This is a genomic window from Peptoniphilus sp. SGI.035 (assembly GCF_050315115.1).
Classification (GTDB): domain Bacteria; phylum Bacillota; class Clostridia; order Tissierellales; family Peptoniphilaceae; genus Peptoniphilus_A.
In genome coordinates this window covers 57,672-154,453 of the sequence record NZ_JBNPOJ010000004.1, presented here as the reverse complement: position 1 = coordinate 154,453, position 96,782 = coordinate 57,672, and the positions used below count along the sequence as shown (strand labels likewise).

The window sequence follows — 96,782 nt, the reverse complement described above, 5'->3', positions numbered from 1 at the left end:
GTAGAGTTTTCTATAAGAAGAATATCTAGGTCAAATAAGCGACGAAGCTTAGCTCGTTTGTATAAAAGTTTTTATAAAATAGAAAATGTAAAAAAATCAGCCAAAGGCTGAAAATTATTTACCAAAATATAATTAAAAAAATTCTATGGTAGATAAATTTCCAATATACTCAAATTGGCTGATATATTTATTATCTTTATTATTTAATTTTTTGAAAACAAAATAATGATCTTTATCGTCCACAGAATTTTTAGCATTGAGTCTAAAATAGTCGTGCTCAGCTAAAAACATATGAAGGAGCAAATCATCTGTTAAAAAAGTAAGGGGAACATTAATAGCAGAAAATTTATAAAAATCTTCCTCAAACCTTTTATAATTGCAAGAAAAATAATCAAATTGAATACAACTATTTTCTAAGTTATTCATAATTCCTCCAAAAGAACTATTTTAACAATATCGCAGAAATAAATATTAAGAGAATCATATCCACATAAATAAACAAAATTGTCAAAAATTTCTTTTATTTTTCCAATATATGGCTTTTGTCTAAGTTTTGTATAAATCATAATATCAAGAGCATTTACATAACTTTGATTAATGGCAATAGCTATTTCGCAATTACTCATTTGATCAGACACATCAACTACATCGTCCATGTGAAAAAGAGCAGAAGTGTGCTCAGAAATAAAAAATCCCATCCACTTTGCCATGCCTCTATCCACATAATTTCTTGCAGATTTAAAGGGCAAATAATTTCTATTAGCCATAAAATCACCTCACAAAAGACTAATTAGCACCGTCCATGCCACCACAATGACCACCAATTAAATTACTCCTTTCAATAACGCGAGAGCCTTCCATAAGGCAAGTCGCTCTTTGAACAGAAGTAAAACCAAATTTGTCGCGAATAGAATCAATGGTTTTGTCCAGATTTTCTTCGCGTTCAATTTTTCTAAAATCGTCAAAAAAATTTAAAATTGTAGAAGATTCATCAACTAAATTGTCGTAACTAACACCAAGTTGTCTAACAGCACCGCCCTTATATTTTTCACGAAAAAGTTTAATAACTTCACCACATAAAAACCTAGTTGATTGACTAGGATTTATAGTCCTCCTTGCATTAATAGAATTTCTATTTTCATTATATGAAAAGCCAATGTGAATAGAAATGACAGTCGCCTTTTTCTTAATTCGTCTAATTCTAATGGCAACTTGTTCGGCAATTTCACGCAAGACAATCTCAATTTCATATTGACATACATAATCGCGAGGAAGAACTTGAGAATTGCCAAGACCTTTAGACTTAGGCTTGTAGAGTTTAGTAATTTTAGATTCGTCAACACCATTAGCGTGAAACCAAAGTTGAAGACCAATTACACCAAGTTCTTTTTTTAGAATATCGGGATTATAATTGGCAAGGTCGCGGACAGAAAAAATATATAAATCATTTAGCCTTTTCTTCATCCTATTGCCAATGCCCCAAAAATTTGTGAGCTCATTTATGCCCCAAACTTTAGATTCCACATCTTCATAAGACCAATTTGCACGCATAGTATTAGTTTTTTTCGCCTCATTGTCAAGAGCAAGCTTAGCGAGAAGAGGATTAGCATTGCTCATACCAACAGTAGAATAAACACCAATAGATTCCCAAATATCCTTTTGAATCATAGAAGAAACAAGATCTAACTTGTCTTTGCGAGAAATATTTTTATTTGGAACAAAATAATTTAGACTATTAGTTAAATCAATAAATCCCTCATCAATAGAGTAGGGAAGGATGTCATCTTTAGTAGCATAATTTTGAAAAATCTTTTGAATTTTTAGATTTTCCTCGATATAAAGAGCCATTCTTGGAGGAACTATGAGTGTATTTTTCGCCCACTTCTCGATATAATCAATGTAAGTCTTAGTAATTTCATTGTTTTGATGTCTAGCATTTTTAAAACAAAACTTACGCGTTTCAATATCAAAGGGAAGGTCTCTAGCTCTGCCAACATTATTTTTGCCAAAAACTTTTTTAAAAAGAGGAGAGCTAGCTAAAATTAGACCACTAGAATTTTCAGCTCTACTCATTACGCAAAGGGAAGTAGTTAGAGGATCTAAATTTCTCATAACACATTCCACGCTTGCGTAAAAGGATTTAATATCCACAAAAGCAATATCAGATTTTGGTTCCAAAGAATAGTTAATAAAACCCATAGCGACCTCCTAAATAAAAAATAGAAAATACATTCAATCAAAAGTGTATTAACAAAACAAAAGTTTAACTAACTATATTGTAGAACATTTGACCAAAAAATTCAATTAATTATGGAGAAAATATAAAAATTTTGTTCTTAATATTTTTATTTGTTTTAAATTTTTTAAAAAGTTATAGTTAATATAAATAAAAAAGAAATATAATATAATAAATTTGAATTTTACTAGGGTGTCAGAGTTAATTTGATGAGTTTGTAGAAGATAGTATTTGGAAAATATTTTATCTTTATTAGAAAAAAGTGCCATATTTTATAAATCATATTTAATTATTCTAAGCTAAATATGATAATATATTTTTAATCTAAGTTTTGTATAAATAAAGAATATTACTGAAAGAGGGTAATATCAAATGAAGAATATGATAATTAGAATTTTATTTATTATAATAATAGTAGCTTGTATTCCTATATTATTTGTGGACACAAATCATTTATATGGACTTATAGCGACATTAAATTATTATCTACTCAGTCCATTCTCTCTTCCTGTACTAATTTTAATGCCATTAATTTTTAAAAATAAAAAATTATTTTGGGGATATATTTTATTATTTCCATTGGGGTGGAATATATTCTTTATCCTTTATTTTTTAGATGGCACACCTTATAGTTATGTCAGCATAAGCTCCTTTATAGTGGGAATTTTAATATCTATATATTTAAAAAATTTTTTTTCAAAAAATATTTAATTCAATCTCAGCAAACAATAAAATAATTATACTTATTGCTCTTAGACTAATAGGATAAGAAAAAGTAAAAAGCTTTTAAGGTTTTAAAAAAAATCTTAGAAGCTTTTTTTATTTAACTTTGCAGTATTTACTCATGAATTGTATTTTAAAATAATTTATTATCTAAGCAAGAGGTGAGAGTATGAATATAATTGAAGTGAAAAACTTGAGTAAAAATTTTAAAGAAAAAAATCTTTTTAATGATTTTGACCTTGAAGTAGAAGAAAATACTGTACATGCCATAATTGGACCTAACGGATCTGGCAAAACTTCTCTTTTAAGAATTTTAACTGGACTTTATAAAAAAGATTCAGGGGAAGTAATAGTTAAGGGAAAATATGCCATGCTTCTTGAGAATGACTATTTGTATGAGGATAAGACTGGCTTTGAAAATATTAAATTATATGGCTTGTATTTTGGATATGAGCTTAAAAATTATGAAAAATATTCTGACTTATTAGAAATCACAAAGGATTTAACTCGAAAGGTTTCAACTTATTCCAAGGGGATGAAAAGAAAACTTTCTTTATTAGTTATAGTAATGATGAATAGGCAGATTATATTTTTAGATGAAGCAACCAGTGGAGTAGACCCAATATCAAGAGTTGAAATTAGAAAACTTATCAAATTATTAAAAACAGAAGGCAAAACCATTGTTATTACGAGTCATGACCTTGATGAAATTGAAAAGGTGGCGGATAGGGTTTCAATGCTTAAAAATGGAAAACTACTCTTCACTAAAAAAATTTCTGAAATAGGAGGGGAAAGTTTAGAAGAATTATTTATAGAAGAGGGAATAAAATGAGAAATAATATGAATATTAATAAAGCTTGTAGATATTATTTGTTTAGAGATAAGGAAACAATATTAAATATAATAGTGTGTATGATTATTGTTTTGGGATTTTCTTTTTTGCTATGTAAAAATGTTTTTGAATCTAAGTCAACTTCCTATGTACTTTTAATGCTCTATGTTTTAATAGTGGGTCTTACACAGATAACAGCGAACTCCATGATAATTAACCTAACTGTAAAAGATAAATTAAACAAAAGAATTGAATTTATAATAGCATCAGGAATAAATATAAAAAATATTATTAGGGCATATACAATAGAGATGTGGAGAATTTCATCCATCCTTCCATTTTTCTTATTTTTCTTTACATACTATCTTTATGATTTTAAAAAAGATTTTAAATGGATTGTAGGAATATATATATCGACTGTAATTATGCTTTATTTTGAAATTTTATTTTTAAATATTTTTTCTTTATCCAGAAAAAATTTTAAATTTTTCAAAAATTTAGTATTTTTTGGAACTACACTTTTTATATACATTGTAGGCTCCTTTTCTAATAAGATTTTAAGTCTATTAGATAAATACGATATAAATTTAATTTATTTGATAGTTGGAATAAATATAATTTTACTTTTAACTTTTGGGATTTTTTCAATAATTAATCTAGCGAGAATTAATAATGAATCAATTATAAATAAGGAGGGGACATGGTCATAAACTTAATTAGAGAAGATATAAAAAATCTATTAGATAAAAACGCAATCTTAATGTGCATAATGGCAATATTTTTCACCTTTATTTCTTATTTTTTGGGAGATATTAATGAGGGTACAAGTATTGTTAACTTTATGAAAAATGAAGGCTTTTTAATTTTGTATATTGTGTTTTTTATAGAACTTGCAAAATCCACCCTAATAAGTGATAAGATTAGTAAAAAGATTGAGTTTATCCTTGCAAATGGTTTAACAAGAAAAGAACTCATTGTAAAATATATGATTTCCATAATGATAGCTACTTTTGTTATACTTGCTCCAAGTATAATGCTAATCCTACTGAAAATAAAAATCTCAGCACCAATAATAGTGAATCTTTTTTTTTCTATTATTTTTGAAAGTGTAATAGTAGTGATGATGATTTTATATACAATAAATATAAATAAATTAAATGGACTTCAAATAAGGTTGATTTTATCAATGATGGTAATTATGGGAATCTGTTTTTTACTTTATTATTTTACAAATATGATAGAATTATATTTAGCTTTAAAGATAACTATATTCACGATTATTCTCATATTTTTGAGTATAAAAACAAATAAAGAAAGGATTGTAATTAGCTACTATTAGATATGTATAAGAAATTAGAAAAAATTGCTTTAGCTCACTCATTTATAATTTTATTTTGTGGAATTCTTTTTAAAACCAATTTGATAATAAAAGATGCCTCAATTTTGAATGCAGTTTCTAGTGTTTTATTTTTCACATTATATTCATTTATATATACGGAATTATCAAATAAAAATATTCCAATAAAATATTCAAAAATTTTTTTAATAACTTCTTTATTGCCCATAGCTCTAATCTTGATTGATAAGATAAATTTTAAATTAATCCTTGGAATTGTAAGTTTTATATCAACATTGACCTATCTTAAAAAATTTATAATAGATAGATCTATCAAAGATATTAATATATTGCCAATTAATAAAGCATCAGCACAAAAATTTACCATAGGAATGGTAATTTTCTCTTTTATAATTATATATTTGTTTAACATAGATACTATGATAGCTTGTTTATTTTTCCAAATTATTTTTTTAATAATGGAGATTTTCTTTATAATATATATAAAGGATAGGGAAAATATATATGAGAATACATATAATTTATTTTATCTTTCTGATTATATGGCAGATGAGAGAGATGAATTTGCAAGGATTATTCATGATGAGATAATTCAAGATATATTTGCTGCGAGAAATTACCTTTCACTAAAAAACTCAGACATAAATCATGCAAGGGAAATTCTCATTAATTTGGAAAAACGGTTAAGAGAAATGATGAAATTTTACCAGGCAAATTTATTTGAAGATGTAAATACTGATACATCTATTGAAGGAATATTTTACAATATTTCATCATTATATCCAGAAAAAGAAATAAAAGTACAAAAGACGATTGATGAAAAACTATTAAAAAAAAATAATAAAAAATTAACTAGATTTATCTCAATAATATCAAAAGAATTGATAAATAATATTTACAAGCATTCAAAAGCTACATTTTTGAACTATAAGTTAAGTATCAAAGATGATTTTATCGTCTTGGAATTAGAAAGTGACGGAACAAATGAAGAAGATTATGAAAAAATAAAAAAATCACAAAGAGGCATCTTATTACTTAAAATTTTAATAAATTCAAATGCTGGAAACATAAAATATGATTTAAACAAGGATTTGCTTTCTACAAAAGTAAAGTTGGAGGTGGGAAATGAAACTTCTTTTATTAGATGACCATAAATTATTCGGCGAATCTATTAAGCTTCTTTTAGAAGAACAAGAAGAAGTTGAACTTTGCTCTTATGCTACAAATATAGATGAATTTTTTAAAAAATTGAAAAATGATGTTTATGACATATTGTTAATAGATATTAATCTCAAGAATGAAAAAACTGGATTTGATATAGTAAAGCAAATAACGGAAGAAAATCCAAATCAAAAAATAGTAATTTTATCATCATACGACATGGACAACTATAAAGATAGGGCATTCAAATTAGGAGTAAAGGATTTTATAAATAAATCCGTAGAAATTGAAGAATTAGTTTTTAGACTAAAAGAAGTCAACTTTGGAAAAATAAATAATAAATTAGTTTTTATAGCCAATCCACTTACAGAACGAGAAGTTGAGGTTCTAAGAGAATTAATAAAGGGAGAAAATAAAAAAGTGATTGCAAAAAAACTTTTTATAAGTGAGAGAACCCTATACAATCACATAGCAAATATATATGAAAAGCTAGGCACAAAAAATGCACTTGAAGCCTATAACAAGGCAATGGAGATAGGCTATATAAATCCGGTTATGTAAAGATTTTAAAGGCATTTAATTATTGGCAATTTAATTATAAACTTAGCATATTTAGTCAGCTAAATACAATATCTATTGTATTAAGAGAAAGCATATTGAGAATTTCGGGTAAAAAATTAGAAAATTTAGATAAAAAATAAATTGTCTATTAAAAATTAAAAAAAGAAAAAGAGATAGAATTTATGAGAATAAGTTAAAATTGTCTTTAAATCAAAGATAAAAACAATACTCTAAAATGCGAACAGCTTAGAAAAATTAATCTAAGCTGTTTTATTTGTATTTTTACATTTTAATTTATAAAAAATTTTTATAGCATAGAATGTATTGAAAATAAATATCAATAGTGATAAAATAATCATATCGACAATAGTGTCGGTATAAGGAGGTTGTTTATGGCTAAAAAAATGATTGCTGACGAAAGAAAAAAACAAATTCGACAAGCAGCTATGAAAGTATTTTTAGATAAGGGATTTAGAAATACTGTTATGAATGACATTATGGAGGAAACTGGACTTTCTAGGGGAGGTCTTTATCATCATTATGGCTCAACTTATGAGATTTTATATGAGATCATGGTTGAAGGGAATCTAAATAGAAGGAATGTTATTCGAAACTCCGTCAACGACGAAAGTTTAATAAGAAGTCCAAATTTTTTTTCTAGAATTATCGTGGATAAGATGCTTGCAGGCAGCGATTATGTAAAAATTTATGTTATGTTTTTATGCGAGTTGAAAGAAAACAATGACCTAAAAAACTTGTATATTAAGCTAAAAAAAGAGTCTATCCAAGTATTTAAAGAATTGTTTTCTAGCATGTCTATTGATATACCATCTGATGAAGAATTTGAATTTATGATTAATATTATAAATTCCGGGTTGATGGCTTGCGAAATTTTGGGAGCTCGTTCAAATTTTATAGAAAATAAGAAATATATCATGGAAATGATAGAGACTTATTTTAAATCTGTAATGAAAAAAAGTAAAGGAGTTAAATAAATGGATTTATTAAAAAAGTATGTAAAGGAGAAAAAAATACAATATTTTATTTCTGTATTGTTTGCAATACTTGGTGTAATTTCCAATCTCTTTGTATACATTATTCTAGGTGATTTAATTATATATTTGATTGGTGGGAACCAAGATTTTAATTATTATTTACAAAAAATATGCCTAATATTTTTCTGCCTTCTAATAAAAGAAATATTCATGTCCTTATCAACAATGATTTCTCACAAAGTAGCTTATCAAATAATAAGAGATATAAGGAAAAATCTTATGGAAAAATTATTTGAAATGCCTCTAGGAGACATATTAAATGAGTCTACTGGCAAATTAAAAGACATAATTGTAAATCAAGTTGACAATACTGAAACAACTTTGGCTCATATCATACCTGAGATGACAGCAAATTTAGTTGGACCTGTAATATTATTTATTTATATGTTGACTTTGGATTATAGGCTAAGTCTTATATCTTTAGTTCCATTATTTATTGGTGGTTTTTTTATGAGTGGACCTATGAAGAGAATGAAAGTAAAATTTCCACAAGCAGTTAAAATTGGTCAAGACATGAACAATTCTATAGTTGAATATATCAACGGGATTGAGGTCATCAAAACATTTAATCAAGGAGAAAAATCCTATAAAAAATATAGCGAAAATGTATATAAAAAGGCAAATTATTATTACAATTGGATGGGAGAAAATACAAGAGATTATGCTATAAGTATGTCTATTGCACCTGTTGGTATTTTAACTATCATACCATTTGGTTTATATCTTTTTATGAAAGGCTCTTTAGATGGTGGTGTGTTTTTAACATTGATAATCCTTTCTTTTGGAACTATACAAAATATAATGAGAGTAATGACATTTGAAGATGATATAGGAAGAATATCAACAATTTTTGGAGAAATTGAAAATATATTTAATGGGAGAGAATTGTCTCATAAAAACAAAAACACAGAAATTAAAGATTATAATATAGAGCTGAAAAACGTAGATTTTTCTTATGAGAAAGATAGACAGGTGCTAAATAACTTGAATATAAATATAAAGGAAGGCAGTGCAAATGCCTTAGTAGGAGAATCTGGTTCAGGAAAGTCGACTATTGCAAAACTCATTGCAGGATTTTGGGATACAGATAATGGCTCTATAAACATAGGAAATGTAAATATTAAAGACATATCCCTTGAAGAACTCTCAAATACAATTTCCTATGTATCACAAGATAATTATCTTTTTGATATATCCATTAAGGAAAATATTAGGATAGGAAAGAAGAATGCCAGCGATGAGGAAATAATTGAAGTATGCAAAAAATCAGCCTGTCATGATTTTATAATGAATTTGTCAAAGGGATATGATACAAAAGTTGGTGAAGCCGGGAAACATTTATCAGGTGGAGAAAGGCAAAGGATATCTATCGCAAGAGCGATGATAAAAAATGCACCCATAGTAATTTTAGATGAAGCAACATCTTATATTGACCCTGAAAATGAAGCTTTAATTCAAGATGCCATATCAGAATTAGTCAAAGGAAAGACTTTAATTGTTATAGCTCATCGTTTAAACACGATAATAAATGTAGATAAGATATTTGTCATTAAAAATGGAGAACTTACAGCTCAAGGTAGCCATGATGAGCTTTTGCAATCATCAGAAGACTATCGCAATCTATGGGAAACTGCTTTGAAAGGAGAAAAAAATGATTAGTGTTTTTAAAAAGATATGGGATTTTTCTTCCAAAGAACAAGTATATATAAAAAAATCAATTTTTGCCAATTTTATAGGAGCTATATTTAACGCTTTTCAATTTGCTGCAATTTACTATGCAATTTTAGGTATAATAAATAAAAATGTAAGTTTCAAAACCATAGGGATTTCAAGCTTATTCTTGTTAGTTAGCATTGTAGGAGTAATTATTTCAAAAAATTCATCCATGCTTAAACAAACACATGTTGGATATTTCATGGCTGGCGATAAGAGAATTGAACTTGGTGAGAAAATAAAAAAAGTTCCCATGGGATTTTTCTCAAGTTTAAGTTTGGGGAACTTAACGACAATCGCTACTACCAATTTAGATAATGTAGAAACTTGGGTTCCCAATTTATTTATCATGGTTTTTGGCGGTATGTTAAACGCTATTGTTTTTATATTGTCTCTGTTTTTCTTTTCTTATAAAGTAGGTTTTGTGGCGATAATAGGTTCTATTGTATTTTTATTTATTATTTCTCTTATGCAAAAAAGGTCGAGAGAAAATGCAGATAAAATTCATGAAATTCAAGTATCATTGACAAAAGAAGTTTTATCAACATTACAAGGAATGCAGATTATTAAATCTTATAATCTTGGAGGAAGCAATAATAAGAAACTTGATAAAAGCTTTGATGATGCAAGCAAGTCATCTTTTAATTTGGAGAAAACTGTATTACCATATACTTTATTAGCTAAAATTATAATAGCGATTACCATTTGTAGTATGCTTTTTATATCTGTAAAATCATACTTTGGTTTACAAAGTCAATTGGTTAATACTATCATGATATTTATAGCAAGTTTTGTTATATTTGATGGTCTAATTGCATCTGGATCAGCGCTTGCAATGTTAAGATTGGTGGAAAATGCTGTTGATTCTTATGATTATACAAAGTCTATTGAAAATATGTCAGAAGGAGCAATAGAAAAGCCTATCGAAAATCACGATATAGAATTTAAAAATGTAAGATTTTCTTATGATGATAGGGAAATTTTAAAAAATATATCAGCTACTATAAAAGAAAAATCAATGACAGCCATAGTTGGACCAAGTGGATCAGGCAAGACTACATTTTGTAATTTAATTGCTAGATTTTGGGATGTAAACTCTGGCGAGATTTTAATCGGTGGCGAAAATATAAAAAATTATAAAATAGAAAATCTAATGAAGTCTATTTCTATGGTTTTCCAAGATGTCTATCTATTTGAAGATACCATAGAAAATAATATAAAATTTGGCAAACAAAGTGCAAGTCATGAGGAAGTTGTAGAAGCTGCGAAAAAGGCAAGATGTCATGAGTTTATAGTTGGTCTTCAAGAGGGATACAATACTATCATTGGAGAAGGAGGAGCAAGCCTTTCAGGAGGAGAAAAACAAAGGATATCCATAGCAAGAGCAATGCTAAAAGATGCACCTATAATAATTTTTGATGAAGCTACTGCAAATATAGATCCGGAAAATGAAGATAAATTAAAAGAAGCCATAGAGTCCTTGACAAAAGATAAGACAGTTATAATGATTGCCCACAGACTAAAGACAATAAGAAACGCAGATCAAATTTTAGTTTTAAAAGATGGAGAGATAGTAGAGCGTGGAAATCATGATGAACTTATAAAAAATAATGGACTTTATTCAGATTTAATTAATGCAAAGAGCAAGGCTGAATCATGGAAATTAAATAATTAGTTAATTTAGTTAAATTATACTTACCAAATAGTAGGAAATTCTCATTAAGTAAGATTCCTTACACTTGGATAAGTTACATTTTAAATATTGGAGAGGCTCGAGTTTTCGAGTCTTTTTTTGTTTAATGTATGAGAAAAATAATATGCATATCCAAGAATTTTTTCAAAAAATAACGATAATATTCTATATGATAATTAAAATCATTTATGCTAAACTTTGGAAATGGAATTTTCTTAGGAAATCCAATTTATTACATCCTATTGCGTGATAGGGGATATAGATTTTGGTTAAGAGTTCTATTTTCAACGAGGGAGGTAATTAAAAAAAATAAATATCTTTCACAATAATACTGGTAGTAGTAATAAAATTTTTGCAAAAACAATAAAATTGTTATTTTAAGGAAAATTCAATAGGATTTAAAATAGCTAATAATCTATAATTCATTGTTTATAATTTTATAATATCAATCAAAAAATTTAATAGGAGGAATTATGATTTTAGTAGAATCAATAATCATAGTGCTATTATTTGTAGCATTATTTAAAAATTTAATTAAAAGGAACCCAGTTCCATTTTATATTTTGGCAGTGCTAATAAATTTTATGTATATAAAAATTGCATCAATGCCAATGGTTAAAGAACTAAACCCGGCAATATCTAAGTATATATTAGGACCTCTAAATAGAGGAGCGATAGGAACAGCATTCATTATATTGGTAATGTATATTGGCGTCCTCAAAAAAGATCAATTTGTAAGAGAGTTGATGCAAATTAGGGGAGAGCTTGCAATAATTGGTTCAATAATAATTTTTGGACACAATATATTATTTGGAAAAATATTCTTTGTACAATTTTTCACAGATATGTCAAGCCTTGAGCCATTAAAGCTAGCTGCAACAATAATTTCTTTAGTGATGATAGCAATTTTAATTCCATTATGTTTAACATCCTTTAAAACTATTAGAAAGAAAATGAATCCGAGCAGTTGGAAAAAACTCCAAAAGTTAGCCTATGTATTCTTTTATTTAATATTTATTCATGTAATAATACTATATTTTGGACATATTAAAGATAAAGTGCTAGATGTTGTAATTTATATTTTAATTTGGGGTTACTACACAATTAAATTAGTTCAAAAAAAATCAAATTAAAATTGAATTAATAAGTATGCAAAAAATATATAGAGCATAAATAAGGCTATAATAAGTAAAATTATTATATAAAATGATACTTAGTATCATAATTCTATTTAGGAGGTAGTTATGAAAAGAAAATTACTTGTGCTAATGGTGGCAATACTAATGGTAATTAGCACTGTAAACCTTGAAGTCTTTGCTAAAGAAGAATTAACTAATAAATCAAAAGTTGATAAATTAATTAATACAAAAGTAGTTGAAGGCGATGAAAAAGGAAATTTAAACCTTGGTAATCCAATCAAAAGAAGTGAGGTTACAAAAATCCTAATATATTCTTTAGGATATAAAAATGAGGCTGCAAAATTTCAATCAGAAAAATCAAAATATTCAGATGTTAATACAAATTATTGGGCAAATGGTGTTATCCAAGCGGCAAGCAAAATAAAAATGCCTAATGGTCAATATTTGATAGAAGGTTATCCAGATGGAACTTTCAAACCAGAAAAAAACATAACAGAAGCAGAATTGATAAAGTTAATGGTTGTAGCCACTAAGAAAGATTTGACAAGTGAGAAAATGGCAAATGCAAAGTGGCCTAATACTTACATTAATTGGGCAAAAGAGCTAAAGATTATAGGTAAAGGAACAGGCATTGAAACTATCAATCCAAATAAAGAAGCAAGCAGGGAGTTATCCTTTGTTGCTCTATTTAATGCTTCAGAAAATAATAATACTAAAAATGTTGAAGAAAACAAAAAGACAGTATCAAGCATAAGCACTAATACAGTCAAGAAATCATCTTCACGTCATAGCAATTGGTCTATCATTGATAGCAGTAGCGATAACTCATCATCAAGCACTACTGAAAAGCCAACTACTCATGAAACACCAACTACACCTGAAAAACCTGGTACTAATGAAACAACAGGTTCAACAGAAGTAACTAAACCAAAAACAAAAAAACCTTTAGATGGAGAATGGTATGCAGCTTCCTTTGAAGGACTTGAAAGTGATATATATGGACCAAGTATTGTAAAGGTAAAATTGAAAAATGAAAAAATAGATTCAGTTGAAGCTATAGCTGATGGCGGATTTAAAGAAGAGTATTTAAATATTGCAAGACATATTCTTCCAAAATTAAAAGGTTTAAAACTTGATGAATTAGACAATGTTTTAAGTCAATTAAATAATAAAAAGGGAGAATATTATGATTCAGTAACTAATGCCACTATAACAGCTAAGGATTATGTAAAAGCAACTAAAAAAGCTATAAAAAGATCCATTGATGCAAATGACAATAAAAACATTCAAGACATAACTTATATAAAACTAAGACTTGCACCAGGAGAAACAAGAAAACAGTTTATGCTAAAGACTGATTTAAAAGCTGGGGAAAAAGCTGATTTCAATTTCCTAAAATTCGACATAGGCTATGCTAATGGTAAAGTCGAGTATGGAGCAGATTTTACTGAACTTAAATTTAACAATATAGATGCAAACTACACTCAAAATCAAAAGTTGGAAAAACCAGGAACTATTATGTTGCATATACAAGACAAGACAGGATATCTTGAAGAAAAAGTAACTCTTCATGTAGACGATAAGGAAGATCCAACAAAGATAAAAGTCGAAACCAAAGGCATGAAAATGGTAAAAGCCAATGGTAAAGAGCAAGATACAGGAATAGTTGTAAAAAACAAGGGAAAAGATACAAAAATTACAGCTAATAATAAAGAAGACAAACAAGTTCCATTTAGAATAGATGACTCTGGCAAGATATTTGTTACTCCAAGTACTGATGTTGGAACAATAATCACTATAAGGGTTACTGACAAGGATCTACCTAGAGGTTTTACAAGCATTAATGTTTCTGTAGATACTACTTCAGCTGATATAAAAAAGATAAGCGTAGATAAAGAAAATATTAAAACTTTAAAAGCTACTAATGAGGAACAAGATACAGGAATAGTTGTAAAAAATAGTGGTAAAGATACAACTGTGACAGCAATTAATCTTGATGGCGAAGATGTAGTAGACGTAAGAATAGATGACTCTGGAAAGGTATTAGTTACTCCAGGCACTAAAGCAAAAGATTCAGTTCATATTGAAATTTCTGATGACAATTTACCTGATGGCTCTGTAGAAATTGAGGTTCCAGTAGACAATAATTCAATTGATCCATCAAAGATAAGTATAGATAAAGATAATGTAAAAACTGTAAATGCTACTAATGAAGAGCAAGATACAGGAATAGTTGTAAAAAACAAAGGTAAAGAAACAACTATTGCAGCAACTAATAATAATTACGAAGATATTCCAGTATCAATAGATGAATCTGGAAGAGTGCTAGTTACTCCAGGTACTGATGTAGGAGATATAATCTATATTGAAATTTCTGACGAGGATTTACCTTATGGCATTGTAAATATTGATGTTCCTGTAAAAACAAATAGTGGAAAAACTTCTCCAATTGAAAAAGTTTGGTTTGGAACATCTAATGTAGGATTTAATCCTAAGGGAGCAGGTCCAAATATTCTTAAGGTAAAGATAGATAATGGCTTAGTAAAAGATATAGAAGTTATTAAAAATGGTGGATTAGAAGAAGGATATATAAGAATAGCTCAAAAAATCTTGCCAATATTAAAAGACAAGGACAAAGATGAAATTTTAAAGATTGAATCTGAAATAGATAAAAAATTAGACACTAAAAATTATACAGGTGAATATGTAGATGTAGTAAGCACTGCTACTAAGACAGCCAAGGGATATGTAAGAGCTGTTGCAAATGCAATAGAAAGATCAGAAAAATATAGCGAAAATAAAAATATTCAAGATATAGCCTATATAAAACTTTCTGGAAATAATGAATTTAATCCAGAAAGATACAGAAATGCTGTTGCAGATAAAGTAAAATTAGTACGTGGAGAAAGTGCAGATTTTGATTCAATCAAATTTGATATAGCTTATGGTGATGGATTAATAAGACCTGGTGTCAAATTCTCAGATCTTAGTCAATATGGAATAGAAACAAATTACAAGCAAGGACAAATTTTAAACCCTGAAGGAAATCAAATAACATTAAAAGTAAAGGATAAATCAGGCTATGCAGAAGATTGGCTAACACTTTTTGTCGCAGAAAGTCCAAAACATGATGTAACTCCAACACATTTTGTATTGACAATGCCAGATGGAAGTGAAGATAGATTCAATATCAAAAAAGGTTCCGGAGTTAATCTTGGTGGGAAAACAGTCAATGTCAAGCCTACAAAAGCTGAACTTTTCTATAATGATAAAAAGATAGCAGATGGAGTATGGGTAGATAAACCTTTTGAATATTGGAAGTTTGAAAACTTTGATACAAGTGTATTAAATGAAGGTGAAAAATTTGAAACTTCATTTTATAGATATAATACTTGGGTTAATGATAAATCAGAATTAAAATCCATTAAGCTTAATCTAAAGAAAGATAAATATTTTGAAGGAGAAACTTTATCCAAAGGAGATTTTACAATCACAACAACTACTATTAATGGTACTGTAAAAGAAATAAATTGGGATGAAGCAAGTGATTTAGGAATTAAAATAAATCCAAATATTGACTATGAATTTACTAAAGAAGATGCAAATAAACATCAAAAAGATATAACTATTAGCTACAAAGAAATAAGTGATAAAGCCACAGTAAAAGTATTAGAAGCAGATTTTGAAACTCCTGCAAAAGTTGAGGTCAAATTAGGAGATACTTTAGTTTATACTCAAAAAATAACTAAGGATGAATGGAATGAAGCAAATAAAAAACTTCAAATTATAAATAAAGAAATTTCAGATGAATTTAAAGGAAAAGAAAAAGATTTCAATGTAATTCTTTATAATGAAAGTAATAAAGTTATAAAAACAAGTAATAAATATATGAGTGGTTTAAACTATGCAGACATTGGAGAATACAAATATGTAGTGCTTGGTAAATGGGTGTTTAAAGCTGACCCTAAAGTCCCTACAAAAGTTGAAGTAAAATTAGGCGAAGAATTAGTTTACACTCAAAATATAACTAAGGATGAATGGAATAGGGCAAATAAAAAACTTAAAATACTTGGAAAAGAAATCCCAAAAAAATTTGAAGGAAAACAAAAAGAGTTCAAAGTTATCATATATAATGGCAACAATGAAATTATTCCAACAGAGTATAGATATGAAAGTAGCTTGAATATCTCTACGATTCAAGAATATGAAGATATTATGCTTGGACAATGGGTATTTAAATAATGGTTTGTAAAAATCATAAATAAAGTATTTCTCTCTAGATTATTAACTTAATCTAGAGAGATTTTTTATACCTTAATGCTTTATTTTGTTTTAAATTTTTGATATAAGATTTAAAAATATTTATAATAGGGCAAGAAGTGAAACTAAAGATTAGCTTTAAGTTAAAAAACTCTCATTAAAGCAAGAAACTGAAATGAGAGTTTTATTTTTTGTAGACTTCTGTGGTAAAGTCCCTATTTATTTTTCCGTTTTTAATATTGTATATATTGCTTGCGAGAATTTCTTTTTCTAGCATTTTTTTTATTGTCCCATTAGATTTATCGTAGAAACTTTTAAAGGAATAAATTTTATTTTTGTTTTTTGATTTTTTAAATATTTCTATGCCTCTTTCGTCACAAGCAAGGACTCTTGTGTAAGGCTCTTCAAAGGATTTTTTTATTTCATCTTTTTTTATGTCTAAGAGAATTTCAAGCATAAGTCTTTTTATCCTTGATTTGCTATGTCTTTTTGAGTGGACTTTTTCTATAAGTTCTTCAAAATTTTTGGAATCTAGATTTTCTAAAATTCTATTTTCTAAGCCCACTTCATAGTCAAAATAATTTTTGAAATTTATTTCTTCTGAAATTATTTTGTATTTAAAGATTTCAAAATAATTTTCTAAATTATTTTCTGGTTTTAGCTCATAATGTGGTATAAAGTTACTTACATCTTCCTTATTATAGCAAAGGCTTCTTATATAAGATGCTGATGCAAATTTGCCAATTGAAAAGTCATCATTGTGGTTTACGTTTTTTCTTTCGATTGAACAGGGCTTTATTCTTGAATTTAATTTTTCTAAACTTTTAATGTACTCAAGTGCCAAGATGTTATTTGGTTTTTTTAAAATTTCCTTTTCTTCTTGAGATAAAAAGTCCATGGCAAGCTCGCGAGATTTTATAAAAGAGTTTCCCTCATCTAAAAATTTTTTTATTTTAAAATCATTTAGGTTTTCCTTAATTTTTTTTAATAAATTTTTTAAAATTATAGAATTATCTTCGCAGCCAAAGTAAAGTCTATGGACAATGCCCATGGAATTTAAAATATTTATGCCACCATGAGCGAATATTTCTGCGTTTGATGTTGAATAGATTAGTGGTAGCTCTAAAACAAGGCTTGCGCCATTATTTACGGCAATTTTTGCCCTTTCAAACTTATTCATTATGGCAGGCTCGCCTCTTTGGACAAAATTCCCAGACATTATGACTACTATATAATCTGAATATTCATTTTTTATTTTTTGAATTTGATATGCGTGACCATTGTGAAAGGGATTGTACTCCGCAATTATAGAAGCAATTTTCATATTTTAAAACTCCAATTATTGACTAATGTCTACATCTGTTATAAACTAATTATTAGTTATTATACTATATTTAATGAATTTTAAAAACATGAGGAGGAAATATGAAGATATTAGTAATTAATTGCGGATCTTCTTCTCTTAAGTATCAATTAATTGATATGGAAACTGAAGAATTGATGGCAAAGGGTTTAGTTGAGAGAATTGGTATTGAAGGCTCAAGAATTAAACATGAAACAATAGATAAAGAAAAGAAAACTATTGAAACTCCAATGCAAGACCACAAAAGAGCTTTGGAACTTGTAATGGAATCTCTAACTAACGAAGAATATGGTGCAATCAAATCACTTGAGGAAATTGACGCAGTAGGTCACAGAGTAGTACACGGTGGCGAAGACTTCGCAAAATCTGTTGTAATTGATGAAAAAGTTTTAAAGGGAATTGAAGACAATGTTGAAATAGCTCCTCTTCACAATCCACCAAACATTATGGGAATTAAGGCTTGTCAAAGACTTCTTCCAAATGTTAAACAAGTTGCAGTATTTGATACAGCTTTCCATCAAACTATGCCTGAAGAAAGCTACATCTATGCACTTCCATACGAATATTATGAAAAATATAAAATTAGAAGATTTGGTTTCCATGGAACTTCCCACAAATACATCACTAATAGAGCAGCCGAAATGCTTGGAAAAGATGTAAATGAAGTTAACTTAATCACTTGTCACCTTGGCAATGGTTCAAGTATTTGTGCAGTAAAAAATGGTAAATCCATTGACACTTCAATGGGCTTTACTCCACTTGAAGGTCTTGCAATGGGAACTAGATGTGGCGATTTAGATCCAGCTATTATCCCATTTATTATGGAAAAAGAAAATCTTTCTACTGAAGAAATTAACACTTTAATCAATAAAAAATCTGGTGTACTTGGAATTTCCGGAGTATCAAGTGACTTTAGAGATATTGAAGTTGCAAGAGATGAAGGAAATAAGAGAGCTAAACTTGCCCTTGATATTTTTGAAAAAAGAGTTCGTGGATACATTGGATCTTATATGACTGAACTTGACCATGTTGATGCAATTGTATTTACAGCAGGTGTTGGCGAAAACTCAATTGAAATGAGAGAATCAATTGTTAATGGATTAAAATCTTTAGGAATTAAAATTGACCCAGAAAGAAATAATGTAAGAGGCGAAGATAAACTTATTTCTGCTGACGATTCTTCAATAAAAATATTTGTAATCCCAACTAATGAAGAGCTTATGATTGCAAGAGATACTAAGGAACTTGTTAACGCATAATTTTGCAATAAGTATTGACATTTAAAAAGTAAAAAGTTATAATAATTTGTATGTATTTTTGAGGTGAGTATATGAAATTAGATCTTAGTGCTTTTTTGTCATCTGATGATATTAGGTTAAACTTTGATGGTAGCCTAAAGGAAAATGACACGGATTTGAGTTTAGAAGATCTAAATCTCATCTATCCAATAGAGTACAATGGATATATTCATGATTTGACAGGGGAATTAGAACTTTGTCTAAATATTTCCTACAAATTTAAAGCAACTTGTGACAGGTGCCTCAAAGAATTTATAAAAGAAAAAGAGACTAGTTACATTGGATACAATTTTAAAGACCTTAGTTTATATGATGATGATTCAGTAGACGAGTATTTTAAAATTAAGGATGATTCCGTAGACCTTTCGGAGATTATTTTCTCACAAATTATTACATCTATTGTTGGGAAAAATTTGTGTAGAGAAGATTGTAAGGGTCTCTGTCCACGTTGTGGCAAGAACCTCAATGAAGGTACTTGCGATTGTGAAAAAGGATCTTCTGAAGAGAAATTTGATCCAAGATTTGGAAAGTTATTAGATTTATTTAAGGATGAGGAGGTGTAGAAATGGCCGTACCTAAGAGAAAAACTTCAAAACAAAGAAAGAATAAGAGAAGAGCATCTTCTTACAGATTAAATAAAGCAACAGTAGTTGAATGTCCTAACTGCCATGAAATGAAATTACCTCATAGAGTTTGTCCATCATGTGGACACTATGCAGGCAAAGAAATTGTTGCAGAAGCTGAATAATTAAGTGAGACTTAGGTCTCACTTTTTTTGTGCGAAAATTTTACTCTATAATATTTCGGATATAATCCAAGATATTATAGAGTTTTTATTATCAAATTTCTTTTAAGAATTAATACTAAAGTTGTGCTATAATAAAAATATGGTAAAGTTAAAAAAAGCTGATATTTTAGTTATTATTTTAATAGTTATTGCTTCTTTTTTAATTTATTTTTTTACAAATAAATTGCCTAAAGAGGATGCAAATCTTGCAAAAAAAGTTGTGATTACTGTTGATGGGAAAGTGTTTAAAGAGATTCCACTAACTAAGGATACAGATGAAAAAATTGATATAAATACTGTTTATGGTAAAAATGAAGTTATAATTGAAAAGGGAGAAGTCCATATGCATGAATCTAATTGCAAAGATAAAATCTGCATAAAAATGGGGAAAATTAGCGTTCCCGGTGATTCAATAATATGTCTTCCCAATAGACTTATTGTTAAGATAGTCTCTGAAAAAAGAAATGACAATGATTTGGATTTGGTTATAAAATGACAAGAAATAAAAAATTAATTTACTTATCGCTACTTAGTGCAATTGGAATTGTCCTTGGGCTATTTGAAAGTGTAATTCCACTTCCAGTTGCAATTCCCGGTGCTAGACTTGGATTGTCAAATATTGTTGTGCTTGTAATCATAGTTTCCATAGGTTATAAGGAGGGCTTTTTTGTTTCTATTTTTAAGACTGTGATCTTAGCTCTTGTTACTGGTGCAGTTTCAAGTTTCTTTTTCTCCATGGGCGGTGCAATTTTAAGTTCAATTTCTATGATAATTTCTCATAAGTTTTTGAAAAAATATTTGTCTTTAATTGGAATTAGTGAAATAGGTTCTTTTTTTCACAATTTAGGTCAAGTATTAGTTGCATCTTACATTATGAAAACTACGGCAATACTAGCATATCTACCATTGCTTGTAATTTTGGGGATTTTTACAGGATATTTTGTTGGGCTTACTTCAATCTATGTAGTCAAAAATACTAATATATCTAAAGAGAGAGGTTGAAATGGAAAAAATTATTTTAGCGTCAAATTCTCCTAGAAGGAGAGAAATTTTATCGAATTTTATAGATTTTGATGTAATTTCTAAAGAAATCAACGAGGTAAAAGACGATTCTTTTTCTCCATGTATAACAGTAACTGCCCTTGCCTTTGAAAAGGGAATTGAAGTCGCAAAGGAACATATTGATAAAATAATTTTATCTGCGGATACTTTGGTTGAATTAAATGGATTGCTCTTAGGCAAACCTAAAAATCGTGAAGAAGCAAGAGAAATGATTAAAAGTTTAAGCGGAAAGACTCATGCTGTCTACACAGGTTATGGGATTTTTAAACTGTCAGAAAAAATTAAATATGTAAGTTATGAAAAGTCCAATGTAAAATTTTATGATTTAAGTGATGATGAAATTGAAAAATATTTAGATACCCTTGAATATAAAGACAAAGCTGGTGCCTATGGCATTCAGGGCAAGGGATCATTATTGGTGGAAAAAATAGAAGGAGATTACTATAATATTGTGGGCTTTCCAATAGGAATGATAAATAGAGATTTAATAAAATTATTTAATTTTAGCTTATGGTGATTTTATGAAAGAAAGAGAAACAGAAAAATACACAATAAAAGAAATGCCAGAAGACGAAAGACCTCAAGAAAAACTAATAAAATTTGGACCAAATTATCTTTCCAATGCTGAACTTTTAGCTCTTATTATAAGAACTGGTACAAATTCAGGCAGTTCGGCAATTGATACTGCTCAAAAAGTTCTTAGAAGTTTAAAATCAGAAAATGATGAAGACGGTTTAAATAGTCTTAAAAATGCAAATTTTTCAAATTTGATGAAAGTAGATGGAATTGGGAAAGCAAAAGCCGCTATGATTATTGCTGCTGTACAACTAGGAATGCGACTTGCTTCTAGTAATTACAATTCAAAGATTAAAATTACATCACCTTCTATTGCAGCAAATTATGTTTTAAGTGAGATGAGCGTTTTAGAAGAAGAACATTTTAGAATTATGACATTAAACACTAAAAAAGAAATAAATTTTGTTAGAGAAATTTCAAAGGGAACTATTAACATGACTATTGTTCATGCGAGGGAAGTTTTTAGAACTGCAATTCTTGACAATGCACATAGTATAATTTTATTACATAATCATCCAACGGGCGACCCAAGCCCTTCAAAGGAAGATATTAATCTTACAAAGAATCTTGTTGAGGCATCAAATATTATTGACATTAAAATTTTGGATCACATAATTATTGGCGACAATAAATATTTTAGTTTTTTAGAAAGGGGACTTATTTAGGAGGTTTTATGAGGATTTGTGCTCTTGGGGACTCCATATTTGAAGGTTATTTAGTTGGAGGAAAGTCTTTAATTTATTATTTATCAGGAAAAGGTTATGATATCGACAATTATAGCGTCAACGGTTTGACAACAGATGAACTTTTATATACTATAAATAATTTAATGAGTTATGACTTATACTTAGTTCACATTGGTCTCAATGATTTTTTCAATGGCAGATCTCTTGAGCATGTATTAAATAATATATACAAAATTATTAAAAAATTAAAAGTCTTAGGAGGAGAGATTTTTGTAATAAGTCCTTATCCTACATCCTTTAAAAATTTAGACGAAGCTTATGAAAGTTTCATTAACTTTAGTTCAGTAAATAAAAATATAGAAAATTTAGACAAAATTTTAAAAGAGAAGGCTGAAGATTTTAAGGTTATTTCCTTTTTTGATTATTCTAAAGAAAATTACATAGAAGAGGATTTAATCGACGGCATTCATCCAAATATAAATCTTAATAAAAAATTATCAAACTACGTAGAGGAAAAATTAAATGGATATATTTGATATTTTAAGTAAAAAAATTAAATATAGAAGATTTTCTAATAGAGAAAAGATTTTATTAATAGTTTTTATTTTATTGTTTTTAGAATTTTTATTTTATAATTTTTTGATAAAAAGAGAAGTACAAAAAATTTCTGAAGTTAATTTCAATGAAAATATTGAAGTTGAAAAACCTATTTATAAATACAATGGACTTGCTGATTTTTCCAATGAAAACTTAGATAAAATTGCTTCTGAAAACAATTTGAGTAAAGATAATTTTACAAAGGATGGAAAGACGGACATTGACACTCTTTTAATTTCTGGAAACGTCAATAATAGCGAGATTAATAAAATTTCTGCCCTCACAAATTATTATGGATATTCAAATATTGAATTAAATAGGATAGATGAAAATTCTTTTTCATATAGATTAAAAGCTGAAAAACCATCTAAAGCAATTTATTATTCAGATCTAAAAAAAGCCTATTTTAATGAAAGTGAGCAAGACAAAAAAATAGAAGCTCAAAATAAAAAGGAAGAAATTAATCCTAAAAAATCAGAAGAAAGTGTAAAGGCTGACCAATTAAAAAATACTAAAATGGCAATGATAAAATCTTCTAAATCAGAAAACATTAGTAAAAAAAGCAAAGATATTGATAATGAAATTAAAGGCAGAGAAGTTTCTTCCTCAAATATTGATATAAATTTAAAACCTGAAAAAGATAAATCCAAATATGTAAATCCAATTTTATTTGATGATTTTAAAACTAAAATTAAAAAAGATAGGGAATATAAATTTATTGTTGACGATAATGTAAAAACAAATTATTATAGCGAGTCTGGCATTACATCATTTTATATAAATTCGGAAAATATTCGCGATATTGTTAAACTTGGTGTAGAAAAACATTGTGATGGGATTTCTCTTTCACTATTTTTTCCCTATGATTCCTGTAAAGAAATAGGAATTATAAATATTTCTGGGGAACAAATTCCCTTTACGGGAGAGATTCATCAAGATGAGTGGTTTAGAATTAATTTATTTGCATACGATATTAGTTACATTTATTTCTTGCCACAAAATAACGAAGATTTATTCTTTTTTGTAAAAGAAGTTGAATATAATGATGAAATCTAAGGGATTTACATTAATTGAGTTAGTTGTATGCATTGGAATTTTATTAATCCTTTTATCTATTGCCAATATTAATCTCAATGTTCGTGACAAAATTGAAGCTAAGGAGCAAATTAAGACCTTGGCTTTAGATATTAAACAATTAAAAAATTATTCCCAAGTTAATAATTGTAGAACTAGTATAGAAATAAAGGATGATGGCTACACAGTTAATTATGGTAAAAAGAGTAAAAGTGTAAAATTTAATAAATTAGTTAAGCTTGAGTCAACAAATATGAGAGTTATTAATTTTACAACTGAGGGAAAGCCATCTTATATTGAAGAAAAAAATTCTGCTGGCACTATTAAATATAGTATAAAGGATAAAAAAGCTGTTAAAATTACAATACAACCAGTTACTGGAAAGGTTAGTTACTATGAATCCGAAAACTAAAAATAAAGGTCATTTGATGATCGAAATATTATTTTCCATAGCCATAATAGGACTCATTGCATCAGCTATTTTGCCAAATATTATAACTCTTATGGAAAACCAAAATCACATAAAGGAAAGAGAATTATTAGTTTATGCGGTGAATTCGAAAATGGAGGAAATAATTGGTGAAGCATACAACAATAAAGATTTGAATTTAAATTTTGATGATGTAGATAGTGAAAATGAGAACTTTATTATTAATGTAACAAAAAATAGAGAGGGCAAATTAAATCATATAATAGTAAGTGGAAAGAGGCGTGATACTGATGAAGAAATTAAGTTTGAGGTTTATCTCGCACAAGGCGGGTTATTCACTAATTGAACTAGTTTTTTCTATTACTATCCTTTTAATTATTTCAATGGTATTAACTTCTATACTTGGAGTTTCACAAAAGGCTTTGAATAAAACATATCTAAATCAAAATGCAAATTCTGAAATGTCTTATGCAATTGAGTACATAAAGGATGAAATAGATAACTGTGATTATTACGCTAAAATTAATGGGAAAATCTATTTTATTAAAAAAGTTGAAGACAAATACAATTACATAAATTACGAGAAAAAAACAAATCAATTATACAGAACATCTAATATAGTTAATTCATTGATGAATAAAGTAAATTCATCAGGTGAGGTTAAGAATGCTTTGACTGGGGAAATAAAAAGTTTTAAAATCTCTGATTGTGGAAATTATTTTAATGTTTACCTTAAATATGGAAATAGAGATAAAATAGATTTTAAAGTAGCAAAGAGGATACAAATTTATGAATAGAAAAGGAAAGGGCTATATTTATATTTTCACAATTATTTTAATTTCACTGCTTGCTCTTTTCTTTTATTTTATTTATTCATATATTTCAAATACATCTTATATAAATCTAAATAGAGTTGAGAAAATTCAATCAAAGTATGTAGCAGAATCTGTTTTAAATATAAAAATTTCTGAAAATAATTTTAATGGAGAATTAAGAAATTTCATATTTTCTAATGAAAAATATATAAAATTAAATTGTGAATTTAAACCAAGTGATACAGAAGTAAAGAATCTTGAACTAAGGAGAAGAGATTATTCAAATAAAAAGGGAATAGATGTAGATTTAGTTGAACTTAATACTGATGTAAAATATAAAAATTCCATAGCAGGTGCTAAGATCATGGCGAATTATATCAATGAAATTTATAAAGAAGAAGATGGAGTTTTAAATTCAGGGAAAGTAAACAAAGATGATTTAGAAAAAATAAAAAATTCCTTCAATGATAATAATTGGTCTAAAGGTGAAATTAAAGTTTTAAATCTTGATGGAGATTTTATCTATGGAACTGAAAAGGGCAAAAAATTTATTTTTGAAGAAGTTGAAGTTTATGATGAAAATCTGAGAGAGAAAGTAAAAAAAAGAAGTCCCCTCTATTTGTTAGATAATGTAGATGTTATTGTTCAAAAAAATGGAACTCTCAATATAGAAACAGACATTAGAGACCAAATTTTATTAATAAATAATAAAGTTTTGTTTAATGATAATGCAATATCTGGTATAATTATTTTAAATAATAATGCAGAAGTTTTTAATAATTGTAAATTAGAGGGATATTTAATAAATTTATACGATAAAAATTCTGGCATAAATGTTAAATATAAACCAAAAGTCTTCGAAAAATTTGGTTCTGTGCTACCTGAATACATAAAATTTCAGCCAAATTCACTTAACTATTATGATATAGAAGACAATACTTAATATGGAGGAAAATATGATAACAGCAGGAGATTTAAGAAAAGGACTTACATTTGAATGGGATGGAGATGTTTGGGTAGTTTTAGACTTCCAACACGTTAAGCCTGGAAAGGGAGCAGCTTTTGTAAGAAGTAAAATTAAATCAGTACTTACTGGTAGTATTAAAGACACAACTTTTAATCCATCAGAAAAATTTGAAAAAGTTGTAATTGAAAATAAAGAAATGCAATACCTATATTCCGATGGAACATTGTATTATTTCATGGATCAAGAAACTTACGAACAAATTCCATTAGAAAAAAGTATGGTAGAAGATGCCCTTAACTTTATTAAAGAAAATGATATGGCAACTATTAATTTTTATAAAGGCAAAGCTTTTAGGGTTACGCCTCAAAATTTTGTTGAATTAGAAGTAACGGAAACTGAACCAGGTGTCAAAGGTGATACATCAAGTGGTGGATCTAAACCAGCTACTGTTGAAACAGGTTTCACTCTTAATGTGCCACTTTTTATAAATACAGGCGACGTTATAAGAATTGACACAAGAGATGGCGAATATATGTCTAGAGTTTAAATTGGAGGAAATATGGAATATTTATTAAAGAGAATATCTTATTTACAAGGTCTTTGTGATGGATATGATTTGGACACAACTACTAATGAAGGTAAAATAATATCTGAACTTGTGGATATTTTAAGTGATGTTATTGATGAGATGAGAGAATCTCGAGAAGAAATCGAAGATTATGTAGACATTATTGAAGAAGATCTAGCAGATTTAGAAGATTATGTATACGAAAATGAAGACATGGATTTCGATTTATACGATGACGATTTTGACTTTGACGATTTAGAAATCTATGATGAAGGTGAAGAAAAAAGCGAAGAAGAATAATTAAATTTTAGAAAGGCGAGGATTTCCTCGTCTTTTTTAAAATATTAATAAATAGGAGAAAATATGATTATAAAAGGTGGAAGAGTAATTGATCCTCTTTCAAAAACTGACGATGTTTTAGATATTAAAATTGAAAAGGGAAAAATAATTGATATTAATAAGAACATAGATACATCAAATATTAGCGAAGAAATAATTGATGCTAGTGGAAAAATTGTAGTTCCAGGATTTATTGACGTTCACGTTCATTTTAGAGATCCTGGTCAAACCTATAAGGAAGATTTGGAGAGTGGAAGTGAAGCAGCAATCGCCGGCGGATTTACCACTGTCATTCAAATGGCAAATACTAGTCCTAAAATCGATAGTAAAGAAAAAATTATTGAACATTATAAAAAAGCAAGAGAACTTCCTTTAAAAGTTTTTACAGTTTCAGCTCTCACAAAAAATTTTGGCGATGTTGAACTTGTCAATATGGAAGAAAATTATAATGCAGGTGCCATTGCTTTTACAGATGACGGAATCCCCAATAGAAATTCTAAATTAATTTTAGAAGCAATGTATCGTGCAAAAAAGTTAGATGCAATAATTTCTTTTCACGAAGAAGATCCAAATTTAATTGCTCAAAATGGAATAAATCATTCAGAAGTTTCAGAAGAACTAAATATTCAGGGATCGCCAACTATTGCAGAAACATCTTTTATAGCAAGAGATGTTGCCATGGCAATTTATTCTGGAGCAAAAATTTCAATCCAACATATTTCAACGGGTTTAGGAGTAGAACTAGTTAAATTTGGAAAATCTATGGGAGCAAATATTTTTGCAGAAGTAACTCCTCACCACATTGCATTAAATGACAGTGCAATTTTAAAATTTGGAAGTTTGGCAAAGATGAATCCACCTCTAAGAAGTGAAAGGGATAGAAAAAGAATAATTGAAGGTATTAAAGAGGGAACAATTGAAATTATAGCAACAGATCATGCACCACATAGCAAGGAAGAGAAAGATTTAGAGCTTACCAAGGCACCATCAGGAATAATTGGGCTTGAAACTTCTTTTTCAATTTGCTATGAAAATTTAGTTCTAAATAATGAAATAAGCCTTATGAAATTAATTGAGCTAATGAGTACAAATCCAGCAAAAATTTATGGATTAGAGGGAGGAGAAATTGCAAAAGATAAAATAGCAGACATAACTATTATTGACCTCAACAGTCATTATAAAATCGAGAAATTCAAATCAAAGTCATCTAATACTCCCTTTGCCAATAAAGTATTAATAGGAGAAGTTCTCTATACCATTTCTGAGGGAAAAGTTGTATACAAAAAATAAATATGTCAAAGTGGATACAATGATAAAGATTTTAACCATTTACTTTAAAATTTAAGGTCTTTGATATATTATTAAAATAAGGAGGTAGTTATGAGAATTTTTAATTATACATTACTTAATTTTAATAGTATTAAAAACACCTTTAAAAGATTTCCATTTACTATTATAAGCGCTATGCTTGCAACAGTGTTTTTGATTATGTCAACTTTTTATGACAAAGGTAATATGTTTATAAATAGAATGGAAGGTTATGGTTTAGTCTTTGTATTTGGAATTTTTCTTTATGCTTTTGTTAGACTTTTTAATGAAGGAATAAGAAATTATTACGACCTAAAAAATTTAAAAAATAACAATCTATTTAAAGTACTTTCCTATGTAATTACCTTGCCAATTTTATATGGAATTTACGAACTTGTTTATAATGAAAGTAAAACATTAGCTAATTATAATAATAATTTTATTTATTTTACATTGATTGCTGCACTTGTTGTAGCATCATCCTTTATTGGAAAATTTAATTACCACAAAGATTATGTAGTTTATGTAGCAAAAATTTTAAAATCTTTTATAATTTCAAATATTTACAGCTTTATTGTATTTATTGGTATAAGTGGAATTATTTTTGCATTAAATAGTTTATTTAGGTTTAATTTTCATTCTTCAGTTTATCTTAGAGTGGCAATTTTTTCTTTTATATTATTTAATGTTGTGACATTTTTTTCTGATTTTCCAAAAGTTAGAGATTCTTTCACAGATTATAAATATCCTAAGGCTTTTAAAATTTTATTAGTTTATATAATTACACCTATTGTAATTATTTATACAGCGATTTTACTTGCATATTTTGTAAAAATTTTAGTGCTTTGGCAAATCCCAAATAATTTAATCGTAAATTTAGTTATTTGGTTTGCAAGTTTTTCAGTAGTATATCTATTTTTCTTGTCCAGAGTGGACTCGATAAAAATTATTAACTATTTTAAAATTATTTTTCCTTTCACACTTTTCCCACTATTGGGTATGATGTTTTTTGCAATTTATTTAAGAATTAGGGAATATGGAATGACAGAAAATAGATACATTGTTATAGCAGCTGGAGTTTGGATTTTTCTTTCTTTGATTTATTATATTTTGTATAGAGAAAATTCAAATATAACAATACCAATTTTTTTATTTGTAATAATTTTAATTACGGGAATAGGACCTGCATCTGCACCAAGCCTCAGCGTAAGATCTCAAAATGCAAGGTTTGAAAAACTTTTAAAAGACAATAAAATGATTGTAGGAGAAGAAATAAAACCAAATTTAAATATTGAAAGTGATGCGAAAAGTCAAATTGTAGATATAGTTAGCTACATGGTAAGAACTGATAGAGTTTCTGAATTAAAACATATGCCAAAGGATTTTAAACTAAATGAAGATAGTTTTACAAAATTATTCGGATTTAGTAACATTATCGAAGATAAAAATAATCTTGGTTATTCTTATACAGACAATTTGCCAAGGGACAATGAACTTAGATTTAATATAGACATTGAAGGTTACAATCATTTGATTTTTGTATATTCTCTTGATGATGTTGTTACATCTGGAGATTATAAATTTGAAAAAACTAATAGAGAAATAAAAATTTATAAAAAAATAGATGAAGATTATAAGAATATTATGACTATAGATTTGGCAAAATTAAAGGATAATTTAAAAGTTTTGAGAAAGACAAAGGACAAAATAGAGTTAGAAGATTTGGCTATAGAAAAAGATGGATACAAAATTTTATTTACAAATATTTATTTTCCTAAGGAAGATAATTTAGAAGATGCCTACATTGAATTTTATCTTTTAACAAAATAAGGAGTGATTATTTGTACTATATAAATTTTGAAAACAATGTTTTTATCGAAGAAGATATTGATTTAAACCCAGTTTTCGATATTTTAAAAATCTATTTAAATAAATGTGATTCCTATCAGATTAAAGTTTTAAAAGAAGATGAAAAATCAAAAAAATTAGTTGAAGAATTTGCTGTTTATTCTGATGAAGATGGATATGAATACATTTTTCAAGGAATAATTGATGAAGACTTTAAAAAGATGATTTTAGATAATTTAATTGGAGAAGTTGCTCTTAATTTTATGGGAATAAATCTCTATAACGATGGGATTTTAAAATTAGAAATTATAAATTATGGCAGCGAAGTCTACATCTATGGTTTTGATGAAAAATCTGTGGTTGAATTTTCTGAAGAACTTGAAAAGATATATGGAATTAAGAATCTAAATGTCTACATGGATGAAAGTTAGAAGGATGATGATGGAGATGACCATCACGAAGATAAACACGATCACGATTGCGGCTGCGAAGATAAGGATGAAAATTCATGCGGTTGCAATGAAAACTGCTCTAAATAATGATAAAAAGAGTCTATCAGATGATAGGCTCTTTTTTGTAAAATAATTATGAAAGTTCTTCTGATATTGCAGAGCTAATTTTAGGAAGGAGTTGTTTTTTTCTTGATAGAAGTCCTTCAGATAAAAATTTGTCGCCAACTAATTCCTTTTCAAATTTTCTCGCAATTGCTTCTTTAAAGCTTCCTGCGATAATTACTTCAGAAACTTCCCTAAATATATCTGTAATCATCAAGATGAAAGTCTCTGTGTCAGATGTTTCAATAAAGTGTTCCATAGTTTCTTTTAATTCTTTTTCCACAGAAGTCGTACTTTCCAAATCCATAGTAAAAATTTGACAGATTCTTATATTTATGCCTTCAACAGAAAAGTTTTTAACATCGGATTTTAAAAGTTCATCGGGTTTTCTACCTTCGAGGCTTGTACCTGCTTTAAACATTTCCATTGCAAATTCATCTACATCAATTGCTGCAATTTTTTTCATTTTATTTAGAATATATTTATCTGTATCAGTAGATGTAGGAGATCTAAATAAAAGTGTGTCGGAAATTATTGCCGCACAAAGAAGACCAGCAACTTCACGAGAAGGCTTTATTCCATTTTCAAAAAACATTTTTGAAACAATTGTTGCAGTCGATCCAACAGGCTCATTTCTAAAATAAATTGGAGAACTTGTAGAGATATTAGCAACTCTGTGGTGATCCACGATTTGCACAATTTCTGCAGAATCAATATCATCAATGGATTGGTTTCTTTCGTTGTGGTCAACTAAAATTATCTTTTTCTTTAAGTTTGAAATTAAGTGATAGCGGGAAATATTTCCAATTACTTTATTTTTATTGTTGAGAACAGGATAGGATCTAAATCTTGATTGTGCCATTTTTTCACGAACGTCGTCAATTAAATCGTCCTTGTGAAATACAACTAGATTACCTCTTGTCATTACATATTCAACGGGAACAGCTTGTGGCAAAATTCTTGCAACCATAAAAGTTGAAAGTCCAGTAGAAATTACCGCAACATTATTTTCCTTTGCAAGTTCTAAAAGTTTATCATCAAGTTTAGTTGAAATTGTAAGAATTAAAAGAGATATGCCCTTTTTAATTACAGCTTCTTGGTCTTTTATATCGTCGCCAACAATTACTATATCATTTTCCTTTATTAAGTCCTGATTTTTTATAGCCTTGACAGCCATTTTACCTGATAGCTTTCTTGGATTTTTTGGCAAATAAAGAACTTTGCCCTTAAGCACATCTAAAATATTTTCAAAGCTTGTGTTACTCCTGCCGATTATTGAGTCATCCCAAATTTCCATATAAGATGATGCAATGTTGGATAAACTTACGATTCCAATAAGATTGTCATCATCGTCTACAACGGGCAAGGAATTGATATTATTTTTTTGAATCAAATCCATTGCTGATGCCATAGAAAGACTTGGATTTACACAATAGGCAGCGTCTATTTCAATATCACGGACTTGTGGCTTGATAGAAGTCTTTAGCCTTGGACTAGCTACGTTAAAATACTTAAGTACAAATTCGGTTTCTTTATTTAAATTGCCAAGCCTAATTGCTTCAGTATTTTCTCCCATTTTATTTTTTAACTCTGCCAAGGCAATGGCAGAACATATACTATCTGTGTCGGGGTTTTTGTGTCCTGTTATATAAATCTTATTTTTCATAATTCCTCCAAATTTCTTAGCTATTATAACACAAATTTATTAAATTATTGTAAATTTATAAAACTTTAGGATATAATTTGTTTGTGATACTATGAATATAATAATTATTGGTGCAGGACCTGCTGGAATGGTTGCTGCTATAAATGCAAAAAATGAAAATAATGATGTTACATTAATTGAAAAAAATGACAGGATTGGGAAAAAATTACTGGCAACTGGCAATGGCAGATGCAATTATACTAACTTAAATTTGTCAGAAGAAAATTATTCTTCTCCAAGTTTTGTTAAATACACCATAAAAGAATTTAATAATCAAGACTTAATAAATTATTTTAAAACTTTAGGGCTTGAATCTACAATTGATGGAAATAGAGTTTATCCAATTACATTGAAGTCAAATTCTGTGCTAAATATTTTTATGTATTGGCTTAATAAAAAGAATATCGACATTAGGACAAACACAGAAGTTTTAGAAATTAAAAAAAATAAAAAGGGTTTTGAAGTACTTACAAATAATGGAATTTTTAAATCAGATGTAGTTATTGCAGCCTTTGGCGCAAAATCCATGCCTGCAAGTGGTTCTGATGGAAGAAGTTTTGAAATTCTAAAAGAGCTAGGTTTAAAAATAACTGAATTAAAGCCGGCACTTACTCAAATAAAATTAGAATCAAAATATTTAAAGCATCTTAAGGGGACTAAAGTAATTGGAAGGGCAAAATTATTTGAGAAAGATAAAAAAATTGATGAAAGATTTGGAGAAATTTTATTCACTGATTATGGAATAAGTGGGCCGCCAATTTTAGATTTGTCAGTGAATATTTCTGAAAATAATTTTATTGAAGTGCCAATAATAAATAATGTTGATGAAAATACAATTGAGATGCTTTATAGCAGATATTATATGTTTCCAGATTTTTCCCTTGAAGAGTACTTAATGGGAATTGTCGATAAAAAATTTATTCACTATATAATTGATTCTTTAAATTTAGACAAAAAAGTTGCAATGAATATGATTCCTATGTCAGATTTTGAAAATATCGTAGAAATTTTATTAAAGTCAAGGTTTAAAGTAATTGGGAGCACAGGTTTTAAAAATTCCCAAGTTACAAGAGGTGGCGTTGATTTAAGCGAAGTAAATCCGTATGACTATTCATGTAAAAAAATTGAGAATTTGTATATTATAGGAGAGGCACTAAATATTGACGGAGACTGCGGTGGTTATAATTTGCAATTTGCATTTTCTTGTGGATATCGACTTGGAAAGATGCTTAGTGAAAAATAATTTGCAATAGAAGTAAATTCAGATTAAAATAATTTTGCAAATAAGATTAATTTTAATGATTCAAATAGATTTGGAGGAAGAATGTTTTACTTACAAAAAAAATTAAAGGAATATGGAAATATTTCTGTTGGAATTGTTGGCTCAGGAATAATGGGCACTTCACTATTTACTTTGTTAAGTCAAAATGAAAATTTTTATCCCATAGTTTTTTCATCAAGAAATAAAGTAACGCTAAAAGCTGCAATAGATTCAGCAAATATAGATAAAGGTGATTATGCTTTTACAGATGACTTGGAAGAAGCAAGGAATCTTTTAAGAGAAAAAAAATACATCGCCACAACAAATAATTTAATTGCCTCAACTCTTGTGGACTGCATAGTTGATTGTACGGGAGACACTGAGACTGGTACAAAATTATCTATTTCGGCAATAGAAAATAATGTGGATATAGTTAGTCTTAATGTTGAGATGGATGCAACTGTTGGACCAATTTTAAAGGTAATGGCAGATGAAAAGGGATTAATTTATTCAGGAACAAAGGGCGATGAACCTGGTGCTATTGTAGAGATTTATGAATTTGCAAAAAATTGTGGGTTTGAGGTTCTAGTTCTCGGAAAGGGGAAAAATAATGAATTAAATAATTATGCGACTCCAGATAGTTTAAGGGACTCTGCAAACAAAAAGGGAATAAGTCCAAGGATGTTAACTTCTTTTGTAGATGGGACTAACACAATGATTGAACTTAATGCTGTATGCAATGCTCTTGGCTTTATTCCAGACATTAGGGGTTGCCATTTTGTAGATACAAGTCCTAAAAAAATTGCCGATGATTACAAATTAAAAGAAGATGGTGGAATTTTAAATTCCTATGGTGTTGTAGACTTTGCAACGGGTATAGCTCCTGGAGTTTTTGTTGTGGTAAGACCAAAATCTAATATTATCGATAAAGAAATGAAATATCTTTCCATGGGAGAAGGCCCAAATTATACAATATATAGACCTTATCATTTGACTAGTATTGAGACAATAGTTTCCATTATTAAAGCTGTGGTATTGAGAGATTCATCTATTGCCCCAATGGGAGAACCTTATGCAGAAACTGTAGCAGTTGCCAAAAGAGATATAAAAAAGGGCGAAAAACTTGACTCTATTGGCGGAGAAATGATTTTTGGAACTTTAGAAACAAAAAAAGATCAATTAGAGGGAAACCATGTGCCAATTGGTATTGTAACAAATGGTGCTTATGCGAAGAGAGATGTAAAAAAGGGAAGTCTAGTTACTTATGATGACATATCTTTAAATGAAGAGTCAGAAATTGTAAAGCTTAGAAAAATACAAGATAAGTATTTTAAAAAGTAAACAAAGATGATATAATATTCAAAATAGGTGATAAAATGAGAATAACACAAGAGACAGATTATGCCTTTAGAATTGTAAGGTACCTGGCTGAAAATGAAGGTACAGTAATTGGAGCACCTCAAATTGCTGAAAGTGAAGGTGTTACTAAAAGATTTACTCTAAGAATTTTGAGAAAATTAAATTTAGCGGGAATTACCGATGCAAAAAGAGGTTCTAAGGGTGGATATTATTTAAAGAAACCAAAAGAAGACATAACACTATACGACATACTTATTGCGATTGATGGTCCTATTGTAATAAATAGGTGTTTACAAAAAGATAGTTATTGTAGCAAAAACAAATCTGGTGATGTTGGAAATTGTAAATTCCACGTTACACTCGCAAAGATTCAATCCAACATTATTAAAATGTTTAAGGATGAAACAATAGACAATTTTATATAAGCTTTGATGAGGACGGTAAATTCTAAAAACTAAGAGAGCAGTTGTTTGGTGTGAAACTGTGTTTTGAAAATTTATAGATCACCTCGGAGCTCAAAGGTCAAAAGCCTTTGCGTATTTGCGTTAAAAAATTAAGTGATAGTTACCTATAATTAGGGTGGTACCGCGGCTAGTTCGTCCCTTCTCGTTTGAGAGGGGACTTTTTTATAAAAAATTAGGAAGAATAAGGAGTTTTAGATGAAAAATTTTAAAGAATTATCTAAGGATAAGGTTAGTGTAAGGGAAGAAAAAATCTCAAAATTTTGGGATGAAATAGATCTTTTACACAAATCTGTAGAATCTAGAAAAGATGGAGAGAATTATATTTTCTATGAAGGACCTCCAACGGCAAATGGCAAGCCAGGAATACATCATGTAATGGCGAGAACTTTAAAGGACTTAACTTGTAGATATCATACAATGCTTGGATATAAAGTTAAGAGAAAAGCTGGTTGGGACACACATGGTCTTCCAGTTGAAATTGAAGTTGAAAAAAAACTTGGACTTCATAATAAACAAGATATTGAATCCTATGGAGTTGAAGATTTTAATAAAAAATGTAAGGAATCTGTTTTTGAATATGAAAAAGAATGGAGAACACTTACTAGAAGAATGGGCTATCTAATAGATTTAGACCATCCATATATTACACTTGAAAATAGTTATATTGAATCAGTTTGGCACATTTTAGACAAGATGTTTAAAGAGGGATTAATTTATGAAGGACATAAAATTGTTCCTTATTGTCCAAGATGTGGAACTGGACTTGCATCTCACGAAGTTGCACAAGGTTATGAAGAAATAAAAACTACTACTGTAACTTGTAAATTCAAATTAAAGGATAAGGATAATGAATATTTCTTAGCATGGACAACTACACCTTGGACACTTCCATCTAACGTAGCCCTTGCTGTAAATCCAAAAGTTGAATATATTAAAGTAAAGCATTCCGACGGAAATATTTATTATGTAGCAAAGTTACTTGCAAAAACAGTTTTCAAAGATGATGAATATGAAGTAATAGAAGAATTTGTCGGCAAAGATTTAGAGTTTATGGAATACGAGCAACTTCTTAAATTTTTAGAACCTGATAAAAAAGCATTTTATGTAATATGTGCTGATTATGTAACTACTGAAGATGGTACAGGTATTGTTCATATTGCGCCTGCTTTTGGTGAAGACGACTACCAAACTGCAAGGGGATATGACCTTCCAATGTTAAAACCAGTGGATGAAGAAGGTAAATTTACTGATACACCATGGAAAGGTCAATTTGTAATAGATGCTGATCATGATGTGATTCATTATCTAATGGACAATGACTTAATGTTTTCAAAACAAAAAGTAGTTCATAATTATCCACACTGTTGGAGATGTCATACTCCATTAATTTATTACGCACACCCATCTTGGTACATTGAAGTTACTAAATTTAAAAATAAATTAATTGAAAACAACAAGGGTGTTAATTGGTTCCCAGATTTTGTGGGTGAAAAGAGATTTGGAAATTGGCTAGAAAATCTAAATGACTGGGCAATTTCAAGGTCAAGATATTGGGGGACACCACTTCCAATTTGGAGATGTGAATGTGGTCATACAGAATCAATTGGTTCAATTGAAGACCTTAGAAAAAAAGCTGTGGAAGATGTTCCAGAAGATATAGAACTTCACAGACCATATGTTGATGATATTCATATAAAATGTCCAAAATGTGGAAAAGAAATGAAAAGGGAACTTGATGTAATCGATGTGTGGTTTGATTCAGGAGCAATGCCTTTTGCACAATGGCATTATCCTTTTGAAAATAAAGATAATTTTGATGAGTTATTCCCAGCAGATTTTATATGTGAAGGAATTGACCAAACTAGAGGTTGGTTCTATTCACTAATTGCAATTTCAACTTATATGACAGGAAAAAGTCCATACAAAAATGTACTTGTAAACGACCTTATCCTTGATAAAGAAGGAAAGAAAATGTCAAAATCAAGAGGAAATACAGTAGCTCCTCTTGAATTATTTGATAAATACGGTGCCGATGTTGTAAGATGGTATCTACTTTATGTATCTCCACCTTGGACTCCAACAAAATTTGATGAGGATGGTCTTCGTGAAATTGAATCAAAATTCTTTAGATCACTTAGAAACACATATAACTTCTTCAGTCTTTATGCCAATACAGATAATATCGATCCTAGAGAACACAAAGTAAGCTATGAAGATTTAGAAGAAATCGATAAATGGTTGCTTTCAAAATATAACAGACTAGTAAAAACTGTAAGAAAAGACATGGAAGTATTTGAACTTACAAAAGTTGTTAGAGAAATTCAAGAATTTGTAATTGAAGATGTTTCAAATTGGTACATTAGAAGAAACAGAAGGAGATTCTGGAAGACTGACAAAGACAATACTAAACTTGCAGTATATAAGACAACTTATGAAGTTTTACTTGGTGTTACAAAACTAATCGCACCAATAGTTCCATTTATCTCTGAAGAATTATTTAAGTCACTTACTGATGAAGAGTCTGTACACTTAGTTGATTATCCAACTTATGATGAAAATATGATCAACGACAAAGTAGAAGAAAAAATGGATTTGGTAAGGGATCTTGTAACATTGGGAAGAGCATCCAGAGAAGAAGCAAAGATTAAAGTTAGACAACCACTTGCAGAAGTTATTATCGACGGGAAGTATAAAGATATTATTGGCGATTTAACTGATTTAATTAAGGAAGAATTAAATGTTAAAGAGGTAAAATTTGAAGATAATCTTTCAGAATATATGGAATTTGAACTTAAACCAAACTTTAGAGTTTGCGGAAGCATTTTAGGTTCAAAAGTAAAAGACTTTGGCAAATATTTAAGGGAAACTAATGCTAAAGAACTTCTTTCAAAATTAAATGAAGGAAATGTAAACATTGAAATTAATGGCGAAGAAATAGAAATCAAGAGAGATTATGTAGAAGTAAAAATCAATGCAAAAGATGGTTTTGATGTTATTATGGAAAATAACCTCTTTGTAATTCTTGACACTGAACTTAATGCTGAACTTCTTAATGAAGGATATGTAAGAGAATTTATATCAAAGATTCAACAACTAAGAAAGAAAAAGGATTTAGACATTTTAGACAATATTAAGATAACTTTTAAATCTGACGAAGAAGTAGAAAAGGCAATAGCAGCTGAAGAAAAATTTATTAAGACAGAAACTTTGGCAACTGAAATAGTTAATTCAGATGTAGATACAGAAGCTGAAAACCTAAATGGACATGAAATAAAAATAGAGATAAAGAGAGTATAAATTTAATTTAAAGGCTTTAGTGAAAAGTAATGACCTTCTCAAGTTGGACTGAAAAACTGACTTGAGGAGGTCAATTTTTTATTAAATCTAGGAAATATTTTTTCGCTAGATGAAATTTATGTGAAACTATTGACAAAAGTAGAAGGTTCAAATATTATAATTAAAGAATATGAATTGACTAATCAATTTTATTCATGTTACATATTTGGAGGTATGAAGTGAGAAACAAAATAGATAATTTAGAGAAGACAGCTGAAGTTTTAAAAGTAATGGCACATCCCATTAGACTTAAAATTATTAAAAATCTAATTGACAATGGTCCATGTAATGTTGGATCTTTACAAGAGAAATTTAATATTCCTCAACCAACTGTTTCTTCCCATCTCGGAAAATTAAAGAGAGCTGGCGTGTTAAACAGTGATAGAAATGGGACTGAAATTTTTTATAAAGTTGACAATAAGTTTATAATAGCTCTTGCAGAAATAATATTTGATTAATCCCCGTAGCGGGGTTTTTTTATGGAGTTTTTATGATTTTAAATAAAATTCAATTAGAGGCAGTTAAATCTATTGATAAAGACGTAACACTAATGGCAGGAGCGGGTACAGGGAAAACAAGAGTATTAACAAGTAGATTTATAAATATTGTAAAAAAATATAATGATCCAAAAAGTATTTTGGCAATTACTTTTACAAAAAAAGCTGCGGAAGAAATGTTAGCAAGAATTTCCAGGGAACTTGTAGAAGAAAATATTGAATTTGAAGAGAAGGATTTAAATGTTATGACAATTCATTCCTTTGCTCTTGAAATAATATCTAATTATTCTTATATTCTTGGAATTAATCCAAATTTTAAAATCTTAGAGGATGCTAAAAGTTTGAAACTATTAGAAGATTCTATAAAGTTAGCCTTAAACAGCAATACGGATGAAAGACTGAAAAAATATCTAATAGATTTTAATACAAATCCCTTTGAGGAAAGAAAAGTTTTCTTTGACCTTTATTTAGATTTTAAAAATAATGATTTAGATTTTGAAGATATTTTAAAGAAGAGTTTAAACTTTTGCAGTTCAAATAAAAATTTTAGTGAATTAGTTTTATTGTTAGATGACTTTAGAAAAGTAAGTGGTAAAAAGTTTCAATATTTTTATGATGAAAATATTGAAGATATTAAAAAATTAGAAACTTATAATCTAGACATTTTAAATTCAATAGAAGAAAATCTTGGATCTGCAAAAAAATATAATGATAAAATTGAAAATATTTTGAATTTAATAAATGAATTAAGAAAAAACCTTGAAATAAAAAATAAAGAGTATTACGAAATTATAATTGAAATTTTAAAAGATATTTACAATATTTATTCAAATAAAAAGAGAGAAATAAATTCTCTTGACTATGACGACATAATCTCTTACACTCATAAGATTTTAAAAAAGGAAAATTGCAAAATAGCTTTGCAAAGAAGGTATTCTTACATATTAGTTGATGAATATCAAGATACAAATGGAATTCAAAATGAAATTATAAATACTTTTCTTACATCAAATTTGTTTATAGTTGGAGATCCAAAGCAATCTATTTATGCCTTTAGGGGCGCAGACCTTTATAGCTATTTTAGCTTTTCAGATGATATAAAGAAACGTGGACTTTCCCTTATAATGAATAAAAATTATAGAAGCGACGGAAATATTATAAATTTCATAAATTCTACTTTTGAAAAGTTAATTGATAATTATGAAGAAATGGAATATGACTTTCAAAATGATGGCGATGTTTATCTATATAATACTGAGGATAATAATGAAATAAGTGTTGTTGTAGGCGATTTATTAAAAAAATTTAAAGCTAAAGATATTGCGATTTTGTCTAGGAGCAATGCTCAAATTGATGAAATAAGTAAGATACTTACTCTTAAAAATATATCCTTTAACAAGGGTGAAAGAAATTTAGAGGAAGTAGAAGTTTTAAAGGTTACAAAAAATATTTTGTCCACAATTTATAGTCCTGAAGAATTTTTAAATACATTATCTCTCTTTAATTCTCCACTTTTAAAATTTAATTTTAAAGATTTAGTCAAAATATTAAATTTAGAAATTAATAATTTTTCGGATTTAATTCAAATTAAAACTGAAAATAAAAATTTAGATAATTTTATAAAATTTTTAATTTCAGTAAAGAAGAGATCTAAAACACTTTTTTTGGATGAAATAATTGAAGAAATTATGAATTATTTTTATGATTTAGAAACTTTAAGAGAAATAGATTGGGATTATTTATATAAATTTAAAGAGATAGCAAGAGATTTTTCTTCTGAAAACTCAATGGATTACGGAACTTTTGAAAAATATATTTTGACTATTAAATTTGAAGATTTGGAAGATGGAATAAATCTCTTGACAATACACAAATCAAAGGGATTAGAATTTGATGTAGTTGTAATTTCTCACATGGATAGAGGGAAAAAATTAGGACAAAATAAAAAAATAATCGTAGACAAAGATCTAGGTATTGCTATTAAATCTGATTTTTCTGATTACAGGTATAGAGCAGTAAGTGAAAAATTAAGAAAGATTGATAATGAAGAAGAAAAAAGAGTTTTATACGTAGCTATGACTAGAGCCAAAAAGGAGCTTTTACTCTTTGGAAATTTTAAAGATTATAAATCAAACTCCTATTTTGACTTTTTAGATGATGATGTAGAAATAAAAGAATACAAGCTTTCTAAGGATTTAAAAGAAGACCTTCCTTTAAAAAAATATTTGCCTTTAGATTTAAAAATTAATTTTGAGAATAGAATTAGAGAGTATTACACTGTGACGGATTTTATAAATTATAAAAGAAGTCCTATGGATTTTTACAAGAAATATTTTTTGGGAATTGACGAGTATACAATGGGCGATGGAAAGAACAGGGTATTGGATCCAAAAACCTTAGGAAGTATTGTTCATTTATTTGCACAAATCCATTCAAGAAAAGATACAAACATAAATAATATAGATGACTTTTTAAAAGAAATTTTTGATTATTATGAAGAAGAAATAGATGATGATAAATTAAAAATTGCAAGAGAACTTTCCCTAAATTATTTGGAAATGGAAGAAGAAAATATAGTAGAGAAAGAATTATTATTCTATTATGATTTAGAGGGATTTCTAGTTAAGGGATATATTGACCAAGTTATAAAAATAGGCGGAGATTATTATATTGTAGATTTAAAAACTAGTGAAATGGATTTGGACTATATAAAATCTTCTTATGAAAATCAATTAATATTATATTCAGCGATTTATGAAAAATTATACAAAGTTGATGTAAAAGGTGCTTATATTTTTGACCTAAGGGGTAAAAATAAAATAGTTATTGAGACTAATAAGGGAAAAAGTGAAATTATTATGGAAGAATTTTTAGATTACATTAAGTTTTTAAGGTCTCATACTAATTATAGGGATTATTTATAATTTAAGGAGGAAATATGGATTATTCTAAAGAGTATCAAGAAAAATTAATTTCGGCAAAAGATGCTGCTGCAATGGTAAAGGACAATATGTGGATTGACTATGCATGGGGCGCCAGCACTCCTGTTGCCTTTGATAAGGCTCTTGCTGAAAGGCTTGATGAATTAAATGAAATTTATTTAAGGGGTGGTGTACTTCTTTGGGAACCAGAAGTTTTTAAGAAGGACCCTGAAGGAAAAAAAGTTGTATGGAATTCTTGGCACGCAGGTGGACCAGATAGAAATAGAATTAATAAAACACCTGGCGGATTTTATATACCATTAAGATATTCTGAATTGCCAAGATGGTACAGAGAAAACTGTAAAGTTGATATTGCAGTTATAGTAACTCCTCCAATGGATAAACATGGAAATTTTAACTTTGGATTAAGTGCCTCTCATTTAATGGCAGTTATTGAAGCAGCAGACAAAGTAATTATAGAAGTAAATGAAAAAATGATTACTGGACTTGGCGGTTTTGAAAATGAAATTAACATCAAGGATGTTGATTATGTTATTGAAGGCGAAAATCCTGAAATTGCTACTCTACCAAAGGGAAGTTTTGGTGAAGTGGATAGAAAGGTTGCAGAATTAATTGTAGAGGAAATCCCTAATGGAGCAACTCTTCAACTTGGAATTGGTGGAATGCCTAATGCAGTTGGATCACTTATTGCTAATTCTGACTTAAAGGATCTTGGAGTTCATACTGAAATGTATGTTGATGGATTTGTAGAAATGGCAAAGAAGGGTAAACTTTCTGGAGCGAAGAAAAACATCAATAGATTTAGACAAGTTTATGGATTTGCAGCTGGTTCAAAGGAAATGTATGATTACATCGACGGCAATTCAACTTGTATGGCAGCTCCAACTTCATATACAAATGATGCAAGAGTAATTGCTGAACTTGACAATTTTATTTCAATTAATAATGCTGTAAATATTGATTTATTTGGACAAGTAAGTTCTGAATCTTCAGGTTTAAAACATATTTCTGGAGCAGGCGGACAACTTGACTTTGTGCTTGGAGCATATTTATCTAAGGGAGGCAAATCTTTTATCTGTCTATCTTCTAAATTTATGAACAAGAAGACAGGAAAAGAAGAATCAAGGATTGTCCCTAATTTTGAAACTTTCTCAGTAATTACAGCTGCAAGACCAAATACTCACTGGATTGTAACTGAATATGGAAAGTATAACTGCAAGGGTCAAGCAACTTGGCAAAGAGCAGAAGGAATAATTAATCTTGCTGCACCTGAATTTAGAGATGATCTAATTAAGGAAGCAGAAAAGATGAATATTTGGAGAAGAAGTAATAAGAGATAATTTTTAAGTATTTAGCCCTCTAACTTTTATGAGTTAGAGGGTTTTAAATTAAAAAAATTTCACAAAAAAGGTTATTAATTTTCACAATAAAGCCTTATACTTAAGTTCATAATTAAATAAAATGAAAATTGATAAAAAATCTTTGCATAAAACAATAATCTATGATATAGTAAAGAATTTTACTTTTTTAAAAATCTTTGTTATACTAATAATATGGATAATAGGAGGTAAAATATGTTTAATATCGGCGATAAAATTGTATATCCTATGCACGGGGCAGGTGAAATTGTAGCAATAGAAGAAAGGGAAATTCTAGGTAATGTTCACAACTATTACATAATGAAATTACCGATTAATAATTTAAAAGTTATGGTGCCTGTAAAAAACGCTGAAGAAGTTGGAGTTAGAAAAATTTCTGATGTAAAAACTATGGAAAAAGTTTTAGAAACACTTTCTTCAAGTGAAGAAATATCTATGCCAAAGAACTGGAATAGAAGGTATAGATTTAATTTAGATAAAATAAAATCAGGTGATTTAACAGAAATTGCCGATGTAGTAAAATGTCTTGAAAATTTAGATAAACAAAAATCTCTCTCAACAGGAGAGAGGAAAATATTGACAGAAGCAAGACAGATCATCGTTTCAGAGATGGCTCTTGTTTTTGATAAAAAGGTAGAAGAAATCACAAAACTTATTGATGACGCCATATTTGGTTAAGGAGGGATTTTTATTAGCAAGAACCGAAAAATTGTGTCCAAAATTTTTAAAGTGCTATTTACATTGATAGGAGCACTTGTGGGTATTTTTATCGTTTCTCTTATTTCAGACATGAAATTTGTAAAAGATATTGAAAGTCAAAAAGTTATGACAGTAATTTTTACCGTTATTGTAATTTTATTTGCACTTATATTTTTTATACTTTCACCAAAGGTATTCAAAACTTTGGAGGAACTTTTGGCTTTTTGGGAAAGACAAATTCAGACAAAATCTTTTACAGAGATAATACTCGGTGCTGTTGGTCTTATTCTTGGACTAATAATAGCATTTTTAATTTCGCAACCTATTTATAAAATTCCCATACCCTATGTGGGTTCAGTAATTTCTATTTTACTTTATGGGATGCTTGGTTATTTAGGTCTTAATATTGGAATGTCAAATAAGGACACTATTTCAGAAAAGATAAGAGATTTAACTTCTATAGCTGCGAAGAAAACATTTAAGCCAAAGGAAAACATTAAAGCTCGAGAAGGCATTCCAAAAGTGTTAGATACTTCAGTGATAATTGATGGAAGAATACTTGATATTGCAAAAATTGGTTTTATCGAAGGACCTCTTGTAGTACCAGTATTTGTATTAGAAGAACTTCAACATATTGCAGATTCAGCAGATGCACTAAAAAGAAATCGTGGAAGAAGAGGACTTGACACCGTTGCAGAAATTCAAGAATTAAAAAATGTTGAAGTAATAATCTACAATGGAAAAATTGAAGAAATTCCTGAAGTGGATTCAAAACTTTTAAAGCTTGCAACTGACTTAGGCGGTAAAATTGTTACAAATGATTTCAATTTAAATAAAGTTGCAAAAGTTCAAAATTTAGAAGTGTTAAATATTAATGAGCTTGCAAATGCGGTTAAACCACTTTATCTTCCAGGAGAAGAAATGAAAATTTTGATTGTCAAGGAAGGCAAGGAACAAAATCAAGGTCTAGGATATTTAGACGATGGAACAATGATAGTTGTTGAAAATGGAAAGGACCTCATTGGAGAAAGTGTAAATGTAATAGTTACAAGTGCACTTCAAACTTCAGCAGGAAAAATGATTTTTGCAAAATTAAAATATTAAATTTAGAACTCTGTCTATGGCAGAGTTTTTATTTGATAATTGAATATATTGTTCTTTAAAATATCATAAAATGGGTAAATAAAATAGGAAAAAGTAGGTCGGCAAAGAATTTTATTTGAATATAAAAATCTTTTATAATATCATCATAGAATAGTTAGGGGGAATAAAGATGAAATTATTTTTACCCGGTCCTGTGTCTGTTCGCAGCGAAGTTTTAAAGCAATTTGAAAAACCTGTAATAGGACATAGAACTAAGGAAGCATCAGAAATTCAGAAATCAATTATAATAAATATGCAAAAAGTTTTTGGAACTAAGGAATATATTTTAGTTTCAACATCATCAGGAACTGGACTTATGGAAGGTGCAATTAGATCTTGCACAAGGAAGAGAGCATTAATTTGTGCATTAGGTTCCTTTGGAGAACTTTGGCAAAGATTGGGCCTTGAAAATGGAATTGAAACAGATATTTTAAGAGCTGAACCAGGAGAGGCTACTGATCCAAATAAATTAGAAGAAGCTTTAAAGAAAAAGGATTATGATTTTGTTGGCATCACACATAATGAAACTTCTTCTGGTATTTTAAATAATCTTGAAGAACTAAAACCTATTATAGAAAAATATAGTGAAATTATTTGGGCAATTGACACCGTTAGTTCTGCTGGTGGCACTCCAATTGAACAAGATAAATACGGAATTGACATTTCAATTACATCTTCGCAAAAGTGTTTAGGTCTTGTACCTGGACTAAGTTTTGCATCTTTTTCGACAAAGGCAGTAGAAAAGGCAAAGACAATTGAGAATAGAGGACATTATTTTGATTTATTGCTTCTATATAATTATTCAAAAGAAAATAACTTCCAATATCCTTCAACTCCTGCGATTTCAAATATGGTTGCCGCAGAATACCAACTTAATTATATAGTTAATGAAGAGGGTCTTGAAAATAGATTTAATAGACATTTAATAATGTCAAATTATTTTAAGGATTGGGCAAATAAAAATTTTGAAGTTTTTGGAGATAAAAAGTATTTATCGCCAACAATAACTTGTGTTAAGAATACAAAAAATTTAAATTTTGAAAAATTAAATAATGAGTTGCTAAAAAGAGAAATTGTAATTTCTAATGGCTATGGTCCAATGGCAAATAAAACTTTTAGAGTTGGACATATGGGTGATACAACTTTAGAAGATATGAAAGAACTTACAAAAGCATTTGACGAAATATTAAAAAACAACTAAACCATTTAAAAGTATCTTGCATCTTTGCAAGATATTTTTTTGCAAAATTTTTAAAATTAGTTTTACAATTAAGTTTTTGTTACAAATTCAAAAATTCTTTGAGAAAATTAATATATTCCTTTATACTTTTTATGTAAGAGAGGTTGATAAAATGAATAAAAAAAGAATTAGTTTAATAATGGCTGTATTTTTAATGACTATTACTATTAATGTTTTTGCAGCAAATAAATTATTATTCAATGAGCCTATTGCTCCAGGAGTTGTGAGATATAAGTATGAAGTTACTGGAGACAAAAAGAATGCCGTGGTAAATGTTGTTACAGTTGATTTAAATAATCCACACATAAAAATCAACACTGTGGCAGGAGGCGGTACTTATACAAATAAGGCAACTGTCTCACAAATGGCTGATAGAACTAATGCTGTTGCTCTTGTAAATGGAGATTTCTTTACAATGCAGCTTCAAGGTGTGCCACTAGGGGCATCTATAATTGATGGTGATATAAAATCATCTCCGGCAGTTTTAACTGACATATGGTCCTTTGGAATTGATGAAAATAATACTGCCTTTATTGACAGCACAAAATTTATAGGGAGTGTAACAGCCCCCAATGGCAAATCTTATCCAATTGATGGATTAAATAAGACATACTATTGGTATCAACCATCAAAGGAATATTCTCACGAATCAAAAATTCAAATGTATAATTCTTTTTGGTCTTCTAAATCAAGAGGAGATAGCACTGCAGGAGAAGTTCTTCTTTCAGGAGATAATGTCGTGGAACAAATTGTATATAGAAAAAACATCGATATGAAAATTCCTGATGGAAAGAAAATTTTACAAATAAGCGGGGCATCAGAAAAATTTGTACGTGATAATATTAAAGTGGGAGACAAATTAGAAATTAAGACTAATATTGAGCCAAATAGAAATTGGAAGATGATGATTGGTGGTCATGCACTTCTTGTTGAAAATGGTGCAATTAAAAAATATACTAAGGACGTAACTTCAATTGGCGGTGTTAGAGCGAGAACTGCCGTAGGAATAAGTCAGGATGGGAAAACTGTTTATATTGTATCAGCAGAGGGTAAGACTAAAAGATCTTCAGGTATGTCTTTAAATGACTTGTCGCAATTTATGTTAGATCTTGGAGCTTTTAAGGCAATGAATTTAGACGGCGGCGGTTCAACTGCAATGGCTGTTAGAAATTTAGGAGACTTAAATAGAACTAGAGTTACAAATCCAGAAAAAAATGCTGGAGAGAGAAAGGTAGTAAATGGACTTGGAGTTTTCAATACAACTACAAATACAAATATTATTTCGGATGTAAAGTTTGAAAGTGGTTTAGATACAATTGTTGGCGAAACGCTTAATTTAAAATTAAAATCAGCATGGGATGAATTTTTAAATCCTATTGACATAAAAGATAGAACTTATACAATTGCAGATAATTCCAATGGAGCAAATATTTTAAATGGATTGTCATATCTTTCCATGAATCCAGGAAAGTTTAACTTAATTGTTACAACTAATAAAGGTGAAAAAATAAATAAAGAAATTAATGTAGCTGATAAGTCTGCTTACACAAAATTTAATATTAATGCAAAAAATAAAATTATAAAAAGAGGAATGAATCTAAGTCTTGACGCAAATGGAGAATATAATGGTAGGAAAGTAAAAGTTTCTCCAAGAGTTATAAATTACTCCTTTGAGGATATGAAGGCAAGTGTTGATCCAAATAATTTTAATATTAATATTTTAGATTATGGTAGAAATCCAAAGATAATCGCAAAACTTGGCGACAAAACTTCCACACTTTCACTATATGATGAAAATACAAAGTTAATAAAGATGAAAGTAAATGATGTAAATTATAGTATTAATGGTGAAGCAAAAAAAATGGACGCAAAACCATTTATACAGAATGACAGAACCTTAGTCCCACTAAGATTTATTGTTGAAGCTATTGGCGGAGAAGTAAATTGGGATAATGATAATAGAATTGTAATTGTTAATAGCAAGGGAAAAAATTTTGAACTTAAAATTGATTCAAAGACTATAAAAATTAATGGAGAGGACGTAAACATTGATCAAGCAGCAATAATTAAAGGCGACAGGACTTATGTGCCAATTAGATTTATTGCAGAGAACTTGGATATGGTTGTAAATTATATTAATGAAACTCGCGAAATTGAAATATCTTCTTTTGAAGATAAAAATTCGCTAAACAGTGAAATGACAAAAGACGTTAATTCAAATAATGCAGTTAACAATTCGCAAAACAAAGAAAACAATTCAAAAAATAATTTAAATGCAAAAAATAAAATTACAAATAAAAATAATTCTGCGAATACAAAAAATGATAAGCTCAATAATGAGTCAGAAAAAAATTCTAAAAATACTGTAAATTTATTTAACTAGATGAATTTACAAAAATAGGTCTTATAGATGTAGATTTTAAAAATCTATTTCTATAGGATCTTTTTTATAGATGATTAAAAAATAGTAGATAAAATATTTTACGATCTTTACTATGTCTGCCAAATAGATTGAATTTAATTTGATGATATTTCAATAAAAAAGGAACTCAAAGGAGTTCCAATAAATCGTTAATACTAAATTTATTTTTCTAAAATCATTTCGCCAATTTTATATACATCGCCAGCACCCATAGTTACAACAACATCACCCTTTTTGATATTTTCTTTAATGAATTTTACTATGTCTTCAAATCCAGAAATATAAAAGGCATTGTCTCGGTGTTCGGAAATGGCATCTCTTAAAGTTTTTGAGTGAATATCACCATAATCTTTTTCACGTGCTGCATAAATATCTGTAATTATAATTACATCTGACTCGTCAAAGGAGTTGGCAAAGGCATCTAACAAAAGTTTTGTTCTTGTGTAAGTGTGAGGTTGAAAAATTGTGTATAATTTTCCCTTGCAAGCATTTTTAATTGCGTGAATTGATGATTTTATTTCCGTTGGATGATGAGCATAATCGTCCATAACTTTTGTTCCTTTGTAGTAGCCCTTTTCTTCAAGTCTTCTTTCTACACCTTTATAATTTTTAAGCCCGATAATTGCATTTTCAAGTGGAATATTGTTTACATAGGTTGCAGCAATTGCGGCAAGAGAGTTTAATACATTGTGCTTTCCAAGGACTGAAAGCTCAATATGATTTACCTTTTTACCATTTAAATACAAATCATAAATTGGGAAGCCATTTTCGTTAAACTCAATATTTTTTGCCATTAAATCTGCATTATTATTTATTCCAAAAGTAAAGACTTTACAGTTATCAATTGGGAAGAGAGAATTAACATTTTCGTCATCAATATTTAAAATTACATAATTATCTTTATGAAGATTATCAACATAGCCTTTAAAAGTTTTAATTATATGGTCAATATTGTCAAAATAGTCTAAATGATCTTCATCAATATTTAAAACAATTTCTGTAGTAGGAAAATATTTTAAAATATTTGCCTTGTATTCACAAGCCTCTGTCAAAAATAATTTTTCGTCGCCAATTTTAATATTGCCATCAATATCTTTTAATTGACCACCAAGCATAATTGTTGGATTAATTTCTAGGTCTTTTATAATTTCTGTTATCATGGAAGTTGTAGTTGTCTTGCCATGAGTTCCTGATACAGCAATGGAATAATCGTAATTTTTCATTATAGCACCTAAAAATGTAGCTCTATCAACTAGGTCTATTTTTTCTTTTACAGCTGCTATATATTCTTCGTTGTCAAAGGAAATCGCATCAGTAAAAATTACAAGGTCCATATTATAAATATGTTCCTTTTTGTGCTCGTAATATATTGTAGCGCCATTTTTTTCTAATTTTTCTGTATTTATAGAGGGACTTCTGTCGCTTCCATAGACATTATAGCCTTTATAAAGCATGAGCTCTGCAAGTGCAGACATACTTATTCCACCAATTCCTATAAAAAATATATTTTTATAATTACTATTATCTATATTAATTTCAAACAATTTACTTCCTCCAGTTCTTTTTCATTATATCACAAAAATTTTACAAAGAAAAAATAATAAACATTAAAATTAAATAGATTAAAGGAAAAATTTTAATTAAAGCGTTTATTATGTATCTTATTTGTGCTATAATATCATAAAGAAAGAGAGGGATACTTGTATGAACATAACTGATGTAAGACTTCGCAAATTACCAACAGAAGGAAAGCTTAAAGCAATAGTATCTGTAACCTTTGATAACGAATTTGTGCTTCATGATATAAAAATAATAGAAGGAAATGAATCTTTATTTTTAGCAATGCCAAGCAGAAGACTTTCTAATGGAGAGTACAGAGACATTGCTCATCCAATTAATGCCGAAGCAAGAAAAGAATTAGAAGATGTTATTTTTAAAGAATATTATGCTGTAAAAGAAAAATTAGATTCAGAAGAAGCAGAAAAACAAGAAGAAAAAACTGAAGAATAATATAAGAGAGTCTTAGGACTCTCTTTTTATATGCTAAAGAATAGAAAGTTTAACAACCTTTGTACTTATATTTTTAATCCATTTGAGAAACATGGACAAGTTCACCATGTCTGTAATAATATTTTGGCAATCTCCTATTAAGATGTGTGATAAAAGATGTTTCGCAGTCGCCAGAAAATTTACATATATCTCTTACTTTAATTTCTTCATCACCTTGTTTGCCAATTAAAACAACTTCATCACCAATTTTGCAATCAACACCTGTTGCATCTATCATCATTTGATCCATACATATTAAGCCAATTTGTTTACACCTTTTTCCATTTATTAATACTTCTAATTTTTCAGATAAAATTCGAGGAAAGGCATCTGCATATCCAATGGGAAGAGTAACGACTTTTGTATCTTTAGTGCATTTATAAAATCTTTCATAGCCAACAGTTTCGCCGCATTTTACCTTTCTTATAGAAGATATTTCTGCTTTTATTGAAAGTATTTCTTTTAAATTAAACTCCTCTGGAAGTTTTTTGCTGTCAGTATAACCATATTGAATAATACCTGGTCTTACCATATCTAGATCGTATTCTCTGTGATATAAAACAGAAGAAGAATTTGCAATATGTCTATATTTGAAATTATAGCCCTTATCTTCAATTTCTCTTATAAAATTTTTAAAGGAGTTAAACTGCTTTTTTGTAAATTCAGGGTCTGATTCACAAGCTGCAAAGTGTGAAAAAATTCCTTCTACATAAATATTTTTAAGTTGGAAAATTTTTATGACTTCGTCTAAAGAATTTTTATTAGGTATAAAGCCAATCCTAGACATTCCACTATCTACGGCAATATGAATTTTTGCAATTTTATGAATTTGTTTTGCAATAGCATCAAGATTAGTGGCATCGTCAAGTGAATAAAGATTAAGCGTAATATCATTTTTAATTGCATGTTCATAAAGATGCGGTGGAGTGTAGCCAAGAATTAATATATCCGAATTGGGAAATTCTTTCCTAAAAGTCAAAGCTTCTCCTAGAGTTGCCACAGCATAAAATTTTATTCCAAGTTCCATGGATATGTAAGAAAGGGGAACAGCTCCAAGTCTATAAGCATCGCTTTTTACTACACTCATAACTTCAGTATTTTCGCCTACGAGATTTTTAATTTCCTTAATATTATTTTCAAAATTATCTAAGTTTATTTCAATCCAAGCCGGTCTTGTCAAAAAGTCCTTCATTTTATTATCCTTTCAAAACGAGAATTTCTTTTAATATTATAGCATAGTAAGAGGCTTTATAAAAATATTTGTACAAAAAAACTGCCACAAGGGCAGTTTCTCTTAATAATCTTTTTCAACTAGCAAAATATTTAATATTACAGCTACAATAGTTCCACCTGATATACCAGATGAAAAAAGTGCTGAGATTAAACTTGGAAGTTTTGAAACAATGTCAGGTCTCATTGTAATACCAATTCCAACGCCAATTCCTCCGGCAATAATCATAATATTTTTTGTGGAAAATTTTGCCTTGCTAAGTGCTTGCATACCTGAAGCTAAAATTGTACCGAACATAAGAATTCCTGCACCTCCAAGAATAGGTGAAGGCATAATTGAAACTAAAGTGGCAAATTTAGGACAAAAGCTCATTATTATTAATATAAAAGATGAAAAAAGTGCAACTTTTTTTGACGCACATTTTGTAAGTGGGATTAGTCCAACATTTTGACTGAAAGTTTGTGCTGCACCTGAACCAAATACTGGAGATAACATAGAACCAATAGCATCAGCTCTAACTCCACTAGAGATATCTGTATCAGATAGTTCAACTTCACAAACAGTACCAAGAGTTTTCATAACTCCAACAGTTTCTATTATAGTTACAAGATAACCAGCGATAAAGGGAACGACAAATCTCAAATCAAATTTAACTCCAAAAGGAAATAACTCTGGAATTTTTATCCAAGGTGCAGCTGCAACTTGTGAAAAATCTACAAGACCCAATGGAATACAAATAATATAAGAAATTATCATTGCAATAAATACTGATGCGGTAGTCGCAAAACCTCTTCCGTAATGATTTATAAAAATTATGAGTAGAAAAGTAAAGACGGCAATTCCAATAAAAAGCGGATCTCCATAATTTTCTGCACCATATCCTCCGCCAACCCAATCAAAGGCAACGGGCATCATAGTTATTCCAATTAGCGTAATAACAGTTCCAGTAACTACTTCTGGGAAAAATTTTAAAAGTGGTTTAATAAAAAAGCTGAGTATTAATTCTAAAAGTGCACCTAAAATCGTTGCACCAAAGTAACCTGCAAGTCCACCACCCATAGTGTTAATGACAGCATTGGCAGGTGGTACAAAGCCAAAGTCAGTTCCCATAATTGTTGGAAGACCTATACCGACCTTTGCATTGCCTTTAAAAATCCCCTTAGTTTGTATAAAAGAACAAATACCAGATGCAAGTAGTGCAGCAGAAATAAGTATAGAAGTTTCTGCTACATTAGTACCAGCTATGGCTGCAATACTTAGTGGTACAGCGATAATTCCACTAAAAGCAGTCAAAATATTTTGAAATCCAAGCAGTGAGGATTTAAAAAAACTTGGTTTATCATCAACTTCATATTCTAGTTTCATTCCAATGTATTTCTTCACAATAAACTCCTTTTTTAATATAATTATAACAAAAATGATTTTAGCATATAAGTTTTTGACATACAATAAGTATTAGAAAGGAGTAAATATGTATTTATATGTAGCATTAGGCGGAGCATTGGGGTCTTCCTTAAGATATTTTTTATCTAATAATATAAAAAGTGGTGTGGATTTCCCATTTTCAACTTTTATAATAAATGTAATAGGATCTTTTTTGATTGCATTAATTGCCTTTTACGCAGAAAAAAATAAATTAGATTCAAGACTAGTTATATTTATGAAAGTTGGATTTTGTGGAGGATTCACGACTTTTTCTACTTTTGCCTTTGATATATTTAATTTAGAAAATAATGGAAATTTTTTGAATTCAATTTTTTACGCTGCTCTTAGCATAGTTTTTTCTCTTGTTGCAATACATTTTGCAAGGCTTTTAATACTAGGAAGATTTTAATTAGTATTATTTAATAAATTTGTAAGATTTTGTAAGAATATTTGTAATTATTATTTGCTATTATAATTAAACAAGGAGGGATGTAATGGATAGATACAATATTTTAATTGCTGAGGACGACAAGGAAATTGCAAGGTCCATTGGAATTTATCTTAAAAATGAAAATTTTAATATTTTTTATGCATATGATGGTCTTGAAGCTATAAAAATTTTTAGAAATGAAAAAATTGATCTAATAATAATGGATTTAATGATGCCAAATTTATCTGGCGAAGAAGCTATTATTAAGCTAAGGGAAATCTCTGTAGTCCCAATAATTATTTTATCTGCAAAATCAGAGGACACTGACAAAATTTTTGGACTTAATATTGGAGCTGACGATTATATTCAAAAGCCCTTCAATCCAATGGAGCTTATCGCTCGTGTGAAGAGTAATCTTAGAAGATTTTATGCCTATGATTTGAAAAACGATAGAAATTTTATTGAAATAGGAAGCATAAAATTAGATTTAGCACAGAAGATTGCCTATGTAGAGGATAAACCAGTAACGCTAACTTCTATTGAGTTTAAAATTTTGGAACTTCTAATGAAAAATCCAAATATAGTTTTTTCAATTGAAGAAATTTATGAAAGCGTGTGGAATGAACCTGCAATTGAAGCAAAAACTGTAACTGTTCACATTAGGAGAATTAGAGAAAAAATCGAAGTAAATCCAAAGAAGCCAATGTACCTAAAGGTGCAGTGGGGACTTGGATACAAATTTGAAGATTTGAGGCGAAAATAATGAAAAAAAATTCTTACAAACTTAGCTATTATGCTTTAATAATTTTTGCGATATCACTGATTTCTATGTTATTAAGTATGTTTTTATTTTCTATGGGTTCAGATTCCGATTATAGAAAGATAATGACAAAAAATAGAGTCTCTGATACAATAATGCAATCTCTTAACAATTATGATAATAGTTATAAATTTTTTAACTACGCAGTTAAATCATATAAGTTGAAATACTTTAACACAAATGGAGAAGTAATTACAGATCCAAATATTATTGAAGTTCAAAGGAAAAAGGACGATCTTAAGGAAAAGGGACTTGATCCAAAAAAGTATTTAGAAGACTGGATGATAAATCAACCCGAAATAAAATCTGAATATAAAACTTTTTATTTGACTAATGAGTATGAAAAAAATGAATTCGATCCTCTTGAAATTGAATTAGGAGATAATGACTTTTTAATAACGGGATCTGCTTCTAATAACAATGTAAAAATTGATAAAGTTATTAAAAGTAAAAGACTAGAAGAAAGTAATTATAATTTTTTAGATAAGTTTTTTGTAAAACAAATAAATGAAAATATGACAAATATAAATGGACTGTATAATATTAAAAATTTAAAGTTTGCTTATTATGGTTCATTAGATGATGAGGTCATTAATGAAATTGAAAGAGATGTATTTAGAGATCAAGTTCAATTTCAAATTGGAATTAGCATTTTAATTGCAACTATTTTAACTATAATATTTTCAGTTTTCATGAACATGGAAAAGGTTGATGAGAATGAAAATTTGAGAAAAATTTTCAAACTACCTATTGAAATTGTTTTAATTCTCTTTGGAATTCTTTTGGTATGCGGTTTAGCGATTTCTGGTTTAGTACAAGTTTACTATAATTTATATGTTTTTTATTTCTTATATTTGATAGGACTTTTAATTATTTCACTTACAATAAATTATTTTCTAATTTTAATAAAAAGTATATTTAACAAGAATACAGAAAACTATCTTGTCAAAAATTCTTTGATTTACAGAATTTTTACTAGTGCACTTTCACAATTTTCTGAAAATGAAAATATAAGAAAGACTAAGATAAGATTTACAACAGTCTACTTCGGGATATATTTGATCCTTCTAATTTTTGCAAGTCTGTTTTCTTCTTTAGTTGGAGGAACAATAATTCCAATGATATTATTTGGAGTTTTCATTTACATTATTCTTCTTAAAAATATTAATGAAGTTATTAGAATAAATAGGGAGTCAAGTGAAATAGTAAAGGGAAATTATAATCGTGAAATTTCAAAAAATGATGGACTCTATGATGGAATAGTTGATAATTTCAACAATATCAGCACAAATTTAGATAAGGCAATAGAAGAAGCGGTTAAGTCTGAAAGATTAAAGACAGAATTAATTACAAATGTAAGTCACGATTTAAAAACACCACTAACTTCTATAATAAATTATTCAGATTTGCTTTCAAAAGAGGATAATTCAGCAGATGAAATTAAGGAGTATTCAAAAATAATAAATGAAAAGTCAAATAAGTTAAAAGTTTTAATAGAAGATTTATTTGAAGTTTCAAAGGCAACATCAAACAATATTGAGTTAGACAAACAAGAACTTGACTTCAATTCACTTGTGGCACAATCCATTGGTGAATGGGAAGATAAGATTGCTGAAAAAAATATAGAGATAATTTCAAATCTTCCAGAAGAAAAAGTAATGATTGAAATTGACGGACAAAAATTTTCAAGGGTTTTAGATAACTTATTTTCAAATATTTCAAAATACGCCTTGGAGAACTCAAGAGTATATGTAGATCTCTTTAACAATGATGGTATTAAACTAACTATTAAAAATATTTCTAAATATCCTCTAAATATTTCAGCTGAGGATCTAATGGAAAGATTTACTCGTGGTGAAAAATCAAGGACAACTTCAGGCTCAGGTCTTGGACTATCAATAGCTTCATCCTTTGTGAAAGCTCATGGTGCAACTTTTGAAATAGAAATTGATGGAGATTTATTTAAGGTTACCATAGAATTTTAAAATAAAAATTTTAAAAGATATTAATAAATATGCTTAAAAGGATTTTAAATATAAGTGCAGAAGAAAGTTCGGGGGAAAATTATTTCGCCGGACTTTTTTCTATTATTAAAACTTGACAAAAATAAAGCGACGATATATACTCGAGATGAAAATATAAATACTAACAATAATGAACAGGAGGTGAGAAAAATGGAACTATCAAATGGAGAAATAATGGTAATGGAAGTTTTGTGGGAAGGGGAGTGTTTAGATGAAAATGGAGAAATTCAAGCCCTAGAATTATCCAAAGTGTTAAAGGAAAAATATAATCTGGGTAAAACATCTTGCTACACATTTTTTGGCAGGCTCTTAGAAAAGGGAGCAATATCAAGAAGGTATCCGAAATATACAATAAAACCCATAGTCACAAGAGAAGAAGCTTTGCAGAAACAAAGAGAAGAAGCCATAGACAAATTATTTCAAGGTTCTTTTATAAGTTTTTGTAGAGCGTTTTTGAAGGATAAAAAAATAAGCAAAGAAGAAGTTCAAGAGATGAAAAATATAATTAAATATTTTGAAAATGAAGAAAAATGAGAATAAGTTTAGCAAATTCAGAATTTCTATATAAAAGTTTAAAGTCTATTTTAATAATAATTATAATTTTACTTTTTAGAAAGAGATTAAATTTAAAAAGCATTAAAGGTGCCAATACTATGTTATGGACTCTTCTTTTAATATATTTAATATTTCCAAAAGATATATTATTTAGTGTAAAAACCTATGAAGCCTCAAAATTTATAAAGACAATTTTCGCAATCCCAATTTTGATAAACCAAGCAGCAATTTATATAACATATAATTTTCCATCAATATCATGGATTAACAGGATAGTAGGTTCGGGCTTAGTTATTATCTACATAGTATATCAATTTATAAAATTTAAAAAAGTTATAAGTAATTCTGTTGAATTAAAAGATAGGAATTATTTAAATAAATCCCTAAAAAAATTTAATTTAAAAAGAGAAGTAAAACTTTATATAAATGAAAAAATAGATACGCCCATAACCTATGGAATAGTAAAACCAAAAATAATTTTACAAGAAAGTATTTTAAAAGATCAGAAATTATTAGAGCATGTGCTAATACACGAATTAGTTCATGTAGAAAGATATCATATTTTATTAACTCATTTAAAAAATTTAATAATATGTCTTTATTGGTACAATCTCTTTTTAATACTCAGCTTAAAATATTTTGAGAAAGATATTGAGATAAACTGCGACAAAATAGTTATAGAAAAAATAGGAGATACTTTAGAAAATAGGAAAAAATATTGCCAGTCAATGCTTAAATTGGTGGAAAGACAAAGAAAAAATGATAAATTTGTCTTAAATTTAAGTCCAACTAAGGAAAAGATGTTGACAATGAAAAATTGGAAAAAAACAATGTCAGGTACATTTACTTTAATATTTTTATTATTTTTGTACATACCAGTGTTTACCAATGCCATTGAGGTAGACGAAAATCAAGTTATATCTGATACAGAGGGAATAAAAGAAGTTTATGTAAATGTGGACAATAGAGTTGAAGAAATAAGAGATGAAGAGTATAAAAAACTAGATTTATATGAAATCCCAACTAATGGTTTGAGATCAGCTAACATAGATGAAAAAAGAACACTAGCAGGAGCTTCCAGTGATTTTTATACATTTAACATGAGTTCACTTTTTGGAAAAAACCATAATGGATTTACTATAAGAACAAGTGAAATGTATTGTAGAGGCGGTGTAGATTATACAGTTATCATACAAGAAAATGGAAATATAATATATGAATCAAGATACAATCAAGGAGTAAATTTAAAAATCAAAGCTAATAGTGGAAGTAGTTATAAAGTTATTATAATTAATCAGTCTGTAAATCCTTTAACTTATAAAATAAATATAAGTAGTTATGTTAGGTAGGAGGTAAATCTATGAGATATTTGAATCCACAGAGGTATAAGAATGGAGATTAGAAATACTTATAGTAAAGTATTACTAAAACAAAATAGTAAAGATTAAGTAGTTTTAAATTTTAAAACCAATGTAGAAGGGATGAGTTTTATGAATAATTGGAAGAAATGAAAATAATGAATACTTATTTTAAAATTGATAATAGATTTAACAATGCCAGTATTTTCAAATGAAATAGTGCCGGACAATAATCAAGTAATACAAGTTATGTAGGAGGATAATTATGAAGAAATCAATTAGCTTTATATTAGTTTTTGTTATTACATTAATTAATTTTAGTTATGCGTTTACAACAGAATCGAATGAAACTTCTATGGATACACATAAGGAAGAAATATTAAATGATGTATATGAACAATTAAAATTACAAGGAGTAGAAGATCAATTTGATAAATGGGTAAAAGAAGATGTTGAAAGGATATTAGAGAATGATAATTCTGGTAATCAAAAATTACTCAAAAGTCAAAGAAGTTCTAGTAAATATGCTCCTAATGGAGCAGCTGTGAGTTACAAGAATAAATATGCTAATACAGTACATATTTATCTAAATAGAAGACAATCCATTGATTTAAGAAATGGAAGAAAAGATGGATTGGCAGCTGTTGCTGGGGCTTTATCAGTGCCAATAGGAGTAATTTTCACATCAGTTGGTGGATTTATTGGTTTAGCTTCAAGTTTATACTCATTGGAGTCTTGGAATATATCAAAAATAGTTAATAATGGTGGCTGCATAGTATCAGTAACAGCTGAAACAACTCCTGCTGATCCAGACGGAGTTAGAACATTTGGGTATTATATAGAATGGAATAACTTTTATAATATTAATGTAAGCGAAGCTTACGACTATGTAATAAAATGAGAATAGAATTAATACAAATAATTGTAAGAATAATAAATCTTATTATAATTTTACTTTTTATCCCTTTTAAAGAAGAACTAAAGAGACAATTTGATAAAAAATATTATAAGATTATTAACATAGTAATTATGATATTTGCTTTAATGTATGCAAATTTATGCATTATGATTTATAGTGCTCGTTAATAAACCAGCATTGATAAATGGATTGTTTAAAGAAAAGTGATGAAATAATAATACTGGAGACTTATAAAGCAGCGATTTTATCGACATGAAAGTGCAACAGTATATTATATTGTCTTATTCTATTTTGCATTGTTTTAAACTTTTTATATCTCATTATTTATTAATGGGAAAATTTATTAGGTAGGTGATATTTTGAAGAAAGGTTTAGCTATTTTTCTTATTTGTTTGTCATTTTTTGCAGGATTTTTCGTAAATAAAACTATTGCAAAAGAGAATCAAAGTTTGACAAAAACTCAAATGGAAAACATGATTAATCGGAAGATTTCTGATGATGAGTGGAAAAAAATGACTGGAGATGGTGAATTGGAAATGATCGGTGTTGCCGATGGACCTACGCAAATTTATACTGAATCAAATAAATAAGAAAATATAAAAAAGAAGAAAGTTCGGTTGAAATTAATTTCGCCGGACTTTTTTCTTTGCTCAATTTTATCATTGTGATAATATATGACTTAGGATGTGATTTTGTGATTTTAAATGAAATTAGAAATATAATGAAAGAAAAAAATATAGATTTTTATATTATTCCAACTAAGGACCCTCATGGTTCAGAATACCTTCCAGATTATTTTAAGGAATTGGAATTTGTAACGGGATTTACTGGTTCGCAGGGGACGGCAGTTATAACTATGGATGAGGCATATCTTTGGACTGATGGAAGATATTTTATCCAGGCCGCAAGGGAAATCAAAAATTGTGGTTTTGAACTTAAAAAACAAGGTTTAGATGGGGTTTTAAATTACGGCGAGTGGGTTTCAGAAAATATTAAAGACGGAGAAACTCTTGGAATTAATGCAGAATATTTTTCTCATGAAAGTTTTATTTTTTTGTCACAAAAAATAAGGGAAAAAGATGTAAAAATCATCGACATTGATTTAATTGGAGAACTTTGGAAAGATAGATTTCCTCTTCCAAGTGATGATGCCTTTTTACTTGATGTAAAATACGCTGGGAAATCTGCTAATGAAAAAATTTCTGAAATTAGAAAGATTTTAGATAGTAAAAAAGTTGATTTAACCATAGTTTCTTCACTTGTTGATATTGCATGGACACTAAACATTCGTGGAATGGACATAAAGGATACTCCAGTATTAATTTCTTTTATGATTATTGAAAATGACAAAGTTACTTTATTTACAGACAAAACTAAGACAAGAAAAATTGAAAAAGATATTCGTAAAGTAGCTGAATTAAGAGATTATTCTGAATTTTATTATTATTTAAAGAATTATGAATATAAAAAAATTTATTTAGATCCAAACTCTATTAACGAAAGAATTTATAAATCTATTTGCAATAAAAATGAAATAATTTTCGGCAATAACATTTCTGAAAATTTAAAATCAATTAAAAATGATGTTGAAATAAAAAATCTTGAAGAAACTTATATTAGAGATGGAGTTGCATTATTTAAGTACATTTATTGGTTGAAAGAAAATGCAGAAAATAAAATTGGTGAATATGAAGCTGCAATGAAGCTTGACAGTTTTCGCGCTGAAGATCCACTATATATTTCAAATTCTTTTGAGACAATTTCTGCCTATGGAGCAAATGCTGCAATGATGCACTATCATGCAACTAAGGACAATGAATCTATAATTGAGCCTAAAGGTTTTTATCTTGTGGATTCTGGTGGGCAATATTATTCTGGAACAACGGACATAACAAGAACTATTGCCATGGGTGAACTCACAGATGAAGAAATTCATGATTACACTTTAACTTTGAAGAGTCACATAAACTTAATGGATGCAGTTTTCTTAAAGGGGACATATGATTTAGCTTTAGATGGAATTGCAAGATATGCCTTGTGGCAAGAAAGATTAGATTACAAATGTGGCACAGGTCATGGAATTGGGTTTGTGCTTTCAGTTCACGAGGGACCACAGAGGATTTCGCCAAGAGAACTTGCAGTCAGAATGAAAGAGAATATGATTGTATCAAATGAGCCGGGAGTTTATAAAGAAAATAAATATGGTATAAGAATCGAAAATATTATGAGAGTTATCTTCGACTGTAAAACGGTAGATTCGGTATTTAATAAATTTAAGACAATTTCTTTTTGCCCTTTTGAACTAAAGGCAATTGATGTAAATTTACTTACAGATAGGCAATTAGAAGTTTTGAATTCTTATCATAAAGAAGTTTTTGCAAAATTAAGTCCATTTTTTGAGGGAGAAATTTTAGATTATTTAAGAGAGTCAACGAGAGAGGTAATTAGATAATTGATAGATTTAAGAGAAAGGCTTGACAAACTTCCTGATAAACCAGGAGTTTATATAATGAAAAATGAATTAGATGAGATAATTTATGTTGGAAAAGCTAAATCTCTTAGAAAAAGAGTTAGACAGTACTTTGGTTCTTATGGAAAGAGTTCAAAAAAAGTTGCCAGCATGGTCTCAAAAATTCACGATTTTGAGTATATTATTGTTGAAAATGAAGTGGAATCCCTTGTACTTGAGTCAAATTTAATTAAGGATAATCTTCCAAAATACAATATTCTTTTGCGTGATGATAAACAATATCCGTATATCAAGGTAATGCTCAATGAAAGATTTCCTAGAGTTATAAAAACTCGAAGAATATTAAAGGATGGGGCAAAATATTTTGGACCTTATCCAGATGTTTTTGCTGTAAATGGATCAATAGAAACTTTTGAAAGGATTTATCCTCTTAGAACTTGCAACTTAAATCTTGAAAATGTTGAAGAAAAGAGTTACAGACCATGCCTTAATTATTATATTGGAAAATGCCTTGGGCCTTGTATAGGCAATGTAAAGGACGAGGATTACAATATAATGGTTGATGAAGTTTTGAGCTTTTTATCTAGTGCTAATAACAAATTACTAGATAAGCTACACGAAAAGATGATGGATTATTCAAGAAATTTGGATTACGAAAATGCTGCAGACATTCGTGATAGAATTAAAAATTTAGAATATTTAAAGGAAAGACAACTTATAAGTGATCCAGAAGCTCGTGATGATAAAGACATTATTGCTCTTGCAAAAGGGATAGATGAAGTATTAATTCAAATTTTCTTTTTTAGAAAGGGAAAAATTATTGGCAGAGAGCACTATATGATAAGAGATTATTACAATGACAGTTATGATGAAATTTTCTCTTCATTTTTAAAACAATTTTATATTGGAGCAAGTTATATTCCAAAGGAAATTATTATTGAAGATAAACCAATGGATGCTAAAGTTTTAGAAGATTGGCTTTCAGAAAGAAGAGGGAACAAAGTTACAATAACTGTTCCTATAAAGGGCGATAAAAAAGAATTAATTAAAATGGTGAAGAGAAATGCTCTTGATATGATTGAAAAATATGGGGGCAAATATAAAAAGCGTGCAGAATCAAATAAGTTGGCACTTGAAGAAATAAAAAATTTAATTGGACTAAGTGATACTCCAAGACGTATTGAAGCCTACGATATTTCAAATATTTCTGGCGTTGAATCTGTAGGATCCATGGTTGTATTTGAAGCTGGAGATTCTAAAAAAAGTGATTATAGAAAGTTTAGAATTAAAAATGTAATTGGTCCTGATGATTATTCAAGCTTAAAAGAGGTAATAGAGAGAAGATTTACAAGAGGTGTTGAAGAAAAGAAAAGGGATAAGAATACATCTTTTTCAAATTTTCCGGATTTAATAATGATGGACGGCGGCAAAGGTCAGGTAAACGCTGCAAAGGAAATTTTAGATAAACTAAACTTAAACATAGAAATTTGTGGGCTTGTAAAGGATGATTTTCATAGAACCCGTGGAATTATTTACAATAACAAAGAATATAATGTTGATTTAAATTCTAGGGCTTATAAAATGATTTACAAAATCCAAGAAGAAGCTCATAGATTTGCTATAAATTATCATAGAAACTTAAGGTCAAAAGCAATGTTTAAGTCAGAGCTTGACGATATAAAAATGATTGGGCCTAAGCGAAAAGAAAATTTGCTAAAACATTTTAAATCCATTGACAAGATAAAAAATGCAAGCGTGGAAGAACTTTTAGAAGTTGAATCAATGAATGAAAAAAGTGCCAATTCACTTTATGAACATTTTAGGAGAACAAAAAATGGGAGTTAAATTAAAATATATAGTAGATGAATTAGAATTAGAAATTATTCATGAGTCTACTGATTATAAAGAGATTGAAATTAGAAATAGCGACATAAACAGACCAGGATTACAATTATGTGGTTATTATGCAAAATTTGTCAAAGATAGGATTCAGCTTATTGGAACTCAAGAGTGGCATTATATAAATTCCTTAAATGACGAAGAAAAGTATTCCACACTTGAAAGATTATTTAAGTACAATATTCCAGTAGTCGTATTTTCAAGAAATAACTTTATTTTCCCACAAGCAAAAATTTTGGCTAAAAAACATAATGTAACTATAGTTAGAAGTCCAGATACTACTTCAAAAATTTTTAGCAAAATTATTTCTCTAGTTGATGAAGCCTTGGCACCTACTATGAGAATGCATGGAGTTTTGCTCGACATCTCAGGTATAGGTGTACTTATTACGGGGAGAAGTGGAATAGGAAAAAGTGAAACTGCTCTTGATTTAATTTCAAATGGTGCAAGGCTAATTTCTGACGACTCAGTAATTATAAAAAATATAGACAAAAAATTAATAGGAAAATCTCCAGACATTACAAAATATTTTATGGAAATAAGAGGAGTTGGCATTATTGATATTCAAAAAATGTTTGGAATTGGTTTTGTAATGGAAGAAAAGGCAATAGAAGTAGTAGTAAATTTAGAAGATTGGGACGAGTCAAAGGAATATGAAAGGCTTGGACTTGACAATAATTACCAAAATATTTTGGGTATTGATGTAGTTAAGTTTGATATACCAGTAAAACCAGGAAGACATACTGCACTTATTATAGAGGTTGCTACAAAAAACTACAAACAAAAGGAATTGGGATATAATCCAGCATTAGCTCTTAATGAGAGAATGTTAAAAAAAGCAGATTAGATTTAAGAGAGCATATTAGCTCTCTTATTTATTTTTATAAATAATAAATAAAAAAATTTTAAAAAATACATAATTCCACAATATGAAACGGCTTTCACAGTTCGCTGTTTTCAATTATTTAAGCTGATTTATTAATAATATTATTGAAATTTATTAAATTAAGTTCTATAATGTAAACAGTATAGTTAGTTTATATTTATATTATTAATAATGGGAGGATAATATGGCTAAAACATTTAAAACAATGGATGGTAATGAAGCAGCCGCTCATGTAGCCTATGCGTTTTCGGACGTTGCTTGTATTTACCCTATAACTCCATCATCTCCAATGGCTGAGCACATTGATGCTTGGGCTTCTCATGGAAGAAAAAATATTTTTGGACAAGAAGTATTGGTTAAGGAGTTACAATCAGAAGGAGGAGCTGCAGGAGCTGTTCACGGCGCATTACAAGCCGGATCACTTACTTCTACTTACACAGCATCTCAAGGTTTATTACTTATGCTACCTAATATGTATAAGATTGCAGGGGAATTACTTCCAGGAGTATTCCACGTAGCAGCAAGAGCATTAGCATCTCATGCACTATCAATTTTTGGCGATCATCAAGACGTTATGGCAGCAAGAGCATCAGGATTTGCACTTCTTGCATCAGGATCAGTTCAAGAAGCAATGGATTTAGCTGGTGTTGCTCACTTGTCTGCAATTAAAGGTAGAGTTCCTTTTGCTCATTTCTTTGATGGATTTAGAACATCTCACGAAGTGCAAAAGATTGAAGTACTTAATTATGAAGATTTGGAAAAACTTGTTGACAAGGAAGCAATTAAAGAATTTAAGGAAAGAGCTTTAAATCCAAAGGGACCTCAAGTAAGAGGTACTGCTCAAAATCCTGATATTTATTTCCAAGAAATTGAAGCTTCAAACAAATACTATACAAACATAGTTGGTATTACTGAAGATTATATGAAAGAAATTTCTAAGTTAACAGGAAGAGAATATAATTTATTTAACTATTACGGAGCTAAAGACGCTATTAATATTATCGTAGCAATGGGTTCTGTTACAGAAACAATTGAAGAAGTTGTAGATTATCTAAATGCAAGAGGGGAAAAGACAGGGCTTGTTAAAGTTCACTTATACAGACCTTTCTCAATTGAACACTTAATGAAAGCAATTCCAGAAACTGTTGAAAGAATTGCAGTTCTTGATAGAACTAAAGAAAAGGGAGCAGCTGGACAACCTCTATACTTAGACATTAGAGATGCCTTCTATGAATCAGACAAAAAACCACTTATCGTTGGTGGTATTTATGGTCTTGGATCTAAAGACACTAATCCAACAGATATTCTTTCAGTATTCGATAACCTAAAAGAAGATAAACCTAAGAATGACTTCACAGTTGGTATCATTGATGATGTAACTAATAAATCACTTCCAATTAAACAAATAATTACAACTGAACCCGAAGGAACTATTAGATGTAAATTCTGGGGATTTGGATCTGATGGTACTGTTGGTGCAAATAAATCAGCAATTAAAATTATTGGTGATAACACTGATATGTATGCTCAAGGTTACTTTGACTATGACTCCAAAAAATCTGGTGGAGTTACAATGTCTCACTTGAGATTTGGTAAAAATAAAATCACTTCAACTTATTTATTAACTGAAACTGATTTTATTTCTTGTTCAAAACAATCTTATGTATATTCTTATGACCTATTGAGAGGACTTAAAAAAGGCGGCAAATTCTTGCTAAATACTATTTGGAATGAAGAAGAACTTGACGAACATCTTCCGGGTTATATGAAAAAATACATTGCAGACAATGAAATTGAGTTCTATACAATTAATGCTACAAAAATTGCTGCAGAAGTTGGACTTGGCGGAAGAACTAATATGGTAATGCAAGCTGCATTCTTTAACCTTTCCCAAGTACTTCCACTTGACCAAGCTGTTAAACTTCTTAAAGAAGCAATCGTAAAAGATTACGGTGCTAAGGGTGACGATATAGTTAAGATGAACTATGCTGCAGTAGACCGTGGAATAGATGCATTAAAGAAAATCGAAGTAAAAGATTCTTGGAAAAATGCTGATACTACTAAAGACTTTAAAATTAAGGGAGCACCTGACTTTATCAACAATATTCTTATTCCAATGAATAGACAAGAAGGTAACGACCTTCCAGTTTCTACTTTCATTGATATGCCTGATGGAACATTCCCATCTGGAACAAGTCGTTACGAAAAGAGAGGAATTGCTGTAAATGTTCCTCACTGGAAGATTGAAAATTGTATTCAATGTAACCAATGTTCATTAGTATGTCCTCATGCAGTTATAAGACCATTCTTAGCTGATAAAGAAGAAATGGCTAATGCACCTGAAGGATTTGAAACTAAAAAAGCAATAGGAAAGGGACTTGAAAATTATGAATATAGAATGCAAATTTCACCATTAGATTGTACTGGTTGTGGAAATTGTGCTCAAGTTTGTCCTGCTAAAGAAAAAGCACTTGTAATGTCTCCATTTGAAAATGAAATTGATGTACAAGCAGCTAACTGGGAATATGCTTCTGAACATATTAAGTCTAAAGAACGAAATATTGAACCAAACAACTTCAAGAACTCTCAATTCCAAACTCCATATCTTGAATTCTCTGGAGCTTGTGCAGGTTGTGGGGAAACTCCATATGTAAAACTTGTTACTCAATTATTTGGAGATAGAATGAGTATTGCAAATGCAACAGGATGTTCATCAATTTGGGGTGGTTCTGCACCATCAATGCCATATTGTACAGATGATTGTGGAAATGGACCATCTTGGGCTAACTCATTATTCGAAGATAATGCTGAATACGGATATGGTATGGCAGTATCTCAAGAACAAACTAGAAATAGAATTGAAAATCTAATGAAAGAATTTATTGAACTTAATGTAGATAAAGATGCAAATGATGCATTTAATGCGTGGATAGAAGGCAAGGATGATTACAAGACTTCTAAGGCTGCAAGTGCAAATGTATTAAAAGTTCTTGATAAAAAATTCGGAAATGAAAAGGCTGACGATATCATTGAAACATTACAAAGCCTTGAAAGATTCTTAATTAAGAAGAGTCAATGGATTATTGGTGGAGACGGCTGGGCATATGATATTGGATATGGTGGACTAGACCATGTTCTTGCATCAGGTGAAAACATCAATGTATTAGTTCTTGATACTGAAGTATATTCAAACACAGGTGGACAAGCATCTAAGGCAACTCCAACAGCAGCAATTGCACAATTTGCTGCAGCTGGTAAGTTAACTAAGAAGAAAGATCTTGGATTAATGGCTACATCTTATGGTTATGTATATGTTGCACAAATCGCTCTTGGTGCTGACAAGAACCAAGCTTTCAAAGCAATTAAAGAGGCTGAAGCTTATGATGGTCCATCACTAATAATTGCCTACGCACCATGTATAAACCACGGAATTAAAGTTGGAATGGGATTCTCAATAGAAGAAGAAAAGAAAGCTGTAGAAACTGGTTATTGGCATCTATATAGATTCAATCCCGAACTTAAAGCTCAAGGAAAGAATCCATTTATCTTAGATTCTAAAGAACCTACTAAACCTTTCAGAGACTTCTTAGATGGAGAAGTTAGATATACTTCACTTAAGAAATTATTCCCTGAAAGAGCTGAAAAACTTTATGAAATAGCAGAAGAAAATGCTAAAGAAAGATATGCAAGTTATGTAACTCGTTCTGAAGAAGAATAAAATTACAGTATATTTTATAAATTAAACTCGCTTAAGGAAACTTAGGCGAGTTTTTTGTGTAAATTTTATTATATATGTGTTAAACTTTTATAAGTTAGTATTAGAGTTATGTTATTAACGTTGATTTTTTTAAGCTTTTGATATATATTAAAATTATTACTTGGAGGTCTAAATGAGATTAATTTTTGATGTAAATGGCGGAGATAATAAATACGAAATTATAAAGGGAGCAATTGAAGTTGCTAATGAATTCGATACAGATATTATTTTAGTTGGTAGGAAAGATTTTATTGAAGAGAATCTTCAAAAGCTTGATTACAATAAAGACAAGATTGAAATAGTTTATGCAGAAGAAAACATTGAAAATAATGAAGACCCTGCTTTCGCACTTAGACGCAAGAAAGATTCTTCTATTGCAGTTGCAATGAAATTATTAAAAGATAAGAAAGCTGATGCATTAATATCTGCTGGTAGCACAGGAGCACTTCTTGCAGGTGGACTTTTTATAGTTGGAAGGATCAAGGGAATAAAAAGAGCTGTTCTTCCAACAATTATTCCAGGGATAAAATCAAATACAATGATAATTGATTCAGGAGCAAACATGGATACAAATCCTGATCTTCTACTAGAATTCGCGATGCTGGGAGAAACTTTTTTAAGAGAATATTATAAAATAGATTCTCCAAAAGTTGGTCTTTTAAATATAGGTGTTGAAGAAGGCAAGGGAAATTCTCTTTATAAAGAAACTTATACAAAGCTAAAAGATAGTGATATAAATTTTGTGGGAAATATTGAAGCAAGAAATATTATGAATAATGAAGCAGATCTTGTTGTATGTGATGGTTTTGACGGAAATATTTTATTAAAATCAATTGAAGGTGTAATTGATTTTGCTGTTAAAAATGTTTTTCATAGTATTCAAAAATCTAAACTAGATGATGAAAGTAAAAGTGCTTTTACAAAATTTTTAATGAATGAATTTAAAAATCTAGATGCGAAAGAAGTTGGCGGCACAATTCTTTTAGGAATTGATGGAAACATTATTAAAGCTCATGGGAATTCTGATAGCAGAGCAATAAAAAATGCTGCAAAATATGCTATAAATATAGTAGAATCTAATGTAGTTAATAAAATAAAGGATAAGGTGGAAGAAAAATGAAAGAAAGAATTCTAGAAATTATTGCTGAACAATTTAACATTGATGTAAATGAACTTAATGAAGATATGAATTTTCAAGATGATCTTAATGCTGATTCCATTGAACTTGTTGAATTAGTTATGACAATTGAAGAGGAATTTGAGATAGAGGTTTCTGAAGAAGATTTAGAAAAATTAAAAACTATTGGCGATGTAATCGACTATGTAGAAGATTTGGATCAGTGATTTTATGTCCAAGGACAGTCTAAAATATCTTGAAAAAAAATTAAATTATAATTTTAAAAATAGAGAACTTTTAGAAAGGGCTTTGACTCACAGTTCTTTTATCAATGAAAATAATATGAAGTTCTACGAATGCAATGAAAGACTTGAATACTTAGGAGATGCAGTTTTAGGACTAGTCATTGGAGAATATTTTTACAAAAATTTTCCTGAAGATAGGGAAGGTTCTCTTACAAAAATGAGAGCTGAATCTGTTAATGAAAAAGTTTTGTTTTATATTTCTAAGAAACTAAATCTTGGTGATGCTATAAAATTTGGCAAGGGAGAAATAAAAAGCGGTGGAAGAAACAGGGAGTCAACTTCTGCTGATGCTCTTGAAGCTTTAATTGGTGCAATTTATTTAGATTCAAATTTTGAAAATACTAAAAAGATTATTTTATATTTATTTCAAGATTTTTTAGAAAAAGATAGCTACAAATTATTTAATATAGATTTTAAAACTAAATTTCAAGAAGAAGTTCAAAAATCAGGCAAAAAAGCAGAATATAAATTAGTGGGAGAAGAAGGTCCTGATAATGACAAAACTTTTTTTACAGAATTGTATGTAGATGAAGTTTTAGTTGGAAACGGCAAAGGAAAATCTAAGAAAGAGTCACAACAAGAGGCTGCAAGAGATGCATTTAAGAGGAGTGGAAAAATTGTCTAAGAGAAATATTATACCAATTTTTATTCCACACTATGGATGCCCTAATGATTGTGTTTTTTGTAACCAAAGAAAAATTACGGGAATGTCTACAGATATTTCAAATAGTGATGTTGAAAATACTATTTTGGAATATCTTTCTTATTTTAAGAGGAAAGATAATGTTGAAGTTGCATTTTACGGAGGAAGTTTTACAGCGATTCCAATTGAAAAACAATCAGAGTTTTTAGAAATTGCACATAAATATAAAGAAAGAGGCCTTGTAAAATTCATTAGACTTTCTACAAGACCAGATGCAATTGATGATGGAATACTTAAAAATTTAAAAAAATATGGTGTAGATATTATTGAACTTGGAGTACAAAGTCTTGACCCAGAAGTTTTAAAACTTTCAAATAGAGGTCATAATGTAGAATGTGTTTATACATCTTCAAAATTAATTAAGAAGTATAAATTTTTGCTTGGACTGCAACAAATGGTGGGTCTTCCTGGCGATAATTTAGAAAAATCTATTTTTACAGCAAGGGAATTTGTAAAATTAGATCCCTATTGTGTTAGAGTTTATCCAACTCTTGTAATTAAAGAAACGACACTTTATAAAAAATTAAAAGAAGGTAAGTATGAAGCTCTTGATTTAAAATCTTCAATTAAATATGTTGCAGACATTCTTGATGTTTTTTATAAAAACAATATTAATGTAATAAGGGTTGGGCTTCAGCCAACTGATAATATTAATTATGATGGAGATGTAGTTGCAGGAGCATTTCATCCAGCATATAGACAGTTAGTTGAGTCTTTTTATTTCAAATGTGCATTAATAAATTATTTTAAAGAATCAAAAAATATTAAGGATGAGATTTTAATATATGCAAGTGGGAGAAATATTTCAAATATTTGTGGACAAAAATCAAAAAATAAAAATGAGATAATGAAAAAACTTGGAATTTCAAAAATAAAGCTTCAAGAAAAAAGCCTTGGCTATTTTGAAGTGGAAGTTCATGGAAAATTCATCGAATTTATTGATGTAAGAGATTATTATAGGTGAGTAGATGTTTTTAAAATCAGTTACTATGCAAGGATTTAAATCTTTTGCAAATAGAACAAAAATTGAATTAGATAAGACTACTACAGCAATAGTGGGACCTAATGGAAGTGGAAAGAGCAATATAAATGATGCTATTACATGGGTGTTGGGAGAGACTTCAGTTAAAAATCTTCGTGGAAATAAAATGGAAGATGTGATTTTTTCTGGAACGGATACAAAAAAACCACTTGGCCTTTGTGAAGTTACAATTGTTTTTGATAATAGCGACAAATCTTTAAACTTGCCCTTTAATGAAGTTTCTATTACAAGAAGAATGTATAGATCTCTTGAGAGTGAATTTTTAATAAATAATAAAAAGTGCAGACTTAAAGATATCAAAGAGCTTTTTATGGACACTGGTATTGGAAAAGATGGCTATTCTGTAATAGGACAAGGGAAAATTGAGTCTGTTTTGAGTTCAAAGCCTGAAGATAGAAGAAATATTTTCGAAGAGGCTGCTGGTATTTCCAAATATAAGTATAAAAAAGTTCAATCTACTAATAAACTTTTAAAAACTGAAGAAAATTTAGTTAGAATTGAAGATATTTTATCAGAAATTGAACTTCAAGAAGAAAATTTAAGAGTACAAGCAGAAAAAGCCGAAGCGTACTTAAAAGATTACGAAATTTTAAAGATAAATGACATAAACTTTTCTTGTAAAGAGATAAAAAAAATAGAAGAAGAAAAAAAAGAATTAGAAAAAAATTCTGAAAATTTAAAAAATGATTCTGAGATAATTTCTTTAGAGCGTGATAAATTATCTAATGAACTGGAACCACTACAAAATGAAATATTAGAAATTTCAAACAAAAGCAGTAATTCCAATGAATTATTAAATCAGCAAAAAGAAGAATACGATAAACTATATTTAGATATAAATCTACAAAGTGAAAAAATAAATTCACTAAGGAAGGATTCCCAGAGAATTGACTTAGAAAATGAGTCTCTAAATAAAAATATTATTTTGTTTAACGAGAATTTAGAAAGTTTAGCAAAGGACGAAGAGATTTTAAAAAATTCTAAAGATGAAATTACAAAAAAATTAGATGAAAAAAGTAAGATTATCGTAGAATTAGAAGAAGAATTTAAAAATTTAGAAGAGATTGGAAATTTAAATTTTGAAAATAAAAATAAAATAAAAAATGAAATTGAAAATATAAAATTCAAAAATGAAACTTTAAAGGATATTATTGAGGAAAAAAATAATAGAAAGTTAAATTTAGAAAAAAATATTGAGAGTCTAAAACTTAATGAATCTGAATTTGAAAGGCTTATTGAAAAAGAGTTGAAGGAAGTCAACAGATTAAAGAGTATTCTTGAAAAAGATAGTTTAGAGTTTCAACAAACTGAAGAAAGGATAGAAAAACTTAAAGAAAACAATAAAAACCTCAAAGATAATTTGATTTTAAAAAACAATAATTTAAATGAAGTAATGGCTAGATTAAAAATACTGGAAAACATGGAATCAAATTATGAAGGATATAATAGAACTGTAAAATCCTTTATGAATTTTTCTTCAAGAAATAATATTTTTAAAGATACATTATATGGACCTGTTGCGGAAAAATTTTCTGTGGAGAAAAATTATGAAAAGGCGATCTCCGTAGCACTTGGATCAATGGCTCAAAATATTATTGTATCTTCAACTAAAGAAACATCAGAGATGCTAAAAATACTTGAAAAAAATAAAATGGGAAGAGCAACTTTTTTGCCTCTTGATAGAGTAAATGGCAACAAGGTAAAGATAAACACATCTGAAGATGGAATAATTGGTATTGCATGTGATTTAATAAAATTTGATGATTTATTTAGTGGAATATTTTATAACTTACTTGGCAGAGTTATTATTGCTGATAATTTTAAAAATGCTAGCAATATTTCAAAAAAATATAAATTAAAGGTAGTAACTCTAAAGGGTGAAGTTTTTAATCCTTCTGGAGCAATAACTGGCGGTAGTTTAAATACTTATAATAGTAGTTTTATTTTGCGTAAAAATGAAATCACTGAATTGCAGACTAAATCAAGGGAAATAAATTATGAAATTAAAAAAATTGAAAAAGATAAAGACAAAGTTGAAAAGGATATTTTTGATTTAAATAGTTTAGCAAATGAATATTTAGAAAAGCAAAAATCCTACAACTTAAAAATATCAGATATTGAAAAAAACATATACAAAAACAAAAATGATAAAGATTTAAATACAAATTATTTAAATAAATATGAAAAAGAGAGAGAGGATTTAGAAGAAAACATTAAACTTGATTTCTCAAATTTGAACAAAAATATTTTAGAAATTGAAAATAAAAATAAAATTTTAGATAATTTATTACTTGAAGTAGATAGTGATGCAAAACTTTCTGATTTGTCAAAAGAAATTGAAATATTAAAGAATGAAAAAATTGATATTCAACTTTTAGAAAAAGAAAATCACGAGAAATTACTTTATAATAATAGAGAAAGAGAAAGAATTAATTCTGAAATTTTTAACATTGAAGAAAAATTAAAAAATAATAAAAATTCCCTAGATGATGCAAATACAAATATTGACCTAAAAGCTAATTCAAATGAAGAAAATAAAATTAAACTATTTAATTTAAGTGAATCTATTGAAAATCTTAAAATTTCTATAAACAATTATAAGGAACTTTTGGAAGAAAAAAACAAAATTTATTTATGCAAAAAAGACAAATTAAGTGAGTTAAAAGAAAAATTACTGATTATTAATTCTGAGTTAGAAAAAATTAATTTAAAAGTTGATATAAATAAAAATAAAATATTAAATGAAACTATAAGGTTAAATGAAGAATATAATATAGATGATTATAATGAGTACGTCGACGAAAGTCTTTCTGACGTAAAGGAAAGTTTTATAAAAAAACTTAAAAAAAAGGTAAGAGACTATGGTGAGGTAAATATTTCATCTATTGAGGAACACAAGATTGTTAAGGAAAGGCTTGATTTTTATACTACTCAAAGGGACGACCTTATTAAGTCAAAAGAAGAAATAAAATCTATTTTAAGTAAATTAGATTATGAAATGAAGAAAATATTTAGCGAAGCTATGAATGAAATTTCTACAAACTTTGCCGAAATATTTAAAATTTTATTTAATGGAGGTCGTGCTGAAATAAACATTGAAGGTGATTTGCTAAATTCTGGAATAGAAATCAAAGCTTCACCTCCAGGAAAGAGACTTCAGTCCCTTTCACTTCTTTCAGGTGGAGAAAAATCCCTTACTGCTGTGGCGCTTTTATTTGCCTTGTTAAAGTATAGACCTGCATCTTTTTGCATTCTTGATGAAATTGATGCGGCTTTAGACGATGCAAATATCAAAAGATATGCTGATTATCTTTTAACTCTGGATGGAATTCAATTTATAATTATAACCCACAGAAAACTTACAATGGAGATTGCAAAGACTATGTATGGTGTTACAATGGAAGAAAAGGGAATTAGTAAATTATACTCTGTAAAATTAAAGGATTAGGTGAAAATTATGTTTGATTGGTTAAAGGATAAATTTAAGAAAAAAGAAACTGATATTAAAGAAGAAATTCAAGAAACTGAAGAAAAAGTTTCTGAAAATATAATTTCAGATGATGACGCAAATAAAGTCATTGCTAGAGACTTAGAAAAAAGTTTTGTTTTAGATAAAGATGTTAAAGACATTGAGGAAAAATCTGCTAGCGATGAAAAAATCAGCGAAGATTTATCTGAAAAAATTTTTGAAGAAGAAAAATCTCATGAAGAAGAAAATAATGAATCTTTAGAAATAGAAAAAGAAGAAGCTGAAGAAAATATATTTGAAGATTTAAAAGATAATTTAGATACTAATAAAGAAAAGATTGAAAATGTAGAAGTTGAAGAAAAACCTAAGAAAAATAAAAAAGAAATAAATTCTTATGAAAAACCTGAATTTGATGAAGAAATAGTAAAAGAAGATTTAGGCCAAGAAGAAACAATAGAAGAAGAACTTATAGAAGAACCTAAAAAAATTTCACTTTTCCAAAGACTAAAAGAAGGTCTAGATAAAACTAGAAAAGAAGTTGGAATAAAAATCAACACAGTAATCGGAGCTTATGTAAAAATAGATGATGAAATGTTGGAAGACTTAGAAGATATTTTAATTTCGGCAGATGTTGGGATGGAAACTACAATGAAGTTAATTGACAACTTGCGTGAAACAATTATAAGAGAAAAAATTAAAGATCCTAAAGAAGTTAAACCTCTTTTAATGGAAGAGGCAAAAAAATTGATGAATCCAGAATTAAATACAAAAATAATTTCTGAATCACCAGTTATAATTTTAGTTGTTGGAGTAAATGGTGTAGGAAAGACAACAACAATTGGCAAACTTTCACAAAGATTTAAAGGGGAAAATAAATCTGTTTTAGTTTGTGCAGCAGATACCTTTAGAGCAGCAGCCATTGATCAACTAAAAGAATGGGGAAATAGGGCAAATGTTGATGTAATTAGTCACGATGAAGGATCTGATCCTGCAGCAGTTGTTTTTGATGCGATTGAAGCAGCAAAAGCTAGAAAAACAGACGTACTGATTGTGGATACAGCGGGAAGACTTCACAATAAATCAAATCTAATGAAGGAATTAGAAAAGATCAATAGAATTATAACTAATAAATACCCCGAAGCAAATCGTGAAAATTTATTAGTACTTGATTCAACAACTGGTCAAAATGCCATTAATCAAGCGAAAACTTTTAAGGAAGTTACTGATGTTACTGCAATTGCACTAACTAAACTTGACGGAACTGCAAAGGGCGGAGTTGTCATTGCACTTCAATCAGAACTTGGAATTCCAATTAAACTTATTGGAGTTGGTGAAGGCATAGACGACCTTCAAGATTTTAATATTGATACATTTTTAGAAACAATTTTTGGTTAAAAATATTTATTAAAGTAGGATTTTCCTACTTTTTTTTACGAAAAATTTTATTTCCAAATATAAAAAATTATAACAATAATTTTAAGTGTGAATTTTAACAATTTAACATTTAAGGACTACTTATTCATTTAAGTTAAACTTTTAGTAATAAATTATTATCAAATAAAGGTATTTCCATTTATAAAAAATAATTAAAAAAAGTAAAAAATGTTATTGACATATTTGAAGGTATTAGCTAAAATAATAAAGGTCAAGTAAAAAGGTTGACCAGGCTAGAGAATGGTGATAAAATGAACGAAAAATTTTTTAGGATGAACAACTTACTTGATTTTTATGGAAATCTTCTTACTGAAAAGCAAAGAAAAGCCGCATTTATGTATTATGTCTATGACTGCACAATAAACGAGATATCGTCAGAACTCAATATCTCAAAACAAGCGGTTTTTGATAATTTAAAAAGGGCAGAAAATAATTTAGAAGACTTTGAAAAAAAACTTGAATTAATAAAAAATGCAAAAAAAGAAGAAGATAACAAAGAAATAAAAAGAAGAGAAATTGAAACTATATTAGAAAGTATAGAAAAAGATTCTTTAAATGAAAATAACAATATGAAGTTTAAAGAGCTAAGAAAAATACTTTTTGACTAGGAGGTGAATTTTTGGTATTCGAAAGTTTATCTGATAAATTGCAAAGTACTTTGCAAAAATTAACAGGAAAAGGTAGATTATCCGAAAAAGATATTGACGCAGCTATGCGTGAAGTAAAACTTGCACTTCTTGAGGCTGATGTAAATTTTAAAGTTGTTAAAGACTTTGTGAAAACAGTTAAAGAGAGAGCTTTGGGAAAAGAAGTTTTAGAATCTCTTACTCCAGGCCAACAAGTTATTAAAATTGTAAATGAAGAACTCACAAGTTTAATGGGGACTAACGAAGTTAAAATTGACTTTTCAAAAAAGCCTACAGTTATAATGATGTGTGGACTTCAAGGTGCAGGTAAAACTACTACGAGTGGTAAACTTGCAAATAAATTAAAGAAAGACGGTAAAAGACCTCTTTTAGTTGCTTGTGATATTTATAGACCAGCAGCTATAAAACAGCTTCAAGTTGTTGGTAAATCAGTTGACACTCCAGTTTTCACAATGGGAGATAAGATTTCTCCAGTAGATATTTCTAAAGCAGCTCTTGAGCATGCTAAGAAAAATGGAAATGATGTAGTTATCATAGATACAGCTGGTAGGCTTCACATTGACGAAAAGCTAATGAAGGAGCTTCAAGATATTCATGAGGCACTTGAGCCTTCAGAAGTTCTTCTTGTGCTTGATGCAATGACTGGTCAAGATGCAGTAAATGTTGCCGACAAGTTTGACGATATGTTAAAGTTAACAGGTGTAATACTTACTAAACTTGATGGCGATGCTAGAGGTGGTGCTGCTCTATCAATTAGATCTGTTACTGATGTTCCTATTAAATTTATTGCCAGTGGTGAAAAGATGGATAATATTGAAGTCTTCCACCCAGATAGAATGGCTTCAAGAATACTTGGAATGGGAGATGTGCTCTCCTTAATTGAAAAAGCACAATCAGCTGTGGATGAAAAAAAAGCAAAAGAACTTGAAGAAAAACTTAGAAAGTCAACTTTTACTTTTGAAGACTTTTTAGATCAAATGCAGCAAATGAAGAATATGGGGCCACTTGAGGACATTATAGGAATGATACCTGGTATGAATAGTAAGGCTTTAAAGGGTATTAGCTTACCTGACAATGAATTTGCAAAAGTTGAGGCAATGATTCTTTCTATGACAAAAAAGGAAAGACAAAAGCCTGAAATCATAGATTCATCAAGAAGAAAAAGAATTGCAAAGGGTTCTGGAACTAGTCCAGCAGATGTGAATAAACTTATAAAACAGTTTAAAGACATGAGAAAGATGATGAAACAATTTGGAAATATGTCCAAAAGTATGGGAAAGAGAAAGTTTAAATTACCTTTTTCCTTTTAATGTGCTTATATATTTTAATATATAAATTTTATTGTGGAGGTGAATAATTTGGCAGTTAAAATTAGACTTAGAAGAATGGGTACAAAGAAAAAACCCTTTTATAGAATAGTTGTAGCAGACTCTAGAAGTCCTAGAGATGGAAAATTCATCGAGGAGATTGGTTACTATAACCCACTAACAACTCCTAAAAAAGTTGTTGTAGACTCAGAAAAAGCAAATAATTGGATCAAAAATGGTGCAAAACCTACTGATACAGTTGACAGACTTTTCAGAGAAAATTCAGTATATAATGCTGGTGCAAACTCAAATAATACAGCAGAAGCAAGTGAATCAGAAGCTACTGAATAACAGTATGTTTGGAGGACCAAAATGGTTGAATTAATTGAATATATTGCTAAATCTTTAGTTGACGATCCTTCTTCAGTTGATGTAACAATGACGAGGAATGACAATTCAATTGATATTACTCTTAAAGTTGCATCAAATGATATGGGAAAAGTTATTGGCAAACAAGGTAGAATTGCTAAGGCAATAAGAGCAATCTTAAAAGCTGTTTCACTAAAAGAAGATGTAAAGGTTAATTTAGAAATTGAAGAATATTAAAGATTCAATTACGTGCATTGGAAAGATAATAAATACTCATGGTATTAAGGGTGAAATTAAAGTTGAGTCTTATACTTTTGATAACAAAAGATTTTCTGAATTAAAAAGCGTATTTGTAGGCGATGAATTAACGGAATTTTCTATTAAAAGAGTTAGAGTGAATAATTTTGTTTACATTACTTTTGATGGCTATGAAAATATTAATAATGTCCTCAGTTTAAAGGGCAGCTATATTTATATTAAAGATGAAGATAGATTAGCTTTAGATGAGAACCAATACTATATTTCTGATATAATTGGCAAAAAAGTTTATGATACTGAAAAAAATTATATAGGAATATTAAAAGAGGTATTAGAATATCCTGCTAATGATATTTTTATAATTGAAAGTGAAGATAAAAGTATTTATCAAATACCTGCAGTTAAGGAGTTTATTAAGAAAATAGATTCTACAATAACTATTAAATTAATAGAAGGAATGATTTTGTGAAAATAAGTGTTTTAACATTATTTCCCGAATTCATAAATAACATTAGAGATTTTTCTATTGTTGGAAGGGCTATCGGTGAAGGAAAATTAGATCTCGAAACTGTGGATATTAGAGATTTTGCTATAAACAAATATCTACAAGCAGACGATTACCCCTATGGCGGTGGACCAGGTATGCTAATGCAAATTAAGCCAATAGTAGAGGCAATAGAATCTGTAAAGACAAGTAACTCTAAAGTTTACTATATGTCTCCACAAGGAGAGGTTTTAAATCAAGATAAACTAAAGGAACTTAAAAGTGAAGAACACATAATACTTTTAAATGGCCATTACGAAGGCATTGATAATAGAGTCATTGAAAATTATGTAGATGAAGAAATTTCCATTGGTGATTATGTTTTAACTGGTGGAGAGCTGGCTTCTATGGTAATTATAGATGGTGTATCAAGGCTTCTTGATGGTGTTCTTGCAAGCGATGAGTCTTTTAAAGATGAGTCTCATTATAATGGTCTTTTAGAGTATCCACAATATACTAGGCCAAGAGAATTTAGAGGACTTGAAGTCCCTGATATTCTTTTAAGTGGAGATCATGAAAAAATAAGAAAATATAGGCTTAGAGAATCTATAAAAAATACTTTGCAGAAAAGACCAGATTTATTAAAAAATAAAATTTTAAATGATGAAGAAAAAGATATATTGAAAGATTTACTGGAAGGAGGTAAAGACAATGGACTATATTAAAGCTATTGAAGATGAACAATTAAATGAAAATTTACCTAAATTTAATGTTGGGGATACTGTAAGTGTTCACTATAAAATTATTGAAGGCGAAAGAAAAAGAATCCAAGTATTTGATGGAACTGTAATAAAGATTCAAGGAAAAAGCTCTAGAAAAACTTTTACAGTAAGAAGAATTTCTTATGGTATTGGAGTTGAAAGAACTTTCCTACTTAACTCACCAAGAATTGCTGATCTTGTTGTTACAAGAAAAGGTAGAGTTAGACGTGCTAAACTTTACTATCTTAGAGATAGACAAGGTAAGGCTGCAAAAGTTAAAGAAAAGACTAATTACTAAGAGTGGGACTTTAAGTCCTATTTTTAGTATCTTTTATTTTGAGCAAATAAATTAAAGAGGTGATATAAATGAAAAAGATTTTTTTGGGAATTTTTTTGATTATTATTTTGGCGGCAGGTGCATTTTTATTTGTTGAAAATAGAGGAACTACTAAAATTTCAACTAAATACGATAAATTTAACTTTATAACAGAAGATAAAGACATTGACAAAGAAGATTTTTGCATAGAAGATGGCATGATTTATTTATCTCTTGATTACATAAAAGAATATTTAGATGAAAATATTTTTTATGATAAATCAACTGGAGAAGTAAAAATAAAAAATGAACATGCAAATAAAATTTTAAAGTTAAATGAATATAATGCAAAATTCAATAGTGGAACAATAGATCTAAGAGCGCCAGTTATTGAAAAAAATGGGAAGATTATGCTTCCAATCGAAGCATTTATATACGATTACAATGTAAGCCTAAGATATAATAAAGATATTAGACTTTTGCTTTTAGATTATAGAGATAAAGAATACGATTTAACTAAGACTACAAAAGAAACTCTTTTGAGAGAAGATAGTTCTCGTAGAAGTCCAATTATCAAAAAACTTCCTCAGGGTGAAAATTTATATGTATATGGCGAAAAAGGCAAATACTATAAAGTTAGAATGCTTGAAGGATATGCAGGCTATGTTTTAAAAGATGGTGTTGATGAAAATTTTGAAAAGTTCACTTTAGCATCTGCAACAAAAAACAAATCTAAAAGTCCAATTAATTTAACATGGGATTATACCTATGCAGAACATTCTGATGAAAAAGTTAATCAAATAGTTGGAATTAATGGTCTTGATGTAATTATCCCTACTTGGTTTTCCATTAGAAATGGAAATGGCGATATGATAGATAGGGGAAACCTAAATTATATAAAAAAATATAATGATTTAGGAATAAAAGTTTGGGCTTATTTGGATAATTCTTTTGACCCAGATATTACTCATGAAGCTTTGTCTAATAAGGAAACTCGCAAGAAAATCGTAGATAAAACTTTAGAACTTTGTAGAAAGTATAATATGAAGGGTATAAACATTGATTTTGAGCATACGAGAAATGAAGACAGAGATAATATAACTGCTTTTGTAAAAGAGTTTAGAGAAAGTGCTGGAGAAGATTTTATCTTGACAGTTGATGTGACTCCGCAAATTTCTTCTGATGTTACTAAAGAACCTTATGATAGAAAGGCTCTAGCAGAAATTTCTGATTATATAGTAGTTATGGCTTATGATCAACATTGGGGTTCATCAGAAGAAGCAGGTTCAGTTGCTCAATATAAGTGGGTTGAAGGAAGTATAAATGTACTATTTAGAAGTGTTCCTAATAAAAAAATGATTTTAGGTGTTCCACTTTATACAAGATTATGGAAAGACTCTAATGGAAAAGTTACATCAAAAACAGTTTCTATGTCTGAAGTTTCAAATATTATTGTTTCTAAGAATTTAAAACCAATTTGGGACAAAGATTCACAACAAAATTATGTTGAATATCAAGAAAATGGTTCAACTTATAAAATTTGGATTGAAGATGCAAATTCAATTGAGAAAAAAGTTTCTCTTGTAAATAAATATAATTTAGCTGGAGTTGGAAGTTGGAGACTTGGATTTGAGACTAAAAATATTTGGGATGTAATTTCTAAAGAATTAGAAAAGACAAACTGAAATTGACAATTTAGTTTTTTAAGTATAAAATTGAATAGTATTAAAATATAATTTTATTAGGATGTGTTTAAAATTTTACCAGATACACATAAGATTGTGGCAAAAATAGTCCACGATAGAATAAAAGATAAATATAGTATCAACTTAAATTTAGATAAATTGCTTTGGGGTTCAATTGCTCCAGATGTTTTACCTTACTATAAGACAAAGAGACATTATTTTGATGAATCAGGAGATTATATAGCAAGGGAGATAAGTAGACTTATTTATTTTTCTAGATATTCTTATTCTGAGGGCAATGAAAGTAAATTATTTATTAATTATATTAGTAAAAAGTTGGGCATAATTATGCATTATCTTTGCGATTTTGTATGTTATCCTCACGCTTACAGAATGACTTTTGTTGAAAATCTAAGAAAACATATTAGGTATGAACAAGATCTAGCTTTATATGCTCGAGAAAGTAAGTATTTAGAAGAAAATTATAAGGAAGTAATTTCTTTAGAAAACATAAGAATTTTTGAAGATTTAGATTTAAGTCTTGATAAAAAAATTAAAAAGTATTTAGTTAATGTAATTAATGAGTATAAGAATTCAAACCACAGTTTTGATAATGATTTAAATTTTGCTTTAAATTTGTCAACAAATATTTCTATTCTTGTTATTGAATCAATACTTGAATATAGTGGGGAATTTGATATACAATTTATTTAAGAAGTAAAATTCTTTCATTCGATAGAGTGAAAGAATTTTTATAGTTATGGAGGAAAAAGATGAGAAATAATTCTAGTGCTACAAAATTAGACCTTAGAGAAACACAAATAGCAATTAAGTCAGTAAAAGATTACTTTCAAAGGGATTTAGCAAATACTTTAAATTTACAAAGGGTTTCTGCACCTCTTTTTGTTAGACCTGAAACAGGACTTAATGATAACTTAAATGGAGAAAAAGCAGTGGATTTTCGCTTGAAACACTATGGCATAAATGTAGAGATCGTTCAATCTCTGGCAAAATGGAAGAGAAACGCTTTAAAAGAATATAATTTCAATAAGTATGAAGGTATTTATGCAGATATGAATGCCATAAGAGCAGAAGAAGAACTTGATGAAATTCACTCATCTTATGTAGATCAATGGGACTGGGAAAAAATCATTGATAAAAGTGACAGAAATAAAGAGTATCTTTATTTAACTGTTAAAGAAATTTTTTCGGTTTTTAAGAGAACAGAAGAATATATTAATCAAACTTATCCATATATACTTTCTAAAAAGTTACCTGAAGAAATATTTTTTATAACATCACAAGAGTTAGAAGATTTATATCCAGGGAAAAATCCTAAGGAAAGAGAAAAATTAATTTGTAAAGACAAGGGAGCAGTTTTCATCATGGGAATTGGAGGAAACTTGAATTCTGGAGAACCTCATGATCTTAGAAGCCCAGATTACGATGATTGGAAGCTTAATGGAGATATCTTATTTTGGGATGAAGTTTTAGATAATTCTCTTGAAGTTTCTAGCATGGGAATTCGTGTAGATGAAAATTCTCTAAAAAGTCAATGTGAACTCGCAAATACAACAGACAGATTAAACTTAAAATATCACCAAGACATTTTAAAGGCAAATCTTCCATATACAATTGGTGGAGGTATTGGTCAATCAAGAATTTGTATGTTTTTTCTTGAAAAAAGCCATATTGGAGAAGTACAAGTTGGAGTTTGGGACGAAAGTAATTTAAATTATTGTAGAGAAAATAAAATAAAATTATTATAATTTTAAGAAATTTACAAATTGGATACAAATCCTTCGGTATATGTAGTATAATATTTTTATATGATACCGGAGGATTTTTTTATGGACTTGGCACAAAAATTAATTCAGAAACCTATTAAAAGTGTTGCCTTTAAAGATATAAAAAAATACCTAATTGCAAACTTCTTATACAAGGGTGATTTGGATAGCATAAATATTTTGCTTAATTTATACAATGTTTATGAGTCAATCGAAAACATATATCCAAGATATGTTACTCTTGAAAATTTGAGAAAAGATATAATTAAAATCTATAGGCAAAAGGAAGGAATAGAACTTATTGCACAGAACCTTTCTAGTCTAATACACGATGATATCAATAGATTAGAGCTTTATTTATATTTAGAAGCTTATAGGCTTGGATTTAATTCCAAAAAACATATTAATATACTCGAAATAATTACATTGAAGTATCTAACTATTGATGAACTTTATAATAGAAAAAAACTTTTTCAATATGAATTTCAAAATGAGGAAGTTTTGTCTTTTAAAAAGTTGATTTTTAAAGAAATTAGAAAAGATAAGCAAATTAGGATTTTTATAAAAAATACACTTTCAGACGTTAAGAAAAAGTTGCTTAATGAAAAAATAAATAGTATAAATGATCATCTTGATTTACAACTTTCTTTCAAAAGTGAAAACGACGATGTTAAAATTAGGGAAGTAGATTCATATTTGACTGATTCTGAAATTATTACTCTAAACAATAAAATTTCTAAGTTTCTTTACATAGATGGATTTAGGATTTTTAGGAATGGTTTTTGGGATGGAGTTAACGATAGAGTTTTAAAGAGATACAAATAAGGATAGTTTTATACTATCCTTTTTAAAGTGGTGATAATTTGATAATAATGGGTATTGACCCTGGAATAGCAATAGTTGGATATGGTTTTTTAGAATTAAAAGGAAATTCATATAAAGTTATAGATTATGGTGCCATTACTACAATGTCCAAGGTTCCACTTGCAGATAGACTAAATTTAATTTATGAAGAAATGAATGAATTAATAGAAAAATATAAGCCTATTGATATTGCTTTTGAAGAACTGTTTTTTAATAAAAACGTCAAGACTGCAATTACAGTTGCTCAAGCTCGTGGAGTTGAAGTTTTGTCAGCAAAAAAGAGCGGTGCTGGTTTGTATGAATACACTCCCTTGCAAGTTAAACAAGCTCTTGTAGGATATGGTAGAGCTACGAAAACACAGGTACAAGAAATGGTTAAGATTATTTTAAATTTAAGTGAAATTCCAAAGCCTGACGATGTAGCCGATGCACTTGCAGTTGCAATAACTCACGGAAGTTCAATTAAGTTTAAAGAAAGTTTTAGGATGATATAATGATAGAATTTTTAAAGGGTAAAGTACACTCAACAGATAGGGGATATTTAGTTCTTGAAGCTAATGGTATCGGTTATATAATTAACATGATTTCAAGAGAACTTCATACATTTTATAAAAATGAAGAAGTTTTTATAAATATTAGACTTATCTTAAGAGAAGATGCTGCAGTTTTATATGGATTTAAAGATAGTGAAACAAGAGATGCTTTTGATCTTTTGACCACAGTAACAGGAATTGGTCCAAAACTTGCCATGGGGATTTTAGATGGAGATGACGCATCAAATATCGCAAAGTATATTATATCAAAGGATGACAAAGCTCTTATGAAGCTTCCTGGTGTTGGAAAAAAAACAGCACAGAGAATAATTTTAGAATTAAAGGATAAAGTTGAAAAATTAAATTTAGATTTAAATTTTGAAACGGAATATGTTAATACATTTGATGAAAATGATGATCCAGCAGTTGAGGCACTTATCTCATTAGGTTATAATGTATATGACGCAAAAAAAGTTCTTGAAAAGATTGATATATCATTAGATATATCTGATAGAATAAGAGAAGCATTGAAATTAATGGGTTGATATTATGGATAAAAATAGATTAGTTGAACCAGCTTTTATAGATGGAGATACAAAAGAAATTAGCCTTAGACCTAAGTGGTTAAGCGAATACATTGGTCAGGAAAAAATTGTAGATAATTTAAAAATTTTTATAGAAGCTGCCAAAAATAGATCTGAGCCTCTTGATCACACTTTACTAAGTGGACCACCTGGACTTGGAAAAACCACTCTCGCTGGTATTATAGCAAATGAAATGGGCGTTAACTTAAAAGTTACGTCGGGGCCTGCAATAGAAAAACAAGGCGATCTTGCCAGCATTCTTACAAATTTAAATAATGACGATGTACTATTTATTGATGAAATTCACAGATTAAATAAATCTGTTGAGGAAATTCTTTATCCTGCAATGGAAGATCATGCTCTGGACATAATTATAGGAAAGGGACCTTCAGCTAGATCAATTAGACTTGATCTTGCACCTTTTACACTAATAGGAGCAACTACAAGAGCAGGGATGCTAACTTCTCCACTTAGGGATAGATTTGGAGTAATGCTAAAGTTAGATTTATACGATACAAAATCTTTAGTAGAAATTATTATGAGATCTGCAAAAATCTTAAATATTCCAATTGAAAAAGAGGGAGCTATGGAAATAGCTAAAAGATCTCGTGGAACTCCAAGAATAGCTAATAGACTTTTAAAAAGAGTAAGAGATTATGCCGAAGTAAAAGAGGAAGGGGTAATAACCACAAAGGTGGCTATGAAAGGTTTGAATCTTTTAGAAATCGATAAATATGGGTTAGATAATATTGACAGAAGAATAATTCTTACAATGATTGAAAAATTTTATGGACGACCTGTTGGAATTGATGCTATTTCGGCTGCTATTGGGGAAGATAAGGGAACAGTAGAAGATGTATATGAACCATATTTAATGCAAATTGGTTTTATTATTAGAACTCCTAGAGGAAGGGTTGCTACAAAAAGGGCTTACGACCATTTTGGAATAGAATATAAGGGTGATTAAAATGAAAAAAATTTTATTGTTAGCCATAATATTTATGTTATTACCAATTAACATTTTTGCTAAGGATAGTTATGATAAAATTGATATTAAAATTGGGAAATCTGTAAATGAAAAGGAAAATTTAAAGCTAAAATCTAAAAGTAATTTATTTATTATTACTTCAGATGACCAAGTTATAAATAAGACAAATAATAAAGAAATTGACATAATGTTTGATGGGAAAAATATTAATTTAAAGGGAAATAATTTTAAACTAGCAAATTTTCCTCAAGATGGAGCTTTCTTAATAGGTTCTGATTCTCCAATATATGTAGATAAAATAAAAAGAAATTATAGAGGAGCAATTTCATTTAGAGTTAATAATGGAAAATTAGATGTTGTGAACAATGTAAATATTGACGATTATTTAAGAGGAGTAATTCCTAAGGAAATGAGTCCAGAATTTCCAATGGAATCATTAAAGGCACAGGCTCTTTGCTCAAGGTCCTTTGCAATAAATAATTTCAACAAATATATAAAAAAAGGATATAATCTCGACGATACTACAAATTCTCAAGTTTATTACGGAAAAGATGTTGAAGAAAAATCAACGGATAAAGCTGTAGAAAGCACATTAGGAGAAGTAATTAAATACGATGGGAAAATTGCTGAAACAATTTTTTGTGCATCATCGGGTGGATATACAGTTTCGTCATCAGAAGCTTGGGGCGGAAATTTTGTACCATACTTGATATCAAAAGAAGATCCCTATTCAGTTTATACATGGGAGTATACTATAAAAGATAGTGATTTAAAAAAATTAGATTTAACTGATATATTGGGAGTTAACTTAGATTCAACAAGTTCTAATAGGGTTAAAAATATTACGTTTAATACATCTAAAGGAAATATTACATTAAAGGCCAATGATTTTCGAAATAAAATAGGAAATACAATAATTAAATCAACATTATTTGATATTAATTGTGATAATGGCAAAATAATTGTAAAGGGAAATGGATATGGTCATGGTGTTGGCATGAGCCAATATGGTGCTGTAGAAATGGCAAAAAAGGGCAATAATTATAAGGATATTATTGAATTTTATTTCCCTGGCACAAATATTGAAAAGATAAAATAATAGAAAGGCAAAAATGAAAACAAAAGATTTTTATTACGACTTACCAAAGGAATTAATAGCACAACATCCTACTGAAAAAAGAGATCATTCGAGACTTCTTGTTTTAGACAAAAAAACTGGAGAAATGGAACACAAACATTTTTATGACATAATTGATTATCTTAATGAAGGGGATGTTTTAGTATTAAATGACACAAAGGTAATGCCTGCAAGAATTTATGGACATAGAGAAAATAAAGAGGAAAAAATTGAATTTCTACTTTTAAACAGAAAGGGAGATATATGGGAATGTTTATCTAAACCTGGAAAAAAAGCACAAATTGGAACTAAAATAATTTTTAGCGATAAACTGTCCGCAGAAGTAGTTGACATTTCTCATGATGGATCTAGATTTTTAAAGTTTCAATATGATGGAGTTTTTGAAGAAATTTTAGATGAGCTTGGTGAAATGCCCCTTCCTCCCTATATTACTGAAAAACTAAAAGACAAAGATAGATACCAAACTGTATATGCGAGAGAAGAAGGTTCAGCCGCAGCACCAACTGCAGGACTTCATTTTACAAAGGAACTTCTTCAAAAAGTTAAGGACAAAAAAGTAGAAATTTGTTACATTACACTTCATGTAGGTCTAGGAACATTTAGACCTGTAAAGGTTGAAAATATTGATGAACATGAAATGCATTCTGAATTTTATATTATGACTAAAGAAGTTGCAGAAAAAATAAACGCTGCAAAAAAAAGAGGGAATAGAGTAATTGCTGTTGGTACTACAAGTGTAAGAACTGTAGAATCTATTGCCGACGAAAGTGGAAAGGTTCATGAAAAAAGTGGTTTTACAAATATATTTATTTATCCACCATATAAGTTTAAGTGCGTTGATGCTCTTATAACAAATTTTCACTTACCAGAATCCACTCTTTTAATGTTAGTGTCTTCGCTTTCTACAAGAGAAATTATTTTAAAAGCATACAAAGAAGCGGTGAAAGAAAGATACAGATTTTTCAGCTTTGGCGATGCAATGTTTATAAGGTAGGTAATATGTTTAAATTTGAGTTATTAAAAACTGCCAAGGATTCAAAGGCAAGGCTTGGTAAAATTACAACTAATCACGGAGAAATTGAGACTCCAATATTTATGCCAGTAGGTACGAGAGCAACTGTAAAGACAATGACTCCTGATGAGTTAAAAGAAATTGGTTCACAGATAATTCTTTCAAATACTTATCATTTATTTTTAAGACCAGGTACTGACATAATAGAAAAAGCTGGTGGACTTCATAAATTTATGAATTGGGACAAACCAATTCTTACAGATTCTGGTGGATTTCAAGTTTTTTCTCTCTCAGACAATAGAAAAATAACTGAAGATGGGGTTCATTTTAGAAGTCATATCGATGGAAGTAAAATGTTTATATCTCCAGAAAAATCTATAGACATTCAAAATATTTTAGGTTCAGATATAATAATGGCATTTGATGAATGTGCACCCTATCCTGCAAGTTATGAGTATATAGACAATTCTATGAGAAGAACTCTTAGATGGGCAGAAAGGTGCAAAGAGCATCATAAGAATATAGATAATCAAACCCTTTTCGGAATAATTCAAGGTGGAATGTATAAAGACCTACGAGAAATTTCTGCTAGAGAAATGGTTGATATTGACTTTAAGGGATATTCTATTGGAGGTTTATCCGTTGGAGAGCCAATTGATCTTATGAATGATATTTTAGATTTCACAACTAATTTTATGCCAGAGAGTAAGCCAAGATATTTAATGGGAGTAGGTAGCCCAGATTATTTATTTGAGGCAGTTGAAAGAGGAGTCGATATGGCTGACTGTGTTCTCCCAACTAGAATTGCGAGAAATGGAACAGTTCTTACTCATAATGGTAAAATTGCAATAAAAAATGCTCTTTACAAAGAAGATTTTTCTGCACTTGATAAAGACTGTGATTGCTACACTTGTAGAAATTTTTCTAAGGCATATATTAGACATTTATTTAATGTAGATGAGATACTTGGCATGAGGCTTGCAACTATTCACAATTTATATTTTTTATTAAATATGATGAAAAATATTAGAGAGTCAATAAAGGGAGATTATTTTTTAGAGTATAAAAATGATTTTTACAAGAAGTATGGTTATAAATAATTTCTTGTTAAGTCATACAATTAAATGTATAATGTAATTATTAATTATATTATAAGAAGGGGGTTAATAATGGAGCAAAAAGCAATGTTAAATTTTATTCCTTTAATACTGATGTTTGTTATTTTTTATTTTTTCATGATAAGACCGCAAAAGAAAAAAGCAAATGAAATAAATGAAATGCGTGAAAATTTAAAAGTTGGAGATAAAGTAATAACAATCGGTGGAATAATTGGAAAAATTGTCCTTATTAAGGAAGATTACTTAGTTATTGAAACTTCATCAGATAATTCAAAAATTGAAATTATGAAGTGGGGAATCAATGGCACTTATAAAAAGAATTCAGAACTTAAAGATAGTGAAGAAGAATAGGAGAAATTATGAAACATATAAAAACACTTACAAATAAAAATCTTAAAAAAACCTATGAAAAAGGCGGATGTGGTGAATGTCAAACATCTTGTCAATCAGCTTGCAAAACTAGTTGCACAGTTGGAAATCAAAAATGTGAAAATTCTGAAAACTAAGGCAAGGGAAACCTTGCTTTTATTTTGTTAAGGAATGGTAAAGGAGTAAAGATGGTAGAAAGAATTCACAAATTTTATTTAAACGACAGATACATAGTGCTTGATATTGCAAGTGGTTCTGTTCATGTTGTTGAAAAAATCGTATATGAGATGATTGATGATTATGAAAAAATGTCAAAAGATGAAGTCATAGAAAAATTTTCAAGAATTTATAAGGAACAAGATGCCTTAGAAGCCTATGAAGAAATAGATTATTTAGTAAAGGAAGGTCTTCTATTTTCTGAAGACGAACATTTTAAACTTCCAAAATATAATCCGCAAAATGTTGTAAAGGCTTTATGTCTTCATGTGGCTCATGATTGTAATTTAAGATGTAAATATTGTTTTGCTTCACAGGGTGATTTTAAGGGCGATAGAAGTTTAATGTCCTTTGAAACTGGTAAAAAAGCTTTGGATTTCTTAATAAAAAATTCTGGCAATAGAAAAAATCTTGAAGTGGACTTCTTCGGTGGCGAACCACTTATGAATTTTGATTTAGTAAAAAAACTTGTGGCTTATGGAAGAGAAGAAGAAAAAAAACATGGAAAACATTTCAGATTTACCATTACAACTAATGGAATGCTTTTAAATAAAGAAATTGAAGATTTCATAAATGAAAATATGGACAATGTTGTTCTTTCTATTGATGGAAGAAGAGAAGTAAACGACAGAATGCGTCCAACTATAAATGGTAAAGGTTCCTATGATGTAATAGTTCCTAAATTTAAAGAGCTTATCGATAAAAGAGGAGATAAGGATTACTTTATCAGAGGAACATTTACAAATGAGAATTTAGATTTCTCAGAAGATTTAAAGGATTTTTATTCTCATGGATTTAAAAAAACATCTATTGAACCAGTAGTTACTGACAAAAAAGAAAGCTATGCTATAAGAGAAGAACATTTAGATAAAATATTAAGTGAATACGAAAAGATGAGTAAAGATTACATCGGTATTAGAAAAAAAGATAAGGATTTTTCTTTCTTCCACTTTATTATTGATTTATCACAAGGACCTTGTATTGTTAAGAGAACTATTGGTTGTGGCGCTGGTTCAGAATATGTGGCAATTACTCCTCAAGGAGAAATTTATCCTTGTCACCAATTTGTTGGAGAAGAAGAATTTTTGCTAGGAAATGTTGACGATGGAATTTTAAATACTGATCTTAGAGATACTTTTAAAAACTCAAATGTTTATACTAATGAAGATTGTCCATCTTGTTGGGCAAGATATTATTGTTCAGGCGGATGTCACGCTAATGCTTATTACAGCAACAATGATATAAGTAAACCATACAAAGTTGGATGTGCAATGGAAAAGAAAAGGATTGAGTGTGCAATTTCAGTTTTAGCCAATGAAGAATAATTTAATTTGCGAACCCTTCGGGGTTCTTTTTTATTTTCATAAAACTAAGATAGTTCTGAGTTTTAATATATATCAACTTATAACACATAAATTTATAGTAATAAGCATAATCTAATATAGATGATTCAAATAGTTTTACCTAAATGATAATTTTTGATATAATTAAATTTATATGAAGTGGTGATTAAATGGAAAGATGGTTTATTAAAAATAAAAAGGATCCAGGAATCGAATATAAAAAACTGGGCATCAATAATGTTATATATAAAATTTTAATTAATAGAGAGATTAATACTGAAGAAGAAATACAAAGTTTTTTGGAACCCCTGCTTTCAAATTTATATTCACCTATACTTTTAAAGGATATGGTTAAAGCATCCAATTTAATTTTAAGTCATGTTGCCAAGAAAAACAAAGTTAGAATTATTGGTGACTACGATGTAGACGGCGTTACTTCAACTTATATTTTGTATTCAGGGCTTAATAGAATTGGTGCTGATGTGTCTTATGACATTCCTCATAGAGTCGAGGACGGTTATGGAATTAATAACAATTTAATTGACAGAGCCTTTAATGATGGCGTAAATCTTATCATTACTTGTGACAATGGAATTGCTGCAAGAGATGCAGTTTTTTATGCAAAATCTAAGGGAATTGATATTATTATAACTGATCATCACGAAGTCCCAAAAAAATTTGAAAATGATAAAGATATAGAATTAATTCCAGAAGCTAATGCAGTTATTAATCCAAAACAAAATTCTTGCAATTATCCCTTTGCTGAAATTTGTGGAGCAGTAGTTGCTTTTAAATTAATTGAATATTTATTTTTAATTAAAGGCGTGGACAAAGATGAATTTTACGAAAGTTTTTTGCCTTTCGCTGCCATAGCAACAGTTTGCGATGTAATGCCACTTAAAAATGAAAATAGAATAATTGTATCAGAGGGTTTGAAATGTTTGAGAAATACTAAACACATTGGTCTTAACGCACTAATAGAGGTTTCTAATATAAATAAAAAGGATATAGATGTATATCATCTAGGATTTATAATAGGTCCAACTATAAATTCTAGTGGAAGACTTGATTCAGCAAAAGATGCTTTAGAATTATTACTTGAAAGTGACTATGATTTGGCTCTTGAAAAGGCAAGAAAGCTACGTGAACTTAATTATGAAAGACAAAAGCTTACAACTGAAGCCTTTGTTGTAATTGATGAAAAAATAGTGAGAGAAAATCTTTTAGATAAACACAAGGTTCTTATATTATACGAAGAGGGACTTAATGAATCTATTCTAGGAATTGTTGCAGGAAAGATAAAAGAAAAATACTATAGACCCACAGTTGTACTAAGCAATTCCAAAGACCTAATAAAAGGATCTGGAAGAAGTATTGAAGAATACAATATGTTCCAAGAATTTTCAAAATCTAAAGGATTTTTAGTTACTTTTGGCGGACATAAAATGGCTTGCGGCATGTCACTTCCTCTTAAAAACTTAGATGAATTTATTAAAGATGTAGATGAAAAGGAAACCCTAACTAAAGAAGATTTAATTAGAAAAGTTTATATAGACGGAAATTTGGAATTAAAATATATTAGCATGAATTTAGTCAAAGAAATTGAAAGACTTGCGCCCTTTGGAAATGGAAACTCTGCTCCAAAATTTGGTGCTAAGAACTTAAAAATTAGCAATCTTAATATATTAGGGAAAAATAAAAACTTTTTAAAGATGAAACTTTTTCAAGATAATATAAATTATACGGCAACTTTATTTGAAGATTATAAAATATTTTTAAATAATCTTGCAAAATTTTACGGAAGGGAAGAAGTAATGGCGCTACTTCAAGGTAGACCATCAAATATTTTTATAGATATAGTTTTTAATTTAGATTTGAATAAATTTAATGGAAATGTATCAATTCAATTAAAAATAAATAACTATAGAATTACAGGTGAAAATAATGTTAATTGATAAATTAATTCAAAAAGTAAAATCTTATAATGAAAACGCCGATTTTGATATGATAGTTAAGGCTTATAAAATGGCTGAAGAGCATCATAGAGGTCAAAAAAGAAATTCTGGAGAAGACTATATTATTCATCCACTTAATGTAAGTTTGATACTTGCTGATATGAATATGGATACATCAACTATTGTAGCAGGACTCCTCCATGATGTTGTAGAGGATACTGATGTTACTCTAGAAGATGTTAAAAATGAATTTGGTCAAGAAGTTGCAGATTTAGTTGACGGTGTTACAAAGTTAAAAAAATTAAATTATAAAAACAAGGAAGAAAAGCAAGCCGAAAATATTAGAAAAATGGTTCTTGCTATGGCGCAGGACATTAGAGTAATAATAGTTAAGCTTGCAGATAGACTTCATAACATGAGGACTCTTGAATATATGACTGATGCCAAAAAGATTGAAAAGGCAAAAGAAACTGTTGAGATTTATGCACCTATTGCCGATAGACTTGGTATGAGTAGAATTAAGTGGGAACTTGAAGATTTATCTTTGAGATATCTGGACGAGCAAGGCTATTATGAACTTGTTGAAATGGTAAATAAAAGAAGAAATGAAAGAGAAGATCTTATAAATCATATTATTTCTATTTTAAAAGAAAATTTGGCAAAAGTTGGAATTAAATGTGAAATTAATGGAAGACCTAAGAATTTTTATTCTATTTATAAAAAAATGAAGAAAAAAGGAAAGGTTTTTGATGAAATTTATGATTTATCTGCAGTTAGAATCTTAACTAATTCAGTAAAAGATTGTTACGGTGCACTTGGAGTAGTTCATACACTTTTTAAACCGATTCCAGGAAGATTTAAAGATTATATTGCAATGCCCAAACCTAACAAATACCAATCTCTTCACACAACTGTAATTGACAATAGTGGAGAAACTTTTGAAGTTCAAATTAGAACTTATGAAATGCATCAGACTGCCGAATATGGTATTGCTGCTCACTGGAAGTATAAGGCCGGTGTTTCAAAAGAAACTGCTTTCGACGAAAATTTAACTTGGTTAAGACAACTTTTAGAGTGGCAAAAAGATTTAAATGACCCTGGAGATTTTATGGACACTTTAAAGATCGACTTTTTTGCCGATGAAGTTTTCGTATTTACTCCAAGAGGAGATGTAATAAATTTACCAGAAGGTTCTACTCCTATCGATTTTGCATATAGAATTCACTCTCAAGTAGGTAATACTTGTGTTGGGGCAAAGGTAAATGGAAGAATTGTGCCATTAAATTATACGCTTCAAAGTGGCAACATAGTCGAAGTAATTACAAATCCTAACACAAGTCCTTCTCTTGATTGGCTAAAAATTGTAAAAAGTCCACAAGCACGCAAAAAAATCTCTCAATATTTTAAAGCTAAGGACAAAGAAAAGAACATTGAAAGAGGAAGAGAGGCTATTGAAAGAGAAGTAAAGAAACAGGGTTATGAGGTTCACAAGATTTTGCGTGATGACTGGCTAGATCAAGTTAGAGATAAGCTAAATATGTTAAGTCTTGATGAAATGTATGCAGCAGTTGGGTTTGGTACTATTACAACAGCACAAGTAACTGCTAAACTTATTGATATTTATAATAAATTTTATAAAAAAGATGCAAAAGATGTTGAACAAATTGTTCAACTAAAGAAGAGGTACAATAGCCAGGGAATCGAAG

89 protein-coding genes and 1 other annotated feature (1 of these 90 only partly in view) are annotated in these 96,782 nt (G+C 28.8%); of the genes, 80 read left to right on the top strand and 9 right to left on the bottom strand.

The window, feature by feature from the left end; all coding sequences use genetic code 11:
• Positions 1-132: 132 nt before the first annotated feature.
• From ACQRC6_RS03655 to ACQRC6_RS03645, 3 genes are read right to left on the bottom strand one after another with little or no spacing between them, the layout of a single operon-like run.
• Positions 133-426: a DUF5960 family protein gene (locus tag ACQRC6_RS03655; RefSeq protein WP_427847792.1), complete on the bottom strand. Its 294-nt coding sequence runs from the start codon at positions 424-426 to the stop codon at positions 133-135.
• Complete coding sequence (locus ACQRC6_RS03650) at positions 423-767, bottom strand: hypothetical protein (RefSeq protein ID WP_427847791.1); 345 nt, start codon at positions 765-767, stop codon at positions 423-425. The genes ACQRC6_RS03655 and ACQRC6_RS03650 overlap by 4 nt, the downstream gene beginning before the upstream one ends.
• A 19-nt stretch (positions 768-786) precedes the next feature.
• Positions 787-2,199 (bottom strand): Y-family DNA polymerase, encoded by a 1,413-nt coding sequence (locus ACQRC6_RS03645; RefSeq protein ID WP_427847790.1) that lies wholly within the window; start codon positions 2,197-2,199, stop codon positions 787-789.
• A gap of 929 nt (positions 2,200-3,128) precedes the next feature.
• Here ACQRC6_RS03645 and ACQRC6_RS03640 point away from each other — a divergent pair.
• From ACQRC6_RS03640 to ACQRC6_RS03630, 3 genes are read left to right on the top strand one after another with little or no spacing between them, the layout of a single operon-like run.
• On the top strand, positions 3,129-3,791 hold the full coding sequence (locus ACQRC6_RS03640; protein ID WP_427847789.1) for an ABC transporter ATP-binding protein: 663 nt from the start codon (positions 3,129-3,131) through the stop codon (positions 3,789-3,791).
• Positions 3,788-4,501: a beta-carotene 15,15'-monooxygenase gene (locus tag ACQRC6_RS03635; RefSeq protein ID WP_427847788.1), complete on the top strand. Its 714-nt coding sequence runs from the start codon at positions 3,788-3,790 to the stop codon at positions 4,499-4,501. Before ACQRC6_RS03640 ends, ACQRC6_RS03635 begins: the two co-directional genes overlap by 4 nt.
• A complete protein-coding gene (locus ACQRC6_RS03630) occupies positions 4,492-5,130 on the top strand; it encodes a hypothetical protein (RefSeq protein ID WP_427847787.1) in 639 nt (212 codons plus the stop codon). The genes ACQRC6_RS03635 and ACQRC6_RS03630 overlap by 10 nt, the downstream gene beginning before the upstream one ends.
• A 34-nt stretch (positions 5,131-5,164) precedes the next feature.
• Here the strand turns inward: ACQRC6_RS03630 and ACQRC6_RS03625 are convergent, their stop codons facing one another.
• Positions 5,165-5,356, bottom strand: coding sequence for a hypothetical protein (locus ACQRC6_RS03625; protein ID WP_427847786.1), 192 nt, complete (start codon positions 5,354-5,356; stop codon positions 5,165-5,167).
• A gap of 10 nt (positions 5,357-5,366) precedes the next feature.
• On the opposite strand from ACQRC6_RS03625, the gene ACQRC6_RS03620 reads away from it, so the two are divergent.
• The 7 genes from ACQRC6_RS03620 to ACQRC6_RS03590 all read left to right on the top strand — a co-directional run bounded on the left by ACQRC6_RS03620 (position 5,367) and on the right by ACQRC6_RS03590 (position 16,712).
• On the top strand, positions 5,367-6,296 hold the full coding sequence (locus ACQRC6_RS03620) for a histidine kinase (protein WP_427847785.1): 930 nt from the start codon (positions 5,367-5,369) through the stop codon (positions 6,294-6,296).
• The gene (locus tag ACQRC6_RS03615) at positions 6,274-6,870 is read left to right on the top strand and encodes a response regulator (protein ID WP_427847784.1); all 597 of its coding nucleotides are present in this window, start codon (positions 6,274-6,276) and stop codon (positions 6,868-6,870) included. Before ACQRC6_RS03620 ends, ACQRC6_RS03615 begins: the two co-directional genes overlap by 23 nt.
• Before the next feature lie 392 nt (positions 6,871-7,262).
• Positions 7,263-7,865 carry a TetR/AcrR family transcriptional regulator gene (locus ACQRC6_RS03610; RefSeq protein WP_427847783.1) on the top strand — a complete coding sequence of 201 codons (603 nt, stop codon included), beginning with the start codon at positions 7,263-7,265 and terminating at the stop codon, positions 7,863-7,865.
• Positions 7,866-9,584, top strand: a complete 1,719-nt coding sequence (locus ACQRC6_RS03605; protein WP_427847782.1) for an ABC transporter ATP-binding protein — start codon at positions 7,866-7,868, stop codon at positions 9,582-9,584.
• Entirely contained in the window at positions 9,577-11,313 is a 1,737-nt protein-coding gene (locus tag ACQRC6_RS03600; protein ID WP_427847781.1) for an ABC transporter ATP-binding protein, read from the top strand. The genes ACQRC6_RS03605 and ACQRC6_RS03600 overlap by 8 nt, the downstream gene beginning before the upstream one ends.
• A 491-nt stretch (positions 11,314-11,804) precedes the next feature.
• The gene (locus ACQRC6_RS03595; RefSeq protein WP_427847780.1) at positions 11,805-12,464 is read left to right on the top strand and encodes a hypothetical protein; all 660 of its coding nucleotides are present in this window, start codon (positions 11,805-11,807) and stop codon (positions 12,462-12,464) included.
• Between the two features lie 111 nt (positions 12,465-12,575).
• Positions 12,576-16,712, top strand: coding sequence for an S-layer homology domain-containing protein (locus ACQRC6_RS03590; RefSeq protein WP_427847779.1), 4,137 nt, complete (start codon positions 12,576-12,578; stop codon positions 16,710-16,712).
• A gap of 202 nt (positions 16,713-16,914) precedes the next feature.
• On the opposite strand, the gene ACQRC6_RS03585 is transcribed toward ACQRC6_RS03590, so the two are convergent.
• Positions 16,915-18,054, bottom strand: coding sequence for a nucleotidyltransferase (locus ACQRC6_RS03585; protein ID WP_427847778.1), 1,140 nt, complete (start codon positions 18,052-18,054; stop codon positions 16,915-16,917).
• A 101-nt stretch (positions 18,055-18,155) separates the two neighbouring features.
• Between ACQRC6_RS03585 and ACQRC6_RS03580 the strand changes: the two genes are divergently transcribed.
• From ACQRC6_RS03580 to ACQRC6_RS03490, 19 genes are all read left to right on the top strand, one after another.
• Complete coding sequence (locus ACQRC6_RS03580) at positions 18,156-19,352, top strand: acetate/propionate family kinase (protein ID WP_427847777.1); 1,197 nt, start codon at positions 18,156-18,158, stop codon at positions 19,350-19,352.
• Between the two features lie 71 nt (positions 19,353-19,423).
• The gene (locus ACQRC6_RS03575) at positions 19,424-19,954 is read left to right on the top strand and encodes a YceD family protein (protein ID WP_427847776.1); all 531 of its coding nucleotides are present in this window, start codon (positions 19,424-19,426) and stop codon (positions 19,952-19,954) included.
• 2 nt (positions 19,955-19,956) lie between these two features.
• Positions 19,957-20,139, top strand: a complete 183-nt coding sequence (rpmF, locus tag ACQRC6_RS03570; protein ID WP_019107039.1) for a 50S ribosomal protein L32 — start codon at positions 19,957-19,959, stop codon at positions 20,137-20,139.
• Positions 20,140-20,278: 139 nt separating this feature from the next.
• Entirely contained in the window at positions 20,279-20,674 is a 396-nt protein-coding gene (locus ACQRC6_RS03565) for a NusG domain II-containing protein (protein ID WP_427847775.1), read from the top strand.
• On the top strand, positions 20,671-21,180 hold the full coding sequence (locus ACQRC6_RS03560) for a Gx transporter family protein (RefSeq protein ID WP_320850217.1): 510 nt from the start codon (positions 20,671-20,673) through the stop codon (positions 21,178-21,180). Before ACQRC6_RS03565 ends, ACQRC6_RS03560 begins: the two co-directional genes overlap by 4 nt.
• A gap of 1 nt (position 21,181) precedes the next feature.
• Positions 21,182-21,757, top strand: a complete 576-nt coding sequence (locus ACQRC6_RS03555; RefSeq protein WP_427847774.1) for a nucleoside triphosphate pyrophosphatase — start codon at positions 21,182-21,184, stop codon at positions 21,755-21,757.
• A 4-nt stretch (positions 21,758-21,761) separates the two neighbouring features.
• Positions 21,762-22,481 carry a RadC family protein gene (radC, locus tag ACQRC6_RS03550; RefSeq protein ID WP_427847773.1) on the top strand — a complete coding sequence of 240 codons (720 nt, stop codon included), beginning with the start codon at positions 21,762-21,764 and terminating at the stop codon, positions 22,479-22,481.
• An 8-nt stretch (positions 22,482-22,489) separates the two neighbouring features.
• Positions 22,490-23,038 (top strand): SGNH/GDSL hydrolase family protein, encoded by a 549-nt coding sequence (locus ACQRC6_RS03545; RefSeq protein ID WP_427847772.1) that lies wholly within the window; start codon positions 22,490-22,492, stop codon positions 23,036-23,038.
• Entirely contained in the window at positions 23,025-24,155 is a 1,131-nt protein-coding gene (locus tag ACQRC6_RS03540; RefSeq protein ID WP_427847771.1) for a hypothetical protein, read from the top strand. Before ACQRC6_RS03545 ends, ACQRC6_RS03540 begins: the two co-directional genes overlap by 14 nt.
• Positions 24,142-24,585 carry a prepilin-type N-terminal cleavage/methylation domain-containing protein gene (locus tag ACQRC6_RS03535; RefSeq protein WP_427847770.1) on the top strand — a complete coding sequence of 148 codons (444 nt, stop codon included), beginning with the start codon at positions 24,142-24,144 and terminating at the stop codon, positions 24,583-24,585. Before ACQRC6_RS03540 ends, ACQRC6_RS03535 begins: the two co-directional genes overlap by 14 nt.
• Positions 24,569-24,949 carry a type II secretion system protein gene (locus tag ACQRC6_RS03530; RefSeq protein ID WP_427847769.1) on the top strand — a complete coding sequence of 127 codons (381 nt, stop codon included), beginning with the start codon at positions 24,569-24,571 and terminating at the stop codon, positions 24,947-24,949. Before ACQRC6_RS03535 ends, ACQRC6_RS03530 begins: the two co-directional genes overlap by 17 nt.
• Positions 24,894-25,400 carry a PilW family protein gene (locus tag ACQRC6_RS03525; protein WP_427847768.1) on the top strand — a complete coding sequence of 169 codons (507 nt, stop codon included), beginning with the start codon at positions 24,894-24,896 and terminating at the stop codon, positions 25,398-25,400. Before ACQRC6_RS03530 ends, ACQRC6_RS03525 begins: the two co-directional genes overlap by 56 nt.
• Positions 25,393-26,361: a hypothetical protein gene (locus tag ACQRC6_RS03520; protein WP_427847767.1), complete on the top strand. Its 969-nt coding sequence runs from the start codon at positions 25,393-25,395 to the stop codon at positions 26,359-26,361. Before ACQRC6_RS03525 ends, ACQRC6_RS03520 begins: the two co-directional genes overlap by 8 nt.
• Before the next feature lie 13 nt (positions 26,362-26,374).
• A complete protein-coding gene (efp, locus tag ACQRC6_RS03515; RefSeq protein ID WP_427847766.1) occupies positions 26,375-26,932 on the top strand; it encodes an elongation factor P in 558 nt (185 codons plus the stop codon).
• Between the two features lie 12 nt (positions 26,933-26,944).
• A complete protein-coding gene (locus ACQRC6_RS03510; protein WP_293559277.1) occupies positions 26,945-27,253 on the top strand; it encodes a CD1247 N-terminal domain-containing protein in 309 nt (102 codons plus the stop codon).
• 63 nt (positions 27,254-27,316) lie between these two features.
• Positions 27,317-28,582 (top strand): dihydroorotase, encoded by a 1,266-nt coding sequence (locus tag ACQRC6_RS03505; RefSeq protein ID WP_427847765.1) that lies wholly within the window; start codon positions 27,317-27,319, stop codon positions 28,580-28,582.
• A gap of 90 nt (positions 28,583-28,672) precedes the next feature.
• A complete protein-coding gene (locus ACQRC6_RS03500; protein ID WP_427847764.1) occupies positions 28,673-30,430 on the top strand; it encodes a DUF4153 domain-containing protein in 1,758 nt (585 codons plus the stop codon).
• An 11-nt stretch (positions 30,431-30,441) separates the two neighbouring features.
• Positions 30,442-30,879, top strand: coding sequence for a hypothetical protein (locus ACQRC6_RS03495; RefSeq protein WP_427847763.1), 438 nt, complete (start codon positions 30,442-30,444; stop codon positions 30,877-30,879).
• On the top strand, positions 30,869-31,033 hold the full coding sequence (locus ACQRC6_RS03490; protein ID WP_427847762.1) for a hypothetical protein: 165 nt from the start codon (positions 30,869-30,871) through the stop codon (positions 31,031-31,033). The genes ACQRC6_RS03495 and ACQRC6_RS03490 overlap by 11 nt, the downstream gene beginning before the upstream one ends.
• Here ACQRC6_RS03490 and ACQRC6_RS03485 read toward each other — a convergent pair whose 3' ends face one another.
• Positions 31,034-32,668 carry a putative manganese-dependent inorganic diphosphatase gene (locus ACQRC6_RS03485; protein WP_427847761.1) on the bottom strand — a complete coding sequence of 545 codons (1,635 nt, stop codon included), beginning with the start codon at positions 32,666-32,668 and terminating at the stop codon, positions 31,034-31,036. It lies immediately after the preceding gene.
• 91 nt (positions 32,669-32,759) lie between these two features.
• Here ACQRC6_RS03485 and ACQRC6_RS03480 point away from each other — a divergent pair, with 91 nt between their 5' ends.
• The 11 genes from ACQRC6_RS03480 to ACQRC6_RS03430 all read left to right on the top strand — a co-directional run bounded on the left by ACQRC6_RS03480 (position 32,760) and on the right by ACQRC6_RS03430 (position 49,410).
• Entirely contained in the window at positions 32,760-33,950 is a 1,191-nt protein-coding gene (locus ACQRC6_RS03480; protein WP_427847760.1) for an aminoacetone oxidase family FAD-binding enzyme, read from the top strand.
• A gap of 81 nt (positions 33,951-34,031) precedes the next feature.
• The gene (locus ACQRC6_RS03475) at positions 34,032-35,309 is read left to right on the top strand and encodes an NAD(P)H-dependent oxidoreductase (RefSeq protein ID WP_427847759.1); all 1,278 of its coding nucleotides are present in this window, start codon (positions 34,032-34,034) and stop codon (positions 35,307-35,309) included.
• A gap of 35 nt (positions 35,310-35,344) precedes the next feature.
• Positions 35,345-35,752, top strand: coding sequence for an RrF2 family transcriptional regulator (locus ACQRC6_RS03470; protein ID WP_427847758.1), 408 nt, complete (start codon positions 35,345-35,347; stop codon positions 35,750-35,752).
• Positions 35,747-35,934 (top strand) — a binding site (T-box leader). (Overlaps the previous gene by 6 nt.)
• 52 nt (positions 35,935-35,986) lie before the next feature.
• Complete coding sequence (ileS, locus tag ACQRC6_RS03465) at positions 35,987-39,088, top strand: isoleucine--tRNA ligase (RefSeq protein WP_427847757.1); 3,102 nt, start codon at positions 35,987-35,989, stop codon at positions 39,086-39,088.
• A 218-nt stretch (positions 39,089-39,306) separates the two neighbouring features.
• Positions 39,307-39,585, top strand: coding sequence for an ArsR/SmtB family transcription factor (locus ACQRC6_RS03460; RefSeq protein WP_427847756.1), 279 nt, complete (start codon positions 39,307-39,309; stop codon positions 39,583-39,585).
• A 32-nt stretch (positions 39,586-39,617) separates the two neighbouring features.
• The gene (locus ACQRC6_RS03455) at positions 39,618-42,548 is read left to right on the top strand and encodes a UvrD-helicase domain-containing protein (protein ID WP_427847755.1); all 2,931 of its coding nucleotides are present in this window, start codon (positions 39,618-39,620) and stop codon (positions 42,546-42,548) included.
• Positions 42,549-42,562: 14 nt separating this feature from the next.
• Positions 42,563-43,906 carry a butyryl-CoA:acetate CoA-transferase gene (locus tag ACQRC6_RS03450; protein ID WP_427847754.1) on the top strand — a complete coding sequence of 448 codons (1,344 nt, stop codon included), beginning with the start codon at positions 42,563-42,565 and terminating at the stop codon, positions 43,904-43,906.
• A 234-nt stretch (positions 43,907-44,140) separates the two neighbouring features.
• Positions 44,141-44,623 carry a CarD family transcriptional regulator gene (locus ACQRC6_RS03445; protein WP_427847753.1) on the top strand — a complete coding sequence of 161 codons (483 nt, stop codon included), beginning with the start codon at positions 44,141-44,143 and terminating at the stop codon, positions 44,621-44,623.
• Positions 44,624-44,656: 33 nt separating this feature from the next.
• Positions 44,657-45,748 carry a PIN/TRAM domain-containing protein gene (locus tag ACQRC6_RS03440; protein WP_427847752.1) on the top strand — a complete coding sequence of 364 codons (1,092 nt, stop codon included), beginning with the start codon at positions 44,657-44,659 and terminating at the stop codon, positions 45,746-45,748.
• A 169-nt stretch (positions 45,749-45,917) separates the two neighbouring features.
• Complete coding sequence (locus tag ACQRC6_RS03435) at positions 45,918-46,988, top strand: pyridoxal-phosphate-dependent aminotransferase family protein (protein WP_427847751.1); 1,071 nt, start codon at positions 45,918-45,920, stop codon at positions 46,986-46,988.
• Between the two features lie 151 nt (positions 46,989-47,139).
• Positions 47,140-49,410 carry a stalk domain-containing protein gene (locus tag ACQRC6_RS03430; protein WP_427847750.1) on the top strand — a complete coding sequence of 757 codons (2,271 nt, stop codon included), beginning with the start codon at positions 47,140-47,142 and terminating at the stop codon, positions 49,408-49,410.
• Between the two features lie 200 nt (positions 49,411-49,610).
• Here ACQRC6_RS03430 and murC read toward each other — a convergent pair whose 3' ends face one another.
• A complete protein-coding gene (murC, locus tag ACQRC6_RS03425) occupies positions 49,611-50,993 on the bottom strand; it encodes a UDP-N-acetylmuramate--L-alanine ligase (protein WP_427847749.1) in 1,383 nt (460 codons plus the stop codon).
• A gap of 160 nt (positions 50,994-51,153) precedes the next feature.
• On the opposite strand from murC, the gene spoVG reads away from it, so the two are divergent.
• The gene (gene spoVG / locus ACQRC6_RS03420) at positions 51,154-51,459 is read left to right on the top strand and encodes a septation regulator SpoVG (protein WP_293559299.1); all 306 of its coding nucleotides are present in this window, start codon (positions 51,154-51,156) and stop codon (positions 51,457-51,459) included.
• A 73-nt stretch (positions 51,460-51,532) separates the two neighbouring features.
• On the opposite strand, the gene alr is transcribed toward spoVG, so the two are convergent.
• Positions 51,533-52,690 (bottom strand): alanine racemase, encoded by a 1,158-nt coding sequence (gene alr / locus ACQRC6_RS03415; RefSeq protein ID WP_427847748.1) that lies wholly within the window; start codon positions 52,688-52,690, stop codon positions 51,533-51,535.
• Positions 52,691-52,792: 102 nt separating this feature from the next.
• The gene (locus ACQRC6_RS03410; protein ID WP_427847747.1) at positions 52,793-54,112 is read right to left on the bottom strand and encodes a uracil-xanthine permease family protein; all 1,320 of its coding nucleotides are present in this window, start codon (positions 54,110-54,112) and stop codon (positions 52,793-52,795) included.
• A gap of 88 nt (positions 54,113-54,200) precedes the next feature.
• Here ACQRC6_RS03410 and crcB point away from each other — a divergent pair, with 88 nt between their 5' ends.
• The 39 genes from crcB to ACQRC6_RS03215 form a co-directional block, all read left to right on the top strand.
• Complete coding sequence (gene crcB / locus ACQRC6_RS03405; RefSeq protein WP_293559239.1) at positions 54,201-54,563, top strand: fluoride efflux transporter CrcB; 363 nt, start codon at positions 54,201-54,203, stop codon at positions 54,561-54,563.
• Between the two features lie 85 nt (positions 54,564-54,648).
• Positions 54,649-55,347 (top strand): response regulator transcription factor, encoded by a 699-nt coding sequence (locus ACQRC6_RS03400; RefSeq protein ID WP_427847746.1) that lies wholly within the window; start codon positions 54,649-54,651, stop codon positions 55,345-55,347.
• Entirely contained in the window at positions 55,347-57,389 is a 2,043-nt protein-coding gene (locus ACQRC6_RS03395; protein WP_427847745.1) for a histidine kinase dimerization/phospho-acceptor domain-containing protein, read from the top strand. Before ACQRC6_RS03400 ends, ACQRC6_RS03395 begins: the two co-directional genes overlap by 1 nt.
• A gap of 189 nt (positions 57,390-57,578) precedes the next feature.
• On the top strand, positions 57,579-57,962 hold the full coding sequence (locus ACQRC6_RS03390; protein ID WP_427847744.1) for a BlaI/MecI/CopY family transcriptional regulator: 384 nt from the start codon (positions 57,579-57,581) through the stop codon (positions 57,960-57,962).
• A complete protein-coding gene (locus tag ACQRC6_RS03385; protein WP_427847743.1) occupies positions 57,959-59,332 on the top strand; it encodes a M56 family metallopeptidase in 1,374 nt (457 codons plus the stop codon). Before ACQRC6_RS03390 ends, ACQRC6_RS03385 begins: the two co-directional genes overlap by 4 nt.
• Positions 59,333-59,696: 364 nt before the next feature.
• On the top strand, positions 59,697-60,242 hold the full coding sequence (locus ACQRC6_RS03380; protein ID WP_427847742.1) for a hypothetical protein: 546 nt from the start codon (positions 59,697-59,699) through the stop codon (positions 60,240-60,242).
• Positions 60,243-60,619: 377 nt separating this feature from the next.
• Positions 60,620-60,850 carry a hypothetical protein gene (locus tag ACQRC6_RS03375; protein ID WP_427847741.1) on the top strand — a complete coding sequence of 77 codons (231 nt, stop codon included), beginning with the start codon at positions 60,620-60,622 and terminating at the stop codon, positions 60,848-60,850.
• 104 nt (positions 60,851-60,954) lie between these two features.
• A complete protein-coding gene (locus tag ACQRC6_RS03370; protein WP_427847740.1) occupies positions 60,955-62,712 on the top strand; it encodes an aminopeptidase P family protein in 1,758 nt (585 codons plus the stop codon).
• Positions 62,713-64,575 carry an excinuclease ABC subunit UvrC gene (uvrC, locus tag ACQRC6_RS03365; RefSeq protein WP_427847739.1) on the top strand — a complete coding sequence of 621 codons (1,863 nt, stop codon included), beginning with the start codon at positions 62,713-62,715 and terminating at the stop codon, positions 64,573-64,575.
• Positions 64,565-65,476 carry an HPr(Ser) kinase/phosphatase gene (gene hprK, locus ACQRC6_RS03360; protein ID WP_427847738.1) on the top strand — a complete coding sequence of 304 codons (912 nt, stop codon included), beginning with the start codon at positions 64,565-64,567 and terminating at the stop codon, positions 65,474-65,476. The genes uvrC and hprK overlap by 11 nt, the downstream gene beginning before the upstream one ends.
• Positions 65,477-65,699: 223 nt before the next feature.
• A complete protein-coding gene (gene nifJ / locus ACQRC6_RS03355) occupies positions 65,700-69,233 on the top strand; it encodes a pyruvate:ferredoxin (flavodoxin) oxidoreductase (RefSeq protein WP_427847737.1) in 3,534 nt (1,177 codons plus the stop codon).
• 172 nt (positions 69,234-69,405) lie between these two features.
• The gene (gene plsX, locus ACQRC6_RS03350) at positions 69,406-70,392 is read left to right on the top strand and encodes a phosphate acyltransferase PlsX (RefSeq protein ID WP_427847736.1); all 987 of its coding nucleotides are present in this window, start codon (positions 69,406-69,408) and stop codon (positions 70,390-70,392) included.
• Entirely contained in the window at positions 70,389-70,616 is a 228-nt protein-coding gene (acpP, locus tag ACQRC6_RS03345) for an acyl carrier protein (RefSeq protein ID WP_293559054.1), read from the top strand. The genes plsX and acpP overlap by 4 nt, the downstream gene beginning before the upstream one ends.
• A gap of 4 nt (positions 70,617-70,620) precedes the next feature.
• Positions 70,621-71,319, top strand: a complete 699-nt coding sequence (gene rnc / locus ACQRC6_RS03340) for a ribonuclease III (protein WP_427847735.1) — start codon at positions 70,621-70,623, stop codon at positions 71,317-71,319.
• On the top strand, positions 71,303-72,361 hold the full coding sequence (locus ACQRC6_RS03335; protein WP_427847734.1) for an elongator complex protein 3: 1,059 nt from the start codon (positions 71,303-71,305) through the stop codon (positions 72,359-72,361). The genes rnc and ACQRC6_RS03335 overlap by 17 nt, the downstream gene beginning before the upstream one ends.
• Before the next feature lie 4 nt (positions 72,362-72,365).
• A complete protein-coding gene (smc, locus tag ACQRC6_RS03330; protein ID WP_427847733.1) occupies positions 72,366-75,887 on the top strand; it encodes a chromosome segregation protein SMC in 3,522 nt (1,173 codons plus the stop codon).
• A gap of 9 nt (positions 75,888-75,896) precedes the next feature.
• The gene (gene ftsY / locus ACQRC6_RS03325) at positions 75,897-77,303 is read left to right on the top strand and encodes a signal recognition particle-docking protein FtsY (RefSeq protein ID WP_427847732.1); all 1,407 of its coding nucleotides are present in this window, start codon (positions 75,897-75,899) and stop codon (positions 77,301-77,303) included.
• Between the two features lie 290 nt (positions 77,304-77,593).
• On the top strand, positions 77,594-77,950 hold the full coding sequence (gene ylxM / locus ACQRC6_RS03320) for a YlxM family DNA-binding protein (RefSeq protein WP_427847731.1): 357 nt from the start codon (positions 77,594-77,596) through the stop codon (positions 77,948-77,950).
• An 11-nt stretch (positions 77,951-77,961) separates the two neighbouring features.
• The gene (gene ffh / locus ACQRC6_RS03315; protein ID WP_427847730.1) at positions 77,962-79,299 is read left to right on the top strand and encodes a signal recognition particle protein; all 1,338 of its coding nucleotides are present in this window, start codon (positions 77,962-77,964) and stop codon (positions 79,297-79,299) included.
• Between the two features lie 48 nt (positions 79,300-79,347).
• Complete coding sequence (gene rpsP / locus ACQRC6_RS03310) at positions 79,348-79,647, top strand: 30S ribosomal protein S16 (protein WP_075659178.1); 300 nt, start codon at positions 79,348-79,350, stop codon at positions 79,645-79,647.
• Positions 79,648-79,668: 21 nt separating this feature from the next.
• Positions 79,669-79,902 carry a KH domain-containing protein gene (locus ACQRC6_RS03305; protein WP_293559040.1) on the top strand — a complete coding sequence of 78 codons (234 nt, stop codon included), beginning with the start codon at positions 79,669-79,671 and terminating at the stop codon, positions 79,900-79,902.
• Positions 79,889-80,392, top strand: a complete 504-nt coding sequence (rimM, locus tag ACQRC6_RS03300) for a ribosome maturation factor RimM (protein ID WP_427847729.1) — start codon at positions 79,889-79,891, stop codon at positions 80,390-80,392. Before ACQRC6_RS03305 ends, rimM begins: the two co-directional genes overlap by 14 nt.
• Positions 80,389-81,132, top strand: coding sequence for a tRNA (guanosine(37)-N1)-methyltransferase TrmD (gene trmD / locus ACQRC6_RS03295; protein WP_427847728.1), 744 nt, complete (start codon positions 80,389-80,391; stop codon positions 81,130-81,132). The genes rimM and trmD overlap by 4 nt, the downstream gene beginning before the upstream one ends.
• Positions 81,119-81,466, top strand: a complete 348-nt coding sequence (gene rplS, locus ACQRC6_RS03290) for a 50S ribosomal protein L19 (RefSeq protein ID WP_427847727.1) — start codon at positions 81,119-81,121, stop codon at positions 81,464-81,466. Before trmD ends, rplS begins: the two co-directional genes overlap by 14 nt.
• A 68-nt stretch (positions 81,467-81,534) precedes the next feature.
• Positions 81,535-83,169 (top strand): glycosyl hydrolase family 18 protein, encoded by a 1,635-nt coding sequence (locus ACQRC6_RS03285; protein WP_427847726.1) that lies wholly within the window; start codon positions 81,535-81,537, stop codon positions 83,167-83,169.
• 63 nt (positions 83,170-83,232) lie between these two features.
• The gene (locus ACQRC6_RS03280; protein WP_427847725.1) at positions 83,233-83,883 is read left to right on the top strand and encodes a zinc dependent phospholipase C family protein; all 651 of its coding nucleotides are present in this window, start codon (positions 83,233-83,235) and stop codon (positions 83,881-83,883) included.
• 59 nt (positions 83,884-83,942) lie between these two features.
• A complete protein-coding gene (gene asnA / locus ACQRC6_RS03275; RefSeq protein ID WP_427847724.1) occupies positions 83,943-84,938 on the top strand; it encodes an aspartate--ammonia ligase in 996 nt (331 codons plus the stop codon).
• 81 nt (positions 84,939-85,019) lie between these two features.
• Entirely contained in the window at positions 85,020-85,781 is a 762-nt protein-coding gene (locus ACQRC6_RS03270; protein ID WP_293559026.1) for a hypothetical protein, read from the top strand.
• Positions 85,782-85,819: 38 nt separating this feature from the next.
• Positions 85,820-86,314: a crossover junction endodeoxyribonuclease RuvC gene (gene ruvC / locus ACQRC6_RS03265; RefSeq protein WP_293559024.1), complete on the top strand. Its 495-nt coding sequence runs from the start codon at positions 85,820-85,822 to the stop codon at positions 86,312-86,314.
• A complete protein-coding gene (gene ruvA / locus ACQRC6_RS03260) occupies positions 86,314-86,898 on the top strand; it encodes a Holliday junction branch migration protein RuvA (RefSeq protein ID WP_293559022.1) in 585 nt (194 codons plus the stop codon). Before ruvC ends, ruvA begins: the two co-directional genes overlap by 1 nt.
• A 4-nt stretch (positions 86,899-86,902) precedes the next feature.
• Positions 86,903-87,904 (top strand): Holliday junction branch migration DNA helicase RuvB, encoded by a 1,002-nt coding sequence (ruvB, locus tag ACQRC6_RS03255; protein ID WP_293559020.1) that lies wholly within the window; start codon positions 86,903-86,905, stop codon positions 87,902-87,904.
• 1 nt (position 87,905) lies between these two features.
• On the top strand, positions 87,906-89,024 hold the full coding sequence (locus ACQRC6_RS03250) for a SpoIID/LytB domain-containing protein (protein ID WP_427847723.1): 1,119 nt from the start codon (positions 87,906-87,908) through the stop codon (positions 89,022-89,024).
• Between the two features lie 13 nt (positions 89,025-89,037).
• Complete coding sequence (gene queA, locus ACQRC6_RS03245) at positions 89,038-90,057, top strand: tRNA preQ1(34) S-adenosylmethionine ribosyltransferase-isomerase QueA (RefSeq protein ID WP_427847722.1); 1,020 nt, start codon at positions 89,038-89,040, stop codon at positions 90,055-90,057.
• A gap of 5 nt (positions 90,058-90,062) precedes the next feature.
• Positions 90,063-91,175, top strand: a complete 1,113-nt coding sequence (gene tgt, locus ACQRC6_RS03240) for a tRNA guanosine(34) transglycosylase Tgt (RefSeq protein WP_427847721.1) — start codon at positions 90,063-90,065, stop codon at positions 91,173-91,175.
• A gap of 69 nt (positions 91,176-91,244) precedes the next feature.
• Positions 91,245-91,544, top strand: a complete 300-nt coding sequence (gene yajC, locus ACQRC6_RS03235; protein WP_427847720.1) for a preprotein translocase subunit YajC — start codon at positions 91,245-91,247, stop codon at positions 91,542-91,544.
• Between the two features lie 8 nt (positions 91,545-91,552).
• Positions 91,553-91,699: a six-cysteine ranthipeptide SCIFF gene (gene scfA, locus ACQRC6_RS03230; protein WP_010242317.1), complete on the top strand. Its 147-nt coding sequence runs from the start codon at positions 91,553-91,555 to the stop codon at positions 91,697-91,699.
• A 51-nt stretch (positions 91,700-91,750) separates the two neighbouring features.
• Complete coding sequence (scfB, locus tag ACQRC6_RS03225; protein ID WP_427847719.1) at positions 91,751-93,103, top strand: thioether cross-link-forming SCIFF peptide maturase; 1,353 nt, start codon at positions 91,751-91,753, stop codon at positions 93,101-93,103.
• Between the two features lie 188 nt (positions 93,104-93,291).
• Entirely contained in the window at positions 93,292-95,076 is a 1,785-nt protein-coding gene (recJ, locus tag ACQRC6_RS03220) for a single-stranded-DNA-specific exonuclease RecJ (protein ID WP_427847718.1), read from the top strand.
• Positions 95,066-96,782: the 5' portion of a RelA/SpoT family protein gene (locus ACQRC6_RS03215; protein WP_427847717.1), read on the top strand. Its footprint extends 428 nt past the window's final position; 1,717 of the gene's 2,145 nt are visible here — the first part of the coding sequence; the start codon lies at positions 95,066-95,068; its stop codon lies off the right edge, out of view. Before recJ ends, ACQRC6_RS03215 begins: the two co-directional genes overlap by 11 nt.

What these genes read in the sequence shown, in the direction of transcription:
- ACQRC6_RS03655 (WP_427847792.1), bottom strand. Translation starts at nt 426, where the DNA reads ATGAATAACTTAGAAAATAGTTGTATTCAATTTGATTATTTTTCTTGC.
- ACQRC6_RS03650 (WP_427847791.1), bottom strand. Translation starts at nt 767, where the DNA reads ATGGCTAATAGAAATTATTTGCCCTTTAAATCTGCAAGAAATTATGTG.
- ACQRC6_RS03645 (WP_427847790.1), bottom strand. Translation starts at nt 2,199, where the DNA reads ATGGGTTTTATTAACTATTCTTTGGAACCAAAATCTGATATTGCTTTT.
- ACQRC6_RS03640 (WP_427847789.1), top strand. Translation starts at nt 3,129, where the DNA reads ATGAATATAATTGAAGTGAAAAACTTGAGTAAAAATTTTAAAGAAAAA.
- ACQRC6_RS03635 (WP_427847788.1), top strand. Translation starts at nt 3,788, where the DNA reads ATGAGAAATAATATGAATATTAATAAAGCTTGTAGATATTATTTGTTT.
- ACQRC6_RS03630 (WP_427847787.1), top strand. Translation starts at nt 4,492, where the DNA reads ATGGTCATAAACTTAATTAGAGAAGATATAAAAAATCTATTAGATAAA.
- ACQRC6_RS03625 (WP_427847786.1), bottom strand. Translation starts at nt 5,356, where the DNA reads ATGGGCAATAAAGAAGTTATTAAAAAAATTTTTGAATATTTTATTGGA.
- ACQRC6_RS03615 (WP_427847784.1), top strand. Translation starts at nt 6,274, where the DNA reads ATGAAACTTCTTTTATTAGATGACCATAAATTATTCGGCGAATCTATT.
- ACQRC6_RS03610 (WP_427847783.1), top strand. Translation starts at nt 7,263, where the DNA reads ATGGCTAAAAAAATGATTGCTGACGAAAGAAAAAAACAAATTCGACAA.
- ACQRC6_RS03605 (WP_427847782.1), top strand. Translation starts at nt 7,866, where the DNA reads ATGGATTTATTAAAAAAGTATGTAAAGGAGAAAAAAATACAATATTTT.
- ACQRC6_RS03600 (WP_427847781.1), top strand. Translation starts at nt 9,577, where the DNA reads ATGATTAGTGTTTTTAAAAAGATATGGGATTTTTCTTCCAAAGAACAA.
- ACQRC6_RS03595 (WP_427847780.1), top strand. Translation starts at nt 11,805, where the DNA reads ATGATTTTAGTAGAATCAATAATCATAGTGCTATTATTTGTAGCATTA.
- ACQRC6_RS03590 (WP_427847779.1), top strand. Translation starts at nt 12,576, where the DNA reads ATGAAAAGAAAATTACTTGTGCTAATGGTGGCAATACTAATGGTAATT.
- ACQRC6_RS03585 (WP_427847778.1), bottom strand. Translation starts at nt 18,054, where the DNA reads ATGAAAATTGCTTCTATAATTGCGGAGTACAATCCCTTTCACAATGGT.
- ACQRC6_RS03580 (WP_427847777.1), top strand. Translation starts at nt 18,156, where the DNA reads ATGAAGATATTAGTAATTAATTGCGGATCTTCTTCTCTTAAGTATCAA.
- ACQRC6_RS03575 (WP_427847776.1), top strand. Translation starts at nt 19,424, where the DNA reads ATGAAATTAGATCTTAGTGCTTTTTTGTCATCTGATGATATTAGGTTA.
- rpmF (WP_019107039.1), top strand. Translation starts at nt 19,957, where the DNA reads ATGGCCGTACCTAAGAGAAAAACTTCAAAACAAAGAAAGAATAAGAGA.
- ACQRC6_RS03565 (WP_427847775.1), top strand. Translation starts at nt 20,279, where the DNA reads ATGGTAAAGTTAAAAAAAGCTGATATTTTAGTTATTATTTTAATAGTT.
- ACQRC6_RS03560 (WP_320850217.1), top strand. Translation starts at nt 20,671, where the DNA reads ATGACAAGAAATAAAAAATTAATTTACTTATCGCTACTTAGTGCAATT.
- ACQRC6_RS03555 (WP_427847774.1), top strand. Translation starts at nt 21,182, where the DNA reads ATGGAAAAAATTATTTTAGCGTCAAATTCTCCTAGAAGGAGAGAAATT.
- radC (WP_427847773.1), top strand. Translation starts at nt 21,762, where the DNA reads ATGAAAGAAAGAGAAACAGAAAAATACACAATAAAAGAAATGCCAGAA.
- ACQRC6_RS03545 (WP_427847772.1), top strand. Translation starts at nt 22,490, where the DNA reads ATGAGGATTTGTGCTCTTGGGGACTCCATATTTGAAGGTTATTTAGTT.
- ACQRC6_RS03540 (WP_427847771.1), top strand. Translation starts at nt 23,025, where the DNA reads ATGGATATATTTGATATTTTAAGTAAAAAAATTAAATATAGAAGATTT.
- ACQRC6_RS03535 (WP_427847770.1), top strand. Translation starts at nt 24,142, where the DNA reads ATGATGAAATCTAAGGGATTTACATTAATTGAGTTAGTTGTATGCATT.
- ACQRC6_RS03530 (WP_427847769.1), top strand. Translation starts at nt 24,569, where the DNA reads ATGAATCCGAAAACTAAAAATAAAGGTCATTTGATGATCGAAATATTA.
- ACQRC6_RS03525 (WP_427847768.1), top strand. Translation starts at nt 24,894, where the DNA reads ATGAAGAAATTAAGTTTGAGGTTTATCTCGCACAAGGCGGGTTATTCA.
- ACQRC6_RS03520 (WP_427847767.1), top strand. Translation starts at nt 25,393, where the DNA reads ATGAATAGAAAAGGAAAGGGCTATATTTATATTTTCACAATTATTTTA.
- efp (WP_427847766.1), top strand. Translation starts at nt 26,375, where the DNA reads ATGATAACAGCAGGAGATTTAAGAAAAGGACTTACATTTGAATGGGAT.
- ACQRC6_RS03510 (WP_293559277.1), top strand. Translation starts at nt 26,945, where the DNA reads ATGGAATATTTATTAAAGAGAATATCTTATTTACAAGGTCTTTGTGAT.
- ACQRC6_RS03505 (WP_427847765.1), top strand. Translation starts at nt 27,317, where the DNA reads ATGATTATAAAAGGTGGAAGAGTAATTGATCCTCTTTCAAAAACTGAC.
- ACQRC6_RS03500 (WP_427847764.1), top strand. Translation starts at nt 28,673, where the DNA reads ATGAGAATTTTTAATTATACATTACTTAATTTTAATAGTATTAAAAAC.
- ACQRC6_RS03490 (WP_427847762.1), top strand. Translation starts at nt 30,869, where the DNA reads ATGAAAGTTAGAAGGATGATGATGGAGATGACCATCACGAAGATAAAC.
- ACQRC6_RS03485 (WP_427847761.1), bottom strand. Translation starts at nt 32,668, where the DNA reads ATGAAAAATAAGATTTATATAACAGGACACAAAAACCCCGACACAGAT.
- ACQRC6_RS03480 (WP_427847760.1), top strand. Translation starts at nt 32,760, where the DNA reads ATGAATATAATAATTATTGGTGCAGGACCTGCTGGAATGGTTGCTGCT.
- ACQRC6_RS03475 (WP_427847759.1), top strand. Translation starts at nt 34,032, where the DNA reads ATGTTTTACTTACAAAAAAAATTAAAGGAATATGGAAATATTTCTGTT.
- ACQRC6_RS03470 (WP_427847758.1), top strand. Translation starts at nt 35,345, where the DNA reads ATGAGAATAACACAAGAGACAGATTATGCCTTTAGAATTGTAAGGTAC.
- ileS (WP_427847757.1), top strand. Translation starts at nt 35,987, where the DNA reads ATGAAAAATTTTAAAGAATTATCTAAGGATAAGGTTAGTGTAAGGGAA.
- ACQRC6_RS03455 (WP_427847755.1), top strand. Translation starts at nt 39,618, where the DNA reads ATGATTTTAAATAAAATTCAATTAGAGGCAGTTAAATCTATTGATAAA.
- ACQRC6_RS03450 (WP_427847754.1), top strand. Translation starts at nt 42,563, where the DNA reads ATGGATTATTCTAAAGAGTATCAAGAAAAATTAATTTCGGCAAAAGAT.
- ACQRC6_RS03445 (WP_427847753.1), top strand. Translation starts at nt 44,141, where the DNA reads ATGTTTAATATCGGCGATAAAATTGTATATCCTATGCACGGGGCAGGT.
- ACQRC6_RS03435 (WP_427847751.1), top strand. Translation starts at nt 45,918, where the DNA reads ATGAAATTATTTTTACCCGGTCCTGTGTCTGTTCGCAGCGAAGTTTTA.
- ACQRC6_RS03430 (WP_427847750.1), top strand. Translation starts at nt 47,140, where the DNA reads ATGAATAAAAAAAGAATTAGTTTAATAATGGCTGTATTTTTAATGACT.
- spoVG (WP_293559299.1), top strand. Translation starts at nt 51,154, where the DNA reads ATGAACATAACTGATGTAAGACTTCGCAAATTACCAACAGAAGGAAAG.
- alr (WP_427847748.1), bottom strand. Translation starts at nt 52,690, where the DNA reads ATGAAGGACTTTTTGACAAGACCGGCTTGGATTGAAATAAACTTAGAT.
- crcB (WP_293559239.1), top strand. Translation starts at nt 54,201, where the DNA reads ATGTATTTATATGTAGCATTAGGCGGAGCATTGGGGTCTTCCTTAAGA.
- ACQRC6_RS03400 (WP_427847746.1), top strand. Translation starts at nt 54,649, where the DNA reads ATGGATAGATACAATATTTTAATTGCTGAGGACGACAAGGAAATTGCA.
- ACQRC6_RS03395 (WP_427847745.1), top strand. Translation starts at nt 55,347, where the DNA reads ATGAAAAAAAATTCTTACAAACTTAGCTATTATGCTTTAATAATTTTT.
- ACQRC6_RS03390 (WP_427847744.1), top strand. Translation starts at nt 57,579, where the DNA reads ATGGAACTATCAAATGGAGAAATAATGGTAATGGAAGTTTTGTGGGAA.
- ACQRC6_RS03385 (WP_427847743.1), top strand. Translation starts at nt 57,959, where the DNA reads ATGAGAATAAGTTTAGCAAATTCAGAATTTCTATATAAAAGTTTAAAG.
- ACQRC6_RS03380 (WP_427847742.1), top strand. Translation starts at nt 59,697, where the DNA reads ATGGATACACATAAGGAAGAAATATTAAATGATGTATATGAACAATTA.
- hprK (WP_427847738.1), top strand. Translation starts at nt 64,565, where the DNA reads ATGGGAGTTAAATTAAAATATATAGTAGATGAATTAGAATTAGAAATT.
- nifJ (WP_427847737.1), top strand. Translation starts at nt 65,700, where the DNA reads ATGGCTAAAACATTTAAAACAATGGATGGTAATGAAGCAGCCGCTCAT.
- plsX (WP_427847736.1), top strand. Translation starts at nt 69,406, where the DNA reads ATGAGATTAATTTTTGATGTAAATGGCGGAGATAATAAATACGAAATT.
- acpP (WP_293559054.1), top strand. Translation starts at nt 70,389, where the DNA reads ATGAAAGAAAGAATTCTAGAAATTATTGCTGAACAATTTAACATTGAT.
- rnc (WP_427847735.1), top strand. Translation starts at nt 70,621, where the DNA reads ATGTCCAAGGACAGTCTAAAATATCTTGAAAAAAAATTAAATTATAAT.
- smc (WP_427847733.1), top strand. Translation starts at nt 72,366, where the DNA reads ATGTTTTTAAAATCAGTTACTATGCAAGGATTTAAATCTTTTGCAAAT.
- ftsY (WP_427847732.1), top strand. Translation starts at nt 75,897, where the DNA reads ATGTTTGATTGGTTAAAGGATAAATTTAAGAAAAAAGAAACTGATATT.
- ylxM (WP_427847731.1), top strand. Translation starts at nt 77,594, where the DNA reads ATGAACGAAAAATTTTTTAGGATGAACAACTTACTTGATTTTTATGGA.
- ACQRC6_RS03305 (WP_293559040.1), top strand. Translation starts at nt 79,669, where the DNA reads ATGGTTGAATTAATTGAATATATTGCTAAATCTTTAGTTGACGATCCT.
- rplS (WP_427847727.1), top strand. Translation starts at nt 81,119, where the DNA reads ATGGACTATATTAAAGCTATTGAAGATGAACAATTAAATGAAAATTTA.
- ACQRC6_RS03285 (WP_427847726.1), top strand. Translation starts at nt 81,535, where the DNA reads ATGAAAAAGATTTTTTTGGGAATTTTTTTGATTATTATTTTGGCGGCA.
- asnA (WP_427847724.1), top strand. Translation starts at nt 83,943, where the DNA reads ATGAGAAATAATTCTAGTGCTACAAAATTAGACCTTAGAGAAACACAA.
- ACQRC6_RS03270 (WP_293559026.1), top strand. Translation starts at nt 85,020, where the DNA reads ATGGACTTGGCACAAAAATTAATTCAGAAACCTATTAAAAGTGTTGCC.
- ruvA (WP_293559022.1), top strand. Translation starts at nt 86,314, where the DNA reads ATGATAGAATTTTTAAAGGGTAAAGTACACTCAACAGATAGGGGATAT.
- ruvB (WP_293559020.1), top strand. Translation starts at nt 86,903, where the DNA reads ATGGATAAAAATAGATTAGTTGAACCAGCTTTTATAGATGGAGATACA.
- ACQRC6_RS03250 (WP_427847723.1), top strand. Translation starts at nt 87,906, where the DNA reads ATGAAAAAAATTTTATTGTTAGCCATAATATTTATGTTATTACCAATT.
- queA (WP_427847722.1), top strand. Translation starts at nt 89,038, where the DNA reads ATGAAAACAAAAGATTTTTATTACGACTTACCAAAGGAATTAATAGCA.
- tgt (WP_427847721.1), top strand. Translation starts at nt 90,063, where the DNA reads ATGTTTAAATTTGAGTTATTAAAAACTGCCAAGGATTCAAAGGCAAGG.
- yajC (WP_427847720.1), top strand. Translation starts at nt 91,245, where the DNA reads ATGGAGCAAAAAGCAATGTTAAATTTTATTCCTTTAATACTGATGTTT.
- scfA (WP_010242317.1), top strand. Translation starts at nt 91,553, where the DNA reads ATGAAACATATAAAAACACTTACAAATAAAAATCTTAAAAAAACCTAT.
- scfB (WP_427847719.1), top strand. Translation starts at nt 91,751, where the DNA reads ATGGTAGAAAGAATTCACAAATTTTATTTAAACGACAGATACATAGTG.
- recJ (WP_427847718.1), top strand. Translation starts at nt 93,292, where the DNA reads ATGGAAAGATGGTTTATTAAAAATAAAAAGGATCCAGGAATCGAATAT.